Origin of the sequence: Paenibacillus sp. RC21 (assembly GCF_044907935.1) — a bacterium.
GTDB lineage: Bacteria > Bacillota > Bacilli > Paenibacillales > Paenibacillaceae > Paenibacillus > Paenibacillus terrae_A.
In genome coordinates this window covers 115,343-230,685 of record NZ_JBIYCS010000002.1, presented here as the reverse complement: position 1 = coordinate 230,685, position 115,343 = coordinate 115,343, and the positions used below count along the sequence as shown (strand labels likewise).

The 115,343-nt window shown below is 48.3% G+C and carries 97 protein-coding genes and 1 pseudogene (2 of these 98 running past the window's edge); 75 read left to right on the top strand and 23 right to left on the bottom strand.

Going from position 1 to position 115,343, the window contains the following annotated elements; translation table 11 throughout:
• From ABIA61_RS06180 to ABIA61_RS06150, 7 genes are all read left to right on the top strand, one after another.
• Positions 1-404: the 3' portion of a histidine phosphatase family protein gene (locus tag ABIA61_RS06180; protein ID WP_404518934.1), read on the top strand. The gene continues 199 nt to the left of window position 1, outside the view; only the last 404 of its 603 coding nucleotides appear in the window; the start codon falls outside the window, past its left edge; the stop codon is at positions 402-404.
• Between the two features lie 165 nt (positions 405-569).
• On the top strand, positions 570-1,679 hold the full coding sequence (locus ABIA61_RS06175; RefSeq protein ID WP_283652232.1) for a hypothetical protein: 1,110 nt from the start codon (positions 570-572) through the stop codon (positions 1,677-1,679).
• 51 nt (positions 1,680-1,730) lie between these two features.
• Positions 1,731-2,237, top strand: a complete 507-nt coding sequence (locus tag ABIA61_RS06170; RefSeq protein ID WP_014282075.1) for a gamma carbonic anhydrase family protein — start codon at positions 1,731-1,733, stop codon at positions 2,235-2,237.
• A 22-nt stretch (positions 2,238-2,259) separates the two neighbouring features.
• Entirely contained in the window at positions 2,260-2,439 is a 180-nt protein-coding gene (locus ABIA61_RS06165) for an IDEAL domain-containing protein (protein WP_025682222.1), read from the top strand.
• Between the two features lie 172 nt (positions 2,440-2,611).
• The gene (locus ABIA61_RS06160; protein WP_283652231.1) at positions 2,612-3,271 is read left to right on the top strand and encodes a DUF1405 domain-containing protein; all 660 of its coding nucleotides are present in this window, start codon (positions 2,612-2,614) and stop codon (positions 3,269-3,271) included.
• Between the two features lie 48 nt (positions 3,272-3,319).
• The gene (locus tag ABIA61_RS06155; RefSeq protein ID WP_283652229.1) at positions 3,320-4,216 is read left to right on the top strand and encodes a GNAT family N-acetyltransferase; all 897 of its coding nucleotides are present in this window, start codon (positions 3,320-3,322) and stop codon (positions 4,214-4,216) included.
• A gap of 84 nt (positions 4,217-4,300) precedes the next feature.
• Entirely contained in the window at positions 4,301-5,146 is an 846-nt protein-coding gene (locus tag ABIA61_RS06150; protein ID WP_404580479.1) for a sporulation protein YpjB, read from the top strand.
• Positions 5,147-5,222: 76 nt separating this feature from the next.
• On the opposite strand, the gene ABIA61_RS06145 is transcribed toward ABIA61_RS06150, so the two are convergent.
• The gene (locus ABIA61_RS06145) at positions 5,223-6,092 is read right to left on the bottom strand and encodes a YitT family protein (RefSeq protein ID WP_283652227.1); all 870 of its coding nucleotides are present in this window, start codon (positions 6,090-6,092) and stop codon (positions 5,223-5,225) included.
• Positions 6,093-6,297: 205 nt separating this feature from the next.
• On the opposite strand from ABIA61_RS06145, the gene ABIA61_RS06140 reads away from it, so the two are divergent.
• From ABIA61_RS06140 to ABIA61_RS06060, 17 genes are all read left to right on the top strand, one after another.
• Positions 6,298-6,627, top strand: coding sequence for a nucleotide pyrophosphohydrolase (locus tag ABIA61_RS06140; protein WP_044648452.1), 330 nt, complete (start codon positions 6,298-6,300; stop codon positions 6,625-6,627).
• Between the two features lie 50 nt (positions 6,628-6,677).
• Positions 6,678-7,196, top strand: coding sequence for a tetratricopeptide repeat protein (locus ABIA61_RS06135; RefSeq protein WP_404518939.1), 519 nt, complete (start codon positions 6,678-6,680; stop codon positions 7,194-7,196).
• A 28-nt stretch (positions 7,197-7,224) separates the two neighbouring features.
• A complete protein-coding gene (gene dapB / locus ABIA61_RS06130; RefSeq protein WP_283652225.1) occupies positions 7,225-8,028 on the top strand; it encodes a 4-hydroxy-tetrahydrodipicolinate reductase in 804 nt (267 codons plus the stop codon).
• Positions 8,029-8,086: 58 nt separating this feature from the next.
• Entirely contained in the window at positions 8,087-8,524 is a 438-nt protein-coding gene (gene mgsA / locus ABIA61_RS06125; RefSeq protein WP_137063440.1) for a methylglyoxal synthase, read from the top strand.
• The gene (bshB1, locus tag ABIA61_RS06120) at positions 8,521-9,213 is read left to right on the top strand and encodes a bacillithiol biosynthesis deacetylase BshB1 (RefSeq protein ID WP_283652224.1); all 693 of its coding nucleotides are present in this window, start codon (positions 8,521-8,523) and stop codon (positions 9,211-9,213) included. Before mgsA ends, bshB1 begins: the two co-directional genes overlap by 4 nt.
• 130 nt (positions 9,214-9,343) lie before the next feature.
• On the top strand, positions 9,344-10,507 hold the full coding sequence (bshA, locus tag ABIA61_RS06115; protein WP_283652223.1) for an N-acetyl-alpha-D-glucosaminyl L-malate synthase BshA: 1,164 nt from the start codon (positions 9,344-9,346) through the stop codon (positions 10,505-10,507).
• Between the two features lie 72 nt (positions 10,508-10,579).
• A complete protein-coding gene (locus ABIA61_RS06110; RefSeq protein ID WP_404580478.1) occupies positions 10,580-11,902 on the top strand; it encodes a CCA tRNA nucleotidyltransferase in 1,323 nt (440 codons plus the stop codon).
• Positions 11,895-12,875, top strand: a complete 981-nt coding sequence (locus ABIA61_RS06105; RefSeq protein ID WP_404580477.1) for a biotin--[acetyl-CoA-carboxylase] ligase — start codon at positions 11,895-11,897, stop codon at positions 12,873-12,875. Before ABIA61_RS06110 ends, ABIA61_RS06105 begins: the two co-directional genes overlap by 8 nt.
• A gap of 463 nt (positions 12,876-13,338) precedes the next feature.
• The gene (panB, locus tag ABIA61_RS06100) at positions 13,339-14,253 is read left to right on the top strand and encodes a 3-methyl-2-oxobutanoate hydroxymethyltransferase (RefSeq protein WP_283652220.1); all 915 of its coding nucleotides are present in this window, start codon (positions 13,339-13,341) and stop codon (positions 14,251-14,253) included.
• The gene (panC, locus tag ABIA61_RS06095) at positions 14,250-15,188 is read left to right on the top strand and encodes a pantoate--beta-alanine ligase (protein ID WP_283652219.1); all 939 of its coding nucleotides are present in this window, start codon (positions 14,250-14,252) and stop codon (positions 15,186-15,188) included. The genes panB and panC overlap by 4 nt, the downstream gene beginning before the upstream one ends.
• Positions 15,181-15,564 (top strand): aspartate 1-decarboxylase, encoded by a 384-nt coding sequence (panD, locus tag ABIA61_RS06090; RefSeq protein ID WP_007430795.1) that lies wholly within the window; start codon positions 15,181-15,183, stop codon positions 15,562-15,564. Before panC ends, panD begins: the two co-directional genes overlap by 8 nt.
• 82 nt (positions 15,565-15,646) lie before the next feature.
• Positions 15,647-16,294, top strand: a complete 648-nt coding sequence (locus ABIA61_RS06085) for a tetratricopeptide repeat protein (RefSeq protein WP_283652218.1) — start codon at positions 15,647-15,649, stop codon at positions 16,292-16,294.
• A 156-nt stretch (positions 16,295-16,450) separates the two neighbouring features.
• Entirely contained in the window at positions 16,451-19,318 is a 2,868-nt protein-coding gene (gene dinG / locus ABIA61_RS06080) for an ATP-dependent DNA helicase DinG (RefSeq protein ID WP_404580071.1), read from the top strand.
• Between the two features lie 45 nt (positions 19,319-19,363).
• Positions 19,364-20,017 (top strand): redox-sensing transcriptional repressor Rex, encoded by a 654-nt coding sequence (locus ABIA61_RS06075; protein WP_283652217.1) that lies wholly within the window; start codon positions 19,364-19,366, stop codon positions 20,015-20,017.
• On the top strand, positions 20,004-21,305 hold the full coding sequence (locus ABIA61_RS06070; protein WP_283657124.1) for an amidohydrolase: 1,302 nt from the start codon (positions 20,004-20,006) through the stop codon (positions 21,303-21,305). The genes ABIA61_RS06075 and ABIA61_RS06070 overlap by 14 nt, the downstream gene beginning before the upstream one ends.
• Positions 21,306-21,342: 37 nt before the next feature.
• On the top strand, positions 21,343-21,867 hold the full coding sequence (locus ABIA61_RS06065) for a cell wall elongation regulator TseB-like domain-containing protein (RefSeq protein WP_283652216.1): 525 nt from the start codon (positions 21,343-21,345) through the stop codon (positions 21,865-21,867).
• Between the two features lie 647 nt (positions 21,868-22,514).
• On the top strand, positions 22,515-23,297 hold the full coding sequence (locus tag ABIA61_RS06060) for a (S)-acetoin forming diacetyl reductase (protein WP_283652215.1): 783 nt from the start codon (positions 22,515-22,517) through the stop codon (positions 23,295-23,297).
• A 215-nt stretch (positions 23,298-23,512) separates the two neighbouring features.
• Here ABIA61_RS06060 and ABIA61_RS06055 read toward each other — a convergent pair whose 3' ends face one another.
• Positions 23,513-23,752: a hypothetical protein gene (locus ABIA61_RS06055; protein WP_404580476.1), complete on the bottom strand. Its 240-nt coding sequence runs from the start codon at positions 23,750-23,752 to the stop codon at positions 23,513-23,515.
• 164 nt (positions 23,753-23,916) lie between these two features.
• Between ABIA61_RS06055 and ABIA61_RS06050 the strand changes: the two genes are divergently transcribed.
• The 13 genes from ABIA61_RS06050 to thiE all read left to right on the top strand — a co-directional run bounded on the left by ABIA61_RS06050 (position 23,917) and on the right by thiE (position 36,190).
• Positions 23,917-24,450: a hypothetical protein gene (locus tag ABIA61_RS06050; protein WP_044648438.1), complete on the top strand. Its 534-nt coding sequence runs from the start codon at positions 23,917-23,919 to the stop codon at positions 24,448-24,450.
• On the top strand, positions 24,443-25,945 hold the full coding sequence (locus tag ABIA61_RS06045; protein ID WP_283652214.1) for an AAA family ATPase: 1,503 nt from the start codon (positions 24,443-24,445) through the stop codon (positions 25,943-25,945). The genes ABIA61_RS06050 and ABIA61_RS06045 overlap by 8 nt, the downstream gene beginning before the upstream one ends.
• A 136-nt stretch (positions 25,946-26,081) precedes the next feature.
• A complete protein-coding gene (locus ABIA61_RS06040) occupies positions 26,082-26,954 on the top strand; it encodes a 3-hydroxyacyl-CoA dehydrogenase family protein (RefSeq protein ID WP_044648436.1) in 873 nt (290 codons plus the stop codon).
• Positions 26,951-28,147 carry an acetate/propionate family kinase gene (locus ABIA61_RS06035; RefSeq protein WP_044648435.1) on the top strand — a complete coding sequence of 399 codons (1,197 nt, stop codon included), beginning with the start codon at positions 26,951-26,953 and terminating at the stop codon, positions 28,145-28,147. Before ABIA61_RS06040 ends, ABIA61_RS06035 begins: the two co-directional genes overlap by 4 nt.
• A gap of 135 nt (positions 28,148-28,282) precedes the next feature.
• Positions 28,283-29,578: an asparagine--tRNA ligase gene (asnS, locus tag ABIA61_RS06030; RefSeq protein ID WP_283652213.1), complete on the top strand. Its 1,296-nt coding sequence runs from the start codon at positions 28,283-28,285 to the stop codon at positions 29,576-29,578.
• Positions 29,579-29,581: 3 nt separating this feature from the next.
• On the top strand, positions 29,582-30,310 hold the full coding sequence (locus tag ABIA61_RS06025) for a DnaD domain protein (protein ID WP_283657120.1): 729 nt from the start codon (positions 29,582-29,584) through the stop codon (positions 30,308-30,310).
• Positions 30,311-30,600: 290 nt separating this feature from the next.
• Entirely contained in the window at positions 30,601-31,089 is a 489-nt protein-coding gene (locus ABIA61_RS06020; protein ID WP_283652212.1) for an RNA polymerase sigma factor, read from the top strand.
• Positions 31,086-31,556, top strand: coding sequence for a hypothetical protein (locus ABIA61_RS06015; protein ID WP_404580475.1), 471 nt, complete (start codon positions 31,086-31,088; stop codon positions 31,554-31,556). Before ABIA61_RS06020 ends, ABIA61_RS06015 begins: the two co-directional genes overlap by 4 nt.
• Before the next feature lie 90 nt (positions 31,557-31,646).
• Positions 31,647-32,912, top strand: coding sequence for a multi-tm2 domain protein (locus tag ABIA61_RS06010; RefSeq protein ID WP_404580474.1), 1,266 nt, complete (start codon positions 31,647-31,649; stop codon positions 32,910-32,912).
• 1 nt (position 32,913) lies between these two features.
• The gene (locus tag ABIA61_RS06005) at positions 32,914-33,696 is read left to right on the top strand and encodes a hypothetical protein (RefSeq protein ID WP_283652210.1); all 783 of its coding nucleotides are present in this window, start codon (positions 32,914-32,916) and stop codon (positions 33,694-33,696) included.
• A 12-nt stretch (positions 33,697-33,708) separates the two neighbouring features.
• On the top strand, positions 33,709-34,320 hold the full coding sequence (locus ABIA61_RS06000) for a flavin reductase family protein (RefSeq protein WP_404580473.1): 612 nt from the start codon (positions 33,709-33,711) through the stop codon (positions 34,318-34,320).
• Between the two features lie 363 nt (positions 34,321-34,683).
• Positions 34,684-35,553 (top strand): bifunctional hydroxymethylpyrimidine kinase/phosphomethylpyrimidine kinase, encoded by an 870-nt coding sequence (gene thiD / locus ABIA61_RS05995; RefSeq protein ID WP_404580472.1) that lies wholly within the window; start codon positions 34,684-34,686, stop codon positions 35,551-35,553.
• Positions 35,540-36,190: a thiamine phosphate synthase gene (gene thiE / locus ABIA61_RS05990; RefSeq protein WP_404580471.1), complete on the top strand. Its 651-nt coding sequence runs from the start codon at positions 35,540-35,542 to the stop codon at positions 36,188-36,190. Before thiD ends, thiE begins: the two co-directional genes overlap by 14 nt.
• Before the next feature lie 176 nt (positions 36,191-36,366).
• On the opposite strand, the gene ABIA61_RS05985 is transcribed toward thiE, so the two are convergent.
• The 7 genes from ABIA61_RS05985 to ABIA61_RS05955 all read right to left on the bottom strand — a co-directional run bounded on the left by ABIA61_RS05985 (position 36,367) and on the right by ABIA61_RS05955 (position 43,766).
• Positions 36,367-37,017, bottom strand: coding sequence for a methylthioribulose 1-phosphate dehydratase (locus ABIA61_RS05985; protein WP_404580470.1), 651 nt, complete (start codon positions 37,015-37,017; stop codon positions 36,367-36,369).
• Entirely contained in the window at positions 37,018-37,695 is a 678-nt protein-coding gene (locus ABIA61_RS05980) for a 2-hydroxy-3-keto-5-methylthiopentenyl-1-phosphate phosphatase (protein ID WP_404580469.1), read from the bottom strand.
• Positions 37,692-38,903 carry a 2,3-diketo-5-methylthiopentyl-1-phosphate enolase gene (locus ABIA61_RS05975; protein ID WP_404580468.1) on the bottom strand — a complete coding sequence of 404 codons (1,212 nt, stop codon included), beginning with the start codon at positions 38,901-38,903 and terminating at the stop codon, positions 37,692-37,694. The genes ABIA61_RS05980 and ABIA61_RS05975 overlap by 4 nt, the downstream gene beginning before the upstream one ends.
• Complete coding sequence (gene proC / locus ABIA61_RS05970) at positions 38,900-39,766, bottom strand: pyrroline-5-carboxylate reductase (protein WP_283652203.1); 867 nt, start codon at positions 39,764-39,766, stop codon at positions 38,900-38,902. The genes ABIA61_RS05975 and proC overlap by 4 nt, the downstream gene beginning before the upstream one ends.
• A 39-nt stretch (positions 39,767-39,805) precedes the next feature.
• Complete coding sequence (locus tag ABIA61_RS05965; RefSeq protein ID WP_404580467.1) at positions 39,806-41,098, bottom strand: glutamate-5-semialdehyde dehydrogenase; 1,293 nt, start codon at positions 41,096-41,098, stop codon at positions 39,806-39,808.
• A gap of 18 nt (positions 41,099-41,116) precedes the next feature.
• The gene (proB, locus tag ABIA61_RS05960; RefSeq protein WP_404580466.1) at positions 41,117-42,217 is read right to left on the bottom strand and encodes a glutamate 5-kinase; all 1,101 of its coding nucleotides are present in this window, start codon (positions 42,215-42,217) and stop codon (positions 41,117-41,119) included.
• A gap of 367 nt (positions 42,218-42,584) precedes the next feature.
• Complete coding sequence (locus ABIA61_RS05955; protein ID WP_404580465.1) at positions 42,585-43,766, bottom strand: pyridoxal phosphate-dependent aminotransferase; 1,182 nt, start codon at positions 43,764-43,766, stop codon at positions 42,585-42,587.
• A gap of 176 nt (positions 43,767-43,942) precedes the next feature.
• Here ABIA61_RS05955 and ABIA61_RS05950 point away from each other — a divergent pair, with 176 nt between their 5' ends.
• The 4 genes from ABIA61_RS05950 (at position 43,943) to ABIA61_RS05935 (ending at position 47,078) form a co-directional block, all read left to right on the top strand.
• Positions 43,943-44,761: a carbon-nitrogen family hydrolase gene (locus ABIA61_RS05950; RefSeq protein WP_404580464.1), complete on the top strand. Its 819-nt coding sequence runs from the start codon at positions 43,943-43,945 to the stop codon at positions 44,759-44,761.
• Positions 44,762-44,793: 32 nt separating this feature from the next.
• Positions 44,794-46,074 carry a helix-turn-helix domain-containing protein gene (locus ABIA61_RS05945; RefSeq protein WP_404580463.1) on the top strand — a complete coding sequence of 427 codons (1,281 nt, stop codon included), beginning with the start codon at positions 44,794-44,796 and terminating at the stop codon, positions 46,072-46,074.
• A gap of 236 nt (positions 46,075-46,310) precedes the next feature.
• Positions 46,311-46,730, top strand: coding sequence for a hypothetical protein (locus tag ABIA61_RS05940; RefSeq protein WP_404580462.1), 420 nt, complete (start codon positions 46,311-46,313; stop codon positions 46,728-46,730).
• A gap of 207 nt (positions 46,731-46,937) precedes the next feature.
• Positions 46,938-47,078, top strand: a complete 141-nt coding sequence (locus tag ABIA61_RS05935) for a hypothetical protein (RefSeq protein WP_162833909.1) — start codon at positions 46,938-46,940, stop codon at positions 47,076-47,078.
• 339 nt (positions 47,079-47,417) lie between these two features.
• On the opposite strand, the gene ABIA61_RS05930 is transcribed toward ABIA61_RS05935, so the two are convergent.
• A complete protein-coding gene (locus ABIA61_RS05930; RefSeq protein ID WP_014282033.1) occupies positions 47,418-48,335 on the bottom strand; it encodes a LysR family transcriptional regulator in 918 nt (305 codons plus the stop codon).
• A gap of 272 nt (positions 48,336-48,607) precedes the next feature.
• Between ABIA61_RS05930 and ABIA61_RS05925 the strand changes: the two genes are divergently transcribed.
• From ABIA61_RS05925 to hydG, 10 genes are all read left to right on the top strand, one after another.
• Positions 48,608-50,209, top strand: coding sequence for an ABC transporter substrate-binding protein (locus ABIA61_RS05925; protein ID WP_404518954.1), 1,602 nt, complete (start codon positions 48,608-48,610; stop codon positions 50,207-50,209).
• 4 nt (positions 50,210-50,213) lie between these two features.
• On the top strand, positions 50,214-51,212 hold the full coding sequence (locus ABIA61_RS05920; protein ID WP_283652195.1) for an ABC transporter permease: 999 nt from the start codon (positions 50,214-50,216) through the stop codon (positions 51,210-51,212).
• The gene (locus ABIA61_RS05915; RefSeq protein WP_283652194.1) at positions 51,209-52,075 is read left to right on the top strand and encodes an ABC transporter permease; all 867 of its coding nucleotides are present in this window, start codon (positions 51,209-51,211) and stop codon (positions 52,073-52,075) included. The genes ABIA61_RS05920 and ABIA61_RS05915 overlap by 4 nt, the downstream gene beginning before the upstream one ends.
• The gene (locus tag ABIA61_RS05910; protein WP_283652193.1) at positions 52,060-52,830 is read left to right on the top strand and encodes an ABC transporter ATP-binding protein; all 771 of its coding nucleotides are present in this window, start codon (positions 52,060-52,062) and stop codon (positions 52,828-52,830) included. The genes ABIA61_RS05915 and ABIA61_RS05910 overlap by 16 nt, the downstream gene beginning before the upstream one ends.
• Positions 52,830-53,612, top strand: coding sequence for an ABC transporter ATP-binding protein (locus tag ABIA61_RS05905; protein WP_283652192.1), 783 nt, complete (start codon positions 52,830-52,832; stop codon positions 53,610-53,612). The genes ABIA61_RS05910 and ABIA61_RS05905 overlap by 1 nt, the downstream gene beginning before the upstream one ends.
• Positions 53,599-54,669 carry a pyridoxal-phosphate-dependent aminotransferase family protein gene (locus ABIA61_RS05900; protein WP_404518955.1) on the top strand — a complete coding sequence of 357 codons (1,071 nt, stop codon included), beginning with the start codon at positions 53,599-53,601 and terminating at the stop codon, positions 54,667-54,669. Before ABIA61_RS05905 ends, ABIA61_RS05900 begins: the two co-directional genes overlap by 14 nt.
• The gene (locus ABIA61_RS05895; protein WP_404518957.1) at positions 54,659-55,798 is read left to right on the top strand and encodes an amidohydrolase family protein; all 1,140 of its coding nucleotides are present in this window, start codon (positions 54,659-54,661) and stop codon (positions 55,796-55,798) included. Before ABIA61_RS05900 ends, ABIA61_RS05895 begins: the two co-directional genes overlap by 11 nt.
• Positions 55,799-56,013: 215 nt before the next feature.
• Positions 56,014-56,472, top strand: a complete 459-nt coding sequence (locus tag ABIA61_RS05890; protein ID WP_283652189.1) for an alkaline phosphatase — start codon at positions 56,014-56,016, stop codon at positions 56,470-56,472.
• A gap of 247 nt (positions 56,473-56,719) precedes the next feature.
• Positions 56,720-57,763 (top strand): [FeFe] hydrogenase H-cluster radical SAM maturase HydE, encoded by a 1,044-nt coding sequence (gene hydE, locus ABIA61_RS05885; RefSeq protein ID WP_404580648.1) that lies wholly within the window; start codon positions 56,720-56,722, stop codon positions 57,761-57,763.
• A 76-nt stretch (positions 57,764-57,839) separates the two neighbouring features.
• Positions 57,840-59,252 (top strand): [FeFe] hydrogenase H-cluster radical SAM maturase HydG, encoded by a 1,413-nt coding sequence (gene hydG, locus ABIA61_RS05880; protein WP_283652188.1) that lies wholly within the window; start codon positions 57,840-57,842, stop codon positions 59,250-59,252.
• A gap of 112 nt (positions 59,253-59,364) precedes the next feature.
• Here the strand turns inward: hydG and hydF are convergent, their stop codons facing one another.
• The 11 genes from hydF to ABIA61_RS05825 form a co-directional block, all read right to left on the bottom strand.
• Positions 59,365-60,618 (bottom strand): [FeFe] hydrogenase H-cluster maturation GTPase HydF, encoded by a 1,254-nt coding sequence (gene hydF / locus ABIA61_RS05875; protein WP_283652187.1) that lies wholly within the window; start codon positions 60,616-60,618, stop codon positions 59,365-59,367.
• Positions 60,605-62,053 (bottom strand): aspartate ammonia-lyase, encoded by a 1,449-nt coding sequence (locus tag ABIA61_RS05870; protein ID WP_404580461.1) that lies wholly within the window; start codon positions 62,051-62,053, stop codon positions 60,605-60,607. Before ABIA61_RS05870 ends, hydF begins: the two co-directional genes overlap by 14 nt.
• A gap of 1 nt (position 62,054) precedes the next feature.
• Complete coding sequence (locus ABIA61_RS05865) at positions 62,055-62,645, bottom strand: 4Fe-4S dicluster domain-containing protein (protein WP_283652185.1); 591 nt, start codon at positions 62,643-62,645, stop codon at positions 62,055-62,057.
• Positions 62,646-62,828: 183 nt separating this feature from the next.
• Positions 62,829-64,331, bottom strand: coding sequence for a [FeFe] hydrogenase, group A (locus ABIA61_RS05860; protein ID WP_283652184.1), 1,503 nt, complete (start codon positions 64,329-64,331; stop codon positions 62,829-62,831).
• 33 nt (positions 64,332-64,364) lie between these two features.
• A complete protein-coding gene (locus tag ABIA61_RS05855) occupies positions 64,365-64,994 on the bottom strand; it encodes a 4Fe-4S dicluster domain-containing protein (RefSeq protein ID WP_404580460.1) in 630 nt (209 codons plus the stop codon).
• Complete coding sequence (gene fdhF, locus ABIA61_RS05850; protein ID WP_404580459.1) at positions 64,991-67,153, bottom strand: formate dehydrogenase subunit alpha; 2,163 nt, start codon at positions 67,151-67,153, stop codon at positions 64,991-64,993. Before fdhF ends, ABIA61_RS05855 begins: the two co-directional genes overlap by 4 nt.
• Positions 67,154-67,282: 129 nt before the next feature.
• Positions 67,283-67,819 (bottom strand): hypothetical protein, encoded by a 537-nt coding sequence (locus tag ABIA61_RS05845; protein WP_404518960.1) that lies wholly within the window; start codon positions 67,817-67,819, stop codon positions 67,283-67,285.
• A gap of 178 nt (positions 67,820-67,997) precedes the next feature.
• A complete protein-coding gene (locus ABIA61_RS05840; protein WP_283652180.1) occupies positions 67,998-68,378 on the bottom strand; it encodes a VOC family protein in 381 nt (126 codons plus the stop codon).
• Positions 68,379-68,529: 151 nt separating this feature from the next.
• A complete protein-coding gene (locus ABIA61_RS05835; RefSeq protein WP_283652179.1) occupies positions 68,530-68,916 on the bottom strand; it encodes a MerR family transcriptional regulator in 387 nt (128 codons plus the stop codon).
• 98 nt (positions 68,917-69,014) lie between these two features.
• Positions 69,015-69,995, bottom strand: coding sequence for an aldo/keto reductase (locus ABIA61_RS05830; RefSeq protein ID WP_404580458.1), 981 nt, complete (start codon positions 69,993-69,995; stop codon positions 69,015-69,017).
• A 392-nt stretch (positions 69,996-70,387) separates the two neighbouring features.
• Entirely contained in the window at positions 70,388-71,344 is a 957-nt protein-coding gene (locus ABIA61_RS05825) for a copper amine oxidase N-terminal domain-containing protein (protein ID WP_404521251.1), read from the bottom strand.
• Between the two features lie 379 nt (positions 71,345-71,723).
• Here ABIA61_RS05825 and leuC point away from each other — a divergent pair, with 379 nt between their 5' ends.
• From leuC to ABIA61_RS05710, 23 genes are all read left to right on the top strand, one after another.
• Positions 71,724-73,148, top strand: a complete 1,425-nt coding sequence (gene leuC, locus ABIA61_RS05820; protein ID WP_404521317.1) for a 3-isopropylmalate dehydratase large subunit — start codon at positions 71,724-71,726, stop codon at positions 73,146-73,148.
• Between the two features lie 21 nt (positions 73,149-73,169).
• Positions 73,170-73,772 (top strand): 3-isopropylmalate dehydratase small subunit, encoded by a 603-nt coding sequence (gene leuD / locus ABIA61_RS05815; protein WP_283652177.1) that lies wholly within the window; start codon positions 73,170-73,172, stop codon positions 73,770-73,772.
• Between the two features lie 226 nt (positions 73,773-73,998).
• Positions 73,999-75,576: an N-acetylmuramoyl-L-alanine amidase family protein gene (locus ABIA61_RS05810; protein ID WP_404580457.1), complete on the top strand. Its 1,578-nt coding sequence runs from the start codon at positions 73,999-74,001 to the stop codon at positions 75,574-75,576.
• Between the two features lie 314 nt (positions 75,577-75,890).
• Positions 75,891-77,390, top strand: a complete 1,500-nt coding sequence (locus ABIA61_RS05805; protein ID WP_283652175.1) for an N-acetylmuramoyl-L-alanine amidase family protein — start codon at positions 75,891-75,893, stop codon at positions 77,388-77,390.
• Positions 77,391-77,435: 45 nt separating this feature from the next.
• Entirely contained in the window at positions 77,436-78,086 is a 651-nt protein-coding gene (locus ABIA61_RS05800) for a GerMN domain-containing protein (protein WP_404521255.1), read from the top strand.
• 211 nt (positions 78,087-78,297) lie between these two features.
• Complete coding sequence (nth, locus tag ABIA61_RS05795; protein WP_283652173.1) at positions 78,298-78,972, top strand: endonuclease III; 675 nt, start codon at positions 78,298-78,300, stop codon at positions 78,970-78,972.
• Positions 78,973-79,029: 57 nt separating this feature from the next.
• Positions 79,030-79,302 carry an NAD/NADP transhydrogenase alpha subunit gene (locus tag ABIA61_RS05790; protein ID WP_283652172.1) on the top strand — a complete coding sequence of 91 codons (273 nt, stop codon included), beginning with the start codon at positions 79,030-79,032 and terminating at the stop codon, positions 79,300-79,302.
• Between the two features lie 103 nt (positions 79,303-79,405).
• Positions 79,406-79,951 carry a glutathione peroxidase gene (locus tag ABIA61_RS05785; protein WP_404521257.1) on the top strand — a complete coding sequence of 182 codons (546 nt, stop codon included), beginning with the start codon at positions 79,406-79,408 and terminating at the stop codon, positions 79,949-79,951.
• 316 nt (positions 79,952-80,267) lie between these two features.
• Complete coding sequence (locus tag ABIA61_RS05780; RefSeq protein ID WP_404521259.1) at positions 80,268-83,942, top strand: dynamin family protein; 3,675 nt, start codon at positions 80,268-80,270, stop codon at positions 83,940-83,942.
• A 349-nt stretch (positions 83,943-84,291) separates the two neighbouring features.
• A complete protein-coding gene (locus tag ABIA61_RS05775; RefSeq protein ID WP_283652170.1) occupies positions 84,292-86,067 on the top strand; it encodes an ABC transporter ATP-binding protein in 1,776 nt (591 codons plus the stop codon).
• Positions 86,064-87,902: an ABC transporter ATP-binding protein gene (locus ABIA61_RS05770; RefSeq protein ID WP_283652169.1), complete on the top strand. Its 1,839-nt coding sequence runs from the start codon at positions 86,064-86,066 to the stop codon at positions 87,900-87,902. Before ABIA61_RS05775 ends, ABIA61_RS05770 begins: the two co-directional genes overlap by 4 nt.
• Before the next feature lie 129 nt (positions 87,903-88,031).
• Entirely contained in the window at positions 88,032-89,216 is a 1,185-nt protein-coding gene (purT, locus tag ABIA61_RS05765) for a formate-dependent phosphoribosylglycinamide formyltransferase (protein ID WP_283652168.1), read from the top strand.
• Positions 89,209-89,670, top strand: a complete 462-nt coding sequence (locus tag ABIA61_RS05760) for a GNAT family N-acetyltransferase (RefSeq protein ID WP_283652167.1) — start codon at positions 89,209-89,211, stop codon at positions 89,668-89,670. The genes purT and ABIA61_RS05760 overlap by 8 nt, the downstream gene beginning before the upstream one ends.
• A gap of 205 nt (positions 89,671-89,875) precedes the next feature.
• Entirely contained in the window at positions 89,876-90,613 is a 738-nt protein-coding gene (locus ABIA61_RS05755; RefSeq protein ID WP_283652166.1) for a CAP domain-containing protein, read from the top strand.
• Between the two features lie 242 nt (positions 90,614-90,855).
• Positions 90,856-91,536: a TIGR00266 family protein gene (locus ABIA61_RS05750; RefSeq protein WP_283652165.1), complete on the top strand. Its 681-nt coding sequence runs from the start codon at positions 90,856-90,858 to the stop codon at positions 91,534-91,536.
• Between the two features lie 266 nt (positions 91,537-91,802).
• Entirely contained in the window at positions 91,803-92,753 is a 951-nt protein-coding gene (locus ABIA61_RS05745) for a GDSL-type esterase/lipase family protein (protein ID WP_404521268.1), read from the top strand.
• Complete coding sequence (locus ABIA61_RS05740) at positions 92,753-93,829, top strand: ABC transporter ATP-binding protein (protein WP_404580456.1); 1,077 nt, start codon at positions 92,753-92,755, stop codon at positions 93,827-93,829. The genes ABIA61_RS05745 and ABIA61_RS05740 overlap by 1 nt, the downstream gene beginning before the upstream one ends.
• Positions 93,822-94,811: an ABC transporter permease gene (locus tag ABIA61_RS05735; RefSeq protein WP_404521271.1), complete on the top strand. Its 990-nt coding sequence runs from the start codon at positions 93,822-93,824 to the stop codon at positions 94,809-94,811. Before ABIA61_RS05740 ends, ABIA61_RS05735 begins: the two co-directional genes overlap by 8 nt.
• 98 nt (positions 94,812-94,909) lie before the next feature.
• Positions 94,910-96,889, top strand: a complete 1,980-nt coding sequence (parE, locus tag ABIA61_RS05730) for a DNA topoisomerase IV subunit B (RefSeq protein ID WP_283652161.1) — start codon at positions 94,910-94,912, stop codon at positions 96,887-96,889.
• A 22-nt stretch (positions 96,890-96,911) separates the two neighbouring features.
• The gene (gene gyrA, locus ABIA61_RS05725; protein WP_404521273.1) at positions 96,912-99,374 is read left to right on the top strand and encodes a DNA gyrase subunit A; all 2,463 of its coding nucleotides are present in this window, start codon (positions 96,912-96,914) and stop codon (positions 99,372-99,374) included.
• Positions 99,375-99,649: 275 nt separating this feature from the next.
• The gene (locus ABIA61_RS05720) at positions 99,650-100,120 is read left to right on the top strand and encodes a MarR family winged helix-turn-helix transcriptional regulator (protein WP_283652160.1); all 471 of its coding nucleotides are present in this window, start codon (positions 99,650-99,652) and stop codon (positions 100,118-100,120) included.
• Positions 100,121-100,426: 306 nt separating this feature from the next.
• Positions 100,427-100,912, top strand: a complete 486-nt coding sequence (locus ABIA61_RS05715) for a MarR family winged helix-turn-helix transcriptional regulator (RefSeq protein ID WP_283652159.1) — start codon at positions 100,427-100,429, stop codon at positions 100,910-100,912.
• Complete coding sequence (locus ABIA61_RS05710; RefSeq protein WP_283652158.1) at positions 100,896-102,398, top strand: DHA2 family efflux MFS transporter permease subunit; 1,503 nt, start codon at positions 100,896-100,898, stop codon at positions 102,396-102,398. The genes ABIA61_RS05715 and ABIA61_RS05710 overlap by 17 nt, the downstream gene beginning before the upstream one ends.
• 95 nt (positions 102,399-102,493) lie before the next feature.
• On the opposite strand, the gene ABIA61_RS05705 is transcribed toward ABIA61_RS05710, so the two are convergent.
• Together ABIA61_RS05705 and ABIA61_RS05700 are read right to left on the bottom strand one after the other, a co-directional pair.
• Positions 102,494-103,240 (bottom strand): RluA family pseudouridine synthase, encoded by a 747-nt coding sequence (locus ABIA61_RS05705; RefSeq protein WP_283652157.1) that lies wholly within the window; start codon positions 103,238-103,240, stop codon positions 102,494-102,496.
• Positions 103,241-103,248: 8 nt separating this feature from the next.
• Positions 103,249-104,112, bottom strand: a complete 864-nt coding sequence (locus tag ABIA61_RS05700) for a class I SAM-dependent methyltransferase (protein ID WP_014281993.1) — start codon at positions 104,110-104,112, stop codon at positions 103,249-103,251.
• A gap of 1,137 nt (positions 104,113-105,249) precedes the next feature.
• Between ABIA61_RS05700 and ABIA61_RS05695 the strand changes: the two are divergent.
• Positions 105,250-115,343 (top strand): annotated as a pseudogene (locus tag ABIA61_RS05695) (amino acid adenylation domain-containing protein) (its annotated part continues 6,130 nt past the right edge of the window); the annotation flags it as partial.

The following is a 115,343-nucleotide window of genomic DNA, read 5'->3' as shown; positions in this document are numbered from 1 at the left end:
TTGCATCTGCTCTTCATCTTCCTTTGCTGGAGCCAGACGATCGGCTGAGAGAACGTGCTTATGGTCAGGTCGAGGGCATGACGCAGGTCGAGCGTGAGAAGAAGTGGGGGAGCGACTGGCATCTGCTGGATCTGGGACAGGAGAGCGATGAAGCTCTTCAACTCCGCGGATTGGCTTTTATGGAGGCCATTTGGTCGGAAAACCGGGACAAGAACCTGCTGGTCGTTTCTCATGGCGGTTTTTTGGCTAATTTGTATAAGGCTTTGTATCAGGAAAAGTTTACGGAACGAATTGGCAATCTGTCACTGAGTGTTCTCCAGCGTGAGGATACGGATTGGACGCCGCTGTTGTATAATTGCACCAGACATTTACAGGAAAAAAGCGATTGTAACTCAAAAGGTTGACGAAAGACCACGAATTTCTACTCAGCGTAGAAGCCGTGGTCTTTTTATTTTTTAATTATAGCTTTGTAAAAAAGAGGTTTAGAGTCTGAACATTCCGTCAAAGCTGTGGGTACAACAGGTAAGAATCAATTCCGGATGACAGTCCAGTGACGAGGCGATGGAACGATGAATCTGGCGGATATGCTGACATTTGCGGATATTGTGCATTTGAACAGAATCGCGGTGTATTACGAATGTGACTGTAAGCCCAATTCCAAACATGAGCTGATCCAGGGCATTTTGACAAAGCTCGGCAGCAGCAGTTTTTTTGAGATGCAGGTCAGGGAGCTGAAGTTGTCAGAGGTAAGGTTTTTGAACGCACTGCTATTCGATGACCGGCCTTATTTCAGTATGGAGGAATTGATTGCGATTGCTAAACAATCTGCCGAGGAGGATGGGGATTCCGGTGAGCGACCGCGCGACATTGTGGCCCGTTTACGCAACAGTGGCTGGCTGTTCAACGGTTCGACGCACAATACGCGGTATTTGTATCAAATTCCGTTGGACATGAAGGAGCGTTTCCGCCGTGTCATGGTGCAAGACTTGCAAAACGGAATGATCCGGGTAAGTGAGCCAACGTCATACCGGGATGAGGGACATCTTTTGGCGGAGGATTTACGACTTTTCCTTCAGTACATGGAGCAGCATGAAGTTCCGCTTAACCCGGAGGGGGCATGGTATCGTCGCAATCAGCAGCAGTTGATGGAGCATTTGCATATTGCGGAGCCGCTTTTGGGCAAAGGGGGCTGGCGTTTTGGATATGGCTCCTCCTTTAAGTTTTATCCCGACCGAATGGCATTGCTATATGATTATGCCCGTCACTCCAGGTTTATTGAGGAGAAGGGGGATCGTGTTGTGCTGACGGCAAAGGGGGAGGCACGCAGGGAGCACGCGATCGAGGATGAGATGATGCAGCTATTCAGGTTTTGGTTAAGATTGTATAAAGGAGCCGTTCCCAATCTACTTTCTCTGGTCTACTGGATAGGAGAATGTGCCAGGCCCTGGACGTCCTCGGAGTCACTTTTTGTACATATCGGCCCGCTGATCAGACCGTTTTATTATGATACGCCCCGTTCGGTCTTTGATCAGAGAATTATACGAATGATGCTCCACTTGGGTATGCTTCGTCTGGGTGAGCATTCGACGGGGCCATCTGTACAGATGACCGCCTGGGGGCTGAAGCTGGCAGGGGAGTACCGCATTGGGCGGAACGACCCGGGTATGCGGCTCCATTGACAAGCAGCATACATGTTGATAGAATTCACCCAAAATGAGAGGGTGAAGTTGATGCTGATTCACTATAACGGGAACATGCCACAGCTCCATTCATCTGTCTATGTGGCAGAAGGAGCAAAAATTGTCGGAAAGGTAACGATCGGCCAAGATTCCTCAGTTTGGTTCAATGCCGTACTGCGCGGGGATATGGCGCCTGTCATCATCGGTGAACGCTGCAATATCCAGGACGGTGTCGTGGGACATGTGAACACGGACCAGCCCCTGGTGCTTGCGGATGATATTTCGGTGGGACATGCTGCGATTATCCATGGCTGTACGGTAGGCAAAGGCACTTTAATCGGTATGGGGGCCATTGTACTCAACGGAGCTGAGCTTGGTGAATATGCTTTAATAGGAGCAGGGTCGGTCGTTACGGAAAATACCAAAATACCACCCTATACTCTTTCTCTCGGTACACCTGCCAAAGTGGTGCGAGAATTGACAGACGCAGATTTGCAGCGGATGTCACGGACGGCACTCAGCTATGTGGCGAAAGGAAAAGAATATAGGATCTCTTAAACTCATGTTGGAGGTGCATCCTATGGATAAAATGAAGGTTACTTATGAAGTAATGTTGGGCCTGTCTGCTGAAATGGTTTTGGACGAGGCATTACGTAAACACCGGAGTGAAAAGCTCTACAAGGATATTGATGAGGCGCTGGCCTCCGGAGATGAAGTAGCTTTTCGTCATCTTACGGATGAACTGAAAGCGATCAATTGAGCCGTTTCAGGAGATCTGGCCTTGGGTAACAGACTAATTGGCAATACAAGACCATAATCATCAAGCCTGACCGTAGCAGCGGCCAGGTTTTTTTGATACGCCTTTATATGATATAGTCTTTGTAGGATGGAGCCTGTATGGGGCATCTATCGTATGAACGGAGGATGAGGACGTGTTGTTGTCTTATTTATGGAGCCGGTCGTTCTTGACGAGCCGGCCTTTTTTATGGTTGCTGTTCTGGTGTAACCTGATCGGAACCGTGTATGGGTACATATGGTATGGAGGGCAATTAGAATATACGCTAAGCTATCACCCGATATGGCAGATTGTATTTGTGCCTGATAGTCCGACGGCCAGCCTGTTTTTTACGATTTCTGTATTTTTCCTGCTTTATCCACCGCGCCTGAAGGGCTTGAAGGTCATTCGCCAGCTGATGGAGGCGTTAGCTGTGGTTACGAGTGTAAAATATGGCATTTGGGCCTCAGCTATTATTTTTTTGGGTGTCGCGCAGGGAGGGCATATGATATGGCAGGATTGGATGCTGGTAGCATCTCATACGGCAATGGCAGTCGAATCCTTACTGTTCGTTCGTTTTTTCACCTGCAAATGGACGGCTCTGTGCGTAGCAGCTTTGTGGACACTGTTAAATGATACGGTCGATTATACATTCGGCATATATCCGTATCTTCCGAGGACGCTAACGGATGATGTACCACAAGTGCGTACTTTTACCTATATGCTGACCCTTTTCAGTATCGCAGCCTCATGGCTTGCCATGTACGTGCGTGATCGAATGGCTTCCTCACATAATAAGGCCAAATCATTGGAATAGTCTAATATTAATTTTATGATTTAATTTTTACGAATTGGAGAATTATTGATGGATATCGTTATAAATAAAAAAGAATATAGATTAAAAAAGGGAATTCGTGATGATCTTAAAATAAGAAAGAGCTTTAACCAATTAGCAAAACAAAGTTTTGATCTGAATTTTGAAGTTTGGCATCAATTAGGATTCTGGGATGAAAAATATATTCCTTATGTACTGTTAGATGGGGATTGCGTGGTGGCTAATGTATCTGTGAGTCTGATGGATTTTAGTTTGTCAGGTGAACAGAAGAAATTTATTCAAATTGGAACCGTAATGACAGATCCTAACTATAGGAATCAAGGGCTGAGTCGCTTTTTGATAGGACGTGTGCTACAGGATTGGCATGGGAATTGTGATGCAATGTATCTTTTTGCGAATGATGATGTGAAGGAGTTTTATCCTAAATTTGGTTTTGCTGCTGCACAAGAGTATCAATGTACCCGGAAAGCACCAATTAAAAGCATGGACGCTCCAGTTAAAAAATTGAACATGGAGGCGACGTCAGATTTACAGCTATTGAAAAGAAAATGTTCCTCTTTAAATCCTTATTCATATTTTTCTATGGAAAGCAGTGAATGGTTGATTCTGTTCTATTGCACCTCTTTTTTTAAAGATAAGGTGTTCTATATCCCTCTGTATGACACGATTGTCATTATGGATTTTGAAGAAAATATCATGAATTGTTACGATATTTTTGGAACGGGGGATATTCCTATAGAATTGATTTTATCTGTAGTCATGGAAAAAGAAACGAAGAAAATTGTTTTCGGCTTTACGCCAGAGCCGATGGACGGTTGCGAAATTTCTCTTCTGAATCAAGAAGATACCACACTATTTTATAGATCTAATAATGAAAGTATATGTACAGAAAATAAACTGATGTTTCCTATTTTGTCACGGGCATAACCTGCCCTGGCAGATAGCAGCACGCTAAAGCCAAGTTCTAGTCCCTGTAACCCTGCCATACAGTAAGGTGAGGAGGGATGTCCCATGGTTTGGAGTCAGGCGTTTCGTGGTGTGCTGCGTGTCGTTTCGGGAGTTGTGTTATCTATGGTCTTGTCGATTTCCGTTTGTTTCCCTCCGGGCATTGCGGAAGCGCGGGATCAGCCCAAGTCCACCAGTAATGCAAAGGAAATAGAGGAACTGGATCGTGCGGCTGCGATGTTGTACCGGGATGTAATGGATGGGAATATTGAAAAAGCACGCGCCGATGTAGCGGAGGTAAGCCGATGGTTCAGCACGGGTCAGGTACAGGCTGCACTGTCTGTGGAGGCCATTCATGTTTTATCCGGCAGCATTCTTGAGGTACAGCAAGCTACACAATCCGTGCAAGCATCGCCGGATGAATGGGTGAAGGCCGCTGCCAATTTGCGACTTGCGGCAGATGCGATTGCACATCCGCGCCAGCCTTTATGGCAGCAGTATTATAAAATTTTAAAAGAAGATATCAGCGGCTTAAATAGCCAGTTTGCTAAAGGAAATATGAAAGGTTTCGCTGCTGGAGCAACAGTGCTGGAGGATCATTACGAGACGATCCGGACGGCGGCGTTGATCAGCGGTAAAACAACAGAGGTTGTTCGAGCAGATTCATGGATTTCTTACGTTAAAGGATTGGGAAATCAGAAAAATGTGGATGCTTCAGCGATTAGAGGGGCACTAGAGCAGGGAAACCCGACGTTTAATGCCTTGTTTGGACGTGAAAAAGACGCTACCGCGCTGGCTCCATTCATCCCATATGAAAGCGAGCGACGAGCAGAACTGGCAATCGGCCTGATGATCCTGCTGACACTTGCTTATGTGGGTTACCGTAAATATCGATCCGGTTTCTCCAGTTAAGACTGAAATGCTGCAACGAACTTCGCTGTCATTGATCCAATGAATATACGCCTGACCACTTGCCCGGAATTCCGGGCTATTCCTCTTTGAAGCCCTCCCCGTGTACATCATGCACATCCTGAATGATGATGAACGCTCGTGGATCAACCGACTTCACAATTTGATGCAAACGCCGTATTTCCTGACGGGACACGACACAGTATGCAACATGCTTGGTCTGCCTGGAAAATGCCCCTATAGCCGGAATGATAGTAACACCGCGATCCATATCCTGTGTAATGATATCCGCAATATCCATCGTATGGTCACTGATAATCATGAAGGCTCTGGCTGAATAGGCTCCTTCCTGTATAAAATCAATAATCTTGGACGCGATAAACACAGCGACCAGCGTATACAGGATTTTTTCCTTGGGTATGTACAGCAGCGATGCGCCGATAATGACGATATCAATTACCAGCAAAATTCTTCCCATACTCCAGCCAAACTTCCGGTTTAAAATACGGGCAATAATGTCCGACCCGCCGGTGGTACCGCCAAACCGGAATACGATGCCCAATCCTGCCCCGAGCGTAACCCCGGCATATAATGAAGAAAGTATAAAATCGTGCTCAGTCTGAAATGTGCCCATCCACCCGAGGTGAATCATTTTTTCAAACAACCACAGAAAAAAAGTGAGCGCCCCGATACCGACTCCGGTATAAATAATTTGCTTGCCGCCAAGCATTTTCCATCCAATTAAAAATAGAGGAATGTTCAGGAGCAATGTGGAGAGGGATGGAGATATCGAGAAAGCATAGTTCAGCAGGAGGGTGATGCCTGTGATGCCGCCTTCCATCAGTTTGCTGGGTATAATGAAATAAAGCAGGCCGAATGCATAAATAGCAGTGCCGAGCACAATGGGTAAAATGATTTTAAGCTGTTCAATAGACTTGGATGTTTTCATATAATCCCTCGCAGTAGCAAATTGGTGATGAACGACTTGATATGGATAGATCGTAGATCCTTAAGTTTAGTATACCTTTTTACAGTAGCTTTAAAATACTGACGATTGCATGATGTGAGTAAATTCACATTAAAAAATATTTGTTTTCAAATGTGCTTTACGATAACATATGAATAAACCTGCACATTAGAGGGGATTGTGTTTCATGGAAAAATCGCTTGATGAAATTCAACGTGAGGTAGACCAATATATTTCACAATTCAAAGAAGGATATTTCAGCCCGCTGGCAATGCTGGCCCGGATGTCCGAGGAAGTCGGGGAGCTGGCCAGAGAAGTCAATCATTCCTTTGGCGAGAAACCGAAAAAAACGGATGAGGCCGACAATTCGATTGAGCTGGAATTGGGAGACATTTTGTTCATCACGGTCTGCTTTGCAAACTCGCTTGGTATTAATTTGACCGATGCACATGATAAGGTCATGCATAAATTTAACACACGTGATGCAAATCGCTGGACCAAAAAGGACACCGTTTAGGCGTTTTGTACATATGCTGTACCAAACCGGTTACCCGGAGGTGCAGTGTCATGAAGGCGGAGGAATACGTTCAGAAAGCTTATCAGTGTATTTTACAGAACGATTTTGAGCGGGCCGTGGAATGGTTTGAAAAAGCGATTTCCGCCCAGCCTGATCATGCGGAGCATTATTTCCGCTGTTCGGTCACCTACGCCCGCAGTGGGCGGATAGAGCAAGCGCTTGCTTATGCGGGCGATGCAGTTCGTCTGGCTCCGCAGCAGGATGAATATGTGTTGCATTTGCATACGCTGGAGGCCAGACAGCAGACGGAGAAAGCCAGAAAAATGCTGGATGTCGACAGAGCTACGCCACAGGTGCGCAGAGATGCAATCCTGCTGCTTGAACGGGCGATTGCCCTTGATCCGCTATGTGGTGACGCTTTTATGCTACTTGCATTGGTTTATGATGAAATGAACGAATATAAGCTGGCCGTGCAGGCTGCTCGTGAGGCGGCTGCGTTGTTTCCTCACAATGAACAGCTTGCCAATCTCATGAAGAAGTTATGCCAGCAAATGAATGAACAGATCTAGCATGAATTGATGCATAAGGAGTTGTAAAATGCCAGAGCAAATAAAAGTGGCTGTCGTTGGAGCAGCCGGTCGTATGGGCCGTGAGGTTATAAAATTGGTTCTCCAGGATGAAGAACTTCGGCTGGTAGCTGCAGTAAACAGAACGCATGCCGGCAGTGATGCCGGCCTTCTCGTCGGACTTCCGGAAGCGGGCGTCGCTATTATGGAGGATGTGGAGCAGGCTTTGCTGGATAGTCGTCCGGATGTCATGGTCGATTTTACAGGTCCTCGTTTTGCGTACGCACATACAGCGCTTGCCATCAAGCATGGCGTTCGTCCTGTTATCGGGACAACGGGATTTACACCGGAGCAAATTGATGAACTGGACAAGCAGTGTCGGGAACAGCAAATTGGCGGTCTGATTGCGCCTAACTTTTCAATAGGCGTTATTTTGATGATGCGGTTTGCGGCTCAAGCTGCTAAATACTTCCCTCATTTGGAGATTATCGAATATCACGGCGATCAGAAATTGGACGCGCCATCGGGAACGGCAATTAAGACCGCAGAACTGATCGCTGAGCAGCGGCAGGAGTTGCGTCAAGGGAGCCCGGAGGAGGAGGAAACACTCGAAGGATCACGCGGCGGCTACTACCAAGGGTTCCGTATCCACAGTGTCCGTCTTCCGGGTGTATTCGCACAACAGGAAGTTATTTTCGGAGGATTTGGACAATCCCTCAAAATTCGTCAGGACTCCTACGAACGGGCAGGCTACATGCCCGGAGTCAAGATCGGTATTCAAAAGGTAATGGAGCAACCTGGACTTGTATATGGATTTGAGCATTACATTGATTAAGAATAACGCGAATGAATGGACGAACGGTGATTACAGAATGAGGCAGGGGGAATTTCGAATGTTCAAGATTGCATTTATAGCGCATGACCGCAAAAAAGATGAAATGGTTAACTTTATAACCGCGTATGAGCATGTTTTTACAGGACATCAATTGTATTCAACAGGTACAACGGGTCTGCGCATTATGGAGCAAACGAAGCTTCAAATTCACCGTTACATGTCAGGACCGCTCGGAGGGGACCAGCAAATCGGGGCCATGGTCGCGCAAAATGATATGGATCTGATCATCTTCCTGCGTGATCCGCTAATGGCACAGCCGCATGAGCCGGATATTAGTGCACTGCTGCGTCTGTGTGACGTGCAGGGTATTCCTTTGGCGACCAATGTTGCGACTGCTGAAATATTGGTCAAGGCGCTGGATCGGGGCGATTTTGCTTGGCGTGAGCTGGTACATAAATATAAACCGGGCATTGATCAGCAGGATGATATAAAATGACACTGGACATATTGATTTTTGGAGCTCATGCTGATGATGCTGAAATTGGTATGGGAGGCACGATTGCCAAGCATACAGCCGCTGGTATAAGGGTGGGCGTATGTGATTTGACGCGTGCGGAAATGTCATCCAATGGCGATGTAGATACCCGCATGGCAGAAGCCGAGGAGGCTTCAAAAGTGCTGGGCCTTGCTGGGCGGACGAATCTGGGACTGCCTGATCGAGGTTTGTACGTGACACCTGAGAATGTAGCCGCAGTGACCGCGGAAATTCGGCGTCATGCGCCGAAAATCGTATTTGCTCCCTACTGGGAGGATCGACACCCGGATCATGTCATGTGCAGCAAGCTGGTAGAAGAAGCGGTGTTTAACGCCAAGTTACGTCGATTTAATCCGGAACAGCCTGCGGTACTGGTCGAGCAGTTATATTTTTATTTCATTAATGATATCGGCAGAACGGATCTGATTGTGGACATCACGGAGCATGTTGAAGCCAAGGAGCAGGCATTACTAAGCTATGCTTCCCAATTTCAGGCTGCAACGGGTAAAGACACGGTATCCACGCCATTAAACCAGGGGTATGTTGAGCGTGTAAAAGCCCGGGATTCGCTGTTGGGTCAGCGTAAGCTGATTTCGTATGCAGAGGGCTTTGCGTCCAAAACGCCTCATCTGGTTAAGCTATTCACATAAGGGATTATAAAAATCCAGACACATAAACAATAAATAGAATCCGTTCGTGTAGCGGTTATATATGCGCACTGATTGGTGTGGCACCAACATTGAAAAGTCATCACCGGTGGACGGAAGGAGGCAGCTTAACTTGAATGACAAATTGAAAATCGGAATTACCTGCTATCCGTCGTTGGGCGGTTCCGGCGTAGTGGCTACAGAGCTGGGCAAGCTGCTTGCCGAAAAAGGGCATGAGGTCCATTTTATTGCCAACAGTATTCCGTTTAGATTAGGCGGGGAATTCCAAAAAAATATTTTTTATCATGAGGTTGAGGTTAACGACTATTACGTATTCAGATATCCGCCTTATGATCTGTCGCTGGCGACCAAAATGGCTCAGGTCGCACAAATGAAAAATTTGGATGTACTTCATGTTCACTATGCCGTACCGCATGCGGTATGTGCTTATTTGGCCAAAGAAATGGTGGGCGACCATCTCAAAGTGGTAACCACGCTTCACGGCACGGACATTACGGTGTTGGCGCAGGATGAATCGTTGAAGGATCTAATCCGGCTAGCGATCAACAAAAGTGACGCGGTAACAGCGGTTTCGAAAGATTTGATTCGGGAGACGATAGATGCGCTGGAGATTACACGCCCTATTGATTTGACCTACAATTTTGTGGATAAACGAGTGTATTATCCGCGGGATGCAGCTGCGCTACGGAGAGATTTTGCCCAGCCTAATGAAAAGATTATGATGCACATTTCAAACTTCCGTCCGGTCAAAAGAGTGGGAGACGTGCTGGATATATTTGAAAGAGTGCAACGAAAAGTACCTGCAAAGCTGCTGCTGGTTGGGGAAGGACCCGACCTTCCAAAAATTCGCTGCAAAATCGAAAGCTTGGGCTTGCAGGATAAGGTTTTCTTTTTGGGCAAGCAGGATCAGATTGCTGAAGTGATTTCCATGGCGGATGTGCTGCTGCTTCCATCGGAAAAAGAAAGCTTTGGACTGGTTGCACTGGAAGCGATGGCTTGTGGAGTACCAACGATTGGTTCCGAGGCAGGAGGAGTGCCTGAGCTGGTTGTTCACGGAAGTACAGGTTATCTTGCTGAAATCGGCAATACCGAGAGGATGGCGGAATATGCGGTGCAGCTGTTATCGGACGAAGCGATGGCAGAGCGTTTTCGTGAAGCCTGTCTGGTGCGGGCTCGTACCGTATTCTGTGATACGCTGATTACCCGTCAATATGAAGAAATATATTTCCGTGTGTTGGGACGCGAGGTGCCGGATCTTAAACCGATCAGCGTTTAAGAAGGCGGACTTGCGTCCGTTTTTTTGTATGATAAGTCTTTTGAAAACTTTATAAGCAAAGGGGGAAACCCTGTGAAAATAAACACTTGGCAATATGCTGATCCGGAAATGGCTCTTCATGGAAAGGAAGTCATTCATACGCTAACCACAGCCGGCTACGAGGCTTACTGGGTCGGCGGTTGTGTGCGGGATGAACTATTAGGACGCGCTATTCATGATATGGATATGACCACATCGGCTGAACCGGAACAGGTCATAGCACTGTTCCCCCATGTCATTCCGACTGGAATTCAGCATGGGACGGTTACGGTGATGCAGGGCGGGCATCCGTTCGAGGTGACCACTTTTCGAACAGAGAGCGGTTATACCGATCATCGCCGTCCGACAGAAGTCGCTTTCGTGAAGGATATCCGCGAAGATCTGATGCGGCGGGATTTCACGATGAACGCAATTGCAATGGATGAACATGGGAAAAGGGTGGACCCGTTCGGAGGGGAAGCCGATTTACGGGCCGCTATTGTTCGCTGTGTGGGACGAGCCGAGGAACGTTTCGAAGAGGATGGGCTGCGAATGCTGCGTTGCATTCGTTTTGCCTCCGTATTCCGGTTCCGTATAGCCTACAACACATGGAAAGGCATGATCCGTCGTAAAGAGGGACTTCGTTACATTGCGATGGAACGTGTGCGGGCTGAGCTGGAAAAGATGCTGGCAGGACCGGACCCGTTGCTTGGACTGGAAATGCTGGGTCGCAGCGGCTTGCTCGCGCGTACGAAGGTTCCCGTTCCCTGGGAACAATGTGAAGCACAGGCGCTCAGCGGGATGGTACAACTGCCTGAAGAACTGCGATGGGGTTTGCTGCTGCTGTCTTGCAGACTTACCTCAGAGGGAGCGGACGAGCTGTTAAGAGCATGGACTTTCTCCAACGCTGTACGTTTGCGGCTGGTACATCTGTTAGAATGGGAGCGTGAGCTAACGGACAGTGTCGTTGGGATAGCAGATAGTTCCACTTCAGTGGAAGGTGAAGGAATCAATGATGAGGCGCTACGCCGTAGTTGGATTCGACTGTTAATTAAATGGGGACGGGATACCTCGTCAGATTGGCTTGAGCTTTACAAGACACTGCCTTCTTCGTTCCGCGAATTACCGCCACAGGCAGAAAAGCATGTAGCGAGAATGGCTGAACTGGCAGAGGCGTGGACGAAGCAAACCGCAGTCGTTCGTATCAAAGATTTAAATATTACAGGAAATGAACTGGTTCAGGTGATGAATCGACCGGGTGGTCCTTGGCTGGGTCAGACGATGGAACGACTTTTGCTGGCTACCGCCTGTGGAGATATTCCAAATGAAACAGAAGCATTGCTTCAAGAAGCGAAACGGGTGATGAGTAGTGAATAATCATGAAAGACTGTTAGGCATACTGGAGGAAGATACATCAGATTATGTATCCGGGGAGGAAATCAGCCGCCGCCTCTCGGTGAGCCGTACAGCCGTATGGAAGCAGATCAACAAGCTGCGTGAGCTGGGCTACAACATTGAAGCTTCCTCGCGTAGGGGTTATCGGATTGTGTCCCGCCCTGATCGACTGGAAGTCTCTAAACTGGCATATATGCTAAATACCCAATCGTTCGGACAACGTATAGTTGTGCTGGACTCGACGGTCTCTACCCAGCAGGATGCGATGCGTCTGGCAGAAGAGGGTGCACAGCAGGGGACGGTAGTTCTGGCGGAGGAACAGACGGCGGGCCGGGGACGTTTGGGCCGAAAGTGGTTTTCACCTCGGGGCAAAGGCATCTGGATGAGCATTGTGTTGCGACCAAGCCAGCCCTTGGCCTTCACTCCACAGTTAACGCTGCTTACAGGCGTAGCGGTATGCAGAGCCATTCGTCGGTTGACGGGTGTGGAAGCTGGCATCAAGTGGCCGAATGATCTGCTTGTTCATGGTCGCAAAGTGTGCGGTATTCTGCTGGAATCTGCAACAGAGGATCAACGGGTCCGCTACTGTATTGCAGGTATCGGCATTGATGTTAATTTAAATACAGAGGATTACCCGGAAGAGCTGTCACGGTTGGGGACATCCCTGAAAATAGAGGCTGGTCGCGAAATCGATCGTACTGCACTGATTGCCGCCGTGCTGGAAGAGATGGAGCAGCTATGTGCGTTATATGCGGATCAGGGCTTTCAGCCTGTAGCTATGCTGTGGGAGGCGCTATCCGTGACGATGAATCGCTTCGTGCGGGCGCATACCGGACAAGGAAAAGCGGTGGAAGGTACAGCCGTCGGTTTGGACCCTTCGGGAGCGCTGGTGGTTGAAACGGAGCAAGGAGAGCGAATTCAGGTCGTTTCCGGTGATATACAATTGCAGGTGTAACCCTAGCTGTGAATAGCACCTGCAATTGTTCTTTATTTCTATCAGCATTTTGCATCATTCGATTCCCAACGCTCGAAAGTACAATAGATAGACGAACTAAACCGTTTTCGATCTATATATTGCTGATTTGAAATCGCTCTTGGGATTGTTGCAAAATGCTCCTATGCAAAACTTCACGTGAAAAAGCGGATGTTTTTTGTTATACTGTGCAGGAGGCGGCATCGGACGGTCCGAGCTGCACTCCGGGGCATGTGCTCCACCATTGCAAGCAAGTTAGACCATCATAACTTCATTTGAAGGTTACGTTGGATTCTGCTCTGAGCCGAACAGGACCGAGACAGAAGGGACGATCTCAAAATGAGTGTCTTTTTTGGCTGTTCGGACCTTTTGATGACGCAATTGTACAGGCGTTCATAAAAGGTTATTTTTTGTGCCAAAAAAAGATGGAAGGGAGCCATATACCATGGCAGGCAAGCAAGCACTGAATATTGTGAAAGTGAAAAAAATGAAGCAGGAGGGCATTCCGCTCAGTATGCTGACCGCCTATGATTATCCCTCGGCTAAAATAGCCGAAGAGGCGGGAATTGACATGATTCTCGTGGGCGACTCGCTGGGCAACGTCGTTCTCGGCTATGATTCGACCATTCCCGTAACACTGGATGACATCGTATATCATTCCCGAGCGGTAGCCAGAGGCGCGGAGCATACGTTTATCGTAGCGGATATGCCGTTTATGACATATCACAGCAGCGTATCGGAAAGCCTTCAGGGGATCCGCCGGCTGATGCAGGAAGGACACGCGCATGCTGTCAAATTGGAGGGCGGTGCAGAGATTGCCGACGTCGTAAAAGCGACTGTTCAGGCAGGCGTACCTGTACTTGGTCATATCGGTCTTACACCACAGTCGGTCAATCAGCTTGGCGGCTACCGCATTCAAGGCAAGGACGAAGCGGACGCACGGCGGCTGATGGCAGACGCCAAGGCGCTGGAGCAGGCGGGTGCCTTTGGCATCGTGCTGGAGCTGGTGACTGAGGAAGTGGCAGCGGCTATTTCCAAAGAACTGTCTATTCCGACCATCGGAATTGGTGCAGGACGCGGATGTGACGGTCAGGTGCTTGTTTATCACGATCTGATTCAATATGCTTCGCCTTATTACAACAAACGTTTTGTCAAAACCTATGCCGATGTCGGCGGCTTGATTCGTAGCAGCATTGAGCAGTATGTGAGCGATGTGAAGGGACGAGCCTTCCCGGCTAAAGAGCATGTGTTCAGCGCCGACGACAGCGTTGTAGAGGCTCTCTACGGACACAAGAAAGAGCAGGCAAAGGTGCAGGAACAAGAGGAACAGGCTAAGGAAAAGGTGGAATCTCGGTCATGATTATCGTAAGAGAAGTGGCTCAGCTTCGACAGGCAGTTGCTGAACGTCGGCAGCTTGGTGCAAACGGAGAAAAAGCGGAATACGGTTCTGCTACTACACAGCAACATAAAGTCGGCTTTGTGCCGACGATGGGGTATTTGCATGAAGGCCATGCGAGTCTAATGCACAAAGCGCGTGAAATGGCAGATACGGTGGTACTCAGCATTTTTGTAAACCCGATTCAATTCGGGCCTAATGAAGATCTCGACAGCTACCCCCGCGATGAAGAGCGTGATTTGGAGGTGGCGCGGCGTGAAGGTGTGGATATCGTATTTTTGCCAACTGTAGCAGAAATGTATCCGCAGCCAACCCGTACGAAAATTCGCGTATCCTCTTTAACGGATCGGTTATGTGGTGCTTCACGTCCAGGGCATTTTGACGGTGTGACCACCGTGGTTGCCAAGCTTTTTAATATGGTAGGTCCTGATCTGGCCTTCTTCGGCATGAAGGACGCGCAGCAGGTAGCGGTGCTCCAGCAGATGGTGACCGACCTCAATATGAATGTCACCATCGTTCCTTGCCCCATCGTCAGAGAGGCCGACGGTTTGGCCCTCAGCTCGCGTAATGTGTATTTGAGCGCGGAACAGCGGGAGCAGGCGTTGGTACTGTCACATTCACTGCGTAAGGTGCGTGAAGTGAGCGAAGATGTTGTGCAGAACACGTTTACGATCCTTCAGTTATACCAGATGGTGGAGTCCACCATTACTTCTTCACCTTTGGCAGACATTGACTACATTGAAATCTTAACCTTTCCCGGTCTGGATCCCCTTCCTCCCAAGCAGCGGCTAAGCGATGTTGAAGAAGACATCATTGTAGCGCTGGCTGTAAAGTTTGGGAAAACCCGACTGATTGATAATATGAGAATACAGAAGGCGGAGGTGCTTTCCCATGTTTAGAACGATGATGAAATCCAAAATTCACCGGGCGACGGTTACTGAAGCCAACCTTAACTATGTGGGTAGTATTACCATTGATGAGGATTTGATGGAGACCTCTGATCTGCTGGAGAATGAAAAGGTTCAAATTGTGAACAATAACAATGGAGCTCGACTGGAAACTTACGTTATTCCCGGACCGCGTGGTAGCGGCGTAATTTGTCTCAACGGCGCAGCAGCGCGTCTGGTGCAGCCTGGGGATACAGTCATTATTATTTCCTACGCTTCTATGTCGAATGAAGAGGCCAAAACATACAAACCGACCGTTGTATTCGTCGATGAACATAATAAACCGGCCCAAACGGCCAACAAGGAAGTACACGCCACGATCATGTAATGAATGGGAGTGCGGATGAAACCCGCCCTTTAAGCGAAAAATGTGAGTGTATTAATCCATCTTTCGTAAGGGCGGGATGCACATGTTCCAGCATGTATTCGCAGAAATGAACAGCATGTTAGATGATATCGTGAAGCATTACCCATCAGCCCAGGGCTCCCGCAGGCAGGAGTTGCTACAGCACTGGAGTTTGCTGCGGAGAATGAGTGACGGAATTATGGATGAATGGCTGGCCTTTGAGGAAAAAATGGTTCGACTGCGGACTGCTGGTTTTTCCGCTGAGTCCGGTATGTCTGACACGGAGCTATCTGAAAAGGAACTGCCTGAAAAGGAGTTGCCAGCCTTTAATCGGGGTCAAGGGTATTACCGACTGCTTATGTATCCTGAGGCCATCCGTCAGTTTGAACAGGTGCTACAGCATTTTCCAAACAGCTGGCAGAGCCGTATGTATATGGGGATGGCGTATTTTCAACTGGAGGATACAGCGGAGGCTGTGAGCCATTTTCAGAAGGTGCTGCACCTGACAGAGCAGACCGGGCTGAAAGCGGTCATCTATAATGCTTTGGGCTGTCTTATGGCGAAGCAGGCTGATGTAGAGGAGGCGCAAAAATGTTTTGCTCTCGCGCATCAGTTCGATCCTGCGTTACCCGAGCCGCTGCACAATATGGAAGCCTGTTTGTCCGGTGCCGAAATGCTTCGGTACGACAGCTCCATGATGACCTGGCTATAGTTGTCAGACACCGATCGAGACGAGGCATGCCCACCTTCCCAGGCGGTGTGTGCATCGTCTTTTTTGGCTGTCTTAATTTCCAAACAGGCGATCTTCTGCTATGCTGTTATACAGAGTTATTATTTTTGTATGTGTCAAAAGAAAGGATTAAGTTGAATGAAATTTGCGGTATTGGATTTTGAAACGACAGGCACCCAGTCCGCGGATGACATCATTCAAGTCGGACTTGCAATTATAGATCATGATAACAGCATTTCCCGTATTTACGGTTCTTATGTGAACCCTGGCAGATCCATTCCGCCTTTTATTACCGGGTTGACCGGGATTACAGACGATGACGTCAAGGATGCTCCTGCCCTCGAAGAGATGATGATGGAGCTAGTGCCTATGCTGGACGATGTCGTGCTGGTCGGTCATAATGTGGCGTTTGATTTTAATTTTTTGCAAAACGCTTTGGATCGGTGCGGGTACTTGCCGTTTACTGGCAGAATTTTGGATACGATGGATTTTCTGAAAATCATGTTTCCATCGCTATCTTCCTATCAGCTGGGTTTTGTTTCTTCTGAGTTCGGGCTGGCGCATGACCGACCTCATCAGGCAGACAGCGACGCGTTGGCTACGGCTGAGGTGTTTTTAAAATGTCTGGATGAGCTTCACGCGCTGCCTTTGATTACGATACAGCGGCTCAGCGATTTGTTCGCGGAGGAAGACAGTGACCTCGGATGGTTTTTGGACGGGGTGCGTGAAGACAAAGAGCATGATCCTATTCAGGATTTGGAGGGTCATCAGTTTTTTCGTCAGCTTGCGCTGAAGGTAGAGGATTGGACGGAGCTAAATGCCCCTCGCAGAGAGGACGACCCCAATCCGCTGGCAGGCGTTTCCTTTGAGGAATACATGGATGATGTGCGAGACAATTTACGTTCATCCTTGAGCCAATATGAGGAACGCGAAGCGCAGACGCAAATGATTGAGGGTGTCAATCAGGCGCTGAGTGAGGACAAGCACCTGTTGATCGAGGCGGGTACGGGGACAGGCAAGTCCCTCGGTTATTTGCTCCCTTCGCTATATCACAGTGTGAAAAATGGACAGCGAGTCATGGTTAGTACGCATACGATCAACCTACAGGAGCAATTACGCGAGCGTGATATTCCGATGCTGACCAAGGTGATCCCGTTCCCGTTCCGGGCTGCCATTTTTAAGGGCCGGGGACATTATTTGTGTCTGCGTAAGTTTGAACATAAAATAAACAGAAGAGACTTCGCAACGCCGAAGGAAGATTTAATTACAGCGGCCCAGATGATCGTCTGGCTGACATTGACGGAAACCGGTGATGATGAAGAACTGAATCTGAGCAATCGTGGCGGAGATTTTTGGGAAACGGTGGCCAGTGATTCGGAGTCCTGTCTTGGGCGTTCTTGTCCATGGTTCCGCAAATGCTTTTATCATCGTGCGCGCCACGAGGCGGGAATAGCCGATGTGGTCATTACGAATCATTCGAAGCTGTTCACGGACGTAAAAGCGAGTCATCAGCTGTTGCCGAGCTATGAGCATCTGGTGATTGATGAAGCGCATCATCTGGAGGAAGTCGCTGGTAAGCACCTGGGAATGCATATGAAATATTTCACACTCGTGCATACGCTGACCCGGTTGTTCAAGGACAGCAAGAACGGACAATTGCCTTCGCTGCGTCAGCAGTTGGCAAAGTCGGGGCATGAGAAATCGACGGATTGGGCTTCTACCATCGACCAGATATATCCACTCGTGCTGGAGGTCAAGGAGACTTGGGATCTGCTGAGCGACAAGCTGTTTGGTATGCTGCCGGAGCGAAGTGATGCGACACCGGGCGAAACAGGGCAGTTTTCTTCCCGTCTCAAGCCGTCGGCCAAGCCTGCCAAGTGGGATCAGGCTGCTGCGCTGGAAAATCAGGTTTATGTAACGTTGAGCGAAATTTTGCGCAAGGGCGACAAGCTGATGCTCGACGTGAAAGAAGAACATGACGATTATGCGGCTGACAGCCTCATTACAGATATTACGGGGCTGCTTAAGGATTTGGCAGGCATTAGGGAAAGCTTGCGCTTTTTCATGCGGATGGATGATGAGACGACCGTATATTGGCTCGAAGCGAGCGGGCAATTCCGCAGCAAGTCGCTACAATTTTATGCGGTGCCCGTCGATGTGAGCCGCCAGCTGAAAGAAATGTTTTTTGACAAAAAAAGGAGCATTATTCTGACGTCTGCTACCTTGTCGGTGGATAAGTCGTTTCAGTACATGACCGATCAGCTCGGCTTGCAGGAGGCCGCAGATCAAGGGCGGCTGATGACTACGCAGCTCCCTTCACCCTTTAACTACAGGGATCAGGTGTTGCTAGTCATTCCAAGGGATTTTCCGAGCGTGAAGGGCAGTGTAGGAGATGAGCATTTTGTAGATATGCTCGTCAGCTCGCTAGGTTCGACTGCCCAAGCGACGCGGGGGAGAATGCTCGTTCTCTTTACCTCCTATCGCATGCTCCGGCAGGTGTATGAGCCGCTTAAGGAGGCGTTAGCATCCAGCGACATCACCGTGCTGGGGCAGGGCGTGGACAGTGGGAGCCGCAGCAAGCTGACCCGACGTTTTCAGGAAGCCAAAGCTTCTGTGTTGCTGGGAACCAGCAGCTTTTGGGAAGGCGTCGATATTCCGGGCAAGGCGCTGACGTGTCTGGCTATCGTCCGCTTGCCGTTCCAACCGCCCAATCACCCGCTGCTGGAGGCTAAAAGTGAGCTGCTCCAGCAGCAGAAGAAAAATCCTTTTATGAAGCTGTCTGTTCCACAGGCTGTCATTCGCTTCAAACAGGGATTTGGACGTCTAGTACGTACCGCGAGCGACCACGGGGTTGTTATCGTTTACGATACGCGTGTGATTGAATCCTATTACGGGAAGCACTTTTTGTACTCGTTACCGGGACCAAAAATGGAGCATATGCCGACGGAGCAAATGGTGCCCCGTATCGCCGAGTGGCTCCAATCCGCCCCGGAGACAGAGGCATAACGGACGGACATCTTAACATGTCCGTTACAATTAGGGGGAGCATGTATGAAATCAGATAAAATTTCAGAGGCTGTCGTACGGAGGTTACCCGTATATTTACGTTATCTGAATGCACTGCACAAACGGGAGGTGGCTACGGTCTCTTCCCAGGAGTTAGGACAAAGACTGGATTTGAATCCGGCTCAAATTCGTAAGGATCTCGCGTATTTTGGAGATTTTGGCCGTAAGGGTATCGGCTATGATGTTACTTATCTTATCGAGAAAATACGCCATATCCTGAAAATCGACCAGCAAATTAACGTGGTATTGGTCGGAGCAGGTAATCTGGGGCAAGCCCTTTCGAATTATAATGCTTATTTAAAAGACAATATGAAAATTGTAGCAGTATTTGATGCTGTGCCAGATAAGGTCGGAACCAGGATCAATACGCTGGTCGTACAGCCAATGGATGAACTGGAAGCGACCGTGAAGGAACAAAACATTCGGATCGGGATTATTACCGTACCGGATTTTGAAGCGCAGAACGTGGCTGACAGGCTCATAAATAGCGGGATTGGAGCGATTTTGAACTTTGCGCCGACCACTCTCAAGGCACCAGCAAATATTCGAATACATGCCACAGATTTTACAACAGATTTGTTAAGCCTCGCTTATTATTTGGAAGACGGAAAGGAAGATATGCAACATGACGGTGAATAAATGGATGATTAAAAACGGCTCTTTTGCCGTGAACAGATCGGAAGCGGGGGTAATCCACGGCTATATGATCGTGGAGGACAGCCGCATTGCCTATATTGGCGAGACTTTGCCAGCGGGTGAGGAAGAGACGGAAGCGATTGATGGTAACGGGCTGCTGTTTTTACCTGGCCTGATTAATACACATGGTCATGCGGCGATGTCCCTGCTGCGCGGGTATGGGGACGATCTGGCTCTTCAAGTATGGCTTCAGGAAAAAATGTGGCCGATGGAAGCCAAGTTTACGTCTACGGATGTGTACTGGGGTACGTCCTTGTCCGTGCTGGAAATGCTGAAAGGCGGTACAACCACCTTTTTGGACATGTATGATCATATGGACGAGGTGGCTCGTGTAGCTGAAGAGTCCGGCATCCGTGCCAGTCTGATGCGTGGAGCGATTGGATTATGTTCGGAGGAAGAGCAGCGGATCAAGCTGGCTGAGGCTGTGAATTTTGCGCGTAATTGGCATGGAAAAGCAGACGGTCGCATTACGACTATGATGTCTCCACATGCGCCGTATACGTGTCCGCCTGCGTTTATCGAAAAATTCGTGCAGGCTGCGCATGATCTGGACTTACCGTTGCATACGCATATGTCCGAAACCATTGCCGAAGTAGAGCAAAACGTACGCGACTACGGCTTGCGCCCGGTTGCGCATTTGGATAAGCTCGGCTTTTTCTCCCGTCCATCGCTTGTTGCCCATGCTGTTCATTTGAATGACGAAGAAATAGCTTTGCTGGCTGAACGTGGTGTAGCGGTTTCGCATAATCCGGGTAGCAACTTGAAGCTGGCGAGCGGTGTGGCAAGAGTGCCTGATCTGCTCCGTGCAGGCGTTACCGTCTCTCTCGGAACAGACGGTCCCGCCAGTAACAATAACCTGGATATGTTTGAGGAAATGCGTCTGGCTGCACTCATTCACAAGGGAGTATCTGGGGACCCAACCGCAGTTCCTGCGGGTGAGGCGTTGCGTCTGGCAACGGAGTACGGAGCGAAGTCGATTGGCTTGAATGAGGTAGGGGCGCTGGCAGCAGGCAACAAGGCTGACTTTATCGCGCTCGATCTCAATCAGGCTCATTTCTTGCCGCATACGGATCTCATTTCTCATGCCGTATACTCTGCAAGCGCCAAAGACGTGGCCCATGTATGGGTTGACGGTCGTCAGGTTGTGAAAAACGGTGAGTGCCTGACTATGGATGAGGAACGTATCAAGCATGAGGCACAAGCCGCCTTTGAAGGGCTGCTGTCGCGCTAATTCAGGTGTCACATCCCCTTAGAGAGGAAGCACAGGTTTGAAAAATAAGAAAAAATGGATAGTGGTCGCCATTCTGGCCGTCATACTGGTCCTGGTCAGCATTTTCTGGTATTATTCCTATGTTACTCAAGATCAGGTGACTGAGAGAAATGCCGCTATCGTAAAGGCCAAGCAATCGGGTGGTCTGGTTACCACGACTCAGACGTGGAAGTCGGTGTGGGATCAGGTATACTGGGTGGTACAAGGGAAAAATGCTCAGAATGAAAATATTATGGTGTGGGTCCCTTTTCAAAAGGTGGAGGGTCAACCTAATGTGCCTGTGGCAGATAATAGTGGTGTTCATACCGAGCTACTTAAAAACGGAGTCGACGAGCAAAAAATGACAGCCATGATCCAGCAGCAGCTTCCGGGTATAGATATTGTAAGGCTTGAGCCGAGTGTGTTTAACGGTCAATATGTGTGGCAGTTGTTTTACGATGACGGCAGTCATCATTACTATACCTTTTATCGCTTCTCGGATGGGGGATCGATGGGGGTAAAGTATACTTTGCCTAATAATTGAGCTGGGTGAAGAGTGGCTGATGGTGGTGTGAGAGCGCTGCGTGGTCCATTTGAGCTTACGATCGCTGTTGCCGACGGATTTTTTTCGATTAGATTCTTATGGGGAAAATCCGTCGGCAAGCATATGCTTCCGAACCGAGCTTTCTTTCAGAAAGCTTTCAGGCGAACGCTTCGCTTCTTCAGATTCAAATGGCCCACTCCGCTGGCTGATCGCGATGGAGTTACTCCAAACACCACTCTTTCTATGGGAGTTGGGGGGTAGGGGGCACGGACGCCGCTGCGCTTGTCTCCGTTTTGGGTTTTACACCAAACTAATTCTGTACGAACTGGAAAATCGTTTTTACTAAAAAAGATATGTGAAATTAGAAGACATTGTCTTATAAAAGAATGTGTAGTTTTGAATCATTGAAGACTAAAAAGACGTAAAGCGATATTTCTCGCATTTGCGTCTTTTAGTTTTTTTGTTTGGGTAAGTGTTTATTATAGTATCACTTGAATTTCCCTTAAACAGGTTAAACATGAAGTCTATTACATATATCATAATATTTTTTTCCTTAAAATGGTTTAATTATAGGTGCAGACTAACGTAACCCATAATTTTGTGGCTATGTTATCATGACTACTTATACAAAAAGGAGATTCATGAACATGGGTAAAGTGAATGGGAAAGTTGCATTAGTAACGGGTGGAGGTCAAGGGATTGGACGGGCTATTGCTTTACGCCTCAGTCAAGATGGCTTCGCAGTGGCAATCGTGGATTTGAATGAAGAAACGGCCCAAAGTGTTGCTGGTGAGATTACAAAGGCAGGAGGGCGCTCGCTTGCGCTTAAAGTCGATGTTTCCAACCGGGATCAGGTTTTTGCGGCTGTAAAGGAAGCATCTGAAAAACTCGGTGGCTTTGATGTCATTGTAAATAACGCGGGGATTGCTCCCGCCAAGCTATTGGAGGATGTCACGCTGGCTGATTTTGACAAGCTGTTCCACATCAATGTGACCAGTGTATTATGGGGCATTCAGGCAGCAGCCGCCAAGTTCAAGGAACTGGGTCATGGTGGTAAAATCATCAATGCCTCTTCTCAGGCAGGCCATGTCGGTAATGCCAACCTGGGTATTTACTCCGCCACCAAATTTGCAGTTCGTGCCCTAACACAAACCGCCGCTCAGGAATATGCCCAATACGGTATTACAGCTAACGCCTACTGCCCCGGCATTGTACAAACGCCAATGTGGAGTGGCATTGATAAAGAAATTACGGCATCCAAAGGTGAAGCTACTGGCGATGCGACCAAGGAATTCGGCAGTAAAATTGCCCTGGGCCGTCTTTCTACACCGGAAGACGTATCTGCCTTCGTATCCTTCCTGGCAGGCCCTGATTCCGATTACATGACAGGACAATCCCCACTGATCGACGGTGGCATGATGTTCCTTTAAAAGATTTAAAGGTTGTATTATGACGCAATTATGAATCCTTTTTAGATATAGTGTAAGGTTGCAATATGAGAGCTAAAATGCTGTATGAGAATCTTTTCTTACACATAAAAAGAAGTAGACATCACAACAAAAAAAAGACGTAAATACGATAAAATTCGTATTTACGTCTTTTTAACTCACTCCGCGAAGCTTGGCTGAAAGCCAGCAAAGCATCTTTATCTACCCAACTTCTCTCCTAAGGCAAATTCATCTTTATGGCTGTGCAGTAGCGGAGTGGAGGATTTGAATCTGGAGAAGCGATAGCGTTCGCCTTTGCCGCCGGATTTTCCCCATAAAAATCTAATCGAAAAAAATCCGGCGGCAACAGCGATCGTAAGATCAAATCCTCCACATAGCGCCTCCCCTCCCCACCACCATAACCAATGATTTTGCCCAACCGCAACTCCCCCACACATTGCCTTCGATATTAGATATACGTTATGATATAATATAATTTATAAGTGATAGACAAAAATGATAGAAAAAGACTTGCTGATCACTGTAGATCATGCAGTCTGGTTTATGTGTTGACATTCGTCCCGTTTCTTCTGTGTTTTACATTTTGAGAGGAGGATGTTATTTGAAATTACGTGCAGTTCCTATCGTTGTTGCGGCGGTTCTGGCAGCATCGCTGTTGTTTGGAGGATGGTTTATTTACCGTCAGTTTACAATGCAGAGTCCTCTGGAAAAACTGGTTTCCCAATATCCCGGCGTCACAAGCGCTCAAATAGATATTAAACCGGATCAGGTTGTTTTGAATCTGGATCTCAAACCGCAGGCAGATGTCGCCGGATTGGTCAATGTAGTTAAGCAAAAAGGACAGTCCATCATTGGCAGCCGTACAGTTAAGCTGGAAATTGCGGATCATTCCAATCCAGCGTTGAACCAGTGGTGGTCTGAGGCCATGTTTCCGGTAGCGGAAGCGATGGAAAATAAAAAATACACCCAAATTTCATCTACCGTCGAGCAGATGAAAAAGAAAAAAACCGGTATCGAGGCCGATACCGATATGGATTCAAACAACGTCTATATCCGACTCAGCGAAGGCAAAGCGACCAAGTTTATCGTTTTGCCACGTCAATCTCAGCAAATGGGGGTATGGCCTAATGCCTAGATGGATCAAGGAAGCACTAATCGGCATTGTGCCGGTGACCATTATATTTCTCATTTTTATCGGGGTGAATATTATCCCTTTTCTTATCGCAGGTTTGATGCTCAGCGGCTTGTTAATGCTCATGCATGCACGTGGAGGTTTGGCTGTAGGGGCCGGGCAAGAACGTAAACGTAAAAAGAATGGCCCGGACAAGCTGACTTTTGAGGAAATCGGCGGGCAAGAAAGCGCCAAGCAGGAGCTGCGTGAAGCGCTGGATTTTTTGAATCGGCATGATGAAATTTCCAAGTTTGGCATTCGTCCATTAAAAGGTGTTTTGCTTACAGGCCCTCCGGGAACCGGGAAAACACTGATGGCGAAGGCAGCTGCGCACTATACCAATTCTATATTTGTTGCCGCTTCAGGCAGTGAGTTTGTTGAAATGTACGTAGGTGTTGGTGCAGGCCGTGTCCGCGAGCTGTTTCGGGAGGCCCGCACTCGTGCAGCCAAGGAAAAGAAGGAAAATGCTATTATTTTTATTGACGAGATCGACGTGATTGGCGGCAAGCGTGAGGGTGGACAGCAACGTGAATATGACCAAACCTTGAATCAGTTGCTGACTGAAATGGATGGCATCTATTCAGCAGATACTCCGCGCATTTTGATCATTGCGGCTACAAACCGTAAAGAAATGCTGGACAGCGCCTTAACGCGTCCGGGGCGTTTTGACCGTCATATTCAAGTGGACTTGCCTGATAAGAAGGGCCGTCTTCATATTCTTAAAATCCATGCCAAAAACAAACCGATTCAGGAAGAGGCGAATCTGGACAAAATTGCTGAGGAATCCTACGGGTTTTCCGGTGCACAGCTGGAAAGTGTCATGAACGAAGCGGCAATCTATGCGATGAGACAGGAACAGGAAACGATTGCGCAAAAGCATCTGTCGATGGCGATTGACAAGGTGATGATGGGTGAGAAAACGGATCGTGAATCAACGTTGGAAGAGAAAAAACGTGTAGCGATTCATGAACTGGGACATGCTATTATGGCTGAAATCGTTCGTCCGGGCAGTGTCAGCCAGGTAGCGCTCAGCCCGCGTGGGAAAGCGCTCGGCTATGTGCGGCACAATCCACAGCAAGAGCATTATTTGTATACTAAGCAGTTCCTGGAGGAGCAGATCATGATCTCGCTCGCAGGAGCTACGGCGGAAGAAATGTACTATGGCGGTCGCAGTACAGGCTCTAGCAACGATTTTGAGCAGGCGCTGAACATTGTTCATACGATGATGACTTCCGGTTTGACTTCACTTGGCATTATTAACATGGAAATGGTAACGAAAGAAGAACTCATGCGCGAAAATGGTGAGATTATGGACGACCTTCATAACCGTACTTTGGAGCTGCTCGAAAAGCATCGTCCAGTGTTCGACAACTCTCTTGACATCCTTATGAAGGAAGAAACCCTGTCCGGGGATCAATTTAGATGTCAATTTAGTGAAAATGCTCTATTACCAGCATAATTTTTTATGCTGGTTATTTTTTTTTACTTTTAGTCCGTGCTAAGATATTATTAGCTATTGGGACATAAACATGTATTTTTCGACAAAGAAGGATACAATATAAGAGAGTGACCAGGAAAGGGTGGAGTAAAGAACCATGCAATTTAAAAAAATCGGCGTCATCGGCGGCGGCACCATGGGACAGGGTATCTCTGAAATGCTCGCGTCCAAAGGAATTGATGTGCTGTTGGTAGAGCAGACACCAGAGAAACTAGACTACGCCTACAATATGATTGAAACGAGTCTGGACAAGCAACTGGAAAAATGGGCAATCACACAAGCGGAGAAAAAATTGATTTTATCCCGCATCCAGAAAGTTTCTCATTTGGCTGAGCTTGGAAGCTGTGACATGGTCATTGAAACCATTACAGAAAATCTGGACGAGAAGAAAGCTGTTTTCCAAGAACTGGACTATGTGTGTCCAAACAACATTATTCTTGCAAGTAATACATCCACGCTGAGCCTGACCGAGCTTGCCAGCTCGACCAAGTATCCTGAGCGTGTTATTGGTATGCACTTTATCTATCCAGTATCCCGCATTGATCTTGTGGAAATTATTCGTGGCTTGAAAACTTCGGACGATACGTTTGAAAACACAAAAATGTTTGTTGAAGAAGTAGTGGAGAAAAAAGGGGTTATGATTTATGAATCCCCGGGCTTTGTAACAAGCCGTATCATTTGCCTGCTGATTAATGAAGCAGCTCACGTTCTTCAAGAGGGCGTAGCTTCCGCTGAAGATATCGACGATGCTATGCGAATCGGCTACAGCTTCCAAAGCGGTCCTTTGGAAATGGCTGACCGCTTTGGTCTGGATTCCGTTTTGGCTGCTCTGGAGCGCATGTTCCGTGAATTCGGTGAATTGAAATATCGTCCGTCCATCGTCCTGAAGAAAATGGTGCGTGCAGGTAATCTGGGCGTGAAATCAGGAGAAGGCTTCTTTAAGTACGACAAGGATGGTGACCGGGTATGAAAATTCTCGTAATTAATGCAGGGAGTTCTTCCCTGAAATACCAGCTGTATGATATGTCGGACGAGTCCGTTCTGGCAAAAGGATTGGTCGAGCGCATCGGTATGGATTCATCCATCCTGACGCATAAGCCAACCAACAAAGAAGAATACACTGAGGTTAGCGAAATTCTGGAGCATACTACAGCGATCCGTAAAGTGCTGAATGCACTCACAGATGCGGAACATGGTGTAATCTCCAGCACTAGCGAAATTGAGGCTGTGGGACACCGCGTTGTTCATGGAGGCGAAATCTTCAAGCAGTCAGCGGTTGTAACGCCTGAAGCGAAGAGTGAAATCCGCCGCTTGTTCGACCTTGCTCCATTGCATAACCCGGCTTCCATGATGGGTATTAAAGCGGCTGAATTGAATATGCCGGATGTACCGCAGGTTGTTGTATTTGATACCTCATTCCATCAAACGATGCCTGAAAAAGCTTATATGTACGCCATTCCAAGAGTGTTGTACAATAAGTACAAGGTCCGTCGCTACGGCGCACACGGTACTTCCCATGATTATGTAAGCAAGGAAGCCGCCAAATTCGTCGGTCGTCCTTTGGAAGAGTTGAAAATCATCACTTGTCATATCGGTAACGGCGGTAGTGTAACAGCGGTTCAAGGCGGTTTGTCCGTAGATACTTCCATGGGTATGACTCCACTGGAAGGACTTATGATGGGGACACGTAGTGGTGATTTGGACCCGGCAATCGTGCCTTATGTGATGAACAAGCAAGAATTGACCGTCAATGAAGTCAACTCCATGCTGAACAAGCACAGTGGACTTTTGGCTATCTCCGGTATCAGCAGTGATATGCGTGAAATCACGGAAGGTATGGAAAAAGGCGAAGCTAATTCTACATTGGCATTTGAAATGTATGAATACCGTCTGCGCAAATACATTGGTTCGTATGCCGCGGCAATGAATGGGGTAGACGTGATCGTATTCACGGCAGGTGTAGGCGAAAACTCCGTCGTTCTGCGTAAGAGAGTGTTGGAGCAACTGACATTCCTCGGTATCGAGCTGGATGAATCGTTGAACGCTATTCGTTCTGGCGAGCCTCGCCGGATTACAACAGCAAATTCGAAGGTTGATGTATTGATCGTTCCGACGAACGAAGAGCTGGTTATTGCCCGCGACACGTACCGTCTGGTTCAGTAGTTCGACCCGAAGTTTAAACTTTATGCATACGGGCTATCACTTAAATAGGTTCCGTATGTACCAAACAGCGAGAGCAAACAGCCTGACCCAGGGGGAAGGGCTGTTTGATTTTCGGTTAAGAGGAGAGAGACGGTCATGACGAATAAAAGTACGATTGCCCTAGTGGGCCGCCATGTAGGGGAAACGGTTACAATCGGCGCTTGGGTAAATAATAAACGATCTAGTGGTAAAATCCAGTTCCTGCAACTGCGCGATGGTACCGGATATATTCAAGGGGTTATCGTGAAAAGCGAGGTGTCCGAGGACATTTGGAATGATGCCAAATCCTTGACACAAGAAAGCTCTTTGTATGTTACCGGAGTTGTGCGCGAAGAACCGCGTAGCCAATCCGGCTTTGAATTAACGGTAACGGGCATTGAAATCATTCATTTGACAGAAAACTACCCGATCACGCCAAAAGAACACGGTGTAGATTTCCTGATGGATCACCGTCACCTGTGGTTGCGTTCCGCCAAGCAACGCGCGGTTCTGATCGTACGGGCGGAAATTATCCGTGCGGTACAGGAATTTTTTAACGGCAATGGCTTTACAAAGGTGGACCCGCCAATTTTGACTCCTTCTTCCGCAGAAGGCACAACAGAGCTGTTCCATATCAAATATTTTGACGAGGATGCTTATCTGACACAAAGCGGACAGTTGTATATGGAAGCGGCAGCCATGGCGCTTGGCAAGGTATACTCGTTTGGTCCAACCTTCCGTGCGGAAAAGTCTAAAACACGTCGTCACCTGATTGAGTTCTGGATGATCGAGCCGGAGATGGTTTTTGTAGATCATGAGGAATCTTTGCGCGTACAGGAGCAGTTTGTGAGTCATATCGTACAATCAGTGCTGAAAAATTGTGCAAAAGAGCTTGAAACGATCGGACGCGATGTTTCGAAGCTGGAGCCAATTCAGGGAGAATTCCCGCGCATTACGTATGATGAGGCGATTGCTTTCCTTCAAGGAGAAGGATTCGATATCCCTTGGGGCGAGGACTTTGGCGCTCCGCATGAAACGGCTATTGCTGAGAGATACAACAAGCCAGTGTTCATTACACATTGGCCGACTCACATTAAGGCATTTTATATGAAGCCTGATCCAACTCGTCCGGAGGTTGTCCTGTGCGCTGATATGATCGCTCCAGAAGGCTACGGCGAAATTATCGGGGGTTCCCAACGGATTGATGATCCGGCCTTGATGGAAGAACGTTTTAACGAGCATAACCTGGCGCGTGAAGCTTACCAATGGTACATGGATCTGCGCACCTACGGCACCGTTCCGCATTCCGGCTTTGGACTGGGACTGGAGCGTACGGTAGCATGGATTTGTGGACTAGATCATGTGCGTGAAACGATTCCGTTCCCACGTATGCTGTATCGTTTGTATCCGTAACCGATGACCGGATCATTCGACAAGACATCAGCGGCAGAGTGGGCGGAGGGAGTAGCCTTTGCTATGGAAGCCGGAATGGTCCAGATTCCCTACTCCCTGCTCAAGCATTACCGGACGCTTCGGCTGACAGATGGCGAAATGCTTCTGCTTATGCAGTTGCTTGCTTTTAAACAAGCCGAACGTAATGAATTTCCAACCTGGGAGCAATTGCAGGCCCGTATCGGATGTACAGCGAACGAAATCGGGCTCTATTTCAGCAAGCTGATGAAGGAGGGTTTTCTGCGGATTGATACTGTGGAAGACCGCAACTCGTCCGTGCAATTTGAACGCTACAATCTAACGGGGCTGTACCGTAAGCTGGCGGAATGTATGATACCCGAGCGCACGGAGCAAAGCGATGATGATGATATTTTGTTTGCTGGAAAACCGGATGTGCTGAATGGGATATCAGAGTCTCCGCCTTTGGAGGAACGGAATTTGTTTACGATTTTCGAGAAGGAATTCGGCCGACCGTTGTCACCGATGGAATACGAGACGATCACCAGTTGGGTGGATCAGGATCGGTATCTTGAGGAGCTGATTTTGCTGGCCTTGAAGGAAGCGGTGTTTGCAGGGAAGGTGCATTTCCGGTATATTGACCGCATTTTGCTGGAATGGAGCCGAAACCGTGTCCGTAATGCACAGGATGCAAAGGAATACGCTCAGCGTTTCCGTGGGAGCGGACGCAGCTAAAGCGATAGACTGAGGTTTTCAGGCAGCAGCAAGGCTTACATTAAATGCTTGCTTAAAGTGACTAAAAAGTTAAATGAATACAAGTAAAATATTTGAGCAAACAGCAGCTTAGCGATAGAGGACACGCTACTCCGTGAGGAGGGTGTGTCCTTTTTTAAATATTTTTTTTCGAAATATGCAGGGGGAGTAAATTCTCCGGCGTCTATAGTATTGGGAAGGGGGAGAGCGTCATTGATATAGAGAGAATCATTGAACGAATACGGTCTGGTGACCGGCAGGCGTTCCGTGAGATGGTAGAGCTGTATAGCAAGCATGTGTATCATGTGGCCTATTCGGTGCTGCATGATAGCAAAGAAGCGGAAGATGCCGCGCAGGAAGCGTTCGTTCAGGTGTATAAGTCTCTCCCCCAGTACCGGAACGAAGGTTTTAAAACGTGGCTGACCCGAATTGCGCTCCACAAAGCGCTGGATATCAAGCGCAAACAGGACAGGCGGCCCGCAGAGCTGATAGATGTGGCAGAAACCCTCGTTCAACTCCCTTCCCGGGATGAGGATGTGCTGGTCCGTCTGATCCGCGAGGAACGAAATGTGGAACTATCGCAAAAAATCGCCCAGCTGCCCCAGCAGCATCGGGATATTATCCAAGACTATTATATGCAGGGCAAAACCTACGATCAAATTGCAGAAGAGACGCAAGTAGCCTTAAAAACAGTAGAGTCCAGACTCTACCGGGCACGGCAGTGGATTCGAAATCACTGGAAGGAGGAGGAATGGCAATGACTGACCAACATGATAAACTGTGGACTAAAGGGCAGATGAATGACTGGCACGCTTATATTACAGGAACTTGCACGACAGAGGAATCTGAACGGCTGGAAAAGCTTCTGCTGGAAGATGAGCAGGCGCTGGCCTTATATCTTGTTGCAATGGAGCAGCTGGAGTCGACATTGGAAGATTGTTTTGCCTGGATGGATACGGAACGCTTCACAGATCAGGTAATGGCTGCTCTTCCCGATAAGGAAGCAGAAGCAAGTCAAGCTACCCTCAATAAACGCCGCTGGTTTGAAAAACCTGTGTTTCACTATGTAATTGCAGCAAGCCTGACGCTAATTCTGCTGTCCAGTGGTGCTTTTGACAAAATGATGCCGCAAACCGGTGGTAGGCCCGTTCCTCCGAAAGAACGCGTCTCTTACAGTGAAGAGGTCATGCGGGCTACGACAAGCTGGCTGGACAAATTAAAGCCCTAAAATAAATTAAAGTGACAGATAAAAAGGTTTAATTCAAACCTTCAGATGAGGATTTAATCAAAATCCCAAGATTAGAGAGGAAGTGTATCGGTGCCTTATACGGAACGAAGCAAGCTTCTGGCATTTCTGTTGAACATCATTCCCGGTGTGGGACACTATTACTGGACCAGAAAAGCCAATGCGTTTGTATACACCATTTTGTTTTTCGGATGTCTGGCGGGAGGAATATTTTTTTCGGTGGTTTCAAGCGACGAAATGCCTTTATTGGCCAGTATGTTTGTTGCCGCTCTTTTTTGGGGGCTCAGTATGCTGCATATCATTATTAGCTTGTTGCGTTATGATCCTCGTGCAGTCGCTGCTCCATATCCCCCTCATGCAGGCCCCAATCCATATGGCTTTTACTCTCAAAGTAGGCCTTATGGAGATGCAGGTTTAACGGGAGAGGTACCGGAGGGTGCAACAGACGCAGATACGGATGCACCGAGAGCAGAGATGGGTTATGGTGCAGGCTATAACTATTATGAACAAGGACACTACGGTGTGGCAGGATCGCCTGCTTTTCAAAAAGGATCGGACAATGAACGTTTTTTCACCATATTGCTGTCGTTCATCCCAGGATTGGGACACCTTCATTTGGGGCTGATGCAGCGTGGTTTGTCTTTCCTGATGTCCTTCTTTGGCTTTGGAGCGATTCTCGTTTTTATTTCCAGCATTACAAACGAATCGGGATTTATGGCGTTTGCGGGCGTGCTGCCGATCATATGGCTGTATTGTATGTTTGATGCGGTGCAGCATGTACATCGTAAACAAGCGGGAGAAATTCTTCAGGATCGGACTTTATTTGAAGAACTGGAGCATGGAAGAGTCGAGGGGCGGCGTAGCAAAATGCTGGCTACCATTCTATCGGTATTTCCCGGGGCGGGACATATGTATATCGGTCTGCAAAAACGTGGTCTTCAGCTGATGCTTCTGTTCTTAGGCGGCATTTACATGCTGGATGTACTGTATTTGTCCCTCTTTTTGTTCCTGATCCCGGTGGTCTGGTTTTACAGCTTTTTTGATGCATTGCAGCAAGTAAGCCGTTATGGACGGGAACCGTTGATTGACAAGCCTGTGATCGGTATGTTTGCACAATATGACCGCTGGGTAGGTTTGGGGTTGCTATTGCTGGGTGCCTATTACATCTTGATCAACGTACTTGTTCCTACTCTGGATCGTCTGTTTCCGAACGGAGAGATTTATAATTTGGTTGACATGTATCTACGGACGATTATCGTATCCTTATTGTTGATTGGCGGTGGTATTTGGATGATGATCGGTAATTCCAAATCTAAACGGGTAAAGGAGAAACAATAGGATGGATACTGAGTTTTCAAAGAGTGAGGCTCCCTTTAAGGGAGTCCATCATCCTCATAGCGATACAGGAGGCTCTACAGGTATATTGGGTACATCAACCAACAATAGCAGCTCCTCCAAAACACCAAACGCCCCGGCAGGGGTTTGGAAGGTCGGAAGACTGTCGATGGGACTTTTTCTGGTCTTGTTGGGAGGAGTAACGTTTGCCTCCAAGTTTTGGGGAGCGGGCATATTGGATCAGGCGTTGACGTGGTGGCCTGTCGTTTTTGTTTTGCTGGGACTCGAAATTTTAATGTATACGGCGTGGAAAGGGACACGTGAGCGCATCCGTTATGATTTGTTCAGTATGTTTATTACAGCAGTCCTGGTTTTTTGTTGTATCGGATTTGCTTTGGTCAGTTCACTGGGACTTACTTCGCAAGTCAGGGATATGATGAGCTCGGTTCAGGAAACAAGGGTCCTTCCTGATTGGCATGAAAAATTGCCTGCCGGAGTGACCAAGGTGATCGTGCAGGGTGAGAATCCCTATGCGGTCAAAATTGACGCAACTACCTCACCAGAGGTGCATGTGTTCGGAAGTTATGTCTATACAGGCAACGAGGATGAATCAAAAGGACAGGAGCTGTATCAGACAAAGCATATCGGAGATACGCTGTATGTGCTACTGAGCCAAATCCCGACACGTTATATGCAGCCCCAGCATCAGCTCGACGTTACGATTGCTGTACCCGAAGGGATTACGGTTACCTTGCGCGATAATCAGGGAAATGTAATTGAAAAATAGGAGGGGAAAACAATGATATCACTAAATCCTGATACACTTACAGGGCGTGAAAATTATAAGCTGTTAACCGGAAGCATTATCCCAAGACCAGTAGCCTTTGTGACGACACTGAGCAGTGAAGGGGTACTTAATGGTGCGCCGTTCAGTTATTTTTCCATCGTAGCTTCCGAGCCGCCGCTTCTGTCTGTGTCCGTGCAACGTGTCGATGGGGTGTCCAAGGATACAGCACGTAATGCGATGGAGCAAAAGGCCTTTGTCGTTCATATTACGGATGAGGACAATGTGGGCGCGGTGAATGTGACGGCTTCCCGTCTGTCGCCGGAGGAAAGTGAAATCACACTAGCCGGACTTACGCCGATAAAAAGCACAAAAATTGTGGTTCCTGGCGTGGTTGAAGCGAAAATACGCATGGAATGTGTCCTGGAGCAGGCGATACCGCTGGGGGGCACAGAGGGCGCACCTGCCTGCGATCTGCTGATCGGGCGCGTGGTGCAGTATCATTTGTCCGAGGAAGCGTATCAAAATACATACATAATCGCCAAGGAGCTGCGTCCGGTGAGTCGTTTGGCCGGAAATGATTATGCAAAGCTGGGAGAGCAATTCAGGCTGGAGCGTCCCCAATAGGGGACGTTGCTTTTTACAGCATAAAGGGTTACGATTATAAAAAAATAGCACGGGAGCCTGCGGAAGCAAGCTGAGAGTACGACTAATCTGTCGTAGACCGTATGAACCTGTTGGATAATGCCAGCGCAGGGACCTTAGTGTAGGAACACTCTGCTTTTGCATAGTGTTTTTTTTGTTGTTTTATACACTTGAGCATGTGCATGCTGAAAACCATAGCTCTCGGCTGGAAAGAAGCGCAGGCTCCTGTCATCAAAGGAGCAGGGTTCGCTTGATATTGAAATTCATTTTACTTTATACCAAAAATCAGATTCAGGATGAGCGGCAGAATTGGAAGCGGCAAGACGTTGTCAGGGGGCCACAACTATGACCCATACGGTGTACAAAGCATTGACCATTGCAGGCTCGGACAGCGGAGGGGGTGCAGGCATACAGGCTGATTTAAAAACCTTTCAGGAGCTGGGCGTGTACGGCATGTCTGCCCTGACGGGAGTTACTGCTCAAAATACACGCGGTGTACAAGCTGTTCATCCTGTCCCTGTTGCCATGGTAGAGGCTCAATTACAGTCCATAGGTACGGATTTATCGCCTGATGCCGTTAAAACGGGTATGCTCGTAGGGGCTGAGGTCATTCGTCAGGTAGCCGCGCAAATTCGCCAGTTCCGATGGCCTAATGTTGTCGTAGACCCGGTAATGATCGCTAAGGGCGGAACTTCTCTACTTCAAGATGAGGCAGTGGAAACGCTAAAATCGTATTTGTTGCCGTTGGCGAAGGTAGTCACCCCAAATTTTCCGGAAACAGAGGCGTTGACAGGCTTAACCCTCTCCAGTCGTGAGGATGCGAAGGAAGCGGCTCGAATGCTGGCTGATTTGGGGACCAGCTACGTAATCATCAAGGGAGGGCATAGCGCGGAAGAGGAACGGTCCATGGATTTGTTGTTCGATGGGCGCGATTTTACTGAACTGGACGGACCAAGAATTCATACCCCGCATACCCATGGAACGGGCTGCACCTTTTCAGCGGCGCTGGTGGCTGGATTGGCGGCAGGACGAAGTGTACCCGAGGCGGCGCAGACGGCCAAGGCTTTTATACAGGCGGCGATTGAGCAGGGCTTGGGTATCGGAAGTGGGCATGGGCCGACGAACCATTGGGCATGGAACGCACGCTGGACAGGAGAAGGAGCGTTTGTGTGGAGCAGGGCAATGAGGGAGGAACGAAGCGATGCCAAGAGTTGATATAGGGTGTATGCGGGAGCATCTGCGTCTTTATTTGGTCATGGGCAGTGTGAATTGCGGCCGTGATCCGCTGATGGTTTTGGAGGAAGCGTTGCAGGGAGGTGTGACCCTTTTTCAATTGCGTGAAAAGGGTGCGGACTGTCTAACGGGAAGTCGCTTGCACGAGTTTGCTCAAGCAGCAAGGAGGCTATGCCATCAGTATGATGTTCCATTTCTCGTCAATGATGATGTCGAGCTTGCCTTGGCAGTGGATGCAGACGGCGTCCATCTCGGACAAGATGACGAGCCTGCAGGCCGCGTGCGCTCCCGAATGGGCGACAAAATCATCGGCGTATCGGTACACAGCCTAACGGAAGCAGAGCAGGCGGTACGCGCTGGCGCTGATTATGCGGGCGCAGGGCCGATGTTCCCGACTCGTTCCAAGCTGGATGCACATCCTGTGCAGGGACCGGAAATGGTCCGCAGGCTACGTGCAGGTGGTGCAAGCCTTCCGCTGGTAGGCATTGGCGGCATTACAGCGGACAACGCAACAAACGTCCTACAGGCAGGAGCAGATGGCATAGCGGTCATTTCAGCCATCTCATGGGCAGAAGCCCCACGTGAAGCTGCACAAAGTCTGAGAAGCATCCTGAAATGATCAAATGAATTCAATAATGATACAAAGGCAGTCGGGACTTTTGCTTCACGTCCAAGGCTGCTTTTCTATTAATAAAAAGAGAACGCTCCCCTGCTTTCGCTGGGGCTACGTTCTCTGCATTCAATTTGCACTTTTCAATTAAAGCAGGCGCACATGTAGCAAGTCGCTCTTCATAACTAAGGTCTCAGCAGCAGCGAGCGGTACGTCACTTCAAACAAAAATTCAAACGCCTCCAGATGCTTTTTAGCCTCAAACACATCACGCCCCCACGCATAAATGCCGTGGTTACGCAGCAAAATTCCTGGCACCTGATCATTCAGCACACCCGGCACCAGCTTGGCAATCGAAGCAATATCCGCGTAATTCGGCAGCACAGGAATGTCAATCGCAGCATTTTCCTCCCAAATGTTAAAAGCCTTAATGAGTTCAATGCCTTGCACAGGTACAGAGCCTTGTTCCCCGTAGTATTCAGAAATGAGATTGTTGAACACCGTATGCACATGGAAAACGGCTCCGCAGCCTGTCAGACGGTAAATTTCGCAATGAATCAGCGTTTCGGCGCTTGGCTTGAGGTTTGTGGCTTCTGCCGCTTTTCCGTGCTGGTCCACGAACAGAAAATCTTCCGGTGTCCGCTTGGTTTTATCCTTGCCGCTGGCAGTAACTGCAAAATAAAATTGTTCAGGATGAAAATCCCCGATCCGTATCGACAAATTGCCGCTCGTGCCGGGGAACCAGTTGCGAGATGCGAATAGCTCCTTGACATCAGCGAGTTCTTCCAGTGCGCGGCGTTTTTCTTCCAACGTAATGTCTGCCAAGCTATAGCTCATTTACAGCACCCCTTGCTCCTGTTTTTGCTTTAAATCCTTAATAATGTCGTCAAATGTTTCAAAGGGCACATGTGGTACGCCCAGCTCCTGACACTTTAAAGTCAGGTGCGAACGGGAGTACACGAGGTCAGCAATTTTGGCTCCTTCAAAATCCGTCAGGCTGTCCCCGATCAAAATTCGTTCGTACTGTTCGGCAGGGTACTGACGAATTACAGTTGTTTTGCACATACCGCAATCGTTTGTACACGACTCCTGACAGGGATGAGGCCACGTAATTTCAATATGATCGCCGGAAAAATCGGCTCCATTGCAGTAAACGTGATCCTGTGGAATGTCGAAAGGCTTCAGCAGTGGATCAATAAAGAAATCAATACCACCGCTGGTGACAAAAAATTCAATATCCTGTTCCCGTACATAGTCCAAAAAACGGGCAAAGCCCTCGCGTATACCAGCTTGTCCAAGTACATAAGAGATGATTTCATCTTTTTGCGTCGAGGGCATCAGAGCGAACATCGCACCCACGCCTTCACGAATGGACGTCTGTCCGTTCACGATATCATGTATGATGGCCTCACAGCCCGCAGGCTGAAAATGCTTCATAATGGCGACAATATTGTCGCTGTTCGTAATCGTCCCGTCAAAATCGCAAAAAATGACGGGCTTCTTCGCTGTACTCATCGTTCACCTCCCCACATGTCGAGCGCGGATTGCAGTTCGGGGTGCGTGCGGGCGTATTCCGCCAGCGGCACAGCCTGACGCACAGCTTCAATCGCCTGCACAAAGGCGCGTCCGCCTGCTTCGGTGCCGAGCGGATGGCCGTGAATGCCGCCCCCGGCGTTCACGACAACATCTGTGCCAAAATCACGCACAATTAACGGCACCAGGCCGGGGTGAATCCCTGCGGATGGCACAGGCATGCTGGCCTTTAGCGGCAGCTCAGGGGTGATCAGCTCATCGCGGATCGCCATGTTTTCCTCACGCGGCATCGTAACCGAGCCGTAAGGAGAAGGGAAGAGCACGAGGTCGGCTCCTGCCAGTCGCATGAGCTGACCGAGCAGCACCGACGCCGAAATACCATAATGCGGTGACGGATAAGCAGCACCCGCCAACGAAGGGTGGGCTGCAATCGGCACCGAGATAGCGGGATCGCTGCTTAGTTCATGCAGCACATCATAGCCATAGGCCAGCACGTTGAACAGCAGGGCATTTGCGCCTGCGTCGATGGCCTTGAGGGCTTGCGCTTTGAGCTGAGAGGTTGGTCCAGTTAAATTAGCTGCATATAGCAGCTTTTTACCGGTTTCACGCTCAGCCGCTTCGGCGGCTTTGATGCAGGCTTCGACGCGTTTTTCAATCGGCGTCAGCGCATTTTCAAACAAAATCTCGTCGTCCTTGATCAGATCGACGCCGCCCAGGGCTTGTCGGGTAAACTGCTCTCTCAGCTCGTCCAGATTAAGGCCAATCACCGACTTGAAAATGCTCATTAATAGTGGACGGTCATATACCCCGAGCTGCTCACGCAAGCCGCTGATGCCAAATTTCGGCCCTGGAAAAGCAGAACGGAATGCTTCCGAGAAGCCCAGCTTCGTCAGCTTGATACGGCCGTCCATCGAAATTTTGCCGAAGACCGTCACCAGCAGTGCAGGAATGTCCCGGCTGAAATTCACATCCGGGTAAGCAATGGTCAGGTCGGCATATCGTTCACCTGGCCCTCCATCGTGAACGTCCACAGCTTGAACTGAGCCGAGATGCTTTTGCATTGCGTCCCGCTTGGCTTGGGGAAGCTCGGTCCAGCTGCCCACCGTCATGCCGATGGCAATGGATTGGGCCTTTGTGTTAAAGTCGGCTTTGTCATCGTATACCCGGTAGGTCGCCAAGCAATAGCTCATTCAATTCCCTCCTTTAGTACAGCTCCCATCTCACGGGATCGTTCAGCACAACGTTGTACCGCCGCAATGACCGTTTCGTAGAAATCGCCTTTGTCCAGCCTTTCCAACGCGGCTACCGTCGAGCCGTTGGGCGACATGATTTTGTGGCGCAGGGCAGAAGGCTCCTCCCCGGTTTGTTGTACCATGCGTGCCGCTCCAAGTGCCGTTTGCACTGTCAGTTCGTGCGCTTGCTCAGGAGTCAAGCCACCACGGATTCCCCCAGCAATCATGGCTTCCATCAAGTAGTAGACATAGGCAGGGCCGCTTCCGGAAATCCCGGTCAAAACATCCATTTTCTCTTCTTCTATAACTGTTACCGTACCTACAGATTCGAATATCGTAAGTACGTTTTTACGCTGGTCTTCACTAATCTCCTTGGAAAAGCTGATGCCTGTTGCTCCCAGTCCAATCGAACTGGATGTGTTCGGCATCGTCCGGGCGATGGGCTGCTTGCGGCCAAGCAACGTCTGCATCGTACGAATGGATAGTCCAGCGATCACCGAAATGATCAACTGCCCATCTGACAGGAGCGGACCGAGCTGTCCAAGGGCTTGTGCAGCATCCTTGGGCTTCATGGCAAGCACAATCACGGGAGAACGGCGCAGCAGATCGATTTTGGCGGCATCCTCGGTTTGGAACAACACCCCATATTGCTGTTGAAGTTCCTCCAGGCGTGCCTGATTGCTGCGGTTGATGACCGTAATCCCGCCACGTTTCACAACGGAACGGGCCATCATCCCGCGGATAATAGCCTCTGCCATCGAGCCTGCTCCGAAAAACGTAATTTGCTCTTGAATTAAAGCCTTTGTTTGTGATTCACACATGGTTTCATAACCTCCAAGGATACGGATTGATAAATGATATTATTCCCTGATTTGTCCAGTACCGTACACACGATATTTGGTTGAAGTCAGCGCAGGCAGTCCCATTGGACCGCGGGCATGTAATTTTTGTGTACTGATCCCGATCTCGGCACCAAATCCAAACTCAAAGCCATCCGTGAAGCGGGTGGAGGCATTGTGATACACGGCTGCCGCGTCCACTTCTTGCAGAAAACGTTCGGCATGGGCTTTATCTGCGGTCACAATACACTCCGAGTGCATCGTACCGTACCGGGCAATATGCTCCAGCACTTCGTCCAAATTGTCTACTACCTTGATGTTCATAATGTAATCATTATACTCGGTGCCATAATCCTCTTCCGTGGCTGGAACAGCCCAGGGAGCCAGTTCCCGTGTCCGTGCGCAGCCGCGCAGCTCGACCCCAGCTTCACGAAAACGTTCTGCCAAACTCGTCAAGTGTGCTTGTGCATAATCCGAGTGAACGAGCAGTGTTTCCATGGAGTTACATACCGACGGTCTTTGCACCTTGGCGTTCAGCGTAATCGCCTCAGCCATCTGTGTATCTGCCGTAGCATCCAAATAGGTGTGGCACACGCCAGCTCCGGTTTCAATAACAGGCACAGTGGAATTTTGAACAACATTTTGAATAAGCGAGCGCCCGCCGCGTGGAATGATCACATCCAGCAAACCGTTCAGCGTGAGCATTTCGTTGACAGAGGCACGATCTGAATCTTCAATGAGCTGAAGCGCATCGCGCGGTACAGCAGTTGTGTCCAACGCCTGTTGGAGAACTTCAATGATTTTGCGGTTGGAAAACAGGGCAGCCGAGCCACCACGAAGTACAACCGGATTTCCTGTTTTCAGACACAGGCCCGCAGCATCTACCGTCACATTAGGACGCGCTTCATAGATGATGCCGATGACACCTAGCGGCACACGTATTTTCTCAATACGCAGACCGTTTGGACGTTCGATATGCTCCAGCATGTCACCGACCGGATCAGGCAGCTCCACAATTTGGCGTAAGCCTTCGGCGATGGCCCCGATACGGTCCTCGGTCAGCTTGAGGCGGTCGAGCAGCGATTCCGACGTTCCCAGTTCGCGTCCACGCTCTAAGTCGTTTTTGTTCGCTGCAATCAGCTCTTCCGTATGATTTACCAGTGCTTCAGCCATGGCGAGCAGCGCTTCATTTTTTTGTGCTGTCGTCAGTCGGTTCATGACCCCGGCGCTTTTTTTGGCCAGAGTCGCTTTGGCGCGTACTTCACTGAACTGGCTTTCATCTGTTGTGGCTGTGTTCGTCGTTAATTCACTCATGTTACGGCCTCCCCGCATTTATAATGTAATCCATTCATCCCTGTGAATCACCTCAAGGCGGTGAATGGGACCGATTTTGCCCACAACCTCGCCGCTTGGTAATCCTTGTACGCTTCGAAGCTGTCCATCGTCATAATTGACGATGCCGCGCCCCAATACCTTATTTTCCGGCCCCAGCACCTCAACGACATCTCCGGCATGAAAGCTGCCTTCCACACGCCGTACGCCAACGGGAAGCAGGCTATGACCACCGTTCACCAGCGCTTCCTCAGCTCCCTGGTCTACATGCACCGTACCGAGCGGCGTCGACATGAAGCCAAGCCATTGTTTTTTCATCGGCAGGGAAGAAAGGTGGGTGTCAAAATAAGTCCCCGGCCCGTGTCCCTCCACGGCGGCATCCAGATCTCCGTCTGCGTTGACACGTCCCACAAACACAGGTACACCACCGCGTGTGGCGACTTTGGCTGCTTCGATCTTGGATCGCATACCGCCAGTCCCTACGGCTGACCCGGAACCTCCAGCAAATGCATAAATTTCCTCGGTAATCTCGTCGATGCGTTCAAAACGTACGGCGTTCGGATGCTTGCGCGGGTCTGCCGTATATACGCCATCGGTATCTGTGATAATGATCAAATGCTGTGCTTTGACCAGATTGGCAACCAGCGCAGACAGCATATCGTTATCACCAAATTTCAATTCGTCAATCGACACAGTATCATTTTCGTTAAAAATCGGAATGACCTGCTGGCGCAGCAGTTCTTCTACGGTCATTCCAGCATTGTTCATCCGTTTGCGGCTCAAAAAGTCACTGCGTGTCAGCAGGATCTGCGCGCTCACCAAGCCAAAATCCCTAAAAGCCTGTTGATAGGCTTGCATAAGCAGCGCCTGACCTACGGCTGCCGCCGCTTGTTTCTCATGCAGCAGCTTGGGGCGAAACGGGTACCCGATCTCCCGAAACCCGGCGGCGACTGCCCCTGATGTGACCAGCAGCACTTCATGGCCCTTCGAACGAAGTCCGGCGATTTCGCGTGCAAAATAAGCAATGGCTTCCCGATTCAAGCCCCCCTCGACTCCGGTTAAGGAGCTGCTTCCGATTTTAATGACGATTCGTGTTGACAAGACGTCCACTTCCTTAATTTGTACTCTTTTTAATATGAGGATTTTGCAAAATCCTGAATATACAAAAAAACTTTCATCCTTTGTATGCAAAGGACGAAAGTTTGTGCTTCCGCGGTACCACCTTCATTGATGATTCATGATCATCCCACTTGAAACCTGTTAACGGCAGGAACCGCCTGACTGCGCAGGACGCTCGGGGATAGGAGTTGGGAGAGGGTCCAGGTAAATTCTTGCAGCCTATCGGAATTTACTCTCTGAACAGGACGGGTCTCTCTTAATAGTCCCTTCAACGCGCTTAATGATATTGGTAACAGAATACCATGAAAAGGTCGGGTTTGGCAAAGAAGTTGTAGCTGGAAAATACGGCTTAACCAAACAGGTTCAGCTTGCCAATTCGTTCAACCGCCTCGGTCAGTCGAGCTTCCGAGCTTAGCAGCCCCGCCCGCACATATCCTTCGCCGCCGTTACCGAAGCCGATCCCTGGAGCGACAGCCACCTTGGCTTCCCGCAGCAGCAGATCGGCAAAGGAAGCTGAGGTATAGCCCTGCGGCACGGGCAACCAGCTAAAAAAGGAGCCGCTTGGACGCGTCGCCTTCCAGCCAATTTGCCCAAGCGCATCATAAAAAGCGTTGCGGCGCGATTCATAGCGTGCAACCAGCTCGCCCACGCATTCCTGCGAGGACGTGAGAGCGGTCGCCGCCGCTGCCTGAATGCCGCCAAACAGGCTTACATAAATATGATCCTGTAGCAGATTAATCATCGAGATAATTTCGGCATTACCGAGCGCGAAACCGACGCGCCAGCCCGCCATATTGTACGTTTTGGACAGGGTATAAAACTCAATCCCTACGTCCCTGGCACCTTCGGCCTGAAGGAAGCTCACTGGACGTTCGCCGTCAAAGCCGATAGCGCCATAGGCAAAATCACTGGCTACCACAATGCCGTTACGCTTCGCAAATTCAACCGTTTCCTCATAGAAGGAAAGAGGCGCGGTGGCCGAGGTCGGATTATTTGGATAATTGAGGAACATCAGCTTGGCGCGACGGCGGTCTTCCTCGGAAATAGCCTCATAATCGGGCAGAAAACGGTTCTCTTCCTTTAATGGGAGAAAGGACATTTCCGCTTTAGCCAAGACTACTCCAGACCAGTAATCCGGGTAGCCGGGATCTGGAACGAGACATACATCACCGGGATTGAGTAAGACTTGCGGTAGCTGCACCAAGCCTGTTTTTCCGCCAAACAGGATGGCGACCTCGGTTTCCGGGTCGAGCGTCACACCGTAATCCTCCTGATAGCGCTGGGCAACGGCTTCCTTGAGAAAGCCGTAACCGCGAAAAGGCGAATATTTATGATACAGCGGGTTATCCGCTGATTCCTGCAAGGCTTTTACAATATGAGGTGGGGTAGGTGTATCCGGGTTCCCCTGTCCAAGATTAATGACATCATGCCCTTCCGCAATTTCACGATTTACATTTTGTACGAGTGTGGCAAAAAATTGAGTCGGTAACTGCTTCATCACATCAGCGGAAGGAATGGAAAAATTACTCATCATTTCACACGACCTTTTGGAATAGTTTGAGGATTAATTTATCACGATTTAACCAAGTTGTATAGAGGGGATTAAACCTATGCGGTTGCGTGGTAGAGGCTGGTCGGGCTATGATGGGAGAAAATGCCGGACAAGCGCTCACCGGAAGCTCCGGTTCACAGGGAGGATGAACGATTTTGACATATCATGAAGCTCAGCCGTTCAATGTTGCACTCATACAAGCTCATATTGAGCTGGGCAATCCACCGGAAAACCGCAGTCATATTCGTTCGTTAATGGAACAAGCGGTGACAGCCAAATTGAAGCCGGACCTGATTGTACTGCCGGAAATGTGGAACACGGGGTATGCGCTGGATCGCATTCATGAGCTGGCGGATCAGGAAGGAGCGGAAACCCGGGAATGGATATCGGCATTCGCTGCTGCTCATCAGGTGAACGTGGTAGCTGGGTCTATAGCGGAGAAGAAAAGCGACGGTCATGTGTACAATACCATGCTCGTTTTTGATCGGACAGGCGCAGAGGTTGCTTCATATTCCAAGATTCATTTGTTCCGCCTTATGGATGAAGAAAAATATTTGCAGCCTGGCGAGGAAAAGGTTGTATTCACGCTGGATGGAGGGATTCAGGCGGGTGCGTCGATCTGCTACGACATCCGTTTTCCCGAGCTAGCGCGCAGTTTGGCCCTGTCTGGCGCAAATCTGCTTATCGTACCTGCGGAATGGCCACATCCCCGTCTTCATCACTGGCGCACGTTGCTGACTGCACGGGCTATTGAAAATCAAATGTACGTCATCGCCTGTAACCGGGTAGGTCGCAGCGGGGATACGGATTTCTTCGGGCATTCCCTTATTATTGATCCGTGGGGGGAAATTATTGCCGAGGGCGGGGAGCAGGAGGGCATCATCACAGGAACGATTGAGTCAGCCTTGGTGCAGGACGTACGTGGGCGTATTCCAGTATTCGAGGACCGTCGTCCTTCTCTGTATGATCTGTAATTTGGCAACCTTTAATCAGAAAGGAAACGTCCATGCTCAAGGAACGAATTGAATTTTTGTGTAAAAAGAAAAACCTGTCCCGCAAGGAGCTGGTGGACGGGCTGGTGACCCCGGCACATTTTGCGAATATTCTGGCTGACCGTTATCCGTTGGCCGAGGATTTGGCCGAGCAAATCGCTGAGCGTCTGGGTGTAAATCCGTCCTACCTGCTGCGTGTAGACGCAGAGGATGAGGAGACGCTGGTTACAGCGGAAATGATTTTTACGGAGCTGTCCAAGCTGGCTAATCCCGCCACGGAAAGCTTTGTGGATCAGTTGGAGGATCGCAACGACTCGCTTGTGGTGGAGATGACAACCTACTTGATGAAGGCGGTCTATTTTCAGCAGTTAAATGATCCGACGGCTTATGAATACTTGCACCAGTCCTATTTGAATTTTTATTTGGAAAAGTTTGGGCGTTCGGATGAGGTGGAGCTGCCCGCACCGCTGAAAAAAGCAATTTTATTTTATAAAATCCAGTATTTCAGATCCAAAAATCATTATCATGATGTACTGAATAACGTTACACAGCTAAGTCATCTGGTAGAAGAGGGCACGGAAAACTGGCTTAACGCGCAAAATATAACGATGGAGGCCTGCATTCAGGTCAAGCAATTTGATCAGGCGAAGCAGGTATTCGAGCAGACGATGAGAAGGGTGTACGATGATCGGCTTTTTCACCGTTTGACGGGCCTATATGTGGCTTACAGCGGGTATTGCTTTGCTATGGGTTCCGTACAGGAAGCGTTGTTAACGCTGTCTATGGCGGAGGCCAATCTGGTCTATTTGGAAAATGCGGCGGATATGCTTACAACCATCTTGAACAATCGGATTATTATGCTGACGTCGATTGGCGAGCTGGATAAGGCCTTGGAGGAAGTGGCGCATTTTGAAGCGTTGGTTAGCCGGGAGCGGGAGGAAATGCAGCAGCTGATGCGGCCCGTGACACTGGTGTACCGCTGCGAAATTGCGTTTACCCGCAAAAACTGGGGCCTGCTGTCACAGCATCTGGACCAACTGCGCCAAACCAGCCTGACGACGGATCAGCAGATGGGGCTTTATTTCTATGAAAGTCAGTTGGCGCTTGCCAAAGGAGATCAGGACGCTTTTTGGACGCATGCGCTGCAATGCTTGCCTTATTTTGAAGCTTTACAGCATCAGGGTCGGCTTGAACAATTGTATGAGACGCTCGCGGTTGTATCCGAGGACAGTCGTCGCTATAAGGAATCCTCGGCGTATTATCGGAAATTGGTCTATCTTTTACGCAAAAAATAGTCTGAAATCACTCATTTTTCACAAACCAGTTGGCTGATCGGCCGAAAGAATGCTTCAAATCGCGCAAAGTTTTGTGTGAAACGCCCCATTGTTCAAAAATCAACCGGAAAAATACAGGTTAAAGCTCCTGTTTTTCCGGTTTGTTTGTATGCTCCAAAACGTATTGTGATGCCGGATAGGGCCTCATATACTGAATACATAAGGATCGACAATACAAAAAAACGAGGTGCAACCACATGATGAACTTTTTCGGTAAAAAGAAAAAACAAAAGGATGCTTTGGAGCAAGCAGATCAATTGATGAATAAAGGCTTGTCGGGATTGTTTATGAAGGGTTTTGTACCCAAAGAGCATCGTGAGCAGATCAATCAAAGTCTAAATTCGGCAAAGCAGGCTCAAATGGCAGCTAACGGAGGCTTGGCGATGGCGGCGACTGCGGTTGTCATTTCCGTGACAGATACCGGGAAGCTTGTGAATTTTGACCCGATTGTGGTACTCATGCTGGATGTGACGGAAGCCAACGGCAACAGATACCAAAAGACACTGGAAACGCTCGTATCCAAACTGCAAATTCCACGTACAGGTGATACGGTCGGCCTGGGCAGCAATCCGGCTAATCCATCCGAGCTGATTTATATGGGTTTGATCACAGCCTGACCCAAAAAGCAATGGCGACACGTTTAAGGTAACCATACAAAAGGATGTTTTCTCTTCCCAACTATCCAAGTTACAACAGGGAAACATTATAGCGGACGTACAGCAAGCGTTTGGTTCTTCCTGATAAAAAATATTACCCCGTTCCTGTTTCAGATACAGCCCATAGGTGTATTATAATAGTATCCCGACACCAGGAGGTTGATAACGATGGATAACCAAAGTAGATCCGAACTGGCGAATAGGGATGGCCTGTCACGGCCGAGAGGCTTAAATAGGCAGGTTGTCGGCAATAATCACGAAATGGGCTATGATCAGGATAAAAGTCCACCAGATTCAGGGCGACCCTGATCACTACAAGGCGAGGACAGACACTTTGGGATCACACAGCACATTGGAACTGAGGTAGGACATTCTTGGGAAACCAGGGCATGAGACCTTAAGGAAAGAAGTGATGCGGGGTGGATAAAGTGGAGTTTCCGAGCAAGTGTAAGGTAATCAGGCGAGGCTGACATGGAATTCAAGTGAACTTGAAATAAGGTTCGTTGAAACCAGGTGGAGCAGCATAGCAACATTGTAATCGAACCTAATGGAACTGAACATTAAATTTGGAATGTATAGGGGTGTAGCCCCAGGACCGTCTTCTTCTCTGGCTTTGGCTGGGGAGGAAGACGGTCTTTTTACGTGAGACTACTTTTCGGAAAGCTGTTTGACCGTTTCACGGAAAGTTTCAATAAAAGCCTCGGCGGCTTTGGACAAATAACGTCCATTCCGATATGCAATAGCCAGCGTGCGGCTTGGCGTCGGTTCAGCCAGTGGCAGCAATGCCGGAACAAATTCGCTACTGGCAGCCCGGGCGATAAAACGAGGTACGAGTGTTACCCCCATCCCTGTTGCTACGAGCGATTGGAGGGTTTCCATATTGGTGCTTTCAAACACCACATTCGGCTCAAAGCCCGCTTGATGGCACAAGTCCATCGTCAGCTTGCGGAAGCCTTGCCCTTTTTTCAGGACGACAAAAGGTTCGTCTTTCAGCTCTTCCAGATGCACAGGCTGCGGCTGGTCGCCGTTTTTGCGCAGAGCCAGCGGGTGACCCGGGGGAACAGCAAGATCAATCCATTCTTCACCGATGGGCACATAGGAAAGTGTCGGTTCTACCAATGGGAGAGAAAGCAGGCTGAGGTCGGTATCGCCGCTGGCTGTTTTTTTCTCCAGATTCATGGATGAATCCTCGACCAAAACAATTTCAATGTCAGGGTGAGCTTTCTTAAACACAGGCAGCACATGCGGCAGCAAATGGGAACCCGTGATAGGCATACTACCGACGACAACCTTCCCTTTACGCAACTGAGAAATATCGTCCATTTCCTGTCGGAGTTGCTCGACGGCGTCGACGATCTTTTTCGCTTTTTCCACAAAGCTTGCTCCTGCATGCGTTAATTCCACCGCGCTTGTATTGCGTTGAAATAACAGCACCCCAAGCTCTTTTTCCAGTTTGGACAATTGCTGGCTCAGGGAAGGCTGGGCAATGTGCAGCTTTTCCGCTGCGCGTGAGAAGTTTTTTTCCGCTGCAATTTGCAGGGTGTATTGAAGCTGTCTGAATTCCATCGAGTTATAGACCCCTTTTATACACTTTTATAATGGTTGTCGGCTTATAAGATTTATCTATTACACCATGTGCTTATTATACAATATTTAGATCAAAATCCCAATCCCAAATGAACTCCATGTGTTCACAAGCTGGAAAATCCCTATGTTTACTTTTATCTTTGATTTTTTAAATTATGGTATTTAATTCTGTTTGACATGGCAAATGGGTTCATCCATAATACTATTCATATTAAAACAATATGTTTTATTGGGGAAAAGGGGAAAATGAGATGTCCAAACTTATTGTATCTTTTAGGAAGCCGTTTTTGGTTGGATCTTTAGTATTTCTTTTACTGGTTCTCGTGGCAGGATGCTCTGGCTCCAAAAATGATGCAGGTAAAAATACAAACGCAACTAACCCAAGCACAACCGCTGATCAACCCGCAGAAGGGGGAACCTTTACATATGGTCGCCCGGCTTCCGTAACCTCGTTTGATTTGCACAATCAGATTACATCAAATAATGCTTTTGCTATCGACAAAGTATTTGAGCCGCTGGTCGCCTTTAACAGTGATGGAAAGATTGTGGATTGGCTTGCAGAGTCGCACAGTATAAGCGCAGATGGTTTAACCTATACTTTTGTTTTGCGCGATGGCTTGAAGTTTTCAAACGGAACCGGAGTTACTGCCAAGGACGCAGTTTTTTCAATTCAGCGTCATTTGAATGTAGGAGGTCCTCTTGCAATAGCTGCAAAGGTGGCTTCGCTTTCGGCTAAAGATGAAAAAACACTCGTAATTAAGCTTAAAGCGCCGTATACGCCGTTTATTTCTGAACTCTCAAACTTTTCCAATGGTATCCTTCCAAAGGGTTTCGGCGGCGTCTCGGAAAAAGAATTCTTCAAGAATCCGGTCGGTACCGGTCCCTTCGTCGTTAAGAAATGGGATTCTGCCGGTGATCTTACTTTCAGCAAAAATAAATACTATTGGCAGAAAGGCAAGCCATATATCGATGAGCTTGTCTACAAGCTCATTGAAGATGACAGCCAAGCGATTAACCAGCTGAAGGCTGGCGCGATTGATGCTATTGAGTCTGTAGCTCTTGAAAATGTAAATGAATTAAAACAAGGTACGGATACCAAGGTGGCGACCAATGGAAGCTGGGTGACAGAGCAATTGTTCTTCAATACCCTGGACAAACATTTTTCGGATGTGCACGTTCGCCGTGCGCTGGCGTTGGCACTTGACCGTAATGGATTGACCAATGCGGTTACCTTTGGTTTCGCAAAGCCAGCCAATTCGCTTTTGCCGCCAGCCATTCCCTACAACACGAACGATACAATTAAAGCGCTCAGCTTTGATACGAACGCTGCCAAAGCAGAGCTTGCAAAATCAAAGTTCCCTAATGGGTTTTCTACAAAATTGCTTATTGCCTCTGGAAACAACTCAAGAACTCAGGAGGCACAGATTATTCAGGCGGCCGCCAAAACGATCGGCATAGACATTCAAATCGAATCTGTTGAGTTGGCCTCATTCCGCGAGCGTTTCTTTGCCTATGATTTTTCGGCAATGATCAACAGCGGACAGGCGGATTCTCCAGAAGCCAACTCGATCCTCGCTTTCCAGACAGACCCGGAAGGCTTTAGCAAGTCGTATTGGACTCATTACACGAACAATGAAGTTACCAAGCTCCTGCACGAGGGGCAAAAAACACCTGATGGGGAAGAACGTGCGGGAATTTACGCCAAGCTTCAACAAATCCTTGCAGATGAGGTGCCTTACATCCCGCTCTATTATCCGGATATTCTGAAAGGTGTTCGTTCTTCCATTGATGGCCTGATCGTGCTTCCTAATAACAGCGTTCGTTTTGAAGATGTACGTGTGAAAGGTAATTAGATCCTTGACGGCCCACAATTTATTTAAAAAGTCTGCCGGATTACGTGCAAATCCTACTTCCCCACACAAATGGCTCGTACGCGCTATGATAAGAGCGGCATCAGTAGTCATCTGTGTGGTGGTGGCAGTCTTCTTCATCATAAGGCTGGTGCCGGGAGACCCCGCCAAAATGATTCTGGGGGAATACGCCACAGCTGAGGCTATTGAGAGTATGCGTCATAGGTTGGGGCTGGATCGTTCTCTTTGGGAGCAGTTTATAGGCTTTGTGCACAATTTCTTTACACACGGTGATACCGGCGTTTCGATTGTTTTTGAGACTTCTTCAAGAGAATTGATTGCAGAGCGGGCCCCCGTGACGCTGCTGCTCATTGCAATGACCTGTCTTTTTGCCATCATTGTTTCGCTGGTGCTGGCCACCCTTGCGGCAACACATAAAGACGGACTGCTTGACCATATGATACGCATCTTGCCTGCTGTAACGCTCGGTATGCCGATTTTTTGGGTTGGACTGCTACTGATTCTGGTATTTAGCGTTCGGCTTCGCTGGTTTCCCGTTGGGGGAGTCGGCGAGGGCTGGCTTGGAATCTTGTACAGTCTCGCCCTTCCTGCGATAACTGTCGGATTGTCGCAAATTCCTTCGCTCGTTCGTTCTTTAAGAGCGCAGATGCTGGAAGTGCTGGAATCTGATTTTGTTGTAACCTTGAAGGCAGCGGGAATCCCCGGCCGGGTTATACTGATAAAGCATGTCCTGCGCAATTCCGCTCTTCCCGCGCTTATGCTGCTTGGCGTAAACATTGCCTACCTGATGGGCGGCACGTTGGTAATTGAACAGGTTTTTGGTCTAAAGGGTATCGGAAGCCTGTTATTTTCAGCCATTTCAAACCGGGATTTTCCTGTTATACAGGGGATTGCTCTTTATTGTGCGCTATCTGTGGTCATCATCGGCTTCGTGATTGAGGTTGCTTCTGGGTATCTTGATCCCAGGACGAAAGGAGAACAATGAAACGCACGCAATTAGATATTCAGAATCAGAAGGCGGGTCATAGCAACCGCTCTTGGGGAAAAATACTAAATACTCCATCTCTTTTATGGGGCAGTATTATGTTTGCGTTACTCATAGGTATTGCAGTGTTCGCACCGGTTATTAGCCCCTACCAGCCTTCTGATCAAAATATTTCGGCAACTTTACAACCCCCGTCCTTCGAACACTGGCTGGGAACCGATCAACTGGGGCGTGATTTGTTTACACGGCTGATCTATGCCGCACGGACTGATTTGAAGATTATGGTGCTGGCGGAGATCATCCCTTTTTGTATGGGGGTGTTTCTGGGAATGCTTGCCGGGTATTATGGTAAATGGGTAGACACGGTTATCACGCTTTTGACCGATACGTTGATTGCGTTCCCTTTTTATTTGATTGTCATTATAGTGGCGTTTGCAAGCGGTACGGGTGAACAGGGGATATATATTACGTTTGCTCTCGTTGGCTGGATCGTATACGCTCGTGTGGTCAAGGGTCTTAGCGCATCCTTTCGCAAGCAGGAATGGATAGCCGCAGCCAAGACACTGGGAATCCCGAATATTAAAATCATACTGCGCCATCTCCTGCCGAATGTGCTACCGCAAGCAGTGGTAGTGCTTATGACGGATATGGCTGTTCTGCTTGTGGCCATTGTTACGCTAGGCTATCTCGGTATCGGCATTGCGCCGCCAACTCCGGATTGGGGAACGATGATTTCTGATGGGCAGCCCTTTATATCTACAAAGTGGTGGCTTTCAGCAATCCCGGGCTTTGCGGTGGTATATACGGGAATAGCCTTATCCCTTGTGGGCGATGGGCTAGCAGATATATGGAGAAGAAAATGAATGCTATGAATCCAATTTTAGAAGTGGAAAATTTGTCGCTCGCGACGCGATCGAATCATAAATTGGTCACCGATGTGAGTCTTAAAGTTGAAGCGGGCGAAAGCATAGGACTGGTGGGGGAATCCGGATCTGGAAAATCGCTCACGCTGCGCTCCATCATAGGGTTGCTTCCCTCCGGGATTGAACAGGTTGGCGGGAATATCAGGAGCCATGGCAGATGCGCAATGATTTTTCAAGACCCGATAAGGGCACTTGACCCTCTCTGCCCGGTGGCCCGGCAGCTTGCCGAGGTTGTGTACTACAGGCAGAAGGTGAGCCGGAAGGTGGCGCGTACAATAGCTTTGGAACTGCTTGAAATGCTCGGTCTTCCCGATTCCTTAAAGCATACTGACCGTTACCCCCGCCAGCTTTCAGGCGGCCAGTGTCAACGTATTGTTATTGCGATGGCTTTGGCGTGCAAGCCGGGCATCCTTCTTTGTGATGAGCCAACAACGGCGCTTGACGTAACGGTTCAACGGCAAATACTTGACGTTATTTCACGTCTTCAAAAGGAGTTGGGTTTTGCCATGGTGTTTGTTACGCACAATCTTGCCGTAGCTGCTTCGATGTGCTCAAAGCTTTGCGTTATGAAAGAGGGAAGAATCATAGAGCGGGGAGACACTTTGCCCCTTTTACAAAACCCGCAAAATCCGTATACACAGTTGCTGATAAGCTCAGTGCTTCCTCTCCCGGATCTTGAAAGGAGCGCCGATTGATGAAAACAGCCTTGCGGATAGAAAATATAACGGTTGCTTATGGTAAGTTCACCGCACTTGATCAAGTAAGCCTGGAGCTGCAGGAGCGTACCACGCTTGGTCTTGTGGGAGAATCGGGTTCAGGAAAGTCTACCCTCGCGCGGGTAATAGCCGGGCTGATCGCCCCGGATGAGGGCCAGATCATGCTGGGTTCTCAGGTACTGGGCAAGCGACGGAGCCGGGAGCAGCATAAAAGAATACAAATGGTTTTCCAAAACCCGGATTCCTCGCTAAATCCAAAGCATACGATCAGGCAAATCCTTGCCGAAGCCTTGCTTTTTCACAAGATTGTTGACCGCGCTCAAGTGGACAAGAGATGTAGGGAACTGCTTACACGTGTTCACATCGATGAAAGCGCCCTTGGCAGATTCCCTCACGAATTTTCCGGCGGTCAGCGTCAGCGGATAGCAATTGCCCGCGCATTGAGCGTTGAGCCAAGCATACTTATCGCAGATGAACCAACGAGCGCACTGGATGTTTCGGTACAACGGAGTATGCTTGAACTGTTGAGCACACTCAAATCGGAGCTTAATCTTACGATGCTTTTTATCTCTCATGACCTGGGAGTTATAAATGCCATAAGCGATATTGTTGCTGTAATGCGGCAGGGGAAGCTGGTTGAGATCAACCCCAAGGAGAAATTCTTTTCTCGTCCTGAAACGCCTTATAGCCGTGAGCTTTTGTCCGCTGTTCCCAAAATGCCAATATCCCATTCTGCAGGAGGTATTTATGAGTCAAAATAATAAAGGATTTGTACCTCTTACAATATCGGAGTTTGATACGCTAACTAACTTGCTCTCCAAACTCCTGTCCACCCAGGAATCTCCGGTAATCATACCGGGCGAGGCGATCCTGGGAATTGAAGCCATAGCAGCAGGCATAGCTGCGCCCGACCGTACAATTCTAAACATTGTGACAGGTCCCTATGGAACGATCTTCGGGAACTGGCTTGCGCGCGGCGGAGCAGAAGTCATCGAGCTCAAAACATCTTTTGATGAAGTGGTAACTGTAGATGAAGTCGCCGCAGCGATTGAGCGATATAACCCATGTGCGCTTTCTTTCGTGCAGGCAGAAGTGGTCACAGGAGGCTCCAATCCAACAAGGGAAATATTGGAGCTTGCGCGTCGGTCAAATATTATAACCGTGATAGATTCAGTTTCGGCAATCGGGGGCGAACCGGTGCTTATGGACGAGTGGGGAATCGATTTTGTAGCTGTGGGCGCGCAAAAAGCATTAGCCGGCCCTAACGGGATCAGCGCTGTGGGGATTTCTCCCCGTGGTTGGGAGTTTCTGGCCTCCAACGAAAATGCGCCGCGCAATTCCATTCTGTCTTTGCTTGACTTAAAGCGCTCCCCTAATCATGTGACGCCCGTGCGAGTTCCTGCCAACATCCCTGTTTTGGAAGCCCGGGCGCTGATAGAGGCATTAAAGCTTATTGAAGAAGAAGGACTGGAAGCGGTCAACCGCCGCCATTGCTTAACTACATCCGCTGCAATTGCCGGCATTACAGCCTTGGGCCTTGAGCCGTGGCAGCGGAACAAAGACAGCTACTCAACGTTGACTACAACGGTTCGGATTCCTCAAGGCAGCCATTTCAATATCGAACAGCCCATAGGTATTGTCGCTCCCGGGGACGGAGAATTGCATCATAAACTCTTACGAATTAACCATTTTGGAGCGAAGGCAAATCAGCAAAGCGTTGAAGAAGCCATCCTGACGCTTGCAGAGCTTATGCATCAAGATCCTGATCATGCGCTGACGGCCCAAAGGCCAATCTGGGGGAATAAAGATGGGAAATAACATTCAAAAAGAGCTAACATATCATAATATATTTGTGGCGGGGATTGATGGGAAACGATTCGATATTACGATCAGCAATGGTCGTTTTTCGTCCATTGCAGAGTCCGTATCTCCGTACGCGCAACAAAATAGTCCAGATGGCGACTTATGGATTAGCCCCGGCGTAATTGACCTTCATACGCATTTGGCATGGACGGATTTTAATCATACTGACCAGGAGAAGCGCGATGAACTGGAGATCGAAGTGATGCAGGCGCAAGCCTTTGAGGCTACTTTCCGGGCTGGAGTGACTTCGGTGCGTGATGCAGGTGGGCTTTTGCCAAGTACGGTGAAGCATATAGGTCAGCATTACAGCCAGGCTTTAAGGGTTTATACCTGTGGTGATATGCTTGGAGCCGGAGATGCACGGGGTCTTAAGCATTTGGAACGGCGGGTAACAGAAATTATTGATTCCGGGGCAAGCTGGATTAAAATTCTTGCAACGGGGGGGCTAGGATCGTCGCCAGATACAGTGCTGAACCCGATTTTTTCTGAGGAAGAATTCTCTTTTATTGTCCGTAGCGCCCGTGCACGTAACATAAAAGTCATGGTTCATACCTGGGGCGGACCTACTGTGGACTGGTCTATCGACGCTGGCGTGGAATCTATAGAGCATGGAATGTATTTGACCGAGGATCAAGCCAACCGGCTTGCGCAATCCAGGACAGCCTTTGTGCCTACTGCTTCCATCTATCGTATTGCTGCAGACCCGTCTGGAGTTCTTTCACTCGACAGGGAAATTTGTGATCGCGCCGCCCGCGCCGCCGAAGCCCATCCTAAAGCTGTCAGCTATGCCAAAAGAGCAGGCGTACGAATTGCGTTCGGTACAGATTTTGCCACACCTTCGTTACATGGACGCAACCTTGAGGAATTAGATACACTCATAGACTGTGGATTAACTCGAAAAGAGGCCTGGCAGGCTGCCACGGAATTCGCCGCTGAAATTTTGGGATATGGGGACAGATTGGGACGTATAAAAGAAAACTACACAGCAGATACAATCCTTTTTAATGCTGATCCATATAAGTCACAAAACGCCAAAGCACTGCGTGAAAGTATCGTATCGGTAATTCAGGGGGAATTTGAGTGAGACCAATACTCCAGAGAGCACCTTTAATATAGTTAGACAATCCCCTTAACATTCTCCTGACAAAGTATGATTAAACTTAGTTCTGATTGTACAATAAAGTGTCTGGGGGGGAAATTGAATGTTAAAGTGTTGGGGGATACATACGAAAAAATCGGTGGCTGCACTCGTAGCAACCATGATGTTAGCAGTATGTAATTATTCTCATTCCAGACGGTATGGCTAATGATGCCACTGCACTGGCTAGATGGTATAAAGGTTCTTCCTTAACGTTAGACAGCATGGCAAGTGGTATGGTGCGCACGCATTCTGCGGATGCTCCGATTGCAGATTCCGCTCCAGCAGGTGAAGGCTTGGAAGCCAAGCTGGATGCAGATCGCAGCAACATTAAAGAAGTGCTGTCCACGTATTTTGGTATTACGGATCTGACGGATGAGGAAGTAAAAACGATCAAAGATGCCAAAGAAGGCAGCGTGAACTATGCAGTCGGACCGATCATTAGCAAAGGCGCAAATATTGGCTGGACTACAGGTGGTCATACGGGTGGTGATGTTGTGCTGTACACTTATACGCCGAACGGAGATCGTCCGTCCGGCGTGATCGACAACACGGATGTCAATAAATACATGACACGTGTACTCGGACTGGAACAGCAGGCGGTTGATTTAATTCAATAATAAGCTTGATCAGAAGCTGTTTCTTCCATATAAAGGAGAAACAGCTTTTTTTGTTGCGGTAAATATGTATTTTTTGCGGCAGAAGCTGGAGTTTATATTCAGAAAATGGGATTTTTTGTGAAGCTAGTCACGTTCTATTCCCTCTGATGTTGCTAGAATAATACATGTACGGTACAAGCTGCTGACGACGTGGAGTCCAGATGGACGAGGGAAGAAGGGATGAGTCACGGACGAATTATTACTGCGTCTGGCTGACGGCAAGGAATGGACGCATACGGAAATGATGGAGCTGTTGGCACGTCTGGAGGAAGAGCCGACGGTGCGGGCACAGTTGCGAAAATTGGCAGCTCGCATCAAAATGGAGCGTTACGGTAAAGGTGTTTTTTTACGTGGATTAATTGAGTTCTCCAGCATATGTCGTCAGGACTGCATGTATTGCGGGCTGCGTGCCTCGAATAAACAGGCGGATCGCTACCGTTTACGACCGGAAGAAATTTTGGCCTGTTGTGCGGAGGGGTATGAGCTGGGATATCGGACCTTTGTCCTGCAAAGCGGCGAAGATTACTGGTTCACGGCAGCCCGGCTGGCGAAACTGATTCGGGAGATCAAAAGCCGTTTTACCGACGTGGCCGTTACACTGTCCATTGGTGAGCGGGATGATGAAACCTATGCGCTATTATACGAGGCGGGGGCGGACCGCTTTTTGCTGCGGCATGAGACGGCTTCACCGCGTTTGTACGCCAAGCTGCATCCGACGATGACGATAGAAAGCAGGCGCAGTCGTCTGCTGGCCTTGCAGCGAATCGGATTTCAGATCGGGGCTGGATGTATGGTTGGTTTACCGGGACAAACGAACAGTGATTTGGCAGACGATTTGGTCTATTTGCACAGCTTGTCGCCGGATATGATCGGGATTGGACCGTTTTTACCGCATAGCAACACGCCGCTCCGGGATGCCAGTCAGGGAAGCATGGAAAAGGCGCTGGATATTGTTTCGTTGTCCCGGTTGGTCGTTCCAGATGCGCTTATTCCTGCTTCGACAGCGATGGGAACTATCCATCCCCAAGGTCGGGAGAAGGCGCTACAGGCGGGAGCGAATGTAGTTATGCCCAATTTGTCGCCACTTGCAGTGAGGCCGAAGTATGCCATTTATGAAAATAAAATATGCTTGGGTGATGAATCTGCCCAATGTCGACATTGCCTGGAGCTGCGCATCCGTGGAGCGGGGTTTGAAGTCGATATGGGGCGTGGTGATAGTTTGAGGGTGCAGCGACAGCTCCTAAGTCAATGATGGGGCTGAACTAAAAAATAGTAGGTAACCATAGGATTTTGCGAAATCCTCACCAAAATAAGGGAGATGGATCTACGTGAGTGAAGTACGGGAGAAAGTGTCGGCGGATTTCATTAATGAGGCAGAGATTATGGCAGCGGTGGAGCAGGGAAAGCAGGAAGCAACAGATCGAAACCGTATTTTAGACATTTTGGAGAAGGGAAGAGCTTGCCGGGGATTGAGTGCGACTGAAGCGGCGGCTCTTTTGCATGTGGATGATCCTGAACTGCTGGAGGAAATGTTTAGATCCTCACGGGCGGTGAAAGAGCAGATTTACGGCAATCGGATTGTACTGTTTGCCCCCCTATATGTAAGTAACCACTGTGTCAATAACTGCGAATACTGCGGCTATAAGCATACCAATGACAGCTTTACCCGCAGCCGTTTGACACCGGAGGAACTGGTCGAGGAGGTCAGAGTGCTTCAGGAGTTGGGGCATAAGCGCCTCGTACTGGAAGCGGGGGAAGATCCGCTCAATTGTCCGATTGATTATATCGTAGATTGTCTGCGTCAGATTTATGAGGTTAAAGTGGACAATGGCAGCATACGCCGAATCAACGTCAATATTGCTTCCACAACCGAAGAAGACTATCGGAAGCTGGCAGAGGTAGGAATTGGTACGTATATTTTGTTCCAGGAAACGTATCATCGCGAAAGCTACCGCAAATATCATCTTCAAGGGCCAAAACGGAATTATGACTGGCACACGACTGCCATGGACCGCGCTATGCGAGCAGGGATAGACGATGTGGGTATTGGTGTGCTGTATGGTTTATACGATTTCCGTTATGAGACGATAGCTATGCTTAAGCATGCTGAGCATCTGGAGGAAGTGTTTGGCTGTGGTCCTCACACGGTTTCGGTTCCACGGTTACGTCCGGCTGAAAATGTGGATCTGGAGCGCTATCCGTATTTGGTCAACGACGAGGATTTTATGAAAATTGTGTCCGTTCTCCGACTGGCTGTGCCTTATGCAGGTATGATTTTGTCTACACGTGAAGAACCGGAATACAGAGACCGTGTTATTGGTCTGGGTGTGTCACAAATTAGTGCAGGTTCAGCTACGGGTGTAGGGGCTTATGCAAAACAGGATACGGAAGATAAACCCCAGTTCGAGGTCGGGGATCATCGTTCGCCGGTGGAAATCATCAAAAGTCTGTGTCGTGGCGGATATATGCCAAGCTATTGCACAGCCTGCTATCGCGAAGGAAGAACCGGAGATCGGTTCATGGAGCTGGCCAAATCAGGCCAGATTCACAACGTATGCCAGCCCAATTCGCTGCTGACCTTTCAGGAGTACCTGTTGGATTATGGAGATGAAGAGGCACGTGAGCTGGGAGCTGCCGCCCTGCGTGATAATTTGGAGCGTATTCCGCATGAATCGTCACGTCGTTTGACACTGGGAAAGCTGGAACGCTTGGAAGCGGGCGAGCGGGATTTGTATTTTTAGAATATCGATCTTTTCTTTGGAATTTGGCAAATAAAAAGCAGCCGCGTGAGAGTCAGCGCGGCTGCTTTTGCGTGTATGGGGCGGAATTGGTTGCTTCAATGATTCGTCTCATTCAGGAATGGCTGCCAGCACCAACGGCTTGCTCCCATGCCAGCATAGCGGATGGGAAGCATTCGATGGCACGGGGGAAGACCCCCTGCACGAAGGCGATGAAAATACCATAGTTCACAATGGGTACCCCGGCGGCTTCCGTTTCTGCCATCCGGTGCAGCATGGTACGTCGATTGAGCATGCATGCCCCGCAGTGAATAACCAGCGCATATTCGCTTAGATCATCAGGAAAGCTGGAACCGGATGCATGCTCGATGATGAGACGTTTGCCTATCGTTTGACGGAGCCAACGGGGGATTTTCACACGACCGATATCGTCAGACTGACATTGATGCGTACAGGCTTCGGCAATGAGTACGCGGTCGCCATCCTTGAGACGGTCAATGGCTCTTGCACCTCGTACGAGTTCATCAAGGTCACCTTTATGACGGGCGAACAGGATGGAAAAGGAGGTCAGGGGCACATCCTTGGGAGTATCTGCGGCTACCTTCATAAAAGCCTGTGAATCGGTAATGACCAAGCGGGGCTTGCGCCCCAGGCGCTCCAACGTCAGCCGTAGCTCATGCTCTTTAGTCACTACGGCAATGGCATCGCTCTCCAATGTATCGCGGATCGTCTGCTGCTGTGGCAGAATCAGTCGGCCCTTTGGCGCAGCTTTGTCGATTGGAACGACCAGCACGACAAAATCGCCGGGCGATAGCAGGTCACCGACGATACGGAAACGATCCTCGTTTTGCGGAAGGGCATCCATGATGGCCTTTTTCACTTCCGCGTCTCCCCATTGCTTAGAGGCACTGAAAGGAATCAGGGATAAATCCAGTTCAGCCCCCAGCGTTGCGGTTATTTTCTCTGTTTCTGCAAGGATGTCCGTCTTGTTTAATACACCAATGACGGGAATCTTCTTGGCACGCAGCTTTTCGAGTAATCCATGTTCGAATGCGCTAACCCCAGTAGTAGCATCGATGATTAGCAGCGCCAGATCCGTGCTATTTAATATTTCTAGCGTTTTGTTGCGGCGCAGTGCTCCGATCTCACCCTCATCGTCCAGTCCGGCGGTATCCACCAGAACAATGGGGCCAACAGGGAGCAGCTCCATCGGCTTGAAAACGGGGTCCGTGGTCGTTCCTCCTACGGGAGATACCACGGCGGCGGGCTGGCCGGTCAGGGTGTTCAGAATGCTGGATTTGCCAGCGTTACGGCGACCGAGCAGGGTGATGTGCGGTCGGTTGCTACGGGGAGTATCATTCATTCCCATCGTGAATTCCTTCTTCCTGCCCCGGAATACCGGGCTTGGTTACTGTATAGGGATGGCACAATTGCTCAATGCGCGAGCGTGTCAGCAGGCCGCGTTCTTCGGTAATATCCTCCGGTGTGCGGCCCTGCGCAATGGCTGCTGAGGTAATGAAGGCAGCTTCATCATAGCCAAGCTCCGCGACCAGCGCAGAAGCCATCACAGCGGAGTTACGCAGATTAGCTGAACAGCGGTCCTCGCATACGATCAGACCGCGTACACATCGTTCATCGAACAGCCGAACCGCGCCGTCCAGAATATGTAGCGATGCCAGCAGCGATTCGGCAATCAGCGGCAGGAACGCGTTTAGCTCTAGCTGCCCGGAGGCAGCCGCCATAGTAATCGCTGCATCTTCGGCTATCACGCGCAACGCCGTTAGTCCGGCCAGTTCAGCCATCACCGGATTAACCTTGCCAGGCATAATGGATGATCCGGCCTGAACTGGAGGTAGAGTGAACTCGCCAATACCGCCGAGAGGACCAGAGGCCAGCAGGCGAAAATCGCCTGATATTTTGAACAGGTTCACAGCAGCGGATTTGAGCAGACCGGATACCTCCACAAAGACATCCATATTCTGAATCGGGTCCATCGGGTGGTCACTTCGGCATAGCCCAAAGCCAGTCTCGTCCGCCAGTTTCTCAACCATCCGATAGCTGTAAGCACGAGGCGCATTCATGCCTGTGCCGATCGCCGTACCACCAATAGGGATTTCCCGCAGCCGTTCCTCGGCTTTGTAGAGACGCCAGCGGTCACGTGCCACGGCCTTTGCGTAAGCACCAAAGCCTTGCCCCGCCATCATGGGCAGGGCATCCATTAGCTGTGTGCGACCTAGCTTGAGCAGATCGGCATATTCCGTTTCTTTGTGCTGTAAAGACTCTTGTAACGAAGCCATCGCGTCACATAAAGGACGAAGCAGTCGAATGGCAGCAATTCGTAATGCTGTCGGATAAACATCGTTCGTGGACTGACAGCAGTTCACATCATCCAGAGGATGTACTAGCTCATACTGTCCGGGTTTTCCACCAAGCCGCATAATCGCCAAATTAGCAATGACCTCGTTGACGTTCATGTTGGTGCTGGTACCTGCACCGCCTTGCAGGGCATCGACTGTGAACATATCCAGATGCCGCCCGGCGAGCAATTCATCGCAGGCGTCTATAATTACAGCCGCCCGGTGGGGAGGGAGTCGATTTTGCTCACAGTTCACCTGAGCGGCTGCTTTCTTCACCAGTACTAGCGCGTGAATCAGTTTTTGATTTACAGGTCTGCCGCTGACCGCAAAGTTGTTCATTGCACGTGCGGTATGAATGCCGTAACAGGCATTGGCGGGAATCTCCATTTCCCCTAGCGCATCCCGCTCGGTTCGCGTATCCTTTTGCAGAGGAAAGGCTTCAGTCATGTCATAGACCCGTTGCCGGAATGCGCGTCATATGCAGTAACTGGCGTGCGCTCGCAGCACGTTTTTCCTCAATACGGGCGTGAACCAGATCAGGCTCAACCAGCTTGAGGGCACGTGTTGGGCATTTTCCAATGCAGGCGGGACCACCCTCTACACCTTCACACAGATCACATTTGCTGGCAATCATTCGCTCTTTGGGTTGCAAACGTCCTGACACATTGCTGTACAGTCCATCCTGTACTACAGGCCGCCCGTCCCGATATTCAGGTACCATGGTAATAGCGCCGTATGGGCAGGCGATCATACAGGTTTTACAGCCTATGCAGCTCTCGCTGTTAATGAGAATGCAGCCGTCCGCGTTCGTAATGGAACCGTTCGGACAAGCGTTGGCGCAGGGGGCATCCTCACAGTGACGGCATTGGACAGGGGCAGTGACCCCAATAGATTTGATGACCTTTAGACGCGGATGAAAATGAAACTCATCATCCGGCGAGATAAAAGGGTTACCTGCTGAATGTGCGATGACACATGCGATTTCACAGGTACGACAACCGATACACTGATCGGGATCAGCTAAAACAAAGCGGTTCATACAACTCGACTCCTTTCTAACTAACGACAAAATACAATGGGTACAGTATGAAAAAGTTTAAAAATGCAATTTGTTGGTGCAGAACATGATGAGCATAGGATGAACACAGATAAGACTCAGCAGCTTCTTTTTAAGCATGGAGAGGCAGGATGCCGCAATGGTTCACCCTTTTAACTTAACGTGCTAATGAATGGAGCTACCTGTCTCTTTAGCGGGAGCATCACAGCTACGACTTTGCTTGCCTGGTCCGCGCTTTTGGAAGGTCGTGTGCAGCAGATGATGCGAAACATGACCAAGCGGCTCACCTAAAAATTCATCGTACAGCTTAATAATGTGAGGGTTTTCATGTGATTTTCGCACCTGAAGCCCCGCATCATGTCCATAAATAGAGGATTTGCGTGCCCGGTAAGCTTCAATCCGGTGTTTTTCCAGCATGAGCTTGGGTTGACCGCCTCCGCTAATACATCCGGCAGGACAGCCCATTACCTCAATAAAATGATAATCACATTCGCCTGCCTGCACACGATCCAGCAGCCCATAGGCATGTTGCAGCCCCGCGACGACCGCTACCTTGAGTTCCAGCTCACCCACCTGAACCTCAGCGACTCGAATGCCTTCCTCACCGCGTACAAAATCCAGTTGGAGCTTCGGTAGCTTTTCATTCGTCAGCAGCTCGTAGCCTGTACGGATGGCGGCTTCCATAACGCCTCCGGTTACACCAAAAATGGACCCTGCTCCTGAATAACGTCCTAGCGGTGAATCGAATTCTTCATCTGGCAGATTCATAAAATCAATGCCGCTTTTCTTGATCCAGTATGCCAGTTCACGCGTTGTCAGTACCTCATCCACGTCACGGTACCCGTCGGATTCCATTTCAGGACGATCACATTCGAATTGCTTGCAGGTACAAGGCATGATTGCGACGCTATAAATGTTCGCAGGTTCCACCTCGTCCAGTTGGGCACCATAGGTTTTGACCAGCGAGCCTAGCATTTGCATAGGGGATTTGCAGCTGGATAGATGGTCCAAAAGATCGGGATATTCAATCTCGGCGAATCGAACCCATGCCGGACAGCAGGAGGTAAACATCGGTAGCGGCCCACCTTCGGTTACACGACGAATCAGCTCGGTGCCTTCCTCCATAATGGTGACATCAGCTCCAAAGTTGGTGTCATATACCCGATCAAAGCCAAGACGGCGCAGGGCCGCAGCCATTTTACCTGGTGTGAGCGTGCCAAATGGCATACCAAATTCCTCTGCGATTGAAACGCGAATGGCTGGAGCACATTGGACGATCCGAAACTGTCCCGGTTTCGTCATCATGTCGGTTACCTTATTCAGGCTACCGCTATAATAGGCAGCGAATAGCGGTTCTCCGATGTCAGCAGGCATATCGCGCTCACGCAAGCGCTCCTGTCGTCTGCTGGCGGCTTCCTGTGGGGATGAACCTGCCCAATCGGATGCGTATACGCTGCATATTTGTACACATTGGCCACAGATCACGCAGCGGTCTGCGTTCACGGTTTGCGGCTCTCCGGGCTGTCCTTCTATGGCATCTACCGGACAAACCCCTGCACAGCGTCTGCACCCGGTACACATACTGGGATCAATATGAATAATGGGGTTGGTGTAATCCGTCGTCTCCATACAAGGAGCCGAAGAGGCATTGTTAGTTGTTATGGACATCTTTTTTCTACCTTTCTGCGGCTGATTTTGGCCTTACAGGCGAGGGAAGAAGACTTCCCGCCGACGCTCGGGAAGCGGATCGGACTCGACTATAGCCAGCCGTAGTACATCGTTTGGACAGGCTTCTACACAGGCAGGATGTCCTCCGTTTGTGTCTGCGCAGAGGTCGCATTTGCCTGCGGCAGTCCGGGGGAGAGCCTTGTGAGCGGCACGATCAGTCAAGCCGGGCTGCGTCATGACGCGTCCTTCCCGGTAGACGATAGATACCTCAATGGCCCCGAAGGGACAGGCCAAAACACAAGAGGTACAGCTGATGCACAGCTCCTCATCAATCATAACCACACCGTTCTCCTGTCGAATGGCCTGAACCGGACAGGCATGTGCGCAGGGCGCATTCTCACAATGCCGGCATTGCACAGGCACATACGTATCCCCGGCGCGTACAACATACACCTTAGGTACGACAGGCACGCTGACGGTTCCGACCGAAGCGCCTATGCCGTTAGTTTGACTGTGAACGGCGAAGCACGCCAGCTCGCAGGCTTTGCAGCCGATACAGTGCCCGGCATCTGCGACCACAAAGGAAGAGGCGACAGCGCTTGTTCTATCGGCTGCTCCCATTCTACTCATCGGACGACTCAGCGCGTTTCGTGTCCCGCTCATCTCGTCACCTTATCCGCCAAAACAGCTTCCTGGACGTTCATCTGTCTGCGAATCCGTTGGTACGATTCATGTACATCACGCTCGGCCTGTGTTTGGTCGGCGATCCGTTCCAGCCGAATGGCGCAGTATTTTAATTCCGGGGTCTTAGATACCGGATCGAGAAAATCAGCGGTCAGCTCGTTACATGCTCCAACCCACCAGTGATAGGTCATATAGGTCGCGCCTTGTTGCACACGGTCACTAATCTGCGCTCGTGCCATAATGCGTCCACGACGGGAGGATATGGCGACAATTTCGCCATCGAGAATATTCAGATCGATTCCATCTTCCGGACTAATTTGTATAAAGCCCGGTTCATCAGCTAACTGGCGCAGCGCACGGCAGTTACCGGTCATGGTGCGTACGGAATAATGCCCCACTTCACGGACTGTAGATAAGACAAGCGGGAATTTCGCATCCGGCTGTTCTTGCGGCGGACGCCATTCGCAGGCAAATAATCGGCCTTTGCCATTAGGAGTGGAAAATTGATTACCTTTGTACAAATACGGTGTGCCTGGATGATCCTCTGTAGGGCAGGGCCACTGTACGCCACCTTGTTCCTCCATTTTTTGGTAGCTGGCACCAGCGAATAACGGGCAGAGGCTACGCATTTCATCCCAAATTTCCTCTGTGTTTGCATAGGACATAGGGTAGCCCATGGCGGTAGAAACTTCGCTAATAATGGCCCAGTCCGGCTTTACGTCACCTTGTGGCTCGACCGCTTTGCGAATGCGCTGAAAGCCGCGGTCTGCCGAGGAATACACACCATCATGTTCGCCCCAGGAGGTAGAAGGGAGGATGACATCGGCGTGCAGCGCCGTTTTATTCATGAAAATATCCTGCACCACGACAAATTCCAATTGGTCTAGCGCTTCACGTAACTCGGCGGCGTTCGGATCGCTTTGTACAGGGTCCTCGCCGAAAATATAATAAGCTTTCAGCTTGTTCTCCTTCAGGATGAGGTGTGGCACCTCCGTAAGGGGATATCCTTTTTTACGCGGCAGCTCAACACCGTATGCTTTTTCAAACTTTTTACGAACCGTGCTATCCGTTACATCCTGATAACCAGGATATACATTCGGCAATGCGCCCATGTCGCAGGAGCCCTGGACATTGTTTTGCCCCCGCACAGGCCCAATCCCCACATTCGGCTTGCCCAGATTTCCGGTCAACAGTGCAAGAGAAGCGAGTCCCTTTACCACGTCAACGGCCTGTGAAAATTGACATACGCCCATTCCATACAGAATTGTAGCGGTAGGGGCCTTTGCATATTCCCTCATAGCTGCTCGAATGTCAGCCGCCTTGACCCCCGTAATGCCTTCTGCATATTCAGGCGTATATTTTTTAATGCTTTCTACGTATTCGGCAAAGCCTTCTGTGTTTGCTTCCACATATCGTTTGTCGTACAGTCCTTCATGTACAAGCACATGACCAAAAGCATTCACCAAAGCCATGTTCGAACCGCCTTTTAGAGGTAGCCACATATCTGAAATGCGTCCAGTTTCAGTCATGCGCGGATCGCATACAATAATTTTGGCACCTCTTTGCTTGGCAGCTACAATGCGTCTTGCGACGATCGGATGTGTTTCGGGTGCATTATACCCAAACACGAAAATAAGATCAGAGTGTTCAATTTCAGGAATGGAGTTGGACATGGCTCCGTCCCCGAGTGAGTATGTCAAACCAGCCACAGAAGGGCCATGGCATACACGAGCGCAATGGTCAATATTGTTCGTGCCAATGACCGCCCGCATGAACTTTTGCATGACATAATTCGCTTCGTTTCCCGGACCACGTGCGGAGCCTGTTCCCATAATGGAATCGGGTCCGTATTTTTCCCTGATTGCTAAAAGGCGTTCAGCGGTATATTGAATGGCTTCTTCCCACTCCACTTCCTCCATGACTCCATTTTTTCGAATCAGGGGCTTGCGCAAGCGTGCGGTTAGGATTTGCGGGTCATTCAGAAAATCCCATCCATAATGTCCTTTCAGACACAGTGTTCCTTCGTTTGTACGACCACCAGCCGGCTCTGCGCCAATTACCTGTCCCTTGTCCACCAGCAAATGAAGCTGACAACCGCTTCCGCAGTAGGGACATACGGTCAATACCTTGTCTGCCATGTGTGCAGCACCTCTTTTTATATGAAATAGATGAAGCTCGTAACATAAAAAAAAGCCAATACAAAAATGCCGCTTCACGCTGCATCCTGTACTGGCTTATCCGCAGGCGAGGAGACAAGCTCCTTCCCGCTAATCCAACCGGTGTATGTGTTGTAATTCAAGAGTAATGATAATATGTCCGTCTCCATGGACGGAGGGGTAGACTTCCCAAGTGTAAGTGAAGGGACTGCCAAGTGTTTTTTCAGCTTCGCTCATAAATTCCTTTTCCAGATAAGGACGAAGGACGTTCCAATATTCTTTGACCTTTTCGCCAGCCCCTTCATGAACCAAAATTTCGGAGAGATTGGACAAGGTGCCCCAAATTTCTACCGTAATCCGGAGCGGCGAATCCAGTGAAACCTTGACATTGTCCGGTCCTTTTCCTCGGTAATGCTTGACAATGCATACGGCCAGCTTCCTGATGCGCTCACGGTATTCCCATTCGATATTCAACATCTGGACACTCCGCTTCGAATCAAAATAAAAGCGTGCTTGCCGCACATGCCAGACAGCCTGTGTAGCTGATTTACAGCAGAACGCACCCGTCCCGCCCAAAGTGGTCTGCCCAGCACGGCGTATCACTCTTCTATGGTAGAACAGGTTGACCCGGAAAGATGTGAAATTCATTACACTAAGCCATAATTTTACATAGATGAGGTTGGAGTGGACTTGATTGGAGGTTAGTGAGGTCAATCGAATGACTTTAGTTTGCGGCCAGCATATATGAAAAAGCCCTCTTAAACGGAGGGCTTTTACTCTTTTATAAAGGTGGGATGACTGATCGTTATCCCATTTTTATCGTAATTTACTTTTTTTCCATTACAGCAAAGTAATTTTCTTCATTGTCTGCAAAGTTAAATACTCTGCCGGAAGGCATATTTACAATTTCTCCGACTTTGACATTTTTATTGGATAAGTCGCCATGTAATTGATCGAGATTTTCCGAAAAAAACATTAAAGAAGGTGTACCGAGATTTAATTCAGGTGACATTTTAGCAACGAATTCCTTATTATGGAGAATGATACTTGTTTCTTCACCCTTTTCAGGAGCAATTTCAATCCATCTCATTCCTTGACCATTATTTTCTTCTGAAATTACATTAAATCCTACTTTTCCTGTCCAAAAATCCAGTGACTCATCTTGGTTATTTACATACAACATAATTTGACCGACTTTACTAATCATTGATTTTTCACTCCTTTGTATAAGTAATTACCCAACTCGATGATCCTAATCCTTACTATAGGCACAAGTTTCTTTACTGAACCAGACGCCAATATTACTACTATAGACAGAGCTGACTTGTGGTATGATTCCCCCATTGTCATTCACAAAACTAATCTTGTGGTCTATTTAGTGTTTTTTCTTTTTCAAATATTGTCTGTTCATATCTTGCAATTTTATAATCCATGCGTTCCAACACGTTCTTCATGTCTTCCATTCTTGTTATGAGCTGCTTACGTTGCTCGATTAGGAGTTCTTTTCTAGCATCCATGGTTTCATCACCCTGTTGAAACAACCCAACATACTCAATCAAAATTTCAACTGGAAGACCTACGGCTCGCATACATTTGATGTATTCAACCCACCTGCAGTCTTCTTCCGTATAATCCCTGATTCCGCTTTTATTGCGGTTCACACGTGGAATAAGTCCGATGCGTTCATAATAGCGGAGTGTATCCTGTGATAGATCAAATTTTTTACTTACTTCTGCTATCAACATGCAGATTTCACCTCCCGATTTTAGCACAAGAACGCCCCAAGTAAATGGATAGGGCGTTCTTGTCGTTTCTTATATCAAAACTGTCATCGCATCAAAATTTACTGGGCTCCAATTACCGGATGAGGAACATACGGCTCTTCCAGCAACGCAATTTCTTCAGGTGTTAACGTAATCGAGAGCGCAGCTACCGCATCTTCGAGATGAGACGTTTTCGTAGCACCGATAATGGGAGCTGTTACCGGTTCTTTCTGCAGCAACCAGGCAAGTGCGATTTGGACACGGGGAACTCTACGTTGTTCTGCGATTGCCGCAACCTGATCCACGATCAATCGATCGGTATGTGCAGTCGCATCATATTTAGATTTCGCAACTTGATCGGTTTCGGAACGATGTGTTGTTTCCTGCGCATCACGCGTCAATCTTCCTCCTGCAAGAGGGCTGTATGGAACCACACCGATTTTTTCTTCCTTACAAAGTGGCAGCATCTCCCGCTCCTCTTCACGATATAAGAGGTTTAAATGATTCTGCATCGATACAAACCGGGTCCATCCATTTTTCTCAGCTACATGTAACGCCTTCAGAAATTGCCATGCGTACATGGCAGAAGCACCAATATATCTTGCCTTCCCGGCCTTCACAACATCATGTAATGCTTCCATCGTCTCTTCGATGGGAGTATTATAATCCCAGCGGTGAATTTGGTACAGATCCACATAATCTGTTCCCAGTCTCTTAAGGCTTTTATCTATTTCACTCATGATTGCCTTTCGGGAAAGTCCCGCACCGTTTGGACCTTGATGCATACGGAAATGAACCTTCGTCGCGAGGACAATTTCATCTCGATTCGCATAATCCTTTAAAGCCCGCCCAACAATTTCCTCGCTTGTTCCGTCTGAATATACATTCGCAGTATCAAAAAAATTGATACCAAGCTCCAGGGCTTTTTTTATAATTGGACGACTGCGTTCTTCATCAAGTATCCAAGGATGAATCCACCGCTCTGCAACACCAAAGCCCATACAGCCAAGACAAAGCCGGGATACATCCAAGCCGGTATTTCCAAGTTTCACATATTCCATTTGATTGTTCCTCACTTTCCTAGGTATTGTTTCCTTCAAATGTAGCTTACTCCGATTACTCTTCACCTACTTACATCCGATATTATTACATTTGGAGTTAACTCCAAGTCAAGCGATTTTTTTACTACGCAGTGCATTGAAAATCGGCCGATCTGTTGACGAAATGGTCTACGAACCCAGAAGTTAACATCGTATTTTTGCTGGCAACTATTTTCTCGGTACAAGTTATTATGCTGATGGAAAAAAGGTAAGGTTTATAGTGAAATAGTAAAAGCTCTGCTGACCTTAATGGGTCGGCAGAGCTTTTTGTTTAGTCAGTTCTATAGCGATCTTCGAAGTATTTGATAAAATCAATTACACTGTCGTACTGATTCTCAGAAAAAAATTTAATATTATCTTTGAGACACCAAAATATCCAATTGAGGATATTCAGAATTCATACTTTTGTACAATCGGATATAATAAGAATTTCGACCGACATTGTAGTAATCGGTTAATGAGAGATTACCTAAAGACAGGTCTTCCGCCCATTTACTCTGATCTCTTCCTCGTGGTCGCTCCGTTTCAACGGGTGCACCGTATGCCAATTGCATTTTAGAACTAATTTTAAAGAAACGATCTATATAGTTTTGCATGTTACTAAATTTTTCAGGAAATAAAATCTGTCCGTCAATCAGTTTAGTGCTGTTTTTATTCTTCCCGGATAGGATATAAGTGTAAACTGCTTTGTACCCGTTGTATTCACCTTTGTAGTCCAAATAAGTATAGTACATATTACTCATGCCGTAATCATCCAATTCAGTGACAGCATTGATGAGAGGCAGTGTCTCGGACCTTTTAATTTGCTGAACTGTCATACCCCATACAGCATTTCTAAAATCTTTCCCTTGCAATTCTGGGGGAATGTTTTGGTTTTTACTAGGTGCAGCTCCAATCCAGGCGTACTGTTCTGTAGGGTTACTGCCAAATGGTTTCCTGAGCGCTTGCGAAATTGCGCGCATAGGAAGGTAAGTTACTCCATTGTATGATTTAGAGCTAATAGGCATACGAATTTCTTTTCCGTTGATATAAATATTTTTAGCACCAATCACAAAGGTAATCGAATTATTCGAATTTGTTATTTTTACACGATCAGGAATATCGGGATCTACAGCAGCTGTATAGCCTAATTTTTTTAACAACGGGACAACTGGAACCATAAGGGTGTTACTTTCAATGCGAGGGGCAGATTGAAGTGTCACAATCTTTCCATCCAAAAAAATACGATAATTCGACGGATTCGCATGTATTGTTGGAATCGTTCCAAAATAGACAACAAAAATTAACAATAAAGTAAGAAGGCGCTTCATAATAATCTCCTCTTTTAATATTTCAGGATTTTGCAAACTCCCATTTTACAAGTAGTCTATCAGACCTAGGAATATTTTTCTATCTGTAAATTTCTTGAACAGAACATATGTTCTGTTTATGATTTGTACACGTTGTTACCTCAATAAACACAAGCAGAGCAGATGTGAAGTAAAGCTGTCTCGTTGGGAAATGTTCATGGCGTATTTATACCAATATCTATCCCATGTTGCCTTAACCCGCCTTATAGCCTTAACCTATCACTTCTATAGATATCATATCTTGGATCAATCAAGCATGCCGTGGTATATTGTTGACATCCAAGAGAAAGCCGTACAGACTTCTCTACAATAGGTTCGAAAAACACAGGGGTGAATTATGATGAGCAAAAAGACCATGTTCGAGAAAATTTGGGATAACCATGTCATCTATCAGGAAGAGGGAAAGCCGAGTATTTTGTACATTGACCTTCATCTAGTACATGAGGTGACCTCGCCGCAGGCGTTTGAGGGGCTTCGTCTGAGCGGACGCAAGGTGCGTCGTCCAGAGCTTACGTTTGCGACGATGGATCATAACGTACCGACGAAGGATCGTTACAATATTACGGACCCGATTTCCAAGCAGCAGATTGATACTTTGACTCAAAATTGCCGTGATTTCGGTGTCACACTGTATGATCTGGATACGATTGATCAAGGTGTCGTTCACGTTATGGGGCCGGAGCTCGGTCTGACTCACCCGGGTAAAACAATTGTTTGTGGTGACAGTCACACCTCCACACATGGCGCGTTCGGAGCGCTCGCTTTTGGTATCGGAACCAGCGAAGTAGAGCACGTAATGGCAACGCAATGTCTCCAGCAAGCTAAAGCAAAAACAATGGAAGTCCGCTTTGTGGGCCGCCGCAAGCCGGGTGTGACAGCAAAGGATATGATTTTGGGTGTCATCGCCAAATACGGCACGGATTTCGCTACCGGTTATGTTATTGAGTATACAGGTGAATCCATCCGCGAATTGAGCATGGAAGAGCGCATGACCGTGTGCAACATGTCCATTGAAGGCGGAGCCAGAGCGGGTATGATTGCGCCGGATGAAACAACCTTTAACTACTTGCGTGGACGTCAACATGTAGCGCAAGGAGCTGCTTTCGAGCAGGCGGTTGCTGAGTGGAAAGAGCTTGTTACAGATGAAGGCGCTGAGTTTGATGTCGTGCTAGAGTTTGATGTGGATGCTTTGATTCCACAAGTAACCTGGGGGACTAGCCCGGGCATGGGTACAGATATCTCTGCCACAGTACCGATTCCGGCAGAATTGCCGACAGAAAACGAACGTAAAGCTGCTGAAAAAGCGCTTGAATATATGGATTTGAAGCCAGGCACACCGATCACGGATATTGCGATTGATTATGTGTTTATCGGTTCATGCACAAACGGGCGGATTGAAGACTTGCGCGCTGCTGCCGAGGTTGCCAAGGGCTACCAGGTATCTGACAAAGTAACGGCAATCGTCGTACCGGGCTCAGGACGTGTGAAAATTCAGGCCGAGGAAGAAGGACTGGACGTCATTTTCAAGGAAGCAGGATTTGAGTGGCGTGAAGCGGGATGCAGTATGTGTCTTGCCATGAATCCGGATGTACTTCAACCGGGACAGCGCTGTGCGTCGACTTCTAACCGTAACTTTGAAGGTCGTCAAGGACGTGGAGGGCGTACTCACCTCGTATCTCCGGCAATGGCAGCCGCTGCGGCGATTCATGGACATTTTGTCGATGTACGGGACTGGAAGTTCAAGCAGGAAGCAGTAGTCCACTAGGATACGGAGGAGGAATTTACAATGGAAGCATTCACAACTTTAAAAGGGATTGTAGCACCTGTGGATCGGGTGAACGTAGATACAGATGCTATTATCCCCAAGCAGTTTTTGAAACGAATCGAGCGCACAGGTTTTGGACAGTTTCTGTTTTACGAGTGGCGTTTTGATGAGGAAGGAAATATAAATCCTGATTTTGAACCGAATAAACCTCGCTATGCAGGAGCATCTGTTCTGATCTCTCGTGCCAACTTTGGCTGCGGCTCCTCCCGTGAGCATGCGCCGTGGGCGATCATGGACTATGGATTTCGCTGCGTAATTGCACCGTCTTATGCGGATATCTTCTATAATAACTGTTTTAAAAATGCTATTTTACCGATCAAGTTGTCTGAGGAGCAAGTAGAGGATTTGTTTCAACGCACAGCGAAGCATGATAACTACCAATTGAACGTAGACCTGAACGAAAAAACAATTACCGACGATTATGGTCTGCATATTGATTTTGATCTGGATGAGCATCGCCGTCAATTTTTGCTGCAAGGTTTGGATGACATTGGCTTGACGCTCCAGCATGAGGCTGAAATTCTGGCTTATGAACAGAAGCGTGCTGCGAAGCAAGGCGCATAATTCCAGCTCAGTATGAGTTTGTAGCGATAAAGTGAACTGGTTTGTTGGACAAAAAGCCCGTACTGGCAATCCTTTTGCCTGCGGGCTTTTGTCATGTTCATAAGATAAATTGGTAAATAAGGGGTTGACGGTTCGACTCAGCATGGTATGGTAAATGTAAAATGCCTGAAGGACTATGCCTATGCAGTAGCACAAAAAAATACATATCTAAGTTAGGGGAATGAGGATGAAGAAATATAGTTGGTTGATACTGGCGGCTATCTTAATTTGGTTGTGGCCGTCCTCCTCTCATGTGAATGCGGCTGGAGCAGAGTTGTTTTTAGATGGAAAAAGGATAGAAGCGCCCGCAGATGCCAAGCCTGAGATGGTCAATGGAAAAGTCATGGTTCCGCTTCGAGTGGTTGGTGAACAACTTGGATATCAATTTAAATGGGAACCACAAGCCTATAAAATCTCAATCCAAAAAAACAGCACGGATATGTCCATGTATGTGGGCCGTACATCGGCTGATGTGAATGGACAAACGGTCAATTTGGACGCACCTCCTGTGCTGCGTGGCAACTCCACCATGGTTCCGTTACGTTTTGTCGGGGAGCAAATGGGGCTGAAGGTAGATTGGAATAATAAAAATAAATCCGTAAATCTCAGTCAAAAGGTGACAGACCAGCAGACAGAAAAACAGTCTCCATCCCAAAAAACATCACAAACGCAGACACAGATCACGAGTACACAAAAAACGTCTTCGTTAACAACAACGACTACAAAGCTGACTGGATCAGACAAGCTTACACAGGACGAACTCGCATCATCCAAGCAGCAGGATACAGAACAGCTACAAGCAAATACACTACTAGTACAAAACATTACCTTTCAAGATGAGGCATTACAGATTTCATTGAACAGGGATGTAACGCCCAAAGTGACCAAGATGACGGGACCTGATCGCATTGTTGTAGATCTGGCAGAAGCTGTGCTTACGTCGGAAATTTCTCAGCAGTTTCCGCTTCGTAGCGATGGATTACGAGTGCTGACGAATATTGACAGCGAGGATGTGCAGGAAGTCAGGTTTGCTCCCGCCGATGGACAAAAGGGCGGCGTCCGCATTGTAATTGCTTTAAACCAGGTACGTGATTACGAGCTTTCAACTAACGGCACAGGTGAAATCACACTCCAATTGCGTGAACGCAGTGTTGATCAGGCTGTGACACCAACCAACAGCGGCGGACGGAAAATAGTCGTCATTGATCCAGGGCATGGTGGCAGAGATCCCGGAGCAGGCAGTATCACTGGAAGACATGAAAAGGAGTTTGCACTGGCTGTAGGGTTAAAGGTCAAGCAGCTCTTGCAAAACGATCCTGATATTCAGGTAGTCATGACCCGGGATGGAGATACGTATCCTACACTGGATGAACGCCCCCAGCTTGCAAACGATCAGAATGCAAGCGTATTTGTTTCGATCCATGGAAACAGTATGCTCCCCTCCAATAAAGGAAAAGCCAACGGTTCTGAAACCTACTATGCACGTCAGGGAAGTCTGGGGCTAGCAACGACGATGCATAAGCATCTTGTGGCAGCAACCGGATTTAAGGATAACGGGATTAAGGTGGCGAATCATATCGTGACGAGAAAGGCCCAAATGCCAGCCGTGTTGCTGGAATGTGGCTACCTTAGCAATCTGTCTGATGAAGCAGCCATGTTCTCGGAAGAAACACAGGAAAGGATTGCGGAAGGGATTGTGGACGGTCTAAAGGAATATCTGGGGACTGTGACGGTCAACGACACGAGTGATTCTATCAACTCATAATTTTGAAAATTTTAAATGAGATCGTATGAAACTCATCCCAAAGCTGCTTTTTATCCCTATCCATGTTTAGGGAGAAAGCAGCTTTTTTTTGTAATCCGATCAATGACCTTAGCCGCAAAGCGAATGAACTATATTTTTAGCTAAAATTCGACAAAACTAGTTCTTTGGCACGTATATTTCTGTTATGATGGAATATATTCGCAACTTTTGGTGTGGAATAACGTCTAAAAGGTTGTCTGATATTACATAAGCGCGTATATCAGGTCGCCGCACCGGAGCATGTGGCAAAAAAATTATGAATGGAAGGGTGACGAATGAAGAAATTTGGTTTTTTGTTGTTATTATTTGTCTTCATGTGGGCGGTTCCGGGTTATGGACATGCGGCTTCGAGTGGAACACAAATCTATCTCGACGATCAACAGTTAAGTGTCCCGAGCGGTGCTAAGGCACAAGTGATTGGTGGAAGTACAATGGTTCCGCTACGCGTAATTTCTGAAAATTTAGGTTATGACGTGACATGGAAGCAGCAGGCGCGAACCATAACGATTGAGAAGGACAGTACCTCGATCCGAATGATAATCGGAAGCAAGACGGCGACTGTCAATGGAAGCGACATTAGTCTGGATGCTTCGCCTCTGCTGCGTTCCAATTATGCCCTTGTACCGCTTCGCTTTATCGGCGAGCAAATGGGACTGGACGTAAAATGGGACAGTAGCTCCAAGTCCGTAAAATTATATACCCGCAGCAGCGGGTCGGGAAACGGGGAATTTACTCCTCCTAAATCCGGGAATAGCAGCACAGATACTGGAAGTGTAACTTTACCAACGAATAATGCCAGTTCAGGTGTAATGCAGGTACAGGGAATCAGTTTCAGTCAAAACCGCTTAACCATTACGACTACGGGTGCAGTGAAGCCAAAAGCATTTACAATGACTGCCCCTGATCGAGTAGTTGTGGATTTGCCGGCTACGGCTTTTGCTGACAACTTTGGGGCCCAGCAAAAGCTGGACAGCAGCCAGAATGGTTCACTGGATATTCAGGATGAAGCGGATGTATCCGGTATCCGTTATGCTTTATTCCAAAAGGAACCTTCAACGGTTCGTGTTGTTATTGATCTGAAGCATGTCATGAATTATACCGCATACAATGACGGCTCGAGTCGTGTTATCGTCGATCTGGCATCGAAGGATTCAGTGAATACAACACCTGACGCTACCTTACCAGATGGTTCACAGCCGGATGGTACACAGACCTCACCAGTTAACAGCAATGGCAAAAAAGTCGTTGTTATTGATGCCGGTCATGGAGCGAAGGATTCCGGAGCCGTTGGGATTTCTAGAAAAAATTACGAAAAGACCTTCAACTTGGCTATGGCTCTGAAGGTAGAAAGCATTTTGAAGCAGAACCCTAATCTTGAGGTTGTGTTGACACGCAGCGATGATACGTTTTTGGAGCTTAAACAACGCGTAAAAGTGGCTGAAAATCTCAATGCCAACGTATTCGTGTCCATTCACGCCAACAGCAGCGGCAGCTCGGCTTCCAACGGTACAGAGACGTATTACCAGCGTAGTGCAAGCAAAGCGTTCGCGGACGTCATGCATAAGTACTTTGCACCAGCGACAGGTTTAACAGACCGGGGCATTCGTTATGGCAATTTCCATGTCATTCGGGAAACGACGATGCCTGCTGTTTTGCTTGAGGTAGGATATCTCAGTAATGCGAAAGAGGAAGCCACACTGTTTGATGAAGATTTCCAAAACCGGGTAGCTCAAGGGATTGCAGATGGCATCACAGAGTATCTTGGTGTAAAATAAATCTTCAACAAATCGCTTGCCAACGTCAAGCAAGGAGGGGGACATATGAACAAGAAAATCGTAATCGCAGGTCTGCTGGCACTGTTTGCTATTGCAGGTGCAGGCTGCGCCTCCAAGGAGACAGCCGCTCCTGCTGCTCCATCTCAGGAAACAAAAACGTCTGCGGCGCAAAATAGCACACCAGAACAAACGATCCCTGATTCATCGACTCAGTCTGCTGAAAATAACGGAGCGAGTCAAACACCTGCATCCTCGTCAACCGAGCCTACAAACACCAAGACGGATACGGTAAAATCAGGAGACCGCCAAACTCAACAGATCACGGTGTACTACACCGATACACAAGAGACAGGTTTGAAGGAACAGAAAAAGGAAATTACCTACCCAAGCGAGCTGGAAAAATTCCAAAAGGCGTTTGAAGCTCTGCAAAAGAGTGGGAATTCTACTCTGATACCGTTATGGTCCGAGAAAATTTCCGTGCATAAAATCAAATTGGACAATGGAGCATTGACGTTTGATATTTCCCTGCCGGACGAGGCTCGTCTGGGTGCAGGCGGCGAGGAATTGGCTATTGACGCTTTGAAGAAAACGATGTTCCAGTTCAAGGAAGTCAAAACGCTGGATTTGCTTGTAGATGGTCAATCCCTGGAATCCTTAATGGGACATGTAGACCTGGATCATCCGATGAACCGTTAACAGATCAGACTGTATGAAAATTTCTTGGGAATTACACACTTTTCTCGTGCAATCTGTGACAGTTAATGTTAATATAGGAGTGTATTTCTCGCCTATGCAGGCAGTCATGCACAAATAGTATTCGTTTCTTTTCGGATGATTATTTAGAGTGACCGTCTTGATGCGGGCTATCCCGTATCAAGACGTTTTTTTTGGTAGGAGGTAGGATTCCGTGAATGCAGCAACCGCACGTCATATATTGGACACCATCGGTACGATGTTTCCGGATGCCCATTGTGAGTTGAACCATGACAATGCTTTTGAATTAACGATTGCTGTGTTATTGTCTGCTCAATGCTCCGATCAGATGGTGAATAAAGTAACGGCAGACCTGTTTCAAAAATACAAGACACCCGAGGATTATTTGGCTGTTCCCATTGAAGAACTGGAGCAGGATATCCGCAGAATCGGCTTGTACCGGAACAAGGCTAAGCATATTCAAAACCTGTGCCGTTTATTGATAGACCAGTACGGGGGAGAAATACCGTCTGAGCATGATGAGTTGGTCAAGCTTCCCGGTGTTGGGCGCAAGACGGCTAATGTCGTTGTGTCCACCGCTTTTAATGTACCAGCTATTGCGGTAGATACGCATGTAGAGCGTGTTTCCAAACGACTGGGCTTTGCGGGATGGGACGATTCAGTGCTAGAGGTGGAAAAAAAGCTGATGAAAAGGGTACCTAGGGACGAATGGTCCTTGACCCATCACAGGCTCATTTTTTTCGGCCGCTATCACTGCAAAGCGCAAAACCCTCAATGTCAGGTATGTCCGTTGCTCGATGTATGCAGGGAAGGCAAGAAACGTATGAAAACGTCCCTGATCAGGAAAGATAAGGAACGTAGAGCTTAAAGACCCCGCAGAGATTACGAGGGTTTAACCATTTAAGTGTAGAAAAGGATGAAGAGTATGAAATGCATTTCGGTATATACAGACAATTTTGAGGCTTTTTCCGATATTTTTGAGCAAATCGTAACATCGGAGTTTGCTGAAAACGAAGAGCGCGAGCTTGAAGGAATCACAGTTAGCCATTCTGGTGATGTACCTGAGTATTATCTGGAGCGTATGTCTCAAAAGCCGGAAGTAGTCGTAATGAAGGACAAATCCCGCGGAATTACAATTTTGCAGCATGGTCAAGTATTCGAAATTTTGCTGCCAGTGCTTGAGACGGCAACAAATTAAGTTCAATTAGCGGACATGCTTGCATGCTCCGCCGTAAGCGGCTCGGCTGGTCTAACCAGCCTCGGGGCGCATGGTGTATAACTTACAGAGGAGTTATTCTTAAATGAGCATTTATGATTATTCAGCCGTTGCAATGAACGGTAAGGAAATCTCCCTTAGTGATTTTAAAGATAAAGTGGTATTAATTGTAAATACAGCCAGCCAGTGCGGTTTTACATTTCAATATCAGGATTTGCAGCGTTTGTATGATCACTATAAGGATAGAGGTTTGGTGATTCTCGGCTTTCCGTGTAATCAGTTTGCCGATCAGGAGCCGGATTCCAATGACAGCGTGCATGCATTTTGTACCCTGAATTATGGCGTTGCGTTCCCCATGTTCCAAAAGGTGGATGTACGTGATAAGCAGGCTCACCCGTTGTTTACATATCTTTCTTCGTCGTTGCCCTTTGAGGGCTTTGATGAAACGCATTCGGTTGCCAAAATACTTATTCCTTTAATTCATGAGCGTCATCCTGAATACTTAGCTGGAGATTCGATCAAATGGAATTTTACAAAATTCCTGATTGATCGGAACGGGAAAGTGGTCAAACGCTTTGAGGCGACGACGGATCCCCTGGATATGGAAGAGGATATTGAAGCTTTGCTGTAAAGATCAGTTTTGGACAGAATGAGATGAACTTATTGGTACTATTGATAAAAAGGCGGTTTCCCAAAGTCATGTACATGACGGGGAGCGCCTTTTTTTAACATCTTTTTTAATTCAGGATTTTGCAAAATTCGATTCCAGTCGCTCCAAGGTGCAATATATAGACGAATAAAATCATTTCGATCTATATATTGCTGGTTACACGTCGCTTTGTGGATTTTTGCAAAAACCTCAACTGTGATGATTCTCACAGCGCCTAAGGAATGCTACAATAAAGCTATTTGAGGCAGTTAAGGGACAAGGAGTGGAACTATAGCTTATGATGCAAACGATTACAGGGAATGCTCGGGAAGAAATGAATACGATAGAACAGTTACGGAATTTTTTGCGCACAGCTGGGGATGAGGAAGGAGCGAAAGCCGTAGCTGACTTGCTGGAGAAGGCGGATGCAGAGGAACTGACCATTGCATTTTGCGGGCATTTTTCCGCTGGGAAATCGAGCTTGATCAACAGTCTGTGCGGCAAAACAGTGCTGCCTTCCGGGCCGGTTCCTACGAGCGCTAATGTGGTGTCCATCCGTTACGGACGTTCGAGAGCGCTAATTCATCCGGCCAAAACATCAGAAAACCCGGAGCCGGAGGTGCTGGAAACCTCTCTGTCCGAGCTGGCTGAATATTGTAAAAATGGCGGAGCTTACGAATCGGTTCAGGTATGGGAGGATGTCCCGATGTTAGCTGGCGGAGGGGTACTGCTGGATACACCCGGTGTCGATTCTACGGACCATGGCCATGCGCTGGCGACACATTCTGCTTTGCACTGGGCGGATATTGTTTTTTATGTGATGGATTATAATCATGTTCAATCGGAAAATAACTTGTCCTTTGCCAAAAGTCTGTCGGATTGGGGCAAGCCGTTATATTTGATTATTAACCAAATAGATAAGCATCGAGAGCGAGAGCTTTCATTTACACGTTATCGTAGTGAGGTGGAGGCTAGCTTTCATGCTTGGCAGGTTCATTACACGGATATACTGTTCACCTCCTTGAAAGAGCAAAACCATCCTTGGAACCAATGGAAAGAGCTGCCGTTGCTAATCAAAGCACTGTTGGAGCGAAAAACAGAGCTATTGTCGTACAGTTTGGTTTCCTCCATGCGCCATTTGGCGGATCAACATGTGGAGGCTGTACAGGCTGCGGAGGAAGAGGAACTGAACACGTTGCTGGAAGAGGCAGGCGGGGAGGAAGTCATTTCGCGTCTGGCTATGGAGCTGGAAGTTTTTCAGCAAGAGGATGAACGCTGGCAGATGCTGGCGGAGCAGGAGCATAAACGGCTGCGGCAGGAGCTGGATCATCTACTGGAGCATGTACATTTGACACCAGCAGAGCTGCGTGAGGCGGCGAGTGAATATTTGGAGAGTCGCAAGCCGGGCTTCAAGGCCGGGCTATGGTTTGCCGGAGCAAAGACGGAGCGGGAGAAGGAAAACCGTTTGGAACGACTGACTGGTATGCTGGCTGATCAGGTGGAGGGGCAGTTGCTTCCTCATGTGCGAGAGCTGCTGCGTTCCTGGGGGGATGGGCATGGTTTGTGGTCGGCTGCGATGGAGCAGGAGCTGGACGAAATTCGTCCTGTGACGGATCGGAGTCTGATTGAGCAGACGGTGAAGGAAACCGCGTTGTCGCCGGAGTATACGCTGAACTATTGCAAGGATCTGCGCAGCGCCGTTACGGCAGATTGCCGCCGCAAGGCGCTGGCGCTGGCAGATCGCATGCTGGCGCAGCTAGCTGCGCAGGCCGAAGCACGCCGCGCGGCGCTTGCGTCCGCGCGCACCGAGCTGCTGGCGCAGGCGGACGCGGCAGGCCGTTATCGCGCCCGCCTAAGCGCCTCGGCTGCGCACGCCACCGTGCTGCGCAGCCTGCTTCCGCAAGCAGCCGCGCCTGACGCGTTGCCCCAGGCGGCCGCGCCAGCGCCTGCGGCGGAAACCACCGCTGCGGCTTCGGCCGCGCCAGCGGGCGCTGCGCGTACTGCCGCCGCTGGCGCACACGCCGCAGCGGCGCAGCCGCTTGCAGGCACGACGGCAGCACAGCCCGCCGCCGGAGGCCGCCGCACGCGGCTGGATGCAGCAGCGTCCCGATTGGAGGCCGCCGCTGCATTGTTGAGCCCGTACCCTGCCATGCAAGCTGCAGTACGGGATTTGCACGCCCGCGCCGCTGCGCTGGAAGGCGGGCGGTTCACGCTGGCGCTGTTCGGAGCGTTCAGCGCCGGGAAGTCCAGCTTCGCCAACGCTTTGCTGGGCGAAGCGGTGTTGCCTGTATCGCCGCATCCGACGACAGCGGCGATTAACCGGATTATGGCGCCCGCAAGCAAGGAGCGCCATGCTACCGCAGACGTCCATATGAAATCAGTGGACGCTTTGCGGGAAGACCTTAAATACTCGTTTCGGCTGTTAGGGCTGGGAGAACCGGGTGCAGAGGGATGGCAGGATACCGTACATGCGTTATCCCCCGAAGGCATTCACCCTGCCGGGCGGCCCCATTACAGCTTTTTGAAGGCTGCCGCCGCTGGATGGGAAGAAGCTGAAAGCTTGCTGGGCCAGCAGCTTCAAGTAAATCTGGAGCAATATCGGGATTTTGTTGCATCCGAGCATAAGTCATGCTTTGTGGAGCATATTGACCTTTATTATGACTGCCCTCTGACCCGTCAGGGGATCGTGCTTGTGGATACGCCTGGAGCGGATTCAGTCAATGCGCGTCACACAGGTGTGACCTTCAATTATATGAAGCATGCGGACGCTCTTGTATTTGTCACGTACTATAATCACGCGTTTACCCAAGGAGACCGTCAATTTTTGAACCAATTGGGCCGGGTGAAAGAGACGTTGGCGCTGGATCAGACCTTTTTTATCGTCAATGCAGCAGACCTCGCTTCGTCCGAAGAAGAGCTGCAATCCGTAACCCGGCATGTGCAGGAGCAACTGCAAGCGAACGGGATTCGTAAGCCGCGTATTTATCCGCTGTCTAGTATGCTGGCGCTGGAAGCAGCCGAGCAAGGAGAGGCTTCGCTGCGTGCGGCTTCAGGTTTTGATGCGTTTGAAGATGATTTTTCAGCATTTGCAGCCGAAGAGCTGGCCGGATTGTCCATTGCTTCCGCCATGCAGGAGCTGGGGCGGTTGCGAAGCCGGATAGTGCAACACGCCGCAGATGCCAGATATAGCGTGGAGGAACGCGAAGGGCGGTTGGAGCGAATAAACCATATCCGCGAGGGACTGGAGCAAACACTACTGAGCCTGTCTGATAGCAGTGGTGCAGCCGTGTTGTCTGGGGAAACCGATGAACTGCTGTTTCACGTACGTCAACGGCTGGCTTATCGGACTGGAGAGTTTATCGCGGAGGCGTTTCATCCGTCTGTCCTGCGGGAAGGTGTGGGCGATCTTCGTTCAGCATTTGCTTCCTGTGGCCGTGAGCTGATGCGCCTGATCGAACTGGAACTGTCACAAGAATTGCTGGCAACCACGCTGAGGCTGGAAAAAACGGGACAAAGCTTGGTACGCAAGGCTATACAGCGGTGTGTAGAGGACATGAACCATCAGCTGGAAGGACTGGATTGCACGGTTCCTGAACCCAGAGAATGGGCTGTTCCCGAACTGATTGAAATTTCCTTACAGGAGTCCGTCCATTGGAAAGAATATTGGGGCAGCTTTAAAAATCCAAAGCTATTTTTTGAAGGATCTGGCCGTGCGGGTCTGCAAACCAAACTGGAGCCAGTGCTGCGCGAGAGAATCGGGGAAGCTGTAGAGCAACAGCGAGAACGAATGTCCTCTTTTTACATTATGCTGGTACAGGAGGAACAAATGTGGCAGACGACTCAGCTTCGGGAGCAGATGCTGGAGACGATTCGCGGTATGGAGCATGCACTTACGGGTGGTGAGCAGCCACAGGTTTGGGAAGAGCTTGCCAGTCGGATTGTCGCCTTGGAGCAGGAAGAATCGCTAACGTAATTCTTGCCACACATTGCCTAAGTTCATTTTTTCAAATAACCTAATCAGCTGCCTAATAAGTATTCCATCCATAGATTGCGGGCTACCGTCGCTTCATGGACAAGCATATCTTTCATCAGGACACCGGGTTGCGGGACAACCCGGTGTTTTAAGCATGCTTCAAAAAGACAGCAATAACGAGTAATTAGCCATATTCAATGATAAGAAAGCGATTTAATTTGTCTAATCACCCGCCAATTGCGAACCTGCCTGAAAACGGCCAGTTATCCTCTTTGCCCCCTTGGAATGCGAATGGTAAACTTCACTAAGCCATATAACAACGTCGTGCAACTAATGGAGGGACATTGACATGGAAGTGCTCAGGCAATTGCAGGGCTTTTTTCGTGAGAGGAGACATTATCTGTTTCTTTCCATTCTATGCCTTGCGATAGCGACGGCCCTGGGACTGGTGTATCCAAACCTGCTCCAAAGGCTAATTGATAACGCTATCATCCCCGGTGACTTCGGGAAAGTCCCGGCGCTGGCTCTAACTGTGCTGGGAGTAGTGATCGTCAAAGGCTTTATGCAATTTTTACACGGTTTTTTTGGTGGACGGCTGGGTAACTATCTGGCATACCGACTCCGCAATGCTTGTTATGAAAAACTGCAATTTTTGTCCTTCAGATATTATGACACTGCCAAAACGGGGGATCTCATGTCCCGTTTGACGGGTGATCTGGAGGCGATTCGCAACTTCATCGGGTTTGGTTTTGCCCAAATCCTCAATGTGGTACTGATGGTCGTATTCGGATCTATGATGATGCTGTATATCAACTGGCAACTCACCCTCTTTACGATGATCAGCATGCCTTTGCTGCTCTTCGTCACGTTTAAGTTCGAATCACGAATTCACCCCACCTTTCAGGAAATGCGGATTGCGCTCAGCGCCTTGACGACAGCGGTGCAGGAAAATATAACAGGCGTGCGCACCGTCAAATCATTTGCCCGCGAATCATATGAGGTTGAAAAATTTTCAGTGCGAAATGAGCAATACAAAAGTAATCAAATTCAAGCTGCTTCCCTGTGGAGCCGTTTCTTCCCCGCCATGGAGCTGATTGCTTCTGTCAGTGTGGTTCTTCTGCTGGGCATGGGGGGCTATCTGGTTATTGAAAAGTCGCTGACCCTGGGTCAGCTTGTCGCCTTTTTTAGCTTAATTTGGTATATTATCGGCCCCATCTGGAACATTGGCTTCCATATCAATAACTATACCCAGTCCAAAGCTTCTGGTGAACGGGTCTTGGAGCTATTGAATCAATCGGTGGATGTCACCGATGAAGCTGATGCTCTGTCGCTCGATGCTGACGAGGTGGAGGGCCATGTCACATTTGAGCATGTCACTTTTGCTTACGGGAATAAGCTACCCGCTGTCGTTGACATCAACCTGGATGCGCCCCCGGGATCAGTCATCGGTATTTTGGGCGGAACCGGCTCAGGTAAATCCACCATTATTCAACTGCTTATGCGAGCTTACAATGTGAACGCAGGCAGCATCAAGCTGGATGGAACGGAAATACGCCATTTGAAAATCCGTGATTTACGTGCTCAAATATCTTCCGTGTTCCAGGAGACGTTCCTGTTCTCATCTTCCATCCGTAACAACATTGCTTATGGACTAAGCCATGTCAGTATGGATGACATTATACGCGTATCCAAGCTGGCTCAGGCGCATGAATTTATTACCGAGCTGCCATTGGGCTATGACACAGTTGTCGGTGAACGGGGACTGGGGCTGTCTGGTGGGCAAAAGCAACGGATTGCCATCGCACGCGCACTACTCAAAAATCCGAAAATTTTGGTGCTTGATGATGCGACCAGCGCGGTCGATATGGAGACGGAGCATGAAATCCAGACCGGTTTTCAAGAGGTTATGCGAGGACGGACGACCTTTATTATTGCTCACCGTATTTCTTCACTTCGTCATGCTGATGAAATTGTAGTGCTGGAGGAAGGGCAGATAGCCCAGCGAGGAACGCATGAACAGCTCATTGCTACTCCAGGTCCGTATCAGGATGTGTATCATATTCAATACGCTGACTACATAGCCCAGACTCCTGACGGTGCATCCGAAAGGCAGGTGAGACCATGAATGTACCCGCTGAAAAAGCCAAAACGCTTCAAAAACCAATGAATGAGCGATTTGTGTACCAGGATGATGATATCATCGACAAACCGTTTAACTGGTCCGAATTCAAACGGTTGCTCGCATACATGAAGCCTTACGCCCGGCAGATCCTGCCGATACTACTGGTCATGATGATTCTTGGTACCATCACCAAGTTGACCGTTCCCTATCTGATCAGTCTGGCCATTGACAAGGCGATTGCTCCCGTAGGGCCTGCACTGCCGAGTGTAAAATTGCTGCTGCTTATAACTGGAGCAGTGCTGTTGCTATATTTAATTCAATGGGCAGCCAGTACGTACCGCATTAAATTCACAAATATTATCGGTCAACGTGTCATTTACGATCTGCGTGAGGATCTGTTCAAGCATATTCAGAAGCTTTCCTTCAACTTTTTTGATAAAAGACCGGCTGGATCTGTATTGGTACGCGTTACGAATGACATCAACTCGCTTCAGGATCTATTTACGAATGGTGCGGTGAATGTCCTGATTGACTGTGTACAGCTCACTGGAATCATCGTCATTTTGCTGCTGATTAACTGGAAGCTTGGTCTGGCGGTCATCGTGACTGTTCCGATCATGTTTTTAATCTCTACCAAGCTGCGTGTGCGCATCCGCCGTGCCTGGCAGGAAGTACGCATGAAGAATTCCCGTATCAACTCTCATCTGAATGAATCCATTCAGGGTATCCGTGTGACGCAGGCGTACACGCAGGAGCAGGAAAACATGGCTTATTTCGATAACATGAACAGCTCCAGCAAACGATCTTGGGATAAAGCATCGGCCATGAATCAGATCTTCGGCCCGCTCATTGATATTACCGGAGGCTTGGGTACGCTTGTGCTGTTCTGGTTCGGGGCACATCTGATTCAGACGGATCAGCTTACGGTAGGTCTGCTGGTTGCGTTTGCCAACTATGTGGGGAACTTTTGGGACCCGATTAATCGACTGGGCCAAATGTACAACCAGTTGCTGGTTGCGATGGCTTCGTCTGAAAGAATTTTTGAGTTTATGGATGAACAGCCGAATATTGCGAATAAGCCGGGAGCCAAAGACCTACCGTCCATTCGCGGCGATATCCATTTTGAAGAAGTTGTTTTTGAATATGAAAAGGGACGTCAGGCGCTTAAAGGCATTAATCTCTCTGTCGAGGCGGGTCAGTCCATTGCGCTTGTCGGGCATACCGGATCTGGTAAAAGCACAATCATTAACCTGCTCAGCCGGTTTTATGACATTACATCAGGGCGACTTATGATTGACGGCCATGATGTGCGTGATGTAACGGTGGAGAGCTTGCGTAGCCAAATTAGCATCGTACTTCAGGATACATTTATTTTTTCAGGTACGATTCGCGATAATATTCGATTCGGTCGACTGGATGCAACGGATGAGGAAATTGAAGCGGCTGCGAAGGCAGTCAATGCTCATGAATTCATCGTTCATTTGCCGGGCGGCTATGAAACAGAGGTAGAGGAGCGGGGCGGTATGCTGTCCATGGGCCAGCGCCAGCTGCTATCTTTTGCCCGCGCTTTACTGGCTAATCCACGAATTCTCATATTGGATGAAGCCACAGCCAGTATAGATACGGAAACAGAACTGAAAATTCAGGAGGCTCTTCAGGTGCTGCTGGAAGGCAGAACCTCCTTCATGGTTGCTCATCGTTTGTCCACCATTCGGAATGCCGATCATATCGTCGTGCTGGATCATGGGCAGATCCAAGAAAGTGGGAATCATGAACAATTGATGAAAAAACATGGAATTTATCGGGGGCTGGTGGAAGCACAGTTCAGATTTTTGTAAAAAAAAGATCAAAAAATCGCGATTTTTGTAAATTTAAATGCGGAGCGCTATTGCATTCTTGGAGCTAAACCCTGAAAATAAAGATGAAAAGAGATCAGAGCAATATCTTCAGAGGGGGAAGAGTTCAAGATGTGGGGTGCTCCTTTTTCTGCTGGGGCTAAAAAGATGCTGCTGCTGGGTAGCGGCGAATTGGGAAAAGAAGTCATTATTGAAGCTCAGCGGCTTGGCGTGGAATGTATTGCTGTAGACCGCTATGAACTGGCTCCAGCAATGCAGGTGGCTCATCGTTCTTATTGTTTGGATATGCAGGATGCTGAGGCATTGAAGGCACTGATTCGCAAGGAAAAGCCCGACATAATTGTACCTGAAATCGAAGCTATTGCTACGGGTGCTTTGGAAGAATTGGAGCAAGAGGGATTTTACGTAGTTCCAACGGCCCGGGCCGCCCGTCTTACGATGGACCGGGAGGGCATTCGCAGGCTTGCTGCCGAGAAGTTGCAACTTCCGACCGCCGCCTACCGCTTTGCAGATCATTTTGAGCAGTTGCGGTCAGCGGTTCATGAGCTGGGCACGCCATGCGTGGTCAAGCCCTTGATGAGTTCGTCGGGTAAAGGGCAGTCTGTATGCCGGACACCCGAGGAAGCGGAATCCTGCTGGAATACGGCGTTGGAAGGCGCACGTGCCAAAACAACACGTGTCATTGTTGAAGCTTTTGTTCCGTTTGAAAGTGAAATTACGTTATTGACTGTCAGATCGGTATCGGGTACGACTTTTTGCCCACCGATTGGCCACATTCAAAAGGATGGGGATTATGTCGAATCTTGGCAACCTCATGGCATGACGGACAAGCAACTTTCGGACGCGGAGGACATTGCCCGTACGATTACGGATGAACTGGGTGGTTACGGATTGTTTGGCGTAGAGCTGTTTTTAACGGCTGATGGCGTCGTATTCAGTGAAGTATCCCCCCGTCCGCATGATACGGGAATGGTAACGATGATTACGCAGGATTTGTCGGAATTTGCGCTTCACGTACGGGCCATTCTCGGATTCCCGATACTGTCGGTTACACTGCTAACCCCTGGGGCTTCGGCTACCTTGAAGGCAAAACAAGCTACGCGGGATTTTGTAATCGGTGGTCTGTATGATGCATTATTGCTACCCCGGACACAGGTGCGAGTGTTCGGGAAGCCTGAAACCAAGCCGGGACGCCGGATGGCTGTAGCGCTTAGCGCTGCGGGAGATGTGGAAACAGCACGGAAGACGGCCAAAGAAGCTGCCAATATGCTGAAAGTGGAGGTAAATCATGTCTAACAATGTGATGTTTCCAGTACTGACAATTCGTTCCGTAGAGCTTGGCGATTGCGAAGCCGTAACAGGACTGCTAAGAGAAGTCGGATATCCGATGACTTGTGGTGTGATGAAAGAAGTTATGGGAACTACGCAGGAGGACTGCCAAGCAAATATGATGGTCGCAGAAATGGATGGTCGTGTTGTCGGCGTAATCGGCATGCATACGGCTCAAAGCCTGGCTTATCCTGATCCTGCCGTACAAATCACCATGCTGGTCGTGAGCAAGGAGTATCGCGGCGAGGGCATCGGCAAGCGCTTGGTGGCCTGCGGTGAGGAGTGGGGACGTGCACAAGGAAGCTTTCATTTGTTCATTACCGGAGCGAATAACCGCATCAAACAAATAGAGGCCCAAGCTTTCTACAACCGAATCGGCTTTGAAAAGCAAGGCTACCGTTTTAGCAAAAAGCTTAAATAACAGCCCTGTACAAGCCCGGATTATATTCAGAGCCTCATTACCATAGATCAGTCCCGTTTAGGCCATTGCCGAGCGGGGCTATTTTTTTTCCAACTTTTATACCATTGATCCTGCTATGAAACATGTTATACTGCTAGAGTAAAGATTACAAAGTTGTAACCAGGCAGGTTCACAACAAGGCACTATACAACAAGGAGATGACGAAATGAAGAATATGTTGAAAAAAACACTGGTGATGGGAAGTTTAACCGCTATGTTATCCGCAGGATTCATCGTTCCGGCATCAGCTTCACCAGCTGACGATTTGTCTGCCCAATTACAACAATGGTTCAAGGATAACGGATTTACGGTGAATACCTCTAATGGAACGACTACGATTACGAAGACCGTAATTCAGGATTTGTCCGGACAGGATCAAGCGAAAACAAAGACGACGAATCCTTCTTCCGACAAGCAAGTGGCAAAGCCGGCTAACCAAAAAGGTTCACAGCCTGCTACCAACAAACAGTCGAAAGCTCAAAATACGAATTCAGGAGCAGGTCAGTCCGCCGGTTCGGATGCACAGCTCAGTAAGTCTCAATTTGCAGCAGAAGTAGTAAAACTGGTGAATAACGAGCGTAGCCAAAAAGGTTTGAGCCCACTCGCTTCTAACGCGAAGCTTACCGAAGTAGCTTTGGCCAAGGCGAAGGATATGAGTACAAATAATTACTTTTCCCATACATCACCGACTTACGGCTCACCATTTGATATGATGAAGAAATTCGGCGTAACTTATACGTATGCGGGTGAAAATATTGCGATGGGACAACAAACGCCGCAAGAAGTTATGAAAGCCTGGATGAACAGTCAGGGACACCGTGAAAATATTTTGAAGGCAGAATATACACAAATCGGTGTAGCTTACTATAATGGATACTGGGTACAGGAATTTACACGTAACTAAAAGTCGATCATAAAAAAGCGTTTCAAACGTCATTATGTTATGACATTATACTGACAACCTAACGCTAAATTCAAGGCCTGCTGACACGTTCAGCGGGCTTTTTATGCTGTTTGCCCCTCTACGGGTGTGCTTATCTATCACTTTTACTTATATGCAAGAACAGGCATAAGTACGGCAAGTATAGTATGATAACACAAAGCTATATTGATAACTAATAACTTATGGGAAAGTCAGGTGAACGAATGAGCTACGAAATTGTGCATGAAGGTGCTTTTGCTATGCTCAAGGTACAGATGAACCCCGGAGAAACGATTAAAGCGGAGATGGGAGCTATGGTTTCCATGTCTTCCAGCGTGGATATAAAGGGGACTGTGGATGGTGGATTGTTGCGCGGTTTAGGCCGGATGCTGAGCGGGGAGAAATTCTTTTTTCAGGAGCTGAGAGCATCTCGAGGGCCAGCTGAAGTGCTGCTTGCTCCGGCAAGTATAGGCGATGTACAAGCAGTAGAATTGGACGGTACGTATAGACTTTTGGTGCAAAAGGATGGCTTCTTGGCGTGTACGGAGGGCATTGAGGTCAGCACTAAAATGCAGAATCTGATGAAAGGATTGTTCTCGGGCGAAGGTTTTTTTATCGTTGAAATCAGCGGTCGCGGAACAGTGTTTTTATCCTCTTACGGAGCCATTCATCCGATTTATGTTGCACCCGGAGAGGAGCGTATTATTGATAACGCTCATCTGGTGGCATGGCCGGACTATATGGATTACAAAATTGAAAAAGCGTCCAAAGGCTGGTTGTCCAGTGTAACGAGCGGAGAAGCACTTGTATGCCGTTTTCGCGGCGAGGGGACGGTATTGATCCAAACCAGAAATCCGGGCAGCTTCGGACAATGGATCAAAAGCTTTATACCCGATAGCAAGTGAGGTTTTCATCTATGCAGAGGTAAAGGATGAGCTGTACGAACCAAAAAGTCGTAATAAAAAGGATGGCGATATGCCATCCTTTTTAGCATACTTCAGCATTTTGCATCATTCGATTCCCAACGCTCGAAAGTACAATAGATAGACGAACTAAACCGTTTCGATCTCTATCTTGCTGATTTGAAATCGCTCTTGGGATTTATGCAAAATGCTATGTATGCTTCATAACACTCAGAACGGTTTATTTGCAAAATGATATGAGAAGCTTTATGTTTATTTCACCAAGTTATCAGGAGGGAACACGAGTGAATTCATCAAAATGGATCTGGCGGTCTGTCGGTTCCGTGTCCATCGCCGCCACACTGCTATTATTGTACGGATTTATTACCGCAGTACGAAGCATTACGGCTCCAGAGCCGCTCGTTAGCACCAAACCTGTAAATTCGGGTTCATCGCAGATACAAAATGCGCCATCCGCTGCAACTCAGACGGGGGAGTTTCGGGTAGCTGCCATTGGAGATTCGCTGGCGAAAGGAACTGGCGATGACTCAGGCAGCGGTTTTGTACGACGGTCGGTGACCTTGTTAAATGATCAGGAAGGCCATAAGGCTCAGCTCATTAACAATCTGGGCATTAACGGGCTGACGACTCAGGGACTTTTGACCAAACTGGATGAGCCTGGCGTGGCCTATGTGTTGAAAAAGGCCAATGTTATTATTGTGTCCATTGGCGGAAATGATTTGTTTCAGGGGGCACAAGCTGCCCAAACCGGCAAAGAGCCACCTACGCTTAATGGCTTGCGCAAGGCTCTGCCTGATGCAGCCAAGCGTTTGCAAAAAGTGCTGATAAAAGTCGGAAAAATCAATCCGAAGGCTAAAATTATATACGTTGGACTATATAATCCATTCAGTGACCTGCCGGAAATGAAAATTCCGGGAAATCTCGTCGTGACGGAATGGAATCTGGCTGCTATGGCGATTACCAATCAAAACAGTAATATGACGCTGATTCCAACCTTCGATTTATTTCAGCAAAATTTGCCGGTTTATTTATCCTCCGATCATTTTCATCCTAACGGACAGGGCTATCAGGCAATTGCTGAGCGTATCGCTCAAGGGTTTGCGGTAGCAGCAGCGACTAAGGAAGGCGACAATACGGAGGATGGACAAAAGTCCACGAGCAGCCAACCTGCTGATGTGAAGAAGGGAGGGAACAAGTGATGGGTATCCAATCTGCTGACAAGACCGAGACCGATGTAGCAAGGACTTCGACAACCACAGATGGAGCATCCGGCTATCATTCCGACAATCAGTTCGGCAGTGCAGACGGAAGCAGAAGCAACAACGAAACCGTTCTCTCTGTTCAGCACGTCAAAAAGCGTATCGGACGAAAAATGATCATTCACGATGTAACATTCGATGTGCGTGCGGGCGAAATTTTTGGCTTTCTTGGTCCCAATGGAGCTGGAAAAACAACGACCATCCGGATGCTGGTCGATCTGATCAAGCCTACCGAGGGCACCATTACCGTATGTGGTCATAATGTAAACCGTGATCCAGAGCAGGCATTGCAGCATATCGGTTCTATTGTGGAAAATCCGGAGGTATACAGCTATCTGACAGGGTGGGAAAATCTGGAGCATTTTGCCCGGATGCAGCCGGGTGTGGATGAACAGCGTATTCGTGAAGTGGTGGAGCTGGTGCGGCTGGATCGCCGTATTCATGATAAAGTAAGTACGTATTCTCTCGGGATGCGCCAGCGTCTCGGTATTGCCCAGGCCTTGCTTGGCAAACCCAAGCTGCTTATTCTGGATGAACCAACGAACGGGCTGGACCCCAAAGGGATCAAGGAAATGAGAGCTTTTATCCGTCTGTTAGCGGCAGAGGGTATGGCTGTATTTGTTTCCAGTCATTTGCTTAGTGAAATCCAGTTGCTGTGTGATCGTGTCGCTATTATCAGTCGAGGACGGGTGCTTGCTGTTGGCGGTGTGAGGGAATTGGTTGAAACGCATTCGCGTATGGCCGTATGGCAACTGGAGCCCCATGATCAGGGTCTTGCCCAGTTGGAAGGCTCTCCGCATGTACAAATCATTACGAACGCCGATGAACTGATTGATGACAGCATTGTTGCAGGCAGCGGAGCGGATGCTATTTTTACAGAAATGGACGAAGAGCATATCGCGGAGCTGGTCGTACAAATGACGGCTTCCGGCATTTCCGTTAAAGGTGTAACCAAAATCAACCCTACACTGGAGCAGCTATTCCTGAAAATGACGGAAGGTGAGATTCTTGAATAACATTTTACCGCTCGTACAAAATGAAACACTCAAAATCATCAAGAAGAAACGATTTTATGTCATTTTACTTGTTTTGCTTGTGCTTGTGCCGATTTTTACGTACGCTCAGATGAAGGTGGCGGAAAATAACCGCGAAAAATTCGGCAATGACTGGCGGCTGGAGTTGCGTCAGGCCATTACGGATAACCAAAATTCGCTGGGCAGCGACCGGGTTCCGGAGGAATGGAAGACCTACAGGCGAGTATTTGTTCAACAAATGCAATATTATCTGGAAAATGACGTGAACCCGAATGAACCAAGTGGTGTAACCTTTACCAGAGAGTTTATGGACAATTCCATTAATTTGTTCGTTCCATTGCTCATTATGGCGATTGCCTCCGATCTGGTTTCAGGAGAACGGACGACGGGTACGATAAAAATGCTGCTGACTCGTCCTGTCAGGCGGTGGAAGGTGCTGCTGAGCAAGCTGCTAACGCTGTATATGTTCGTTTCGCTCATCATTTTGGCTGTGTTTGTGATCAGTTATCTTATATCGGGACTGTTTTTTGGTTTTAAAGGCTTTAACGTTCCGGTATTTACGGGCTTCCAAATTGTTGGCTCCACGGTGGATGTGTCAGCGGTACATGCGATCCCGCAATGGCACTATCTGATGCTGCAAGCCGGGTTGATCTGGTTCGTCAGCCTCGTGGTGGCTTCGCTTGCCTTTATGGTTTCGGTGCTGGTACGTAGTACGGCGGCAAGCATTGTGGTGATGATGGCTGCGCTCATTTCGGGCACAATTTTAACGAACATGGCCTCATCCTGGCAGAGCGCCAAATATTTATTTATGGTTAACCTCGAATTGACCGATTATTTATCAGGAAGCCCCGCCCCGATTGAGGGGATGACCTTGCCGTTTTCTTTAGCTGTATTGGGCATTTGGGGGGCTGCGGCGCTGATTGTTTCATTCGCCGTCTTTACGAAACGGGATATATTGAATTAAAATGGACAAGGTAAAAGAAAACATCTGTTTGCATTTTTGGTGAAAATCATCAAGAATAAGGCAAAACACGGTTACGATTAGACAAAGGGGGAGCATGAATGGTCGACAAAATCGACTTGTCTGCGGGAGCGACCGGCACTCAGAACGGAGCTTCGGAATATGGCGTGGACGACATTCAAGTGCTCGAAGGGCTTGTGGCAGTTCGCAAACGGCCGGGCATGTATATTGGGAGCACCAGTTCTTCGGGACTACATCATTTGGTATGGGAAATTGTGGACAACGCGGTGGATGAGCATCTTGCCAAGTTTTGCTCCCGCATTGACATTGCAATGCATAAGGACGGTTCCGTTACAGTTACAGACAACGGACGTGGTATTCCTACGGGAATGCACAAAACGGGAATTCCTACACCGCAGGTAGTATTTACCATTTTGCACGCCGGAGGTAAGTTCGGCGGTTCGGGATATAAAAAGTCCGGGGGTCTACACGGTGTGGGCGCGTCCGTAACGAACGCTCTTTCGGAATGGCTTGAAGTGGAAATTTACCGGGACGGCAAGATTCACCGTCAGCGGTTTGAATATTGGCAGGACAAGAAGGGCGTGGAGCATGTTGGGGAACCGACCACAGGCCTTGAAGTGCTGGGCAATACCAACAAGACGGGCACCAAAATTACTTTTAAACCGGATATTCGCGTATTCCAGGCAGGCATTCATTTCAACTACGATACGCTGGCCGAACGGCTTCAGGAAATTGCTTTTCTGAACTCGGGTCTTCGTATCCAACTTAAAGATGAACGCAGCGGGAAGTCGGATGAGTATTTTTATGAGGGCGGAGCAAGTCAGTTTGTCGCTTTTCTGAATGAAGGCAAGGACGTGCTGCATGACGTCATTCACTTCAACGCGGAGAAGGAAGACGTTGAGGTGGAAATTGCCATTCAGTACAACGCAGGTTATACCGAAACGATTGCTTCGTTTGTCAACTCCATTCCGACACGCGGCGGGGGTACGCATGAAACGGGCTTCAAAACCGCTTACACCCGTGTCATGAACGACTATGCGCGACGCACGGTAATGCTGAAGGAAAAGGATAAGAATCTGGAAGGCAATGATTTACGTGAGGGAATGATGGCCGTAATCAGTGTCAAGATGGCCGAGGTTGAATTCGTCGGTCAGACGAAGGATCAGCTGGGTAGCGCTTCCGCACGCAGTACGGTGGATGCAATTGTATCGGAGCAGATGCAGCGTTTTCTGGAGGAAAATCCGCAGGTCGCGCAAACGTTAATCAAAAAGGCAGTTCAGGCGTCCAGAGCGCGTGAAGCAGCACGTAAGGCTCGTGACGAAATGCGTTCCGGCAAGAAACGCAGTGAAAGCTCTAATCTGAATGGCAAGCTATCGCCTGCGCAGTCCAAGGATTTTACACGAAACGAGCTGTTTATCGTGGAAGGTGATTCGGCTGGAGGATCGGCGAAGCAGGGACGGGATTCCAAAATTCAGGCTATTTTGCCATTGAAGGGCAAGCCGATGAACCCGGAGAAATCCAAGCTGGCGGATGTTATGAAAAATGATGAGTACCGCGCGATTACAGCAGCAATCGGGGCAGGGGTAGGAACAGAATTTACGCTGGAAGACAGCAATTATTCCAAAATCATCATTATGACGGATGCGGATACAGACGGCGCGCACATTCAAGTGTTGCTGCTGACGTTCTTTTATCGGTATATGAAAGAGCTGATTGATGCGGGACGCATATTTATTGCTCAACCGCCATTGTATAAAATAACCCGTAAGTCAGGTAAGCTCGAAACGGTACGTTATGCCTGGACTGACGAGCAGCTTGACAATTACTTAAAGGAGTTTGGACGGAATTTTGAGCTTCAACGCTATAAAGGACTCGGGGAGATGAACCCTGATCAGTTATGGGAAACAACGATGAATCCCGAGTCACGTACCTTGCTGCGCGTCCAGATTGAGGATGCAGCCAAGGCTGAACGCCGTGTGTCCACGTTGATGGGCGACAAGGTTGATCCGCGCAAGCGCTGGATTGTGGAAAACGTAGATTTTACGGAGTATGTAGAGTAGTGCTATCAAATGAGGTGTATACATGAGCTTATCGGAGCAATTTTTGCCAGCTTTTCTGGAGGAAGTGGTCGGTGACCGCTTCGGCCGATATTCCAAATATATTATTCAGGATCGGGCAATACCCGATGTGCGGGATGGGTTAAAGCCAGTACAGCGCCGGATTCTGTACTCCATGTACGATTCCGGCAACACACCGGATAAGGCTTATCGGAAATCTGCCAAAACCGTCGGGGATGTGATGGGTAATTATCACCCCCACGGTGACTCGTCGATTTACGATGGTATGGTGCGGATGGCGCAGCCTTGGAAAATGAGTCACGTACTGGTGGACGGTCACGGCAACTGGGGTTCCCAGGACGATGACCCGGCAGCCGCTATGCGGTACACGGAGGCACGTCTGTCTCCTATCGCGATGGAAATGCTGCGTGATATCGAAAAACGCACGGTTATGTTCAAGGATAACTTTGATAACTCGGCAAAGGAGCCGGTTGTGCTACCTTCCCGCTATCCGAATCTGCTAGTAAACGGCTCCAGCGGAATTTCGGCCGGATTTGCGACTGAAATTCCGACGCACAGCTTACGCGAGGTCATTGACGCCAGCATTGCTGTGATGGAAAAGCCGGATATTGAGCTGGAAGAGATTATGACCTTTATTAAAGGTCCTGATTTCCCGACTGGCGGACTAATTATGGGTGGCGAAGGCATTAAAGACGCTTATCGCACAGGTAAAGGGCGTATTTATATCCGTTCCAAAACGGAAATTCAGTCTTTGCGCGGAGGTAAGCAGCAACTGGTCATTACGGAGATTCCATACCAGATTGTTAAATCAAGGCTCGTAACCGCCATGGAGAATATCCGTCTGGAGAAAAAAGTGGAAGGGATTGCCGAGGTTCGTGACGAGAGTGGTCGGAACGGTCTGCGAATTGTGGTGGAACTGAAGAAGGAAGCCGATGCGGAAGGGATTTTGGCCTATTTGCTGAAAAAAACCGACCTTCAGGTGGCATACAACTTCAACATGGTAGCCATTGTGAACAAAGCGCCGCATCAGCTTGGATTGAAGTCCATTTTGGAAGCATATATCGCCCATCAACGTGAAGTTGTCACACACCGTATCCAGTTTGAGCTGGAAAAGGCGGAGGATCGCGCCCATGTGCTGGAAGGTTTGGTCAAGGCGCTGAACATTCTGGATGAGGTCATTGCGGCCATTAAAGCTTCCAAAAACCGCCAGGACGCGCAAAATAATTTGCAATGGATGTTTGGCTTTAGCGAACGTCAGGCCGATTCTATTTTGACCTTGCAGCTGTACCGTCTCACGAATTTGGAAATTACTACGCTGGAAAAGGAATTAAGTGAAATCCAGAAAAAAATTACACAGTACCGTTCTATTTTGGAAAGTGATCGCAAGCTGATCAGTTTGATTCGCAAGGAACTGCTGGAAATTCGTGAAAAGTACGGCATTGATCGCCGTTCGGACATACAGGGTGAGGTTGAAGAGATTAAAGTAAATCTGGAAGTCATGGTTGGGGCAGAGGATGTATTGCTGACTCTTTCCAAAGACGGCTATGTGAAGCGTACAGGTATGCTGTCCTTCACCCGTTCCGGTGGGGCGCGCTCAGCTTCTGGCGTTAAGGAAGGAGATTATGTCACTCAGTTGCTTGATGTCAACACACTTGATGTGTTGCTCGTCTTCACTCAGCGCGGACAATATTTCTTATTGCCTGTGCATCAGGTGCCAGAGTATAAGTGGAAAGAGCCAGGAACTCCGATTGTTAACGTCATTCCTCTAACCAAGGATGATCGGATCGTGAGTGTCATTCCTATCAAAAACATGGAGGAAATCGGCAAAAGTCTGGTGTTTGTAACGAAGAAGGGTCAAGTGAAGCGAACAGAGCTGAAAGACTATGCTACGAAACGTTCCAGTGCCGTAGCAGCCTGCAAGGTAGCAGGGGATGATGAAGTATTATCGGTAACGCTAAGCGATGGCACCCGGGATATTATGTTGATTACCCGTGCTGGGATGAGCATACGCTTCAAGGAGCAAGAGGTTAATGCGATGGGTCGCGTCTCGGCTGGTGTCAAAGGTATACAGCTGGCGGAAGGCGATGAAATTGTTGCAGCGCTGTGGGTGGAAGAGGATGAAGGAGAAGTGCTGGTGCTGACCGAATCCGGTTATGGTAAGCGTACGCTTCTGCTGGATTATCCTGCTCAGGGACGAGGCGGTAAAGGAATCACCACCTTCGAATTCAAGGAAGGCAAACGGGTACGTTCGAACGGAACTCGGATTGTGGCTGCCTTCTATTGCCGTGAAGCTATTCAATTGTTTGCGATCACTGCAGATGGACAGACGATGTCCTTCCTTTCGGAAAAAGCTCCTTTGACCGACCGCAAGGATACAGGCAAGCTGCTGGCTCCTGTGGAGAAGAAGGACGAAATTGTGAATGTGCTGCCGCGTAGTGAGCCGCAGGCTTCCCAGTCCATAGAATAACAGGAAAGTCAAGCGCTTTTTAGCTCGAAAAAGAGAGGTCTTCTCGTGCCATTCCGGCACGAATGAGGACCTTTTTGCCGTCATGCTGTCGAACCTTGACCAGCCTCCAAAACCGAAGTGAGACTTCCTTCCCCTTTTCAATTGATGCTCCAAAAACGGCAGGAAACCGGGGCTGAATGGCGAAAATTTAATGTGATGAAATACAATCCGGACGGTGGCCCATACGGTAACTTTGATGCTTTTACTGACCCTGTTATTCAAAGGAGTGAGGCAAAATGCAAACGACCGAATTTGCGAAAATCTGGTCCAGAATGGCTAAGGATTACAAGGTTCATATGGAGCAGCAGTTGGCTCCATCATTGACTGAGGCCCAGCTTACGGTGCTGGAGGTTCTGAACGAATACGGCCGCATGAAACCGTCTCAACTGATCCCGTATCTCGCAACCACACCTGCGGCGGTTACGATGCTGCTAGACCGGATGGAGCGGAATCGCCTGGTCACCCGCTTTAGAGACGTAAAGGATCGCAGAATCGTATGGATTGTCATTTCGGATCAAGGAAGAGAAGAAGCGGAACGGGGATTGCAAATAAGGGATGATTTTCTGGGCTCTGCACTAAACCGCATTTCGCAGCATAATCAAAATCTGCTGGTTTATTTGTTAGGTAAAATCACCACAAAAACGAAAACTTCTGCATCGGCAAACGAGGCAAAGGGAGTAAAGGAACAAATAGAGCGAGCGGAGTAAGCATCTCCTCTTTCATATTCTAAATAAAAATGCGCGGATAATGCTGCCCAAAAGGGCCACACATGTCCGCGTTTTTTGTGCTGAAAAAACACATACTGTAGCTGTTGTCACCTTTTTAAATGACTTGTTGTATCCTGCAAGTTTCAGCTGCCCTTTTCAATACCTAATATCTGTTACAGGGGTTAATGTTGACATTTACATATAACATGATAAAATTAGTTATACATAAATAACATTTCGTATGCGAATAGTTGCTTGATTATGTATATGGAATGTGAATTGGGTAATGGGAAGAAGGATGGCTCAGTGAGTGACAGAGAGGAAGACAAACTTGAGGTGTACCGGATTATTCAGTCGATAAGGGAGGTTAACAAAACGATATTTTATGCCTTCTGGAATGAGGAGCAGCATTTGGATCTGACAGCCGTTCAGCATATGGCTTTGGCGATTCTGAATAAACGACCCAATATCGGGTTAACTGAGCTGGCAGACATAGCCCATATGGGGTGTAGCTCCATGAGCGGGGTGGTTGACCGCTTGACCAAGGCAGGATATATCGCTCGTGGACGGCATGAGCATGATCGCAGATCCTTAGTGCTGACGCTTACGCCGGAAGGAAAAGACATCATGCAAAAAGTAGACGCCATGTGGATGGAGCGCGTCTTGCCCATTCTGGACATCCCGAAGGAGCATCTGGACATGGTCCTGGATATCCATAAACAAATGATAATGAAATTGACACCGAAGGGAATGAATCAACTTGAGCAGTCCTCAAATGACACTACCAGGTAATGTACGCAGAGCACCCATTGTGGCCGCTCTGTTGATTGGCGCGTTTGTTGCGATTTTAAACCAGACGTTGATAAGTGTGGCTTTACCGAAAATGATGAATGATCTGAATGTAGATACCAATGTGGCTCAGTGGCTTAGTACGGGCTTTATGCTCGTGAACGGGGTATTGATCCCGGTGACCGCATTTTTGATTGCGCGTTTTTCCACTCGTAAATTGTTTATTAGTGCAATGATTATCTTTTCAATCGGCACGCTGTTGTGCGCTATTGCGCCGAGTTTTAGCATATTGCTGATCGGACGTCTCATTCAGGCCGCGGGTGCGGGGATTATGATGCCTTTAATGATGGTCGTTATCTTGAACATCTACCCAATTGAGCGTCGTGGCCGCGCAATGGGAACACTGGGGATTGCGATGGGTTTTGCTCCAGCCATTGGACCAACCTTATCCGGTTATATAGTCCAGCATTACGACTGGCGGGTACTGTTCTGGATCATCCTGCCGATTTCAGTGATTTCGATTGCGATCGGATTTATTTTTCTGAAAAATGTAACGGAGCAGTCCAAGCCTAAGTTGGACATTCCCGGCATCATTTTGTCTACGCTTGGTTTCGGTGGTCTGTTATATGGCTTTAGTGATGCAGGAACATCGGGCTGGGGAAGTATTCCGGTCCTGTCTACGCTTATTGTTGGGACGATCGCGCTGATTCTGTTTATTGTTCGCCAGCTGAAGGTTGATGAACCTATGCTGGAGTTCCGTATCTTCAAATATGATGTGTATAGCTTGACGACAATCATTAATGTCATTGTGACGATGGCTTTGTACGCCGGTATGATATTACTGCCGATTTATTTGCAAAATATTCGCGGCTTTTCACCGATTGAGTCCGGTATGCTGATGTTGCCGGGGGCAATTCTGATGGGGTTCATGTCTCCTGTAACCGGGGCTATTTTTGACCGGATCGGAGCGCGCTGGTTGTCTGTGATTGGATTGTTGATCATGGCTGTGACCACTTGGGAGTTCACACGCTTGACCGAAACAACGACCTATATGACACTGCTGGCTAATTATACGGTTCGGATGTTCGGGATGTCATTGCTGATGATGCCGATCCAAACGGCCGGGTTGAACCAGCTTCCACAACGATTGAATGCGCATGGTACGGCAATGAGTAATACACTGCGTATGATTTCCGGTTCAATCGGGACGGCAATTCTGGTGACGGTGATGTCGACTCAAAGCAGCAACCGTCTGACGAATATTGTTGCATCTGAGGGATTATCTGTTACAGATAAAGCAGAGATGCTGGCAGCAGGCAATCAGGCTACGATTTACGGTATCAACTCAGCCTTTATCATTGCGACGCTGTTGAGTGTGACGGCCCTGATTTTGGCGTTTTTCATCAAGAATACGAATGCTCAAAACGCTCGGCCCCGTCAGCAGTTGGTGAACAGTAAGAAAGGGCAGTCTGTGGTCTCCTCGTCATAAGGGACGGGAGGACTTTCAGATTTTTAACAAAAAAAAGCCCGTAATGCATGTTTGTTTGATTACATGCGTTACGGGTTCTTTTTGTATATGCCTGCTCAATTCTCAGCTTCGATCATGCTTTCATAAAGCGATTTAGGCCACTCACTCCATGGGAATTGGGCTGGAGGGAACGAGTGGAAGCTCATGTTCTCCTTGCTAACCGGATGCGGTGCTCCGGCAAGCAGGGACCAGAGCGCCAATTGTTGACCTGGGCGGCTCAGGCTGCCACCGTATTTTTGATCCCCGTATAGAGGACAGCTGATAGCCTGCATTTGTACACGAATCTGATGCGAGCGTCCGGTGTGTAGCTCAATTTGTACAAGACTGAGCCCATCTGCTTGTCCAAGCACGCGGTACTCCAAAATAGCCTCCTTGGAGCCAGCTGTGCCGGGACGAACCACCTGAACAGTGTTAGTGCGGCTGTCCTTTAGCAGGTGATGGGTCAGACGGCCTTGTAAGGCCGTGGGGACACCGTTTAGAACCGCTACATACATCTTGCGGAAACTACGACCTCGAACCGACTCAGACAGCCGGGAAGCAGCTTTGGACGTCTTGGCAAAGATCATGGCACCGCCTACAGGCCGATCCAGTCTGTGAACCAGTCCTAAAAAGACATTACCAGGCTTATCGTGTCTGATTTTGAGGTCTTCCTTGAGTAAAGACAGCAGATCAGGATCACCGCTGGCGTCCTCTTGGGTCGGAACGTTGACAGGCTTTACAACAGCCAGAACATGGTTGTCCTCATATAGAACAGGGATATTCGGCTGGGCATGCCCGTGCTGGGTAAGTTCATCTGGAGTCATAGGGGGAATTAAGCCTCCCAGCGTCCGAGAATACCACAAGGCAGATTCAGCCCCGAGCGGGTAATCGGCAATCCGATTTCACCAGCGCTGATTTGACCGCCGTACTTTTGTTGCATCGTCATACTCAGCATGTTGCGCAGTACGGTAGGCGAAATCCCTGTGGTATAGGAGTTAATTAGCATGAACAATGGTTGATCGGAAATGATGCTCATGCAGGATTCCAGAAACGGATACAGGCTTTCTTCCAGCTTCCACGTTTCACCGTTTGGTCCGCGCCCGTAGGAAGGAGGGTCCATAATGATCGCATCATATCGGTTTCCCCGGCGTTGTTCACGTTGCACGAATTTGAACACATCGTCCGTAATGAAGCGTACCGGACGGTCGGCCAAGCCGGACAATTGCACGTTCTCCTTCGCCCACTGTACCATGCCCTTGGCGGCGTCCACGTGAACTACACTGGCCCCGGCATACGCAGCGGCAGTAGTGGCTCCCCCAGTGTAGGCGAACAGGTTCAGTACCGAAATCGGTCTGCCAGCGCCTTTAATTTTATCCATCATCCAGCTCCAGTTCGCTGCTTGCTCCGGAAAAAGACCAGTATGCTTGAAGCTGGTCGGTTTAATGTGGAATTTAAGCGGCCCGTAGCTGATCGTCCAACGCTCGGGAGTAGGCTTTTTCATATCCCAGCTACCGCCCCCAGAGGAACTGCGGTGGTAATGTCCATGAACATCGCGCCACTCGGCTGTTTCCTGGGACAACGGCCATATAATTTGCGGATCAGGCCGCCGCAGGACAATATCGCCCCAACGCTCCAGCTTTTCACCGCCGCCTGTATCTACTACTTCATAATCTTTCCATTCTTGTGCTACATACATGTACAATCCATCCTTCAGCAGTCAATTCAGGATTCCGGCAGTCCTCTGCGCAAAAATCCCCATATGGAGTCTATTGTACAACAAACCTTAGCAACAATCGAATGATTCCATGGAGACGTTGGCATTGAGCGTTATAGATCCTAGCATTTTTTGTCGCTTTATGGCGACTTTTGAGATGCGAAAAGTGTTATGAAGCAGAATTGTTTATTTTCCAAATTATTTATGTTGAAGGAATTTAAAAATCATTGACATTTTTCGAATTTATATTTTATCATGTAAATAAATAGTTATATGTTACGTTTATTTATTAAACAAAACATCCTGTCCTACCTCGACGTTATGTTATCAATTTTATCTATGATACTGAAATCTTTAGCTGTAAATATAAGGTTTCACTATACTTCCAGTTTTACCCACTTCCAAGATCACACAATATTTTACTCACACCACGAAATGCTATTCCATCATTCTATTCCTTTTTAAAGCTTGTTTTTTATTAAAATGATTCTTCTACTGTCAGTAATAACGATTTCCGTACATATCCACGTTAACGCTCGAATTGTGAAAATATTTTTGTTTTGCCACCTTCTTGTCGAATGAAAGGTGTTTGATAAAGAAAAAACATTCATAACAGTTGAACAGGCGTGGGGAGTCTTTGAACGACCGTTGTATTTGGGGTTGGTAAAAAAGTGAGGTCGCTTCGTCTAACAAATTTTTTTCGAATATTTTAAATTCTAAGCAGCAGCTAACCATGAATTGTCAAGTGTTCGTATAATTTCGGATGGAGGTGAGCTCAATTAGCCAGAGCTTTATCATGTGTTCATAGACCGATGAACGTTCACAATTTGGAAGGTTGGCGTATATATCGGACTCTCCAAGGCGCAAGCTTCGAATACGGGTGTTTCTTGTCAGAAAGCCGGATCGGGTGTGTTACTGAATTTTATCGAAGGTATGTAGGATGCTTTGAATAGGGGGAAAAATTCGCGATATGAAATTTTTTACGTCCAATTGAGCATACAAGATTGTCTCATTTATTTACGAGATGCCAGACGAGCTTCTAAAAACTCAGCGATAAAGGAGTATATAAATATGGCGAACAAGTATTCCGCGACAGAATCAGCCCTTAACCAGCACAAAGCCCATGTTAGACAAAAACTAGTCAAGATAATTGGAAATGTGACCCAACTTAACGAAGATGAAATAGAGCCACAAACGCATTTTTTAGAGCTAGGGCTGGATTCCATTACTCTATCTCAAGTCCGTCATAGCATCAAGGATGCGTTTGGATTTGACATACCTATGAATGAGTTTTTTGATACGCTAACTACGTTGGAATTGTTGACAAATCATGTGGGAGAAAGAGTAGTTATCCCCATTGAGTCTACGAATCAGAAGGTGGTAGAAAGTCCTGTGGAGATCCCAGGTAATGAGATAGAACATACGGCCCCTTATGTGTTACAAACGTATGAAAAACAGAACCTTTCGATGTCTGCGCCTGTGGGCTTAGAACGCATTTTGGAGCAACAGCTTCATTTAATGTCACATCAGCTTGAGGTGCTGCGGGATCATACCATAGCACATGTGAACACTACCACTGTATATCACCCCGAGGAAGACAGTGCAAAGATCGTACAAGCAGTTAAGGACAGCGTAAGTGACCTTCGTAAAGGAGCCTTCCTACCCGACCTGCCGTCGAACGGAAGCGGCCCAGGTCTGGAAAAGCAAGCTTTAGCTGTATCCATGCCTCCGGAAACGGAGACATTGGGCGCTCAGGAAACTGTTATTGCACTGACCCCGGATCAAAAGCAGCTTTGGTTCGCTACGGTTTCAGAACGAAATGACTCACAATCTTTACATGAAACCGCTTTGCTACGTTTTTGTGGCCCGCTTCAGCCTGAAGCTTTTACCGAGGCAGTTCATACCATCGTGAACCGCCACGAAGCTTTGCGTACCTTTATGAATGATGATGGAGAGACACAAGTGATTACATCTGCAATGAAGATTAGCGTTCCATTGCATGATTTTAGCGACTACTCGCCAGATGAACAGGAACATCACGTCCGAAATTGGCTGGCCAAGGATAGCACAATTCCGTTCCCATTAATACCTTATACGCCATTATTCCGTGTTCAATTGCTGAAAATATCAGTCGTAGAGCACATTGGTGTATTTACCTTCCACCATTTGATTGCGGACGGCTGGTCGATGGGAGTGTTCATGCGGGAGTTAGAGCACATCTATTCCGCGTTAGTCCGCAATGAAGCTGTTACTCTACCCGATCCGGTATCATTTCGGAACTATGCTGTTTGGCAGCATGATCAGTTGAGGTCTGGAGGAGAGGAGGCTGTTACGTTTTGGTCGGCTGTACTAAAGAGGTCTCTGCCTGTGCTAGATTTACCTTCTCCGGTGCGTGGGCTGCAGATGCCATCTTCCCAAGGAAGCAGACATACTTTGGTTCTGGAGGCACCGTTAGTTCAACGGCTGAGAAACGTAAGTATCAAACTTGGAAACAGTTTATTCATCACCCTTTTATCTGCATTTCAGCTTTTTCTGCATCGCCTGACAGGCCAAAAAGAAGTGATGGTAAGCGTACCGACAGCAGGACAAGCGCAAATGGATGCTTTTTCGCTGATTGGTAACTGTGTGAATATGCTTCCGGTCATTAGCGAAGTGTGTTCTGACGTTTCATTTAATTCATTTGCCCAAACGGTCAAACACCGGATGAATGAGTTGGAAGCCTACCAGAAATACAGCTTTGCCGGACTGGCCCCATTAGGATTAAAATATTTGCCAGTAATGAACGTTGTGTTTAATATGGATCGGCCGATTCCTCGTTTTTACTTCCACCAATTGGATGTAGAAGTGCTTGAAAACGAAATATCTTTCAGTAAATACGAGCTGTTTTTGAACGTTACGGAGATACAGAAGCAGTTGCGTCTTGACTTTGACTATAATACAGATATTTTTCAAGAAAATATCGTTAAAACGTGGTCAGAATACTTCCTTCACCTGCTGCATTTAATTGTGGAGAATGAGGAAATTCGTGTATCCTCGATTTCTTTACTTGATGTTGTGGGACAGGAGCGGCTTCGGGCTACATGGACTGATTACGTCGATTCTAACGGTATTTATCCTTGCGTGCTTGATGCATACAAGCAACCAGCACCTGTCGGAACAGCAGGGGAGGTCTATCAGGCATCGGCAGTCAACGGAATTTTGGGAACGACCCGGGAATGGGCTTACGTGGAAGGTGGAGCGAAGCTTTTACATATCGGTCATTTGGACCGAAGCATCTGCATCCGCGGACATCAAGTGAATTTGGAACAACTGGAGAAACACTTGCTGCAAACTTTCCAACTAAGTGATTGCTTGATTACCCCGCAAACGAATGAAGCCGGTGAAGTATTGCATTTAACCGCCTATGTTGTGGCAGCCGCTTCAAAGCCTTGGGAAGAATCCGAGCTGAAGCAAGCTGTGAATAGACTCCTTCCGGATTATACGCGGCCTCGTTGGTGCATTAAGATGGATCGTATTCCTCTCTTAGCAAATGGAGAGCCGGATCTGCAGGCGCTGCTAGAAGTGGGAGATGCAAGTGTTAATGCAGCAAAGGATGTTGGTTCTGAGGTACATGCCGCTGAGGAGAAGCTGACGACTATTTGGAAGGACGTTTTGAATGTGTCCGAAGTTAACCGTCATGAATCCTTTTTCCAATTGGGGGGGGATTCATTAAAAGCGACCGTCATCTTGTCCAAAGTGAACAAGGAGTTGGGTGTACATATCCCGCTCAGCCGCATTTTCGATTTGCAAACGATTGCCGAACTTTCTGCATTTATTGTCGGAGGGCAGCAGCAAACATATGAATCGATTGTTCCTGTGACTTCCGAGCCTTTTTACCCGGTGTCTTCAGCCCAAAAAAGGATGTACGCACTGGATCAATTGGGTGGCGGAACAGCCTACCATATTTCAGGTCAGCTCCTCATAGAAGGAGACTTGGTAGTTTCAAAGTTTATTGAAGCTGCTAGGGAAGTTATTTTAAGACATGAGTCCTTCCGGACATATTTTGAACTGCAGGCTGGGGAGATTGTACAAAAAATCCGGGACACGATGACGTTTGAAATACCGTTCTCACGGATTCCGCAAGAAGAGGCAGCGCAGGCACGAATCTCGTTTATTCGGCCCTTTTACTTGGATAAAGCTCCTTTGCTCCGCATTAAACTGTTCGAATTTATTCAGGGCGGTTTTATGCTCCTGATGGATATGCATCACATCATTGCGGACGGTTTTTCTATGACCATTATGATGGATGAGATCATCCGGCGTTATCAGGGCAGAGAGCTTGCTGACATTCAGCTTCATTACAAGGACTTTGTGGCTTGGAAGCAGCAGCAAATCACTAGCAGTAAATGGAAGGAGCATAGACCCTATTGGTTAGGGGCTTTGAATGGAGAGCTTCCCGTTCTGCAAATGCCTACAGACTTTTCGCGACCGCAGACACAAAGTTTTGAAGGGGATAGTTTGACGGTCACATTGGATGGAAAGTTGGCAAAATCCTTATACCAACTAGCCCAAAATACCGAATCAACGCTTTTCATGGTGCTTTTAGCAGCGTATAACGTGTTGCTGGCCAAGTATTCGGGTCAAGAAGATATCATTGTAGGTTCGCCTGTGGCTGGAAGAGAACATGTGGATACGCAAGCGATGATCGGGATGTTCGTCAATACACTGGCGCTCCGCAATTACCCGCATTCGACACTGACGTTCCAGTCCTTTTTACAGGAGGTCAAGCAAAGCACATTGTTGGCACTGGAGCATCAGGAATATCCATTTGATGAACTGGTAGATCAACTTGAACTGGTTCGTGATGTCAGCCGAAATCCTGTGTTCGATACGATGTTCAGTTTGCAAAATGTCGGGATGAACACTTTGGAGGTCGAGGGGGTCCAATTTAAACCGGAGGAATATAATGTTGGCGTAGCCCAGGTCGATTTTTCATTGCTTGTGACTGAAGAACAAGATCGAGTGACCCTTGTTTGGGAATATGCTACTAAGTTATTTAAGCCAGAGACAATCAGGAAGTTGGCAGAGCATTATATAAAGATTTTGGAGACAATCACCCAGGATAGTAGATTACGACTGGCTGACATGAATATTTTGTCTGATAATGAAGAACAGTTGATTTTATCAAGGTTAAATGAAATGTCTACACTTAATACACTTGCCAAAAGTAGACATATTGATTATTCAGATTACAAAGATCATAATGCCGCTTTGAATTACTGGAGAGCGTATTTGAAGGAGTACGAGGGTCAATCTCGCTTACCGCAGGCTCGAATGAATAAGACATGGAGTCGTCAGACCGAACATCATGACTTTCATTTGGATGCAGACATGATGGGCGGGCTGCAACGGATTGCTCAGGAATATGAGGTAACCATCCAAATACTGGTGCAAACGGTGTGGGGACTTCTGCTGCAAAAATATAACAGTACGGATGATGTAGTGTTTGGTAGTGTGGCTTTAGAAAGCACATCTGTGGTACGGAATGAAGAGCAAGCCCTCGATCTGCAAATAAATACTGTACCTGTGCGCATTAGAACTAGTCATAATAGTCGATTTTTGGAAGAGATCAAGCAACAACAAATGCTTTTTATGGCCAACCTTGCCCATAAAGTGTATTCACTCGAAGAAATTGAGGCGATGTCAGAGCAAAATCACGATTTAATTAATCACATCCTTATTTTTGATCGTGTATCAGTAGAGAAAGAAATTCAGCAACTGGGTGATAGCGATGAGGATCGCTATTGTATTGACGAAATCGATTGGATAAAGCAGACAAATTATGACTTTAATCTGGTTGTAGTGCCGGGAAAAACGATACAAATGAGAGCTATTTATAACGCCCTGGTATTTGATCACGAACATATGGAGCAAATTCAGGGACATTTGATGCAACTGCTGAAGCAAGTGGTGCTAAACCCGGATATCCTGGTGAATGAACTGGATATTGTGACGGAACAGGAGCGCGAGCAAATTTTGGATGTTTGGGGAAATACGGCGGTGGAATATCCAAGCGAGCAAACAATTCAAGGTTTGTTCGAAGCGCAAGTCTTGCAAACGCCAGAACAGGTAGCCTTATTTTTTGAGGGTGAACAACTGACATACCGTGAGTTGAATGAGCGCGCCAATCAATTGGCAAGAACACTCCGTTCTTATGGTGTACAGCCAGAGCAGCGAATTGGACTACTTGTGGAACGATCTATTGAGATGATCGTTGGTATACTGGCAGTTCTCAAAGCAGGTGGTGCTTATGTACCGATAGACCCGGAATATCCAGCAGAACGTATCCATTATATGTTGGAGGACTTCGATGCGCAGATTGTACTGACACAACGGGCATTTACTGAACGAATATCATTTAACGGGATTACTCTTGAACTGGATGATTCCAGAATATATTGTGCAGATGGCTCTAATTTGATGATGTCCACAGACAGGGTGGATCATCTGATATACGTACTATATACCTCAGGAACGACTGGACAGCCGAAAGGGGTCATGGTCAACCATCGTAGTGCAATTAATACGGTGAGCTGGTTTTCGGAACGTTACGCAATAAGTGGTGGACTTGATATGATCCTGACGGCAGAATATACATTTGATCCAAGTATTGAGCAGATCTTTGGGACGTTGCTGCATGGGGGCAAGCTGCATTGTATCCGGCGTGCAACGCTGCTGAGTAAGCAGCTACTGACCGAATATATTAAGACTCATAATATCAGGGTACTAGACATTCCACCGGCTCTGATGAGAGCATTTTTATCTGAAGATGCCAAAATACCTTGCTTAGATACGTTAATCTGCGGTGGAGAACGGTTGGAAGATTCATTAAAGGAAAAAATAGTGAGCAAAGGATACATTCTGAATAATCATTATGGACCGACGGAAACAACCATTGATGTACTGGCTTCCGTGTGTGAACCAGAAATAGCAGTAAATTTGGGTAAACCTATTCACAATACGCGCGCATATATTCTGAACGAGCATGGGAAGCTTCAACCAATAGGGGTACTCGGTGAGCTATGTATCAGCGGTGTTGGCGTAGCCCGAGGGTATCTGAACCGACCAGAGCTGACGGTTGAAAAATTTGTGCCAAATCCGTTTGCTGGTGGTGAAGCGAACTATGAACGGATGTATCGGACGGGCGATTTAGCACGCTGGCTACCAGATGGGAATATAGAGTATTTGGGCCGGGTTGATCATCAGGTGAAAATTCGGGGTTATCGGATTGAATTGGGTGAAGTTGAGACCAACCTGATGAAGGTGGCTGATGTGCAAGAGGTCGTCGTATTAGTCCATGAAGACAATCAAGGACAAAACCAACTGGTTGCCTATTATGTAGCTGAACAAGATGTGGATGCGGGTGAATTGCGCAGCTTGCTAGCTAAGGAACTTCCAAATTATATGGTGCCTGCATACTTCGTACAGTTGGAGCATATTCCGCTGACCTCGAACGGAAAAATTGATCGGAAGTCACTGCCAGCACCGGAAGACAGCCTGCAAAGCGGAGCAGATTATGCTGAGCCGCGTACGGAGGCGGAATCGAAGTTGGTAAAAATATGGCAATATGTGCTTGGATTGGATAAAATTGGTGTTAAAGATAACTTTTTTGAGATCGGCGGACATTCTCTACGTGCGATGACGCTGGTTTCAAAGATTCACAAAGAACTTAACAAATCTATCTCATTACGAGTTATTTTTGAAGCGCCGACAATTGAACAACTGGCGGTAGTGCTTAAAGATCTCAATCAGGTGGCGTATGTGTCGGTTTCGGTAACGGAAGAACGTGACTTTTATCCGTTGTCCTCGGCACAAAAACGGATGTATGTGCTGCAACAACTTGATCCTAACGATGTGAATTACAATATGTACGCTGCGTTCCAGGTGAGTGGACCCCTCAATGTTAAAAGGTTAGAAGAAGTGTTTCATCAGTTGATCTCACGTCATGCCACCCTCCGTACTAGTTTTGAAATGGTGGACAACAAGCCGATGCAGCGGATTCACGATACTGTATTGTTCGAGGTCGAATATAGCAAATTACTAGAAAATCGTGCCTTAAAGGATTTGCTTGCTGTAGGTGCGAACATAAAAAAACGTATTCGTTCTTTTGTGCGTCCGTTTGATTTACAATCCGCTCCGCTGCTACGAGTGGGATTATTGGATTTGGGCGTACAAGGAGAAAAAAAAGTACCGCAGTATCTGTTGATGCTGGACATGCACCATATTATTTCGGATGGCGTATCAACCAATATTTTGGCCAATGAATTAGTCCGCTTGTACAACGATGAAAAGTTATCTCCATTACGGATACAATATAGAGACTATGCCGTATGGCAGCAAAATGGAGTGCAGCAGGGCTGGTTAAAGCAACAGGAAGCGTATTGGCTGAACACCTTTGATGGTGAGATACCCGTTTTGAACCTAGCGACTGATTTTGCTCGTCCAGAGGTGCGAAGTACAGCAGGGGCTACAGTGGAATTCGAATTGGACGGGAAGGTCAGCCAGCGCCTGAAAGAGCTGGCGGCCGAAACAGGCTCGACGCTGTACATGGTGCTGTTGGCAGCCTATACAGCATTGCTGCATCAGTACACCGGGCAGGAGGATATTATTGTAGGTAGCCCGATAGCCGGCCGACCGCATGCGGATCTGGAGCCAGTCATTGGAATGTTCGTTGGGACGCTGGCTATGCGTAATTACCCAACCGCAGGGCAAACATTCCGTAGCTATGTGGAGAATGTGAAGAAACATGCATTGAAGGCGTATGAGCATCAAGACTATCCATTTGAGGAACTGGTGGACAAGCTGAAGGTGAAGCGTGACATGAGCCGCAATCCGCTGTTTGATACGATGTTTGTGTTGCAAAACACGGAGCAAAACGAGTTGAAGCTGGCTGACCTGAGCTTCCGTCCATATGGGATGGAGCAAGCCCCGGCAAAGTTTGATTTGACGCTGGAAGCCAGTGAGGGAGAAGCGGGTATTCAGTTCGGATTAGAGTATGCGACATCGCTATATCAGCGGGAAACAGTAGAGCAGATGACGCGCCACTTTGTACGATTGGTGGAGACTGTTGTGGTGAACCCGGATCTATCACTTGGAGAGCTGGAATGGGTCACAACGGAAGAAACGGTGCCTGTTCTGAAAGAGCATCAAGAACGCCAAAAAGCATTACGCTACTGGAGCAACTATCTGGCCGGGTACGAGGAACAAGCCCATTTACCGCAGGCTAAAAAGCAGAATCAGACAACATATCAGGCGGAGTATGTAAACCTGGATCTGGGTATGGAGCTGACCGCCGGAATACGACGAATCGCCGAGCAGGAAGAGGTATCGGTCAGTACGTTACTACAGACGGCATGGGGGATTTTACTGCAAAGATATAACGGAACTGAGGACGTCGTGTTCGGCAGCGTACATTTAGTAGGTCAGGCGGCTGATATGGCAAATACAGAAGCAGTGACAGGGGCATTCATAAACACGATGCCTGTGCGTATCCAAGGCGGAGAAAACAGTTTGTTCGCAGAATTAATGAAGCAAAACGAAAAGTTACTCAAGTATGCACGTTTGCATGCCACGTATCCATCCCATGAGATTCAGGGGCTATCTGAGCTCATTCAGGATTGGATCAACCATAGCGTCATTTTTGCAGATGTTCTGGTCGAGGAAGAAGTGGAGCATATGAGTGATGGTGAAGAATTCGATCTCAGCCTATGGACAGCAAAGGTAGCCAAGTCAACGAACGACAACTTTAATCTGGCGGTGTTATCAGGTAAAACGATCCAAATGAGCTTTGGATACAATGCACTAGCGTTTGATCGCGCGAGTGTAAAGCAAATTCAAGGCCACTTGGTACAACTGCTTGAGCAAGTGGTGACGAACCCAAATATTCAGATCAATGAGCTGGATATCGTGACGTCCCAGGAACGCGAGCAAATCCTGAGGGTATGGGGAAATACGGCAATGGAGTTTCCGCGCGAGCAGACGGTTCACGATTTGTTCGAAGTGCAAGTGCTACAGACGCCAGAGAAGGTAGCCTTGTATTTCGAAGGAGAGCAGTTGACCTACCGCGAGCTGAACGAGCGCGCCAACTCGCTGGCACGGGTGCTTCGAACGCAAGGGGTGGGACCCGACAAATTGGTAGGCTTGATGGTACAGCGCTCGGCAGAGATGATGATCGGTCTGCTGGCTGTACTTAAAGCAGGCGGTGCTTATGTGCCGATTGATCCTGAATATCCGTCAGCTAGAATTGAATATGTGCTTGGAGACAGTGGAGCTACTGTACTTTTAACTTCCCGTGATCTGGTTGAAGGACATAGCTATAGTGCTAACACTTATTTTGTTGAAGATGAAGAGTTGTACCAAGGGGAAACAACGAATCTGGAAGTAATCGCTCAGCCAGATCACCTAGCTTACGTAATCTATACGTCAGGCTCGACTGGTAATCCGAAAGGGGTCATGCTTCAGCATCGGTCGGTTCTGAACTTTATAACAGGGATGCAAGGAGTCTTTGACATCGCAGCAGACAAAACAATTTTATCGCTAACGACGATTTCCTTTGATATCTTCGTGCTGGAAACAATCCTGCCATTGCTTAGTGGGATGACAGTTGTAATTGGTGACCGTCGTCATCAGACAGACCCACAGGAGCTTGGGGAGTTGATCGCCACTCATCATATCGATATGCTGCAAATGACGCCGTCCCGGCTGCAAATGCTACTTGATCATGATGAAGGCGCTCATGCGCTACAAGGTGTACAGGAGGTTTTAGTCGGGGGAGAGGCAATTTCTCCGAAGCTTCTAAACAGACTGCAATCTATTAACGGACTGCGTATTTATAACATGTATGGTCCGACGGAAACGACGGTTTGGTCGACAGTGCAAGAATTGACGACTGCGAACCGGATTGATATTGGACGTCCCATCGCTAACACGCAAATATACATCATTAATACGCAGGGTCGATTGCAGCCGGTTGGTATTCCTGGCGAATTATGTATCGGAGGGGAAGGCCTCGCGCGTGGGTATTGGAATCGGGAGGATCTGACAGCGGAGAAGTTTGTGAACAACCCGTTTTCACCGGGGACACGAATGTACAGAACGGGGGATCTTGCTCGCTGGAATCCAGATGGTAGTCTGGAATTTATTGGACGTATTGATCATCAGGTGAAGGTTCGCGG

Bases quoted from the DNA above. Each gene is read 5' to 3' on its own strand.
- proC (WP_283652203.1), bottom strand. From the start codon at position 39,766: ATGTGTGAATCACAAACAAAGGCTTTAATTCAAGAGCAAATTACGTTT.
- ABIA61_RS05865 (WP_283652185.1), bottom strand. From the start codon at position 62,645: ATGAACCGCTTTGTTTTAGCTGATCCCGATCAGTGTATCGGTTGTCGT.
- ABIA61_RS06025 (WP_283657120.1), top strand. From the start codon at position 29,582: ATGACCGGATCATTCGACAAGACATCAGCGGCAGAGTGGGCGGAGGGA.
- ABIA61_RS06085 (WP_283652218.1), top strand. From the start codon at position 15,647: ATGTTCCAGCATGTATTCGCAGAAATGAACAGCATGTTAGATGATATC.
- panC (WP_283652219.1), top strand. From the start codon at position 14,250: ATGATTATCGTAAGAGAAGTGGCTCAGCTTCGACAGGCAGTTGCTGAA.
- ABIA61_RS05810 (WP_404580457.1), top strand. From the start codon at position 73,999: ATGAAGAAATATAGTTGGTTGATACTGGCGGCTATCTTAATTTGGTTG.
- ABIA61_RS05945 (WP_404580463.1), top strand. From the start codon at position 44,794: ATGCTCAAGGAACGAATTGAATTTTTGTGTAAAAAGAAAAACCTGTCC.
- ABIA61_RS06015 (WP_404580475.1), top strand. From the start codon at position 31,086: ATGACTGACCAACATGATAAACTGTGGACTAAAGGGCAGATGAATGAC.
- ABIA61_RS06000 (WP_404580473.1), top strand. From the start codon at position 33,709: ATGATATCACTAAATCCTGATACACTTACAGGGCGTGAAAATTATAAG.
- ABIA61_RS05790 (WP_283652172.1), top strand. From the start codon at position 79,030: ATGAAATGCATTTCGGTATATACAGACAATTTTGAGGCTTTTTCCGAT.
- asnS (WP_283652213.1), top strand. From the start codon at position 28,283: ATGACGAATAAAAGTACGATTGCCCTAGTGGGCCGCCATGTAGGGGAA.
- thiD (WP_404580472.1), top strand. From the start codon at position 34,684: ATGACCCATACGGTGTACAAAGCATTGACCATTGCAGGCTCGGACAGC.
- dinG (WP_404580071.1), top strand. From the start codon at position 16,451: ATGAAATTTGCGGTATTGGATTTTGAAACGACAGGCACCCAGTCCGCG.
- ABIA61_RS05745 (WP_404521268.1), top strand. From the start codon at position 91,803: ATGTTTATTTCACCAAGTTATCAGGAGGGAACACGAGTGAATTCATCA.
- ABIA61_RS05770 (WP_283652169.1), top strand. From the start codon at position 86,064: ATGAATGTACCCGCTGAAAAAGCCAAAACGCTTCAAAAACCAATGAAT.
- ABIA61_RS06060 (WP_283652215.1), top strand. From the start codon at position 22,515: ATGGGTAAAGTGAATGGGAAAGTTGCATTAGTAACGGGTGGAGGTCAA.
- ABIA61_RS06135 (WP_404518939.1), top strand. From the start codon at position 6,678: ATGAAGGCGGAGGAATACGTTCAGAAAGCTTATCAGTGTATTTTACAG.
- ABIA61_RS05955 (WP_404580465.1), bottom strand. From the start codon at position 43,766: ATGAGTAATTTTTCCATTCCTTCCGCTGATGTGATGAAGCAGTTACCG.
- ABIA61_RS06055 (WP_404580476.1), bottom strand. From the start codon at position 23,752: ATGTGTGGGGGAGTTGCGGTTGGGCAAAATCATTGGTTATGGTGGTGG.
- ABIA61_RS05900 (WP_404518955.1), top strand. From the start codon at position 53,599: ATGAGTCAAAATAATAAAGGATTTGTACCTCTTACAATATCGGAGTTT.
- ABIA61_RS05775 (WP_283652170.1), top strand. From the start codon at position 84,292: ATGGAAGTGCTCAGGCAATTGCAGGGCTTTTTTCGTGAGAGGAGACAT.
- ABIA61_RS05785 (WP_404521257.1), top strand. From the start codon at position 79,406: ATGAGCATTTATGATTATTCAGCCGTTGCAATGAACGGTAAGGAAATC.
- ABIA61_RS06170 (WP_014282075.1), top strand. From the start codon at position 1,731: ATGCTGATTCACTATAACGGGAACATGCCACAGCTCCATTCATCTGTC.
- ABIA61_RS06145 (WP_283652227.1), bottom strand. From the start codon at position 6,092: ATGAAAACATCCAAGTCTATTGAACAGCTTAAAATCATTTTACCCATT.
- ABIA61_RS06150 (WP_404580479.1), top strand. From the start codon at position 4,301: ATGGTTTGGAGTCAGGCGTTTCGTGGTGTGCTGCGTGTCGTTTCGGGA.
- ABIA61_RS06070 (WP_283657124.1), top strand. From the start codon at position 20,004: ATGACGGTGAATAAATGGATGATTAAAAACGGCTCTTTTGCCGTGAAC.
- ABIA61_RS05905 (WP_283652192.1), top strand. From the start codon at position 52,830: ATGAAAACAGCCTTGCGGATAGAAAATATAACGGTTGCTTATGGTAAG.
- ABIA61_RS06175 (WP_283652232.1), top strand. From the start codon at position 570: ATGAATCTGGCGGATATGCTGACATTTGCGGATATTGTGCATTTGAAC.
- ABIA61_RS06040 (WP_044648436.1), top strand. From the start codon at position 26,082: ATGCAATTTAAAAAAATCGGCGTCATCGGCGGCGGCACCATGGGACAG.
- ABIA61_RS05780 (WP_404521259.1), top strand. From the start codon at position 80,268: ATGATGCAAACGATTACAGGGAATGCTCGGGAAGAAATGAATACGATA.
- ABIA61_RS05965 (WP_404580467.1), bottom strand. From the start codon at position 41,098: ATGAGTGAATTAACGACGAACACAGCCACAACAGATGAAAGCCAGTTC.
- dapB (WP_283652225.1), top strand. From the start codon at position 7,225: ATGCCAGAGCAAATAAAAGTGGCTGTCGTTGGAGCAGCCGGTCGTATG.
- ABIA61_RS05740 (WP_404580456.1), top strand. From the start codon at position 92,753: ATGGGTATCCAATCTGCTGACAAGACCGAGACCGATGTAGCAAGGACT.
- ABIA61_RS05720 (WP_283652160.1), top strand. From the start codon at position 99,650: ATGCAAACGACCGAATTTGCGAAAATCTGGTCCAGAATGGCTAAGGAT.
- ABIA61_RS05755 (WP_283652166.1), top strand. From the start codon at position 89,876: ATGAAGAATATGTTGAAAAAAACACTGGTGATGGGAAGTTTAACCGCT.
- parE (WP_283652161.1), top strand. From the start codon at position 94,910: ATGGTCGACAAAATCGACTTGTCTGCGGGAGCGACCGGCACTCAGAAC.
- ABIA61_RS05870 (WP_404580461.1), bottom strand. From the start codon at position 62,053: ATGACTGAAGCCTTTCCTCTGCAAAAGGATACGCGAACCGAGCGGGAT.
- ABIA61_RS05890 (WP_283652189.1), top strand. From the start codon at position 56,014: ATGGCTAATGATGCCACTGCACTGGCTAGATGGTATAAAGGTTCTTCC.
- ABIA61_RS05935 (WP_162833909.1), top strand. From the start codon at position 46,938: ATGGATAACCAAAGTAGATCCGAACTGGCGAATAGGGATGGCCTGTCA.
- ABIA61_RS05800 (WP_404521255.1), top strand. From the start codon at position 77,436: ATGAACAAGAAAATCGTAATCGCAGGTCTGCTGGCACTGTTTGCTATT.
- ABIA61_RS05710 (WP_283652158.1), top strand. From the start codon at position 100,896: ATGACACTACCAGGTAATGTACGCAGAGCACCCATTGTGGCCGCTCTG.
- ABIA61_RS05910 (WP_283652193.1), top strand. From the start codon at position 52,060: ATGGAGAAGAAAATGAATGCTATGAATCCAATTTTAGAAGTGGAAAAT.
- ABIA61_RS05895 (WP_404518957.1), top strand. From the start codon at position 54,659: ATGGGAAATAACATTCAAAAAGAGCTAACATATCATAATATATTTGTG.
- ABIA61_RS05830 (WP_404580458.1), bottom strand. From the start codon at position 69,995: ATGGAATATGTGAAACTTGGAAATACCGGCTTGGATGTATCCCGGCTT.
- ABIA61_RS05825 (WP_404521251.1), bottom strand. From the start codon at position 71,344: ATGAAGCGCCTTCTTACTTTATTGTTAATTTTTGTTGTCTATTTTGGA.
- ABIA61_RS06140 (WP_044648452.1), top strand. From the start codon at position 6,298: ATGGAAAAATCGCTTGATGAAATTCAACGTGAGGTAGACCAATATATT.
- ABIA61_RS05855 (WP_404580460.1), bottom strand. From the start codon at position 64,994: ATGAGCGGGACACGAAACGCGCTGAGTCGTCCGATGAGTAGAATGGGA.
- ABIA61_RS05975 (WP_404580468.1), bottom strand. From the start codon at position 38,903: ATGAGCTATTGCTTGGCGACCTACCGGGTATACGATGACAAAGCCGAC.
- ABIA61_RS05845 (WP_404518960.1), bottom strand. From the start codon at position 67,819: ATGAATTTCACATCTTTCCGGGTCAACCTGTTCTACCATAGAAGAGTG.
- fdhF (WP_404580459.1), bottom strand. From the start codon at position 67,153: ATGGCAGACAAGGTATTGACCGTATGTCCCTACTGCGGAAGCGGTTGT.
- ABIA61_RS06005 (WP_283652210.1), top strand. From the start codon at position 32,914: ATGGATACTGAGTTTTCAAAGAGTGAGGCTCCCTTTAAGGGAGTCCAT.
- ABIA61_RS05985 (WP_404580470.1), bottom strand. From the start codon at position 37,017: ATGAGCTATAGCTTGGCAGACATTACGTTGGAAGAAAAACGCCGCGCA.
- ABIA61_RS05760 (WP_283652167.1), top strand. From the start codon at position 89,209: ATGTCTAACAATGTGATGTTTCCAGTACTGACAATTCGTTCCGTAGAG.
- ABIA61_RS05925 (WP_404518954.1), top strand. From the start codon at position 48,608: ATGTCCAAACTTATTGTATCTTTTAGGAAGCCGTTTTTGGTTGGATCT.
- ABIA61_RS05700 (WP_014281993.1), bottom strand. From the start codon at position 104,112: ATGTATGTAGCACAAGAATGGAAAGATTATGAAGTAGTAGATACAGGC.
- ABIA61_RS05835 (WP_283652179.1), bottom strand. From the start codon at position 68,916: ATGTTGATAGCAGAAGTAAGTAAAAAATTTGATCTATCACAGGATACA.
- hydF (WP_283652187.1), bottom strand. From the start codon at position 60,618: ATGGGAATGAATGATACTCCCCGTAGCAACCGACCGCACATCACCCTG.
- thiE (WP_404580471.1), top strand. From the start codon at position 35,540: ATGCCAAGAGTTGATATAGGGTGTATGCGGGAGCATCTGCGTCTTTAT.
- ABIA61_RS05705 (WP_283652157.1), bottom strand. From the start codon at position 103,240: ATGACTCCAGATGAACTTACCCAGCACGGGCATGCCCAGCCGAATATC.
- gyrA (WP_404521273.1), top strand. From the start codon at position 96,912: ATGAGCTTATCGGAGCAATTTTTGCCAGCTTTTCTGGAGGAAGTGGTC.
- bshB1 (WP_283652224.1), top strand. From the start codon at position 8,521: ATGACACTGGACATATTGATTTTTGGAGCTCATGCTGATGATGCTGAA.
- purT (WP_283652168.1), top strand. From the start codon at position 88,032: ATGTGGGGTGCTCCTTTTTCTGCTGGGGCTAAAAAGATGCTGCTGCTG.
- ABIA61_RS05980 (WP_404580469.1), bottom strand. From the start codon at position 37,695: ATGAGTACAGCGAAGAAGCCCGTCATTTTTTGCGATTTTGACGGGACG.
- mgsA (WP_137063440.1), top strand. From the start codon at position 8,087: ATGTTCAAGATTGCATTTATAGCGCATGACCGCAAAAAAGATGAAATG.
- panD (WP_007430795.1), top strand. From the start codon at position 15,181: ATGTTTAGAACGATGATGAAATCCAAAATTCACCGGGCGACGGTTACT.
- ABIA61_RS05930 (WP_014282033.1), bottom strand. From the start codon at position 48,335: ATGGAATTCAGACAGCTTCAATACACCCTGCAAATTGCAGCGGAAAAA.
- leuC (WP_404521317.1), top strand. From the start codon at position 71,724: ATGAGCAAAAAGACCATGTTCGAGAAAATTTGGGATAACCATGTCATC.
- ABIA61_RS06035 (WP_044648435.1), top strand. From the start codon at position 26,951: ATGAAAATTCTCGTAATTAATGCAGGGAGTTCTTCCCTGAAATACCAG.
- ABIA61_RS05940 (WP_404580462.1), top strand. From the start codon at position 46,311: ATGATGAACTTTTTCGGTAAAAAGAAAAAACAAAAGGATGCTTTGGAG.
- ABIA61_RS06045 (WP_283652214.1), top strand. From the start codon at position 24,443: ATGCCTAGATGGATCAAGGAAGCACTAATCGGCATTGTGCCGGTGACC.
- ABIA61_RS06155 (WP_283652229.1), top strand. From the start codon at position 3,320: ATGGATATCGTTATAAATAAAAAAGAATATAGATTAAAAAAGGGAATT.
- ABIA61_RS05805 (WP_283652175.1), top strand. From the start codon at position 75,891: ATGAAGAAATTTGGTTTTTTGTTGTTATTATTTGTCTTCATGTGGGCG.
- ABIA61_RS06020 (WP_283652212.1), top strand. From the start codon at position 30,601: ATGGTAGAGCTGTATAGCAAGCATGTGTATCATGTGGCCTATTCGGTG.
- ABIA61_RS06165 (WP_025682222.1), top strand. From the start codon at position 2,260: ATGGATAAAATGAAGGTTACTTATGAAGTAATGTTGGGCCTGTCTGCT.
- ABIA61_RS06075 (WP_283652217.1), top strand. From the start codon at position 19,364: ATGAAATCAGATAAAATTTCAGAGGCTGTCGTACGGAGGTTACCCGTA.
- ABIA61_RS05860 (WP_283652184.1), bottom strand. From the start codon at position 64,331: ATGTCCATAACAACTAACAATGCCTCTTCGGCTCCTTGTATGGAGACG.
- ABIA61_RS05750 (WP_283652165.1), top strand. From the start codon at position 90,856: ATGAGCTACGAAATTGTGCATGAAGGTGCTTTTGCTATGCTCAAGGTA.
- panB (WP_283652220.1), top strand. From the start codon at position 13,339: ATGGCAGGCAAGCAAGCACTGAATATTGTGAAAGTGAAAAAAATGAAG.
- ABIA61_RS05915 (WP_283652194.1), top strand. From the start codon at position 51,209: ATGAAACGCACGCAATTAGATATTCAGAATCAGAAGGCGGGTCATAGC.
- leuD (WP_283652177.1), top strand. From the start codon at position 73,170: ATGGAAGCATTCACAACTTTAAAAGGGATTGTAGCACCTGTGGATCGG.
- ABIA61_RS05840 (WP_283652180.1), bottom strand. From the start codon at position 68,378: ATGATTAGTAAAGTCGGTCAAATTATGTTGTATGTAAATAACCAAGAT.